This window comes from Helicobacter suis (genome assembly GCF_902196135.1).
GTDB lineage: Bacteria > Campylobacterota > Campylobacteria > Campylobacterales > Helicobacteraceae > Helicobacter > Helicobacter suis_A.
Genome location: NZ_CABIKE010000001.1, coordinates 1 through 115,343 on the forward strand (window position 1 = coordinate 1; position 115,343 = coordinate 115,343).

110 protein-coding genes and 1 pseudogene (1 of these 111 running past the window's edge) are annotated in these 115,343 nt (G+C 39.9%); 40 read left to right on the plus strand and 71 right to left on the minus strand.

Features of this window, described 5'->3' with window-relative positions:
* Positions 1-56: 56 nt before the first annotated feature.
* Both carA and G6Q06_RS00010 read right to left on the minus strand, forming a co-directional pair.
* Positions 57-1,172: a glutamine-hydrolyzing carbamoyl-phosphate synthase small subunit gene (gene carA, locus G6Q06_RS00005; protein WP_163565473.1), complete on the minus strand. Its 1,116-nt coding sequence runs from the start codon at positions 1,170-1,172 to the stop codon at positions 57-59.
* Positions 1,169-1,720, minus strand: a complete 552-nt coding sequence (locus G6Q06_RS00010; RefSeq protein ID WP_163533137.1) for a DUF507 family protein — start codon at positions 1,718-1,720, stop codon at positions 1,169-1,171. Before G6Q06_RS00010 ends, carA begins: the two co-directional genes overlap by 4 nt.
* Before the next feature lie 331 nt (positions 1,721-2,051).
* On the opposite strand from G6Q06_RS00010, the gene G6Q06_RS00015 reads away from it, so the two are divergent.
* Positions 2,052-3,761: a disulfide bond formation protein B gene (locus G6Q06_RS00015; RefSeq protein ID WP_163565332.1), complete on the plus strand. Its 1,710-nt coding sequence runs from the start codon at positions 2,052-2,054 to the stop codon at positions 3,759-3,761.
* On the opposite strand, the gene G6Q06_RS00020 is transcribed toward G6Q06_RS00015, so the two are convergent.
* Together G6Q06_RS00020 and G6Q06_RS00025 are read right to left on the minus strand one after the other, a co-directional pair.
* On the minus strand, positions 3,727-3,984 hold the full coding sequence (locus G6Q06_RS00020) for an HP0495 family protein (protein WP_034376752.1): 258 nt from the start codon (positions 3,982-3,984) through the stop codon (positions 3,727-3,729). The genes G6Q06_RS00015 and G6Q06_RS00020 overlap by 35 nt on opposite strands.
* A complete protein-coding gene (locus G6Q06_RS00025) occupies positions 3,968-4,357 on the minus strand; it encodes a YbgC/FadM family acyl-CoA thioesterase (RefSeq protein ID WP_205435680.1) in 390 nt (129 codons plus the stop codon). Before G6Q06_RS00025 ends, G6Q06_RS00020 begins: the two co-directional genes overlap by 17 nt.
* Positions 4,358-4,474: 117 nt before the next feature.
* Between G6Q06_RS00025 and G6Q06_RS00030 the strand changes: the two genes are divergently transcribed.
* The 3 genes from G6Q06_RS00030 to G6Q06_RS00040 are packed head-to-tail and all read left to right on the plus strand — an operon-like array spanning position 4,475 to position 8,193.
* Positions 4,475-5,809: a sodium-dependent transporter gene (locus G6Q06_RS00030; protein ID WP_163533134.1), complete on the plus strand. Its 1,335-nt coding sequence runs from the start codon at positions 4,475-4,477 to the stop codon at positions 5,807-5,809.
* A 10-nt stretch (positions 5,810-5,819) separates the two neighbouring features.
* Positions 5,820-7,154 (plus strand): sodium-dependent transporter, encoded by a 1,335-nt coding sequence (locus G6Q06_RS00035; protein WP_163565333.1) that lies wholly within the window; start codon positions 5,820-5,822, stop codon positions 7,152-7,154.
* Complete coding sequence (locus G6Q06_RS00040) at positions 7,147-8,193, plus strand: phospholipase A (protein WP_163533132.1); 1,047 nt, start codon at positions 7,147-7,149, stop codon at positions 8,191-8,193. Before G6Q06_RS00035 ends, G6Q06_RS00040 begins: the two co-directional genes overlap by 8 nt.
* Here G6Q06_RS00040 and G6Q06_RS00045 read toward each other — a convergent pair.
* The 7 genes from G6Q06_RS00045 to acnB form a co-directional block, all read right to left on the minus strand.
* Positions 8,183-9,127 (minus strand): D-2-hydroxyacid dehydrogenase, encoded by a 945-nt coding sequence (locus tag G6Q06_RS00045; protein ID WP_163565334.1) that lies wholly within the window; start codon positions 9,125-9,127, stop codon positions 8,183-8,185. The two genes, G6Q06_RS00040 and G6Q06_RS00045, sit on opposite strands and share 11 nt — an antisense overlap.
* Entirely contained in the window at positions 9,124-9,960 is an 837-nt protein-coding gene (locus G6Q06_RS00050) for a cysteine ABC transporter substrate-binding protein (RefSeq protein ID WP_163533130.1), read from the minus strand. Before G6Q06_RS00050 ends, G6Q06_RS00045 begins: the two co-directional genes overlap by 4 nt.
* Positions 9,961-10,001: 41 nt before the next feature.
* Positions 10,002-10,745, minus strand: a complete 744-nt coding sequence (locus tag G6Q06_RS00055) for an amino acid ABC transporter ATP-binding protein (RefSeq protein WP_163565335.1) — start codon at positions 10,743-10,745, stop codon at positions 10,002-10,004.
* A gap of 1 nt (position 10,746) precedes the next feature.
* A complete protein-coding gene (locus G6Q06_RS00060; RefSeq protein WP_163565336.1) occupies positions 10,747-11,421 on the minus strand; it encodes an amino acid ABC transporter permease in 675 nt (224 codons plus the stop codon).
* Positions 11,415-11,552 carry a hypothetical protein gene (locus G6Q06_RS00065; RefSeq protein ID WP_163565337.1) on the minus strand — a complete coding sequence of 46 codons (138 nt, stop codon included), beginning with the start codon at positions 11,550-11,552 and terminating at the stop codon, positions 11,415-11,417. The genes G6Q06_RS00060 and G6Q06_RS00065 overlap by 7 nt, the downstream gene beginning before the upstream one ends.
* 189 nt (positions 11,553-11,741) lie before the next feature.
* Entirely contained in the window at positions 11,742-12,401 is a 660-nt protein-coding gene (locus tag G6Q06_RS00070) for an amino acid ABC transporter permease (protein ID WP_163565338.1), read from the minus strand.
* Between the two features lie 59 nt (positions 12,402-12,460).
* Positions 12,461-15,019, minus strand: a complete 2,559-nt coding sequence (gene acnB, locus G6Q06_RS00075; RefSeq protein WP_163565339.1) for a bifunctional aconitate hydratase 2/2-methylisocitrate dehydratase — start codon at positions 15,017-15,019, stop codon at positions 12,461-12,463.
* 88 nt (positions 15,020-15,107) lie between these two features.
* Here acnB and G6Q06_RS00080 point away from each other — a divergent pair, with 88 nt between their 5' ends.
* The gene (locus G6Q06_RS00080; RefSeq protein ID WP_163533124.1) at positions 15,108-15,800 is read left to right on the plus strand and encodes an MqnA/MqnD/SBP family protein; all 693 of its coding nucleotides are present in this window, start codon (positions 15,108-15,110) and stop codon (positions 15,798-15,800) included.
* Here the strand turns inward: G6Q06_RS00080 and G6Q06_RS00085 are convergent.
* Genes G6Q06_RS00085 through G6Q06_RS00120 form a run of 8 tightly spaced genes read right to left on the minus strand, consistent with a single transcriptional unit; the run spans position 15,778 to position 24,553 of the window.
* A complete protein-coding gene (locus tag G6Q06_RS00085; RefSeq protein WP_163565340.1) occupies positions 15,778-16,530 on the minus strand; it encodes a hypothetical protein in 753 nt (250 codons plus the stop codon). The two genes, G6Q06_RS00080 and G6Q06_RS00085, sit on opposite strands and share 23 nt — an antisense overlap.
* A gap of 5 nt (positions 16,531-16,535) precedes the next feature.
* Positions 16,536-17,618: an N-acetylmuramoyl-L-alanine amidase family protein gene (locus G6Q06_RS00090; RefSeq protein ID WP_163565475.1), complete on the minus strand. Its 1,083-nt coding sequence runs from the start codon at positions 17,616-17,618 to the stop codon at positions 16,536-16,538.
* Positions 17,614-18,705 (minus strand): nitronate monooxygenase, encoded by a 1,092-nt coding sequence (locus tag G6Q06_RS00095; RefSeq protein ID WP_163533122.1) that lies wholly within the window; start codon positions 18,703-18,705, stop codon positions 17,614-17,616. Before G6Q06_RS00095 ends, G6Q06_RS00090 begins: the two co-directional genes overlap by 5 nt.
* Positions 18,706-18,714: 9 nt before the next feature.
* Positions 18,715-19,920 carry a tyrosine--tRNA ligase gene (tyrS, locus tag G6Q06_RS00100; protein ID WP_163565341.1) on the minus strand — a complete coding sequence of 402 codons (1,206 nt, stop codon included), beginning with the start codon at positions 19,918-19,920 and terminating at the stop codon, positions 18,715-18,717.
* A gap of 3 nt (positions 19,921-19,923) precedes the next feature.
* On the minus strand, positions 19,924-22,239 hold the full coding sequence (locus G6Q06_RS00105; RefSeq protein ID WP_205435682.1) for a RelA/SpoT family protein: 2,316 nt from the start codon (positions 22,237-22,239) through the stop codon (positions 19,924-19,926).
* The gene (locus tag G6Q06_RS00110; RefSeq protein ID WP_006564029.1) at positions 22,226-22,441 is read right to left on the minus strand and encodes a DNA-directed RNA polymerase subunit omega; all 216 of its coding nucleotides are present in this window, start codon (positions 22,439-22,441) and stop codon (positions 22,226-22,228) included. Before G6Q06_RS00110 ends, G6Q06_RS00105 begins: the two co-directional genes overlap by 14 nt.
* 24 nt (positions 22,442-22,465) lie before the next feature.
* A complete protein-coding gene (pyrH, locus tag G6Q06_RS00115) occupies positions 22,466-23,191 on the minus strand; it encodes a UMP kinase (RefSeq protein WP_006564028.1) in 726 nt (241 codons plus the stop codon).
* Between the two features lie 57 nt (positions 23,192-23,248).
* Positions 23,249-24,553, minus strand: coding sequence for an adenosylmethionine--8-amino-7-oxononanoate transaminase (locus tag G6Q06_RS00120; protein WP_163565342.1), 1,305 nt, complete (start codon positions 24,551-24,553; stop codon positions 23,249-23,251).
* A 118-nt stretch (positions 24,554-24,671) separates the two neighbouring features.
* Between G6Q06_RS00120 and G6Q06_RS00125 the strand changes: the two genes are divergently transcribed.
* The 3 genes from G6Q06_RS00125 to ftsZ are packed head-to-tail and all read left to right on the plus strand — an operon-like array spanning position 24,672 to position 28,650.
* The gene (locus tag G6Q06_RS00125; protein ID WP_163565343.1) at positions 24,672-26,117 is read left to right on the plus strand and encodes a peptidylprolyl isomerase; all 1,446 of its coding nucleotides are present in this window, start codon (positions 24,672-24,674) and stop codon (positions 26,115-26,117) included.
* Positions 26,118-26,126: 9 nt separating this feature from the next.
* Positions 26,127-27,512, plus strand: a complete 1,386-nt coding sequence (ftsA, locus tag G6Q06_RS00130; RefSeq protein ID WP_006564025.1) for a cell division protein FtsA — start codon at positions 26,127-26,129, stop codon at positions 27,510-27,512.
* A 4-nt stretch (positions 27,513-27,516) separates the two neighbouring features.
* Positions 27,517-28,650 carry a cell division protein FtsZ gene (ftsZ, locus tag G6Q06_RS00135; protein WP_163535089.1) on the plus strand — a complete coding sequence of 378 codons (1,134 nt, stop codon included), beginning with the start codon at positions 27,517-27,519 and terminating at the stop codon, positions 28,648-28,650.
* Here the strand turns inward: ftsZ and tgt are convergent.
* Positions 28,647-29,750: a tRNA guanosine(34) transglycosylase Tgt gene (gene tgt / locus G6Q06_RS00140; protein WP_163565344.1), complete on the minus strand. Its 1,104-nt coding sequence runs from the start codon at positions 29,748-29,750 to the stop codon at positions 28,647-28,649. The genes ftsZ and tgt overlap by 4 nt on opposite strands.
* A gap of 54 nt (positions 29,751-29,804) precedes the next feature.
* Between tgt and G6Q06_RS00145 the strand changes: the two genes are divergently transcribed.
* Genes G6Q06_RS00145 through G6Q06_RS00170 form a run of 6 tightly spaced genes read left to right on the plus strand, consistent with a single transcriptional unit; the run spans position 29,805 to position 37,107 of the window.
* Positions 29,805-31,214, plus strand: a complete 1,410-nt coding sequence (locus G6Q06_RS00145; RefSeq protein ID WP_205426645.1) for a COG3400 family protein — start codon at positions 29,805-29,807, stop codon at positions 31,212-31,214.
* Positions 31,214-32,224, plus strand: coding sequence for a 3-dehydroquinate synthase (gene aroB, locus G6Q06_RS00150; RefSeq protein WP_163565345.1), 1,011 nt, complete (start codon positions 31,214-31,216; stop codon positions 32,222-32,224). The genes G6Q06_RS00145 and aroB overlap by 1 nt, the downstream gene beginning before the upstream one ends.
* On the plus strand, positions 32,211-33,731 hold the full coding sequence (locus tag G6Q06_RS00155; protein WP_163565346.1) for a mechanosensitive ion channel family protein: 1,521 nt from the start codon (positions 32,211-32,213) through the stop codon (positions 33,729-33,731). Before aroB ends, G6Q06_RS00155 begins: the two co-directional genes overlap by 14 nt.
* Position 33,732: 1 nt before the next feature.
* Positions 33,733-34,668 carry an arginase gene (gene rocF / locus G6Q06_RS00160; RefSeq protein ID WP_163565347.1) on the plus strand — a complete coding sequence of 312 codons (936 nt, stop codon included), beginning with the start codon at positions 33,733-33,735 and terminating at the stop codon, positions 34,666-34,668.
* Positions 34,669-34,677: 9 nt separating this feature from the next.
* Positions 34,678-35,952: a hypothetical protein gene (locus G6Q06_RS00165; RefSeq protein WP_240329122.1), complete on the plus strand. Its 1,275-nt coding sequence runs from the start codon at positions 34,678-34,680 to the stop codon at positions 35,950-35,952.
* Positions 35,953-35,961: 9 nt separating this feature from the next.
* Complete coding sequence (locus G6Q06_RS00170) at positions 35,962-37,107, plus strand: alanine dehydrogenase (RefSeq protein WP_163565348.1); 1,146 nt, start codon at positions 35,962-35,964, stop codon at positions 37,105-37,107.
* 125 nt (positions 37,108-37,232) lie between these two features.
* Here the strand turns inward: G6Q06_RS00170 and G6Q06_RS00175 are convergent, their stop codons facing one another.
* On the minus strand, positions 37,233-37,568 hold the full coding sequence (locus G6Q06_RS00175) for a cupin domain-containing protein (protein ID WP_163563802.1): 336 nt from the start codon (positions 37,566-37,568) through the stop codon (positions 37,233-37,235).
* A 93-nt stretch (positions 37,569-37,661) separates the two neighbouring features.
* On the opposite strand from G6Q06_RS00175, the gene G6Q06_RS00180 reads away from it, so the two are divergent.
* A complete protein-coding gene (locus tag G6Q06_RS00180) occupies positions 37,662-38,846 on the plus strand; it encodes an epoxyqueuosine reductase QueH (RefSeq protein ID WP_163533112.1) in 1,185 nt (394 codons plus the stop codon).
* 42 nt (positions 38,847-38,888) lie between these two features.
* Here G6Q06_RS00180 and G6Q06_RS00185 read toward each other — a convergent pair whose 3' ends face one another.
* The gene (locus G6Q06_RS00185; protein ID WP_163565349.1) at positions 38,889-39,515 is read right to left on the minus strand and encodes an NAD(P)H-dependent oxidoreductase; all 627 of its coding nucleotides are present in this window, start codon (positions 39,513-39,515) and stop codon (positions 38,889-38,891) included.
* A 186-nt stretch (positions 39,516-39,701) separates the two neighbouring features.
* Here G6Q06_RS00185 and G6Q06_RS00190 point away from each other — a divergent pair, with 186 nt between their 5' ends.
* The 3 genes from G6Q06_RS00190 to G6Q06_RS00200 are packed head-to-tail and all read left to right on the plus strand — an operon-like array spanning position 39,702 to position 41,561.
* Entirely contained in the window at positions 39,702-40,232 is a 531-nt protein-coding gene (locus G6Q06_RS00190) for a glycosyltransferase (protein WP_240328909.1), read from the plus strand.
* 13 nt (positions 40,233-40,245) lie between these two features.
* Positions 40,246-40,809: a glycosyltransferase family 4 protein gene (locus G6Q06_RS00195; protein ID WP_240328910.1), complete on the plus strand. Its 564-nt coding sequence runs from the start codon at positions 40,246-40,248 to the stop codon at positions 40,807-40,809.
* A complete protein-coding gene (locus tag G6Q06_RS00200; protein ID WP_163565350.1) occupies positions 40,806-41,561 on the plus strand; it encodes a glycosyltransferase family 2 protein in 756 nt (251 codons plus the stop codon). The genes G6Q06_RS00195 and G6Q06_RS00200 overlap by 4 nt, the downstream gene beginning before the upstream one ends.
* 47 nt (positions 41,562-41,608) lie before the next feature.
* Here the strand turns inward: G6Q06_RS00200 and G6Q06_RS00205 are convergent, their stop codons facing one another.
* From G6Q06_RS00205 to G6Q06_RS00250, 10 genes are all read right to left on the minus strand, one after another.
* Positions 41,609-43,996 (minus strand): AAA family ATPase, encoded by a 2,388-nt coding sequence (locus G6Q06_RS00205; RefSeq protein ID WP_163565351.1) that lies wholly within the window; start codon positions 43,994-43,996, stop codon positions 41,609-41,611.
* A 107-nt stretch (positions 43,997-44,103) separates the two neighbouring features.
* Positions 44,104-45,012 (minus strand): PDC sensor domain-containing protein, encoded by a 909-nt coding sequence (locus G6Q06_RS00210; protein WP_163533107.1) that lies wholly within the window; start codon positions 45,010-45,012, stop codon positions 44,104-44,106.
* A gap of 12 nt (positions 45,013-45,024) precedes the next feature.
* Positions 45,025-45,678 carry a hypothetical protein gene (locus G6Q06_RS00215; RefSeq protein ID WP_163535096.1) on the minus strand — a complete coding sequence of 218 codons (654 nt, stop codon included), beginning with the start codon at positions 45,676-45,678 and terminating at the stop codon, positions 45,025-45,027.
* Positions 45,679-45,699: 21 nt separating this feature from the next.
* Positions 45,700-47,355 (minus strand): ABC transporter ATP-binding protein, encoded by a 1,656-nt coding sequence (locus G6Q06_RS00220; protein ID WP_163565352.1) that lies wholly within the window; start codon positions 47,353-47,355, stop codon positions 45,700-45,702.
* Positions 47,356-47,357: 2 nt separating this feature from the next.
* Complete coding sequence (gene copP / locus G6Q06_RS00225) at positions 47,358-47,561, minus strand: copper-binding metallochaperone CopP (protein ID WP_163565353.1); 204 nt, start codon at positions 47,559-47,561, stop codon at positions 47,358-47,360.
* Positions 47,548-49,758, minus strand: coding sequence for a heavy metal translocating P-type ATPase (locus G6Q06_RS00230; RefSeq protein WP_163565354.1), 2,211 nt, complete (start codon positions 49,756-49,758; stop codon positions 47,548-47,550). Before G6Q06_RS00230 ends, copP begins: the two co-directional genes overlap by 14 nt.
* Positions 49,755-50,465: a CDP-diacylglycerol--serine O-phosphatidyltransferase gene (gene pssA, locus G6Q06_RS00235; protein ID WP_006564091.1), complete on the minus strand. Its 711-nt coding sequence runs from the start codon at positions 50,463-50,465 to the stop codon at positions 49,755-49,757. The genes G6Q06_RS00230 and pssA overlap by 4 nt, the downstream gene beginning before the upstream one ends.
* A 4-nt stretch (positions 50,466-50,469) precedes the next feature.
* Complete coding sequence (gene ftsH, locus G6Q06_RS00240) at positions 50,470-52,380, minus strand: ATP-dependent zinc metalloprotease FtsH (protein WP_034375414.1); 1,911 nt, start codon at positions 52,378-52,380, stop codon at positions 50,470-50,472.
* A 20-nt stretch (positions 52,381-52,400) separates the two neighbouring features.
* On the minus strand, positions 52,401-53,294 hold the full coding sequence (gene prmA / locus G6Q06_RS00245) for a 50S ribosomal protein L11 methyltransferase (protein WP_163565355.1): 894 nt from the start codon (positions 53,292-53,294) through the stop codon (positions 52,401-52,403).
* Between the two features lie 20 nt (positions 53,295-53,314).
* On the minus strand, positions 53,315-53,689 hold the full coding sequence (locus G6Q06_RS00250; protein ID WP_034375411.1) for a chemotaxis response regulator CheY: 375 nt from the start codon (positions 53,687-53,689) through the stop codon (positions 53,315-53,317).
* A 134-nt stretch (positions 53,690-53,823) separates the two neighbouring features.
* Between G6Q06_RS00250 and G6Q06_RS00255 the strand changes: the two genes are divergently transcribed.
* Together G6Q06_RS00255 and G6Q06_RS00260 are read left to right on the plus strand one after the other, a co-directional pair.
* Positions 53,824-54,291: an acyltransferase gene (locus G6Q06_RS00255; protein WP_163565356.1), complete on the plus strand. Its 468-nt coding sequence runs from the start codon at positions 53,824-53,826 to the stop codon at positions 54,289-54,291.
* Positions 54,276-55,196, plus strand: coding sequence for a Gfo/Idh/MocA family protein (locus G6Q06_RS00260; protein WP_163565357.1), 921 nt, complete (start codon positions 54,276-54,278; stop codon positions 55,194-55,196). Before G6Q06_RS00255 ends, G6Q06_RS00260 begins: the two co-directional genes overlap by 16 nt.
* Before the next feature lie 98 nt (positions 55,197-55,294).
* Here the strand turns inward: G6Q06_RS00260 and G6Q06_RS00265 are convergent, their stop codons facing one another.
* The 4 genes from G6Q06_RS00265 to G6Q06_RS00280 are packed head-to-tail and all read right to left on the minus strand — an operon-like array spanning position 55,295 to position 58,155.
* Entirely contained in the window at positions 55,295-55,591 is a 297-nt protein-coding gene (locus G6Q06_RS00265; RefSeq protein ID WP_163533099.1) for a hypothetical protein, read from the minus strand.
* 14 nt (positions 55,592-55,605) lie between these two features.
* Positions 55,606-56,286: a hypothetical protein gene (locus G6Q06_RS00270; protein WP_163565358.1), complete on the minus strand. Its 681-nt coding sequence runs from the start codon at positions 56,284-56,286 to the stop codon at positions 55,606-55,608.
* On the minus strand, positions 56,270-56,965 hold the full coding sequence (locus G6Q06_RS00275; RefSeq protein WP_163565359.1) for an ATP-binding cassette domain-containing protein: 696 nt from the start codon (positions 56,963-56,965) through the stop codon (positions 56,270-56,272). Before G6Q06_RS00275 ends, G6Q06_RS00270 begins: the two co-directional genes overlap by 17 nt.
* The gene (locus tag G6Q06_RS00280; protein WP_240328938.1) at positions 56,965-58,155 is read right to left on the minus strand and encodes an outer membrane family protein; all 1,191 of its coding nucleotides are present in this window, start codon (positions 58,153-58,155) and stop codon (positions 56,965-56,967) included. Before G6Q06_RS00280 ends, G6Q06_RS00275 begins: the two co-directional genes overlap by 1 nt.
* 148 nt (positions 58,156-58,303) lie before the next feature.
* On the opposite strand from G6Q06_RS00280, the gene G6Q06_RS00285 reads away from it, so the two are divergent.
* Positions 58,304-59,386 carry a hypothetical protein gene (locus G6Q06_RS00285; protein WP_163565360.1) on the plus strand — a complete coding sequence of 361 codons (1,083 nt, stop codon included), beginning with the start codon at positions 58,304-58,306 and terminating at the stop codon, positions 59,384-59,386.
* Here the strand turns inward: G6Q06_RS00285 and cysS are convergent, their stop codons facing one another.
* Together cysS and murJ are read right to left on the minus strand one after the other, a co-directional pair.
* A complete protein-coding gene (gene cysS, locus G6Q06_RS00290) occupies positions 59,387-60,802 on the minus strand; it encodes a cysteine--tRNA ligase (RefSeq protein WP_205435738.1) in 1,416 nt (471 codons plus the stop codon).
* Positions 60,803-60,828: 26 nt separating this feature from the next.
* Entirely contained in the window at positions 60,829-62,283 is a 1,455-nt protein-coding gene (gene murJ, locus G6Q06_RS00295; RefSeq protein ID WP_205435685.1) for a murein biosynthesis integral membrane protein MurJ, read from the minus strand.
* 130 nt (positions 62,284-62,413) lie between these two features.
* Between murJ and G6Q06_RS00300 the strand changes: the two genes are divergently transcribed.
* On the plus strand, positions 62,414-63,808 hold the full coding sequence (locus tag G6Q06_RS00300; protein ID WP_163565363.1) for a mannose-1-phosphate guanylyltransferase/mannose-6-phosphate isomerase: 1,395 nt from the start codon (positions 62,414-62,416) through the stop codon (positions 63,806-63,808).
* A gap of 6 nt (positions 63,809-63,814) precedes the next feature.
* The gene (gmd, locus tag G6Q06_RS00305; RefSeq protein ID WP_205435740.1) at positions 63,815-64,921 is read left to right on the plus strand and encodes a GDP-mannose 4,6-dehydratase; all 1,107 of its coding nucleotides are present in this window, start codon (positions 63,815-63,817) and stop codon (positions 64,919-64,921) included.
* Here the strand turns inward: gmd and G6Q06_RS00310 are convergent.
* From G6Q06_RS00310 to speA, 5 genes are all read right to left on the minus strand, one after another.
* Positions 64,914-66,251, minus strand: a complete 1,338-nt coding sequence (locus tag G6Q06_RS00310) for an MATE family efflux transporter (RefSeq protein ID WP_163565478.1) — start codon at positions 66,249-66,251, stop codon at positions 64,914-64,916. The genes gmd and G6Q06_RS00310 overlap by 8 nt on opposite strands.
* Positions 66,245-67,537: a Na+/H+ antiporter family protein gene (locus G6Q06_RS00315; RefSeq protein WP_163533093.1), complete on the minus strand. Its 1,293-nt coding sequence runs from the start codon at positions 67,535-67,537 to the stop codon at positions 66,245-66,247. The genes G6Q06_RS00310 and G6Q06_RS00315 overlap by 7 nt, the downstream gene beginning before the upstream one ends.
* Positions 67,538-67,636: 99 nt before the next feature.
* On the minus strand, positions 67,637-68,536 hold the full coding sequence (locus G6Q06_RS00320; RefSeq protein WP_163533092.1) for a carbon-nitrogen hydrolase: 900 nt from the start codon (positions 68,534-68,536) through the stop codon (positions 67,637-67,639).
* 2 nt (positions 68,537-68,538) lie between these two features.
* Positions 68,539-68,673 carry a hypothetical protein gene (locus tag G6Q06_RS08675; RefSeq protein ID WP_275896935.1) on the minus strand — a complete coding sequence of 45 codons (135 nt, stop codon included), beginning with the start codon at positions 68,671-68,673 and terminating at the stop codon, positions 68,539-68,541.
* A 73-nt stretch (positions 68,674-68,746) separates the two neighbouring features.
* On the minus strand, positions 68,747-70,621 hold the full coding sequence (gene speA / locus G6Q06_RS00325; protein WP_163533091.1) for an arginine decarboxylase: 1,875 nt from the start codon (positions 70,619-70,621) through the stop codon (positions 68,747-68,749).
* Positions 70,622-70,691: 70 nt separating this feature from the next.
* Here speA and selA point away from each other — a divergent pair, with 70 nt between their 5' ends.
* Positions 70,692-72,002, plus strand: coding sequence for an L-seryl-tRNA(Sec) selenium transferase (gene selA / locus G6Q06_RS00330; protein ID WP_163565365.1), 1,311 nt, complete (start codon positions 70,692-70,694; stop codon positions 72,000-72,002).
* Between the two features lie 48 nt (positions 72,003-72,050).
* Here selA and G6Q06_RS00335 read toward each other — a convergent pair whose 3' ends face one another.
* Positions 72,051-73,730: a methyl-accepting chemotaxis protein gene (locus tag G6Q06_RS00335; RefSeq protein ID WP_163565366.1), complete on the minus strand. Its 1,680-nt coding sequence runs from the start codon at positions 73,728-73,730 to the stop codon at positions 72,051-72,053.
* 87 nt (positions 73,731-73,817) lie between these two features.
* Positions 73,818-74,372 carry a phosphatase PAP2 family protein gene (locus tag G6Q06_RS00340; protein WP_163535119.1) on the minus strand — a complete coding sequence of 185 codons (555 nt, stop codon included), beginning with the start codon at positions 74,370-74,372 and terminating at the stop codon, positions 73,818-73,820.
* A gap of 92 nt (positions 74,373-74,464) precedes the next feature.
* Between G6Q06_RS00340 and G6Q06_RS00345 the strand changes: the two genes are divergently transcribed.
* The 3 genes from G6Q06_RS00345 to pdxA are packed head-to-tail and all read left to right on the plus strand — an operon-like array spanning position 74,465 to position 77,116.
* On the plus strand, positions 74,465-75,430 hold the full coding sequence (locus G6Q06_RS00345; protein ID WP_205435743.1) for a glycosyltransferase family 4 protein: 966 nt from the start codon (positions 74,465-74,467) through the stop codon (positions 75,428-75,430).
* Positions 75,421-76,203 (plus strand): pyridoxine 5'-phosphate synthase, encoded by a 783-nt coding sequence (locus tag G6Q06_RS00350; RefSeq protein ID WP_163565367.1) that lies wholly within the window; start codon positions 75,421-75,423, stop codon positions 76,201-76,203. Before G6Q06_RS00345 ends, G6Q06_RS00350 begins: the two co-directional genes overlap by 10 nt.
* Positions 76,193-77,116, plus strand: coding sequence for a 4-hydroxythreonine-4-phosphate dehydrogenase (pdxA, locus tag G6Q06_RS00355; RefSeq protein ID WP_163565368.1), 924 nt, complete (start codon positions 76,193-76,195; stop codon positions 77,114-77,116). Before G6Q06_RS00350 ends, pdxA begins: the two co-directional genes overlap by 11 nt.
* Positions 77,117-77,163: 47 nt before the next feature.
* On the opposite strand, the gene G6Q06_RS00360 is transcribed toward pdxA, so the two are convergent.
* The 4 genes and pseudogenes from G6Q06_RS00360 to hypE form a co-directional block, all read right to left on the minus strand.
* Positions 77,164-78,141 (minus strand): zinc-dependent alcohol dehydrogenase family protein, encoded by a 978-nt coding sequence (locus tag G6Q06_RS00360; protein WP_163565369.1) that lies wholly within the window; start codon positions 78,139-78,141, stop codon positions 77,164-77,166.
* Between the two features lie 232 nt (positions 78,142-78,373).
* Positions 78,374-78,604, minus strand: a pseudogene (locus G6Q06_RS00365) (HP0729 family protein); the annotation flags it as partial.
* Positions 78,601-78,786, minus strand: coding sequence for a hypothetical protein (locus G6Q06_RS00370; RefSeq protein ID WP_163565371.1), 186 nt, complete (start codon positions 78,784-78,786; stop codon positions 78,601-78,603). The gene G6Q06_RS00370 and the pseudogene G6Q06_RS00365, both read right to left, overlap by 4 nt.
* Positions 78,787-78,883: 97 nt before the next feature.
* A complete protein-coding gene (gene hypE / locus G6Q06_RS00375) occupies positions 78,884-79,882 on the minus strand; it encodes a hydrogenase expression/formation protein HypE (RefSeq protein ID WP_163565372.1) in 999 nt (332 codons plus the stop codon).
* An 87-nt stretch (positions 79,883-79,969) separates the two neighbouring features.
* Here hypE and crdR point away from each other — a divergent pair, with 87 nt between their 5' ends.
* On the plus strand, positions 79,970-80,617 hold the full coding sequence (crdR, locus tag G6Q06_RS00380; protein WP_163535213.1) for a copper response regulator transcription factor CrdR: 648 nt from the start codon (positions 79,970-79,972) through the stop codon (positions 80,615-80,617).
* The gene (locus G6Q06_RS00385; protein ID WP_205435687.1) at positions 80,614-81,840 is read left to right on the plus strand and encodes a sensor histidine kinase; all 1,227 of its coding nucleotides are present in this window, start codon (positions 80,614-80,616) and stop codon (positions 81,838-81,840) included. The genes crdR and G6Q06_RS00385 overlap by 4 nt, the downstream gene beginning before the upstream one ends.
* Here G6Q06_RS00385 and G6Q06_RS00390 read toward each other — a convergent pair.
* The 4 genes from G6Q06_RS00390 to G6Q06_RS00405 are packed head-to-tail and all read right to left on the minus strand — an operon-like array spanning position 81,830 to position 85,176.
* Positions 81,830-82,432, minus strand: a complete 603-nt coding sequence (locus G6Q06_RS00390; protein WP_163565374.1) for a hypothetical protein — start codon at positions 82,430-82,432, stop codon at positions 81,830-81,832. The genes G6Q06_RS00385 and G6Q06_RS00390 overlap by 11 nt on opposite strands.
* Positions 82,429-83,304, minus strand: coding sequence for an MlaD family protein (locus tag G6Q06_RS00395; RefSeq protein ID WP_163565375.1), 876 nt, complete (start codon positions 83,302-83,304; stop codon positions 82,429-82,431). The genes G6Q06_RS00390 and G6Q06_RS00395 overlap by 4 nt, the downstream gene beginning before the upstream one ends.
* Positions 83,289-84,077 (minus strand): ABC transporter ATP-binding protein, encoded by a 789-nt coding sequence (locus tag G6Q06_RS00400; RefSeq protein ID WP_163533080.1) that lies wholly within the window; start codon positions 84,075-84,077, stop codon positions 83,289-83,291. The genes G6Q06_RS00395 and G6Q06_RS00400 overlap by 16 nt, the downstream gene beginning before the upstream one ends.
* Positions 84,070-85,176 carry an MlaE family lipid ABC transporter permease subunit gene (locus tag G6Q06_RS00405; RefSeq protein ID WP_163563831.1) on the minus strand — a complete coding sequence of 369 codons (1,107 nt, stop codon included), beginning with the start codon at positions 85,174-85,176 and terminating at the stop codon, positions 84,070-84,072. The genes G6Q06_RS00400 and G6Q06_RS00405 overlap by 8 nt, the downstream gene beginning before the upstream one ends.
* Positions 85,177-85,396: 220 nt before the next feature.
* Here G6Q06_RS00405 and G6Q06_RS00410 point away from each other — a divergent pair, with 220 nt between their 5' ends.
* Positions 85,397-85,960, plus strand: coding sequence for an outer membrane beta-barrel protein (locus G6Q06_RS00410; RefSeq protein ID WP_240329124.1), 564 nt, complete (start codon positions 85,397-85,399; stop codon positions 85,958-85,960).
* Here G6Q06_RS00410 and G6Q06_RS00415 read toward each other — a convergent pair.
* From G6Q06_RS00415 to G6Q06_RS00450, 8 genes are all read right to left on the minus strand, one after another.
* Positions 85,957-86,292, minus strand: coding sequence for a branched-chain amino acid transporter permease (locus G6Q06_RS00415; RefSeq protein WP_163535199.1), 336 nt, complete (start codon positions 86,290-86,292; stop codon positions 85,957-85,959). The two genes, G6Q06_RS00410 and G6Q06_RS00415, sit on opposite strands and share 4 nt — an antisense overlap.
* A 4-nt stretch (positions 86,293-86,296) precedes the next feature.
* A complete protein-coding gene (locus G6Q06_RS00420; protein WP_163565377.1) occupies positions 86,297-86,986 on the minus strand; it encodes an AzlC family ABC transporter permease in 690 nt (229 codons plus the stop codon).
* Positions 86,979-88,085, minus strand: coding sequence for an ABC transporter permease (locus G6Q06_RS00425; protein ID WP_163533075.1), 1,107 nt, complete (start codon positions 88,083-88,085; stop codon positions 86,979-86,981). The genes G6Q06_RS00420 and G6Q06_RS00425 overlap by 8 nt, the downstream gene beginning before the upstream one ends.
* A complete protein-coding gene (locus G6Q06_RS00430) occupies positions 88,082-89,134 on the minus strand; it encodes an ABC transporter permease (protein ID WP_240329125.1) in 1,053 nt (350 codons plus the stop codon). Before G6Q06_RS00430 ends, G6Q06_RS00425 begins: the two co-directional genes overlap by 4 nt.
* Position 89,135: 1 nt before the next feature.
* Entirely contained in the window at positions 89,136-90,125 is a 990-nt protein-coding gene (locus tag G6Q06_RS00435) for an HlyD family secretion protein (protein WP_240329126.1), read from the minus strand.
* A gap of 8 nt (positions 90,126-90,133) precedes the next feature.
* Complete coding sequence (locus tag G6Q06_RS00440; RefSeq protein WP_430734569.1) at positions 90,134-91,687, minus strand: TolC family protein; 1,554 nt, start codon at positions 91,685-91,687, stop codon at positions 90,134-90,136.
* A complete protein-coding gene (locus G6Q06_RS00445; protein WP_205435745.1) occupies positions 91,687-92,973 on the minus strand; it encodes a hemolysin family protein in 1,287 nt (428 codons plus the stop codon). The genes G6Q06_RS00440 and G6Q06_RS00445 overlap by 1 nt, the downstream gene beginning before the upstream one ends.
* 74 nt (positions 92,974-93,047) lie before the next feature.
* A complete protein-coding gene (locus G6Q06_RS00450) occupies positions 93,048-94,649 on the minus strand; it encodes an inorganic phosphate transporter (protein WP_205426639.1) in 1,602 nt (533 codons plus the stop codon).
* A 123-nt stretch (positions 94,650-94,772) separates the two neighbouring features.
* Between G6Q06_RS00450 and G6Q06_RS00455 the strand changes: the two genes are divergently transcribed.
* The 4 genes from G6Q06_RS00455 to tal are packed head-to-tail and all read left to right on the plus strand — an operon-like array spanning position 94,773 to position 97,931.
* Positions 94,773-95,042 carry a NifU family protein gene (locus G6Q06_RS00455; RefSeq protein ID WP_163533215.1) on the plus strand — a complete coding sequence of 90 codons (270 nt, stop codon included), beginning with the start codon at positions 94,773-94,775 and terminating at the stop codon, positions 95,040-95,042.
* A 14-nt stretch (positions 95,043-95,056) separates the two neighbouring features.
* Positions 95,057-95,677 carry a histidine kinase gene (locus G6Q06_RS00460; protein ID WP_205426638.1) on the plus strand — a complete coding sequence of 207 codons (621 nt, stop codon included), beginning with the start codon at positions 95,057-95,059 and terminating at the stop codon, positions 95,675-95,677.
* Positions 95,674-97,014 (plus strand): UDP-N-acetylmuramoyl-L-alanyl-D-glutamate--2,6-diaminopimelate ligase, encoded by a 1,341-nt coding sequence (locus G6Q06_RS00465; RefSeq protein ID WP_163565379.1) that lies wholly within the window; start codon positions 95,674-95,676, stop codon positions 97,012-97,014. Before G6Q06_RS00460 ends, G6Q06_RS00465 begins: the two co-directional genes overlap by 4 nt.
* Positions 97,011-97,931, plus strand: coding sequence for a transaldolase (gene tal / locus G6Q06_RS00470; protein ID WP_163565380.1), 921 nt, complete (start codon positions 97,011-97,013; stop codon positions 97,929-97,931). The genes G6Q06_RS00465 and tal overlap by 4 nt, the downstream gene beginning before the upstream one ends.
* On the opposite strand, the gene G6Q06_RS00475 is transcribed toward tal, so the two are convergent.
* Complete coding sequence (locus G6Q06_RS00475; protein WP_205426637.1) at positions 97,923-98,804, minus strand: aspartate carbamoyltransferase catalytic subunit; 882 nt, start codon at positions 98,802-98,804, stop codon at positions 97,923-97,925. The genes tal and G6Q06_RS00475 overlap by 9 nt on opposite strands.
* Before the next feature lie 36 nt (positions 98,805-98,840).
* Here G6Q06_RS00475 and G6Q06_RS00480 point away from each other — a divergent pair, with 36 nt between their 5' ends.
* Together G6Q06_RS00480 and nusA are read left to right on the plus strand one after the other, a co-directional pair.
* Positions 98,841-99,341 (plus strand): hypothetical protein, encoded by a 501-nt coding sequence (locus tag G6Q06_RS00480; protein ID WP_163563839.1) that lies wholly within the window; start codon positions 98,841-98,843, stop codon positions 99,339-99,341.
* A gap of 71 nt (positions 99,342-99,412) precedes the next feature.
* Positions 99,413-100,537 carry a transcription termination factor NusA gene (nusA, locus tag G6Q06_RS00485; RefSeq protein ID WP_205426636.1) on the plus strand — a complete coding sequence of 375 codons (1,125 nt, stop codon included), beginning with the start codon at positions 99,413-99,415 and terminating at the stop codon, positions 100,535-100,537.
* 6 nt (positions 100,538-100,543) lie between these two features.
* Here nusA and G6Q06_RS00490 read toward each other — a convergent pair whose 3' ends face one another.
* From G6Q06_RS00490 to G6Q06_RS00515, 7 genes are all read right to left on the minus strand, one after another.
* Complete coding sequence (locus G6Q06_RS00490) at positions 100,544-101,854, minus strand: anaerobic C4-dicarboxylate transporter (protein WP_163565381.1); 1,311 nt, start codon at positions 101,852-101,854, stop codon at positions 100,544-100,546.
* Positions 101,855-101,868: 14 nt separating this feature from the next.
* Positions 101,869-104,244, minus strand: a complete 2,376-nt coding sequence (locus G6Q06_RS00495) for an FtsK/SpoIIIE domain-containing protein (RefSeq protein WP_163565382.1) — start codon at positions 104,242-104,244, stop codon at positions 101,869-101,871.
* 91 nt (positions 104,245-104,335) lie between these two features.
* A complete protein-coding gene (locus G6Q06_RS00500) occupies positions 104,336-104,926 on the minus strand; it encodes an outer membrane protein (protein ID WP_163533067.1) in 591 nt (196 codons plus the stop codon).
* Between the two features lie 298 nt (positions 104,927-105,224).
* Positions 105,225-105,371 (minus strand): hypothetical protein, encoded by a 147-nt coding sequence (locus G6Q06_RS08380; RefSeq protein ID WP_205435689.1) that lies wholly within the window; start codon positions 105,369-105,371, stop codon positions 105,225-105,227.
* Between the two features lie 12 nt (positions 105,372-105,383).
* A complete protein-coding gene (locus G6Q06_RS00505) occupies positions 105,384-107,237 on the minus strand; it encodes an AIR synthase-related protein (protein WP_163565383.1) in 1,854 nt (617 codons plus the stop codon).
* Positions 107,215-107,592 (minus strand): hypothetical protein, encoded by a 378-nt coding sequence (locus G6Q06_RS00510; RefSeq protein ID WP_163534692.1) that lies wholly within the window; start codon positions 107,590-107,592, stop codon positions 107,215-107,217. Before G6Q06_RS00510 ends, G6Q06_RS00505 begins: the two co-directional genes overlap by 23 nt.
* On the minus strand, positions 107,585-108,400 hold the full coding sequence (locus G6Q06_RS00515; RefSeq protein WP_163565384.1) for a 3'-5' exonuclease: 816 nt from the start codon (positions 108,398-108,400) through the stop codon (positions 107,585-107,587). The genes G6Q06_RS00510 and G6Q06_RS00515 overlap by 8 nt, the downstream gene beginning before the upstream one ends.
* A gap of 66 nt (positions 108,401-108,466) precedes the next feature.
* Here G6Q06_RS00515 and gltX point away from each other — a divergent pair, with 66 nt between their 5' ends.
* A complete protein-coding gene (gltX, locus tag G6Q06_RS00520; RefSeq protein ID WP_163565385.1) occupies positions 108,467-109,852 on the plus strand; it encodes a glutamate--tRNA ligase in 1,386 nt (461 codons plus the stop codon).
* Here gltX and G6Q06_RS00525 read toward each other — a convergent pair.
* Positions 109,849-111,153 carry a hypothetical protein gene (locus G6Q06_RS00525; RefSeq protein WP_163534748.1) on the minus strand — a complete coding sequence of 435 codons (1,305 nt, stop codon included), beginning with the start codon at positions 111,151-111,153 and terminating at the stop codon, positions 109,849-109,851. The genes gltX and G6Q06_RS00525 overlap by 4 nt on opposite strands.
* Before the next feature lie 369 nt (positions 111,154-111,522).
* Here G6Q06_RS00525 and G6Q06_RS00530 point away from each other — a divergent pair, with 369 nt between their 5' ends.
* The 3 genes from G6Q06_RS00530 to G6Q06_RS00540 are packed head-to-tail and all read left to right on the plus strand — an operon-like array spanning position 111,523 to position 115,253.
* A complete protein-coding gene (locus G6Q06_RS00530) occupies positions 111,523-113,346 on the plus strand; it encodes a DUF342 domain-containing protein (RefSeq protein WP_240329127.1) in 1,824 nt (607 codons plus the stop codon).
* A gap of 3 nt (positions 113,347-113,349) precedes the next feature.
* Positions 113,350-113,901 (plus strand): Holliday junction branch migration protein RuvA, encoded by a 552-nt coding sequence (gene ruvA, locus G6Q06_RS00535; RefSeq protein ID WP_163565386.1) that lies wholly within the window; start codon positions 113,350-113,352, stop codon positions 113,899-113,901.
* Positions 113,898-115,253, plus strand: a complete 1,356-nt coding sequence (locus G6Q06_RS00540; protein WP_163565387.1) for a class II 3-deoxy-7-phosphoheptulonate synthase — start codon at positions 113,898-113,900, stop codon at positions 115,251-115,253. Before ruvA ends, G6Q06_RS00540 begins: the two co-directional genes overlap by 4 nt.
* Here the strand turns inward: G6Q06_RS00540 and G6Q06_RS00545 are convergent.
* On the minus strand, positions 115,250-115,343 hold the 3' portion of the coding sequence (locus tag G6Q06_RS00545; protein WP_163533059.1) for an acyl-CoA thioesterase. The gene runs 407 nt beyond the window's last position; 94 of the gene's 501 nt are visible here — the last part of the coding sequence; its start codon lies off the right edge, out of view; its stop codon occupies positions 115,250-115,252. The genes G6Q06_RS00540 and G6Q06_RS00545 overlap by 4 nt on opposite strands.

Here is a 115,343-nt window from a genome sequence, read left to right on the forward strand (position 1 = left end):
TTAAATCATCTTTGATCTCTTCAAATTCTTCAAAGAGTTCATCAATGTTTTGGGTGTTATTCTCTGCTTTCATGGAGCATCCTTGTGAAGTGGTGGAAAATATAAAGCCCATCATGAGGACCAGGGCTAGCCTCAGGGTGGTGCTGGATAGAAAGAATGGGGGCGTCATTGTAGCACACTCCCTCTATCGTGCCGTCAAATAAATTTTGGTGAGTGAGAGTGGCTATTTTTAAGAGCTGATCGGGTACGCAATAATTATGGTTTTGGGCGCTAATTTCAATGCGCTTTGTAGCTAGATTAAGCACGGGGTGATTGCTCCCATGGTGGCCAAATTTAAGTTTATAGGTATTATAGCCATGGGCGATGCTAAGTAGCTGGTGTCCTAGACAAATACCTAAAATAGGGATTTTAGCCTCAATTAGATCGCTAATCTCATAGATAGCATGCTTTAAAAAAAGCGGATCGCCCGGACCATTAGAAATTAAAATCCCGACAATTTCCCCTCTTTTATAAGCCTCTATTAGCGTACTTGCCTTGCTCTCTGGGGAAAAACATAAAGGTTTTAAACCCACCTGTACAAGGCAATTTAAAATATTGCGTTTTACTCCAAAATCTAGCACAGCCACACAGCGCGGGTTATCTTTCTCTTGATATTCTAGGTTTGTAAAGTCAAAATACCCTTGCGTGTGGGGTTTTGTAGGAAAAAAGGGGGGGATAAGATGTTGGGTAGGATTTGAAGCTTGTAAAAGTTTTTGTAACTCTGATTTATCTAGATTATCTGTAGAGATGATAGCTCGCATCGCCCCCTCATCTCTAAGCATTCCAACCAATGCGCGGGTATTAAGTCCACACAGCCCTAAAATCCCCTGTTTTTGTAAAAACGCTCCCAAACTTTGTCTAGCTCTAAAATTAGAATAACAACTAGGATAATTTCGTACCAGAATGCCCGCACAAAAACTATGAGAAGATTCCATGTCCATTTCATTAATCCCCACAACCCCCACCTCAGGGGCGCTAAACACCACAAACTGCCCACAATAACTTGGATCGCTAATGATTTCCTCATACCCGCTCATGGCTGTATTAAACACCACCTCACCCACTACAAGCCCACAAGCCCCAAAACTTTGTGCTTCTAAAAATAACCCGTTTTCAAATAGAATAGTGGCTATAGGAAACCCTTTTTGCGCAATTCTTCCTCATACATGCGATCAAAGACTAGTTCATATTCATCGCTACCCACAGGGAGTTTGCGTTTGTAATTTTTGATTTTCTCGCTCACTTCTAATTCTATGCTCTCATAGAGTTTAGCGTAAGTGTCTATGGATTTAAAAATCACATTGCGGATTAAGTTCTCTGAAACAGAAAACATGAGCAAATCTTCTTCTAAAATTTTTTCTAAAATCTTATGTGAAAGCAGATTGCAACGATCTTCCCAGCCCAATACAAAATCCTCTTTAAGCGCTAATTGTTTTTTAATCATCCAGAAAAGTTGCCGCTCATCCATGCGCATGAATTCTATTTCATCTAAATTTTCCTCTAATAAATCCCGCGCTCTATGATCAATGGCAACTTCTTGATCCACATTTTCTTGTACAACAGAAAGTGTAATTTGGGTGAGGGATTCTAAAGTGCCTTTGAGTTCTAAAAGGGTGGATTGGACTAGATCCTGGGCGATTTTATTGACGATGTAGCGGATGTGGTTTGGTTTTAATCTCATCTGTTGCTCCATCCATAATCTTTAAATTGGGCGTTATTTTAACATAATCTAACAGAAAAATTATTTCTAAAAAGTTGCAGAATTGGCGATTAACTTTGGCATGTTAAAATTTGCGGATTTTTTTACCCACTGCGTGCTAAAGCCCGCAAGTTTAGCTAAAGCGATTAAGGCGCATGTGCTGGCGCATGTGCTAAAGGTTTTGTGCTACAATCGCTAGAGTAAGGGCTCAACTCTAAGAGTAGAGGCCGCTAGATCGCTACTAGCTAGCTAGCCTATGATGATCCTCTCAATCCTCTAGCTTAACGCGCGGGGAGTATGTCAAAGGAGTTAAATGCAGGCGCGTACCTTTTATTTTCTCTTTTCTCTGGCCATTATCGCCATTGTGGCCTTTCCTGTGGGTATTGCAAATTTGATCTTGGGTTTTGTCTACCATGACTCTCCTTGTATTTTATGCTGGGCTGAGCGCCAAAGCATGGTTTATATTGCCCTCTCTGGCTTGTTTATCTTGCGCTATGGGCTTAAACCTAAATACATCGCTCTTATGCTACTTATCATTGTAGGGGGGCTATACCAAAGTTTTTATCATCTAGGCAACCACGCGCTTGAGGATGTAGGGCAAGGGTTTGCGCTCACTATTTTTAGACTACACACCCAATTTTGGGCTGAATTAGTGTTTTGGCTAGCTGCGCTTGTTTTGGGTTCTTTATTATTCTTTGCGCCTAATTTTAATACCCAAGATCACCCCCGCCAACTCACCCGCTCTAATCGTTGGGCTTTTGCTATTTTTAGTGCGCTGGCTGCCTCTAATATGCTCCAAGCTTTTATTTCTACCGGACCTTTTCCCTATTTAGGGCATGGCAATCCCATCCGCTTTTCTTGGAAATTTGCTGAAAATATTTGGAGTACGCAAAGTTGGAATTACATGGGTTTTCCTAGAATTTTTAGCAAACGCATAGTGGACAAACCCATTTTAGCTAACCAAGAATACCCCTTTGATCGCAACTACCACCATGCCCCTATTGTGATTACCAAAGAATTAAGCCTTTTAGAGCAAAGAATCAGCAAATTATCTTTAAATTCTCCGATTAGCGATCTTAACTTTCTAGCCACTTCTGAAAAAAAACAACAACCCAAACAACCCTCTAGTATAACAACGGATTTATTGGGCGGTTTTGGCATAGAAAAACCTATCTCAGAAGGGTGTGCTCCCGCGCTTAAACCCCCACCCTATCATTTTTCCCCAAATGTGTTTGCAGGCAATAATGCTTTGTTTAAAAATGCCTTTTTAATCACTACCCAAAATGAAGGGTTATACATCGTAGATACAACGCTACAAAAGGTCTTGGCACATTTAATCTTAGATAGGCATTATTCTGTAACGGTGGGAAGTCTTGTAGGGGCAAATATGGTAGGCAGCACGATTCGTCTCATGGGCGCTAATAAAAGTAGTGTAGATATACACTACAATCCCAAAGCCCATAATAACTTTCAAAATTTTCTAGTAGGGGCGCATCATTTTGATGAAATTGGCCGTAGCCGTTTGCGTACTAGCCGCGCCTCTACTCACTATATTTTAAGCGCTAGAAGTGATGGTATCCACACTTACATGCTCACAGTCCCTAACAAGTACTACAAAAAACTAATTTTAGTTAGCATGCTCGATCAAGATTTGGGTTTGAGTTCTGAAAGTGTTGTGCAAACTTCTAAACGCACACCTCTTAAAAATAAGCGCACTCTAGGGGAATTTTACATCACAGGGCTTTCTTTTTATCAAGGACGACTCTTTGCGCTCAGTAAGGCCTATAACGCTTTGTTGGTGATTAATCCTTATGATGCCACGATTATAGATGCCTACGGACTACCTAGTGTAATTCAAAACGCTAGCGCCCTAGCCTTCATGGATAACCAGCTCATCATCACCGGCTACTCCAAACACCACGATATTTTTTATACTTTAGATATTTCCAATCTCTCTTTAGATTTACCCCCCGCAGAAAAGCCCACCCTTAAAGCACCCATTTTACAAACGCATGGTTGCTAAGCTTTTCAAAAAGAGCGTAGCGCTCTGCATCGCTACTCACCACTAAGGAGAGTTTCATGCTGGTGTATTTGCCCTGAGCGCTAGTGTTTTTAGTATAAACTTGGTATTTAAGATTTTCTAAGAGGTGGGGTAATTCCTCTAAAAGAGCTTTTGGCTTGTCTGTAATAAGGCTATACTCCCACAAGCAAGGGTAGGTAATGGTTGCTTTATGCGTAGAATCCATGCAAAATCTCTAAAAAAGAATCAGGAATACTAGCCGGCCTTTTAGTGGATAAATCAATAAAGCCTAGTTTAATTTGCATGCTAAAAAGCAACATGGGTTTATTTTCTAGCCTTAAAATCTCTTGCTGTAAACTTAAGCTTACTTTTTTAAGTACAATGGGTTTTGTGATCACTTCTAAAAAATCCCCTAAAAGTGCTGGGGCTATAAAGTCTGCTTGCAAGCTTTTAATCACAAACCCATATCGTTCATTTTGTGGGGTGGTGTTAGCTTGAAAGAAAATTTCACTCCTAGCTCTCTCGCAGTACTTAAGATAGTTAGCATGGTAGACAAAACCCGTGCTATCTGTATCCTCGTAATAAACTCTTAATTGCATGCGCTCCCCTATTAAGGTTAGATCAGGCCATGTTTTTGTAAAGATATGGTAAACCTTAATGATTATCATGCTAGAATGCATACTTTTTTTATCATTCCACCAAGAAAGGAGATTTAGGTGCATAGCTTTTCGAGATTGGGTTTTGTGTTAGCCGCTTTAGGAAGCTCGATAGGCTTAGGGCATATTTGGCGCTTTCCTTACATGGCTGGAACTAGTGGAGGGGGCGGGTTTGTGATTTTATTTTTAGTTCTTGCGCTCACCGTCGGGCTTACCATGCTCATTGCTGAAATGGTGATTGGGCAAAGCACCCAAAAAGATGTCGCCTCCGCCTTTGATGCACTCGATCCACACCCTAATAAAAGGCGCTGGAAATATGCAGGTTTGATGCTCTTTACAGGGCCTATTATCTTAACTTTTTATTCTATTGTCTTAGGCTGGGTGTTTTATTATTTATTTGTCGTGAGTTTTAACTTGCCCACAGATGTTAAAACTTCAGAACAAATTCTTAATCATCTCCTAGAAGACTCTATTCTCAAACAACTAGCTGGTTTTAGCTTGACTTTATGGCTTACTGCTTGGATTGTTTCTAAGGGAATTAAGGACGGGATTGAAAAACTTAATTTTGTTTTAATGCCCTTGTTATTTATTATCTTTATTGGCTTATTAATCTATGCAAGTACGCAAAATTCCTTTGGTAAAGCTTTAGATTTCATGTTTGGTATCCGTTTAGCAGACATTAATCAAAAAGTCTTTGTAAACGCCTTAGGTCAAGTTTTCTTTGCGCTTAGTTTAGGCATTGGGATTAATATCGCTTATGCCTCCTCTACCCACCACAAGCAGGATTTACTCCAAAGCGCAATTTGGGTGGTTTTACCCGGTATTTGTATTTCTCTCATCGCTGGTTTAATGATTTTTACCTTTGTCTTTGAATACGGGGCTAACCCTTCACAAGGTGCAGGCCTTATTTTTGTCTCTTTACCGGTGGTCTTTTCTAAAATGGGAGTGATAGGAAGCGTGGTTTCTATTCTTTTCTTAGCTGCCCTAGCTTTTGCAGGCATCACCTCTACCATTGCTCTATTAGAACCTCCCGTGCGCTATTTAGTGGATAAAAACTATTCACGCACAAAAGCTACTTGGCTTGTTACGCTAGGGATTTTCCTTGTGGGTGTACTTTTAATTCTTTCTTTGAATAAAACTTACAAACCCCATTTGAGTTTTTTCAATAAAGATCTCTTTGATTTGACAGATTTTTTCTCTACCTCTATTTTAATGCCTTTATGGGGGCTAGTCTCGGTTATCTTTGTAGGCTGGGTTGTGAGTAAAACTAAACTCTATGCAGTGAGTTTGCACTTTCTGAGCAAACAGGTGTTTTTAATATGGGTGTTTCTTTTAAAATACATCGCTCCTTTGGTTATTCTCATTATTTGGGTGGTTAAACTCATCCAAGGTTAGGAGGTAAAATTTGGGTTTTTCAAGACTCGGATTTATTTTAGCCACTTTGGGTAGTTCAATTGGGTTAGGGCATATCTGGCGCTTTCCTTACATGGCAGGTAGCAATGGTGGGGGGGCTTTTGTTTTGCTGTACTTGGGTTTAGCTTTAAGTTTGGGCATTGCTATGTTGCTAGTAGATATGATCATTGGAAACTTGGGGCGTAAAGATGTTGTATCTTGTTATGAGCATCTCAACACCAAGCACAAAAAAGTTTGGCGTTTTAGCGCCATTTTTTTATGCACAGGCCCTATGATCCTATCCTTTTACACGGTTGTACTAGGCTGGGTATTTTATTATCTTGTTAAAGTTAGTTTTCATTTACCTAGCTCTTTAAAAGCTTCTAAAGCCTTATTTACACATCTTAGCACTGTAGATTTATTTTGGCCAATTTTAGGCTTTAGTTTATGGTTATGGCTCACTGTTTATATCGTCTCTAAGGGCATTAAAGAGGGGATTGAACGCCTAAGCTTATATCTCATGCCTCTTTTATTTTTGGTTTTTATCGGACTTTTAATTTATGCCATGTCCATGCCAAGTTTTCATGAAGCTTTGCATTACATGTTTGTCTTTGATAGTAGCAAGATCACCATGCAGGTTTTAATTAGCGCGCTAGGGCAAATGTTTTTTTCCTTGAGTTTAGGCGTGGGAACTATTGCCACCTATGCTGCTTTTACTAAGTCTGATGAGAATTTATTGGGGAGTTCTTTATGGGTGGTTTTGCCCGGCATTGCTATTTCTCTCATTGCTGGCTTAATGATCTTTACTTTCGTTTTTAATTTCCATGGCAAACCCTCACAAGGGGTGGGTTTAGTTTTTATTTCTCTACCACTTGTATTCCACCAAATGGGATTAGCAGGCTCTATTGTAGCCCTCTTATTCTTTTTGGCCTTGATTTTTGCAGGCATCACCTCTACCGTTTCTATCGTTGAGCCTACTGTTTTATATTTAATGCACCATTTTAAGTGGAATCGCACCCAAGCATGTTGGTTTGTTGGTTTATTAACCTATATTTTAGGTCTATTAGTTATTCTATCTGGTTGTAAAGATTATGCATCAATCCTTACTTTTGGAGGCAAGAATATTTTTGCTTGGATGGATTTTATCACCTCTAGCATACTCATGCCTTTGGGTGGGTTGTTTTCTGTGATCTTTTTAGGTTATTTCATGGATAAAAAACGCATTTACAAATCTAGTAAACGCTTTTTGAGTCGCTTGGGTTTTTTAGTGTGGTTTTTTGCGGTGCGCTTTGTTGCACCTGTGGTTGTCTTTTTAATTTTAGTTTTGCAATTTAGCAAAAATGCGTAGAATTGCACTAGCATTTGTTTTGCTAGCTACGCTCAAGGCAGACTTTCTTAACCCACAAATTAAAAAGGACGATGATCCTATTTCTACAAATTTTTACAAACCTTGGTACTACAATCTCAAAAACAGCTGGGAGGTCGCACCAAGAAGACCTAAAAAGCACAATATCCTTATAGAATTTGCCAAAAAATACCTAGACATCATGGAATATAGGGGAACTTATTTTCTACCCCTTTATTATAGCTTCACCCCTATTTATCAGTGGTATCACCCGGATATTAATCGCTACCAACCTGTAGATTTTAAATTCCAAATTAGTTTTAAAGTGCCTGTAATTCACCATTTCCTCTACACAAAAGGCACACTTTATTTAGCCTATACTGAAACTAACTGGTTTCAAATCTATAATAACCCCCAAAGCGCGCCCATGCGCATGGTTAACTATATGCCCGAGCTTATCTATATTTATCCGCTTAAAATCCCGCTTTTTAAAAAGAGTTGGGGGACTTTTAGCGAGTTTTGGATCGGTTGGCAACATATTTCTAATGGTATTGGGGGCAGACAATGTTATCAGCCCTATGCCAATGGCAACGCTTTAGGGGCTTTTCCGGGAAATCCGGTAACGGTTATTAAAGAAGATGGCCAAAGAGTGTATGAGGGGGGGTGTCGCTCTGTGAGCGCGGGTCAGCGCCCTGTGTTTCACTTGGTTTGGCAAAAGGGCGGGTTAAAAATCAATGTGGCTTACTGGCCTTATATCCCTTATAACCAATCTAACCCTGATTTGATTGCCTACATGGGTTATGGCAATGCCCTAGTGGATTATCGTAGAGGTAGACATCATTTTGAACTTAGACTCTATGATATTTTTACAGATTATTGGCGCTACAGGCGTTGGCATGGAGCGATTCGCATAGGCTATACCTTTAGGATTAGCCGCTTTGTAGGGCTTTATTTGCAGTATTTTAACGGCTATGGAGATGGGCTTTATGAGTATAATGTCTTTTCTAACCGCTTTGGGGTGGGCATCCGCCTTAACCCCTAGATTGTAAATACTCCTTTACATTTTCAATCGTGGCCACAATGAGTTTTTTGATTGAATCCCCATAACCCCATGCGATGTGGGGTGTGAGTAAAAGCTTAGATTGGATACTTTTATCTAAAAAAGGGTGATTAGCCACCATAGGCTCTTTTTCTAACACATCTGTGGCGTAGTAAAAGTTTTGTTCTTTAAGAGCCTTAGCCACCTCCTCCTCATTAACAATCCCACCCCGCCCCACATTAATCAAAATAGCTCTTTCTTTAAGAAGCTTAAGTTCTTTGGTGCGGATTAAATTATGGGTTTGATCGTTGAGGGGGGCGTGGATAGAGATCACATCGCTTTCTTGCAACAGAGTTTCTAGGGGCTTTTGCGGGTAAGTATTATCGCTATTGCGCCCACTAGTAGAGGTATAGCTCACATACGCGCCAAAACTCTTTGCAATACGCGCCACATTTTTACCAATCGCTCCAAGCCCAATAATCCCCCATTGCCTATTTTCTAAAGAGATTAAATCTTTATTAAAATGGGTAAAAATCTCACTTTTGCAATACTCCCCACTCTTGCAGTAGTGATCGTAATAGGCCATATTAGAAAGTAGGCTCAAAGCCAAAGCAAAAGTATGCATAGTAACGCTATGGGTAGAATAACCAGCGACATTTTTAATTTGTATGCCTAACTCTTTTGCTACAGCGTGATCGATCATATTTGTACCCGTCGCGGTGATACAGATACACTTGAGTTTGGGAAGAGATTTTAAGGTTTGCCCATCTAGCGGGACTTTATTTAAAATCACAATCTCAGCCTCTTTACAGCGCTCCAGCACCAAATCCTGAGAAGTTCCCGGATAAGAGATGAGCTCTACAAACTCAGCCAAAGCGTCTAACTTATTTTTACGCCCTAGAGAAAGCGCCTCTAGTACAACAGCTATAGGTTTCATTGTTCAAAAATAACCGTGCTAGGATTAATATCATTGCCATAAATAGGCTTAAGCGTGGTGTTATATGCCTCCTTCATAAAACCACTTTTAGTAAGCTTGTCTATTTCTTGATCGAGCCAATCTAATAAAGTCTTATCGCCCTTTTTCACCGCTGGAGCAATCACATCTTGCTCGCCTAAATTAGGAATGCCCACTTTAAATTCGGGGTTTTGCTTCACCCATGCAAATAAAAGCGTATTATCATGTGCTAAGGCTATCCCGCGGTTATTTTTAAGGGCTAAGAAGGTTTCGGTATTTTGATCGTATTTAAGCAGGTGGATAGAAGGATAATTTCTAGAGAAGTAAAAATCTGCTGTCGTGCCTTTATTGACAATCAAAGGTTGATTTTTGCTCTTCAGATCAGCAACGCTTTTAATAACCCCATCTTTAGACACCACGCCTAAAGCCACTTTCATATAAGGCTTAGCAAAATCCACTACCGCCTCTCTCTCTTTGGTTTTGGTAAAATTAGCCATGATCACATCTACCTTATTGGCCTTTAAAAACTCCACCCGCGCAGCCGCTTCAACGGGTATAAACTGGATTTTCTTTGCATCACCTAACAGGTCCTTAGCTATCTGTTTAGCAATGTAAACATCAAAACCTTGGTATTGCCCCTTGCTATCTACAAAGCCAAAGGGGGGCTTATCGCTAAAAACGCCTACTCTTAATATTCCTCTCTCTTTGATAGCAGAAAGCCCCTCTTGAGCTTTGGATTTGTGATCAGAACACCCAACTAAGAAGAGCGCTACCAAAGCGCTAAAAACTCCAAAGAACTTTAAGAATGCACGCATACAAAACTCCTTGCGAAATTGCCCAGTCTAACAGCAAAAAACTAACAAGCACCTAAAAAATTAAAAATTTCTAAAAATTTCTGTGCCCGTTCAGATTGAGGTGAAGTGAAAAATTCCTGTGGGGGGGCTTGCTCTACCACTTGTCCTTGATCAAAAAATACAATGCGCTCAGCTACTTTTCTAGCAAACTTCATTTCATGGGTTACAATGATCATACTCATTCCCTCACTGGCTAGCTCTAAGATCACATCTAACACTTCTTTAACCATTTCTGGATCGAGTGAGGCGGTTACTTCATCAAAAAGCATCACCTCCGGCTCCATGCACAGCGCCCGGACAATGGCCACTCTTTGTTTTTGCCCCCCGCTAAGCTCCCTTGGGTAGGCTTGTCTTTTGTGTTCTAATCCCACACGTTTTAAAAGAGTAATGGCCTTTTCTTCTACTTCCTCTTTAGCGCGCTTTTGAACTTTTAAAGGACCTAGCAAAATATTTTGTAAGACGCTTAAATGCGGGAAAAGCTCATAACTTTGGAAAACCATGCCGATGTGTTGGCGGATTTGATTCCAATTTGTCTTAGGCGCGCTAATTTCTAGCCCCTTAAAAAAGATCGAACCTCCCTGTATGGGTTCTAGCCCATTTAAACAGCGCAGAAAAGTACTTTTACCACAGCCACTAGGCCCTAAAATCACCACCGCCTCGCCTTTTTGCAATCTAAAATCAATGCCATTAAGCACGACATGTTCTGCATAGGTTTTTTTAAGTTGTTTGGTTTCCAAAATTGGCATATTAGCCCCTGTGGTATTTTTTCTCTAGCCACTTGCTCAAACAAGAGAGCGGATAGCAAAGCATGAAGTACACCACAAAAATCCAGCCATAGACATAAAAACTCGCATGGGGCATTTTAAAGAGATTGACTTCAATCATTTGTTGGCCTACTTTTAATAAATCTATCGCACCGATTAAAGATACAAGCGAGGTGGTTTTGATCATGCGGGTAAAAAGATTGACACTAGAGGGTAAAAGGGCAAGAAAAGCCTGAGGGAAGAGAATAAAAAAGGTAATTTGCAAAGGTTTTAAGCCTAGAGCCTTTGCGCTATAGGTTTGATGCGGGCTAATAGAGGTGAGCGCGCCTCTGGTTAAATCCATCATTTCAGCTACGCCCCACACACTAAAAACCGCCACGCTAGCAACCTCCGCGCTAATGTGTAAGTTAAACCATGCAGAAAGTCCAAAATACACCACAAAGAGCCAAACAAGCAAAGGGATAATGCGCACGCTCTCCAAATACAAATGGCATAAAAAGCGCACAGATTTAGTACAAAAAGCCATCACAACCCCCATTAAAAGCCCCCCGATAATAGAAATAACAATGGAAAACAGGGCGATAAATAGCGTGGTTTTTAAACCTTCAAAGAGACGGGCTAGATTATCAGGCTCTAATAAAAATAAACTTTCTAACATGCTCTATTTTTACAAAATGTGAAGTAGTTATTTTCTATGTGTTTGGAATAAATTACTTTATAGGGCGCGGTTTTCTCTTGCATGCCCATAGCATTAAAACCTCTTTTAAAAGACTTACCCGAGTAGATCACAAATTCCCTTTAAGCCAAGAGAAGTATAACTTTTCAGTAAAAGGATAAACGCGCTCTTATTATCTAGGATATTTAAAAGGGCTGCGATCACACTATAAACCTCTAAAAATCTCTTTACAAAAGAATTTTGTAACAAGAGAATAAATAACCAGCGCAGGATTTTTACATGTTTAAAAAGCAAGCAAACCCCTACCATGTTTTTTTCTTATAAAATTGCTCAAGGGTTCTAAAAAGTAGGCTCAAAGGCAATAAAACCACCAAGTAAGTTAAAACCAAGAGGATGAGCGCCTCTGTGGTTTTATAATAAATGCCTATGAGATCCTTAGCCACAAACATCACATCTGTTAAAGCAATGGCGCTTACAACGGAGGTTTCTTTTAATAGAAAAATCACATTTGCACCTAAAGAGGGTAAAGAGATGGCTAGACTTTGTGGGAGCAAGACATAATAAAGACTTTGTAAGCGATTCAATCCCAAACTTAAAGCCGCCTCTATTTGCACTTTAGGCAGGGCCTTTAAACCTAGTAAAAAACTCTCTGCCATATAAGCCCCACCTAGAAAAGAAAGCCCGATAATCGCACATTGCATGGCACTTAAAGAAAAACCAATTTCTTTTAAGCCGTAGTAAAGAAAGAAAAGCTGGATAAGCAGGGGGGTATTTCTAGCTATCTCTACATATACCCGCGCACAGAGCGCAAGAAAAGGTGTTTTAAAAAACAATAAAAGCGCTACTAAAAAACCTAGTAGAGTTGCGCCTAAAATCCCAAAAAAGGCAATTAAAAGGCTGATTTTTAAACCCTGCACAAAAACAGGGATTGCATGCAACATAAAAGACCAATCAAGCTCCAAGCTACACCCCTTAGCCCCTCAAAATTTCAGGAGCATATAGGGTTGTGCTTAAAATAAGCTTATAAACTAAAGGACTCCATGAGATGAAAATTCATATAGCGATAAATTTCGGCTTTACGCGCCTCTAGTTTGTCAGCCACAAGTTCTAAATATTCGCTAGAAGTGGGGATTTTACCCAGTAGCGCACACACCGCGCCTAATTCAGCACTGCCTAAATACACCTGCGCACCCTTGCCCATGCGGTTATCAAAGTTGCGGGTGGAGGTAGAAAACACCACCGCATTATCGCGCACCCGTGCTTGATTGCCCATGCACAAACTACAGCCCGGAACCTCAGTCCGTGCCCCAGCAGCCCCAAAGATAGCAAAATAACCCTCTTGTGTGAGCTGTTTTTCATCCATTTTAGTAGGAGGCACGATCCAAAGGCGGATAGGCGAAGCCCCCGCACCTTTTACAATCTCCCCAAAGGCTCTAAAATGCCCAATATTAGTCATGCAACTCCCGATAAAGACCTCATCAATTTTATGGGGTCGTTTGGGATTATTGAGCACTTCGCTAAGTGTAGCCACATCATCTGGATCATTAGGGCAGGCTAAAATAGGCTCTTTAATCTCATTTAAATCAATTTCAATCACCGCAGCGTACTCAGCATCTGCATCGGGTTCAAGTAAAACTGGGTTATTAATCCAGCTTTGCATTTTTTGTGCTCGCCTCCTTAGAGTTTCTTGGTGTTCATAGCCATTGACAATCATTTGCTCAATGAGTTTGATATTAGAGCTTAGATATTCAATAATAGGCTCTTTATTCAAGCGCACAGTACAAGCTGCCGCGCTTCTTTCTGCACTAGCATCGCTAAGCTCAAAAGCCTGCTCAATTTTAATATCACCCAGCCCCTCAATCTCTAAAATCTTACCATTGAAAATATTCTTCTTGCCCTTTTTTTCCACAGTGAGCAAACCTTGTTTGATCGCATAGTAGGGAATGGCATTTACAAGGTCTCTAAGCGTAATGCCCGGTTGCATCTCTCCTTTAAAGCGCACGAGTACAGATTCAGGCATGTTTAAGGGCATGGTCCCAGTTACGGCTGCAAAGGCTACAAGCCCGCTACCAGCTGGAAAACTAATCCCAAGAGGGAAACGGGTATGGCTATCCCCACCAGTGCCTAAGGTATCCGGTAAGCCCATGCGATTAAGCCAAGAGTGGATAATCCCATCTTTAGGGCGTAAAGCTACCCCGCCTCTACTCGTGAAAAACTGCGGCAAAGTGGATTGTAAGCGCACATCAGAGGGTTTTGGATAAGCTGCCGTGTGGCAAAAAGACTGTAATACAAAATCTGCCTCAAAATGCAGGCTAGCTAATTCCTTGACTTCATCGCGTGTCATCGCTCCTGTTGTATCCTGACTACCTACAGTGCTAGCAAGCGGTTCACAATACTCCCCCGGTCGCACGCCCTCTACTCCGCAGGCTTTCCCTACGATTTTTTGGGCTAGAGTGTAGCCTTTTGTGCTTTCTTTGGGTTGTTCTGGTTTAGCAAAGACATCAGAGGGGGGGAGGTTTAAGAATTTACGCGCCTTGTTCGTTAGAGAGCGCCCAATAATTAGAGGGATACGCCCCCCCGCGCGGTATTCATCAGCTAGAGTGGTGGGTTCTAATTTAAACGAGCTAACCACCTTGCCCTCTTTACAGATTTCACCCTTATAAGGATAGACCTCAATAATATCTCCCTCTTTTAAATCCTTCACATCTGCGACTATGGGCAAAGCCCCACTATCCTCACAAGTGGCAAAGAAAATAGGCGCAACCACTCCCCCAATGACCACACTCCCCGTTCTTTTATTGGGTACATAAGGAATATCTTTCCCAAAATGCCACATAATGGAATTAGTCGCGCTTTTGCGTGAACTACCTGTACCCACTACATCGCCCACATACACCACCGGCACGCCTTTAGATTTGATATTTATTAAGCGTTCTTGGTAATTTTCTATGCGATTTTTAAGCATGGCATTTGCATGCAAGGGAATATCGCTACGGGTAAAGGCATCGCTAGCTGGGCTTAAATCATCGGTATTAGTTTCCCCATCAATTTTAAGTACGCACAGCTCTAGTTTTTCGGGTAAAGCCGGTTTATTTAAAAACCATTCAGCCTCAGCCCAAGATTTTAAGACCTCTTGAGCAAGAGCGTTAGTTTGGCTTAGTTCAGCGATGATCTCAAAAGAGTTATAAACAAGCAAAGTTGCCTTAAGGGCATTACAAGCGGCCTTAGCAATTTCTGTATCGCTACTTTGCAAGGCTTCAATGAGAGGCGCAACATTATAGCCCCCAAGCATAGTTCCTAGATACTCTACCGCCTCTAAAGGGCTAAAATGTGCACATTCTACTTTTTTGCTCACAAGATTGCCTAAAAATTCTGCTTTAACCTTTGCTCCCTCATCTACACCCGGGCTCACACGATGGATTAATAAATCCTTAGCCTCGTTGCACTCTGCTTTATCATTAGAGTACAAAAGGATATTGACCACTCTTTCTACTTGTTCTGCGTTTAAGGGCAAGGGAGGGATATGCTCCCTAGCGCGCTCCCGCGTGATTTGTTGGTATTCTTGTAAAAAATTCAACATATCAACTCCTTCTAGGTTTATCTTAGTAGTATATAACAACTCGGTTATTTTTTTGCCATGTCTAAAAGATTATTAAGTAAGGTTGTGTATGCGCTTTGGAAAAATTGATTATTTAAACCTACTTCCCTTTGATGTTTTTATTAAGGCCTACCCCACACCCTCTCATTTCAAGCAGTTTTTAAACCACAAAAAAACCTATCCGGCTAAACTCAACCGCGATTTTCTTTTTAAACGCATTGATGCGGGTTTTATCTCCTCTATTGCTGGTTTTAATTCTTGGCGTAAAAGACAAGTTACCCCCTGTGGCATTATTGGAGAAAAACAAGTGTTAAGTGTTTTAGTGGTACAAACTGCGCCTAAAATGGATAGCCAATCAAATACCTCTAATGCTCTTTGCCAAATTCTTGGGCTTAAGGGGCAGGTTTTAATCGGGGATAAAGCCCTGCGTTTTTATTACAAAGAAGGGAATAAGCCAAATTTTATAGACATGGCCACCTGCTGGTATCAACAAAAAAAATTGCCCTTTGTATTTGGCCGTTTTTGTTTCCAATCTCATAACTCTTTTTACCAAACCCTAGCCCGCGCCTTTTATGCTAAAAAGATCAAGATTCCTTTTTATATTTTAGAGCAAAGGGCGCGTGTGAGCCAGCTAAAGCGCTTACAGATTTTAGAGTATCTTAAGCATATTAAATACCGCTTGCGCGCTAAAGAGGAGTTTTCTTTGCGTTGTTTTTATCGCGAGTTGCGCCTTAAAAGAATTAAGGGACCCCGTCGTTTTTAAAGCTAGTATACATCCACTCCCCATACCACCCCAAAAAGCCTAGCAAATAAAACGACCAACGGGCTTCATTATAGCGCTCTGTTTGAAATAAAATAGGCGCACTTAATAAAAACACTAAAATCCCGGCTACTAGTACCAATAAATTAGCGTATTCATAAAGCCCAAAATACTCTTTATGTCTAGCAAGTAAAACTAACAATAACACTAGTCCAAGACAAAAGAGAAACCAATCTAGCCATGCTTGCAGGCTATGGGTTAAAAAATAAGTCTGCAGAGCGCTAGCAAAAAGAGTAACCAAACAGGTATTAAGAGAGGGGGCAAAAAGAATCAGATATTTGTTTTTAAATTTCTTACTTCTGAAATGAAACCAGATCATTCCTAGTAAAAAAAATGCAAGATAGAAAAAGAATGCGAATAAAAAAGCAGGAGTAGGGATAGGAGGGATAAAGCATAGGTATATAAAGAGTACCCCCCCGATAAATGCCACGATTTGGGGAATGAGTGCGCGGTTTTTATGCCATGCACAAAGTACTAGATAGATCAAAGACATGAATACACCACAGATATAAAGAAAAGGAATTAGGGGGCGGTAAAAGTGTTTATTAAAGATATTAAAGAGTTGCGTAAAATCATGGGCAAAGGTAGAGAGCAGTAAAGAAAGGCTTGTGATGACAAAGAGGATAAAGAAAATTGAGGAAAACACCACTTTGTAAAGATTGATTTTTTGCATGAGAATCAATAATTTTTACTAATAAAACTTTGCACACCATCGGCAATCCCTCTTGCTAAAGCCTGTTGGTAGCGTTTATCCTGAATGCGTTTAGATTCTTTAGGATTGGAGTTATAGCCAATTTCAATGAGCACTGAGGGCATTAAAGCCCCAGCTAACACCCAAAAAGGCCCCTCTCTAACGCCCCCATCTACGACATCTTTATAGCGTTGGCGCAACCTGTTTAAAATCCCAAACTGAATATCAATGGCTAATTTATTAGAAATAATGAGGCGCTGGGAATTAAGCGAATTTAAAAAGGAGAGTTTAGAAAAATAATCCATGACTTTTACATCATCTTGGTTTTCTTGCTCCGCCACTTTACGCGCCCTTTCACTGCGGGCTGTGGAGAGAAAATAGGTTTCTACACCTTGTGGATTGGTGTTGCTGTGCTTGGGGATAGAATTAGCATGGATAGAGATGAAAAGATCGGCGTTTTTGTTATTGGCAAATTCAGTACGCGTCTTTAAATCCACATAGATATCTTGGTTACGAGTCATGTAAACTTGATAGGCGCGGTTTTGGAGTTCTTGTTGGAGATATTTAGCCACCGCCAGTACAATACGCTTTTCACACACACCATTAACGCCCATTGCCCCACAATCATGCCCGCCATGCCCGGGATCGATCACGACTTTAAAGCGCTTGGTTTTTTTTAAGGGAGGGTTTTTAAAAGGAGGTTTAGATTGAGCAATTAAAAATTCTTCTAGGAAAATATAAAGATGATTATGGGTTAGTTTAAGGCGATAGGCCATGTTTTTGTGGATATTAATCCACACTTTAACTAATTTTCCAGAGGTAATTTTAATAGAGGTTTGGTTGGCAAAATGGTAGTTTCTAGGAGCAGGCATGAGTTTAGCATGGATTTGTAAAAGAGCTTTAAAGCGATTAAGCGCTATTTCTTTAAAAACACTGCGCTTAATATCTTGGTTAAAGCTAATGCGCAGATTGCTAACACCAAAGGGGACAACCTCTGTAATTTTAAGAACATGGGCATAAAGCCCTACTTGTAATAATAAGCAGACTAAAAAATAGCGCACCCATTCAATCCAAAATCAGCTCTTGCACGAGTTCATGCACACTGATAATTTTTTCAATCCTATACCCATTAGCTCCCGTAAAATATAGGCCTTCTGTGCGATTACCTTGATGGGCACGGCCTAATCCATCGGCAATACAGTAGCCTACTTTTCTAGCCTCCTCACCGCGGTTACAAGGACTTACACAGTTACTCACACAAGCAATTCTAGGCGCATTACCCTCTTTAATGCGCTCAAGTACACCAGTGTTAATAGCACGGGCTGGATAGCCTACGGGGGATTTGATGAGTACAATATCCTCTTTCTTCAAAGAGGGTAGAATCTGCGCATAGACTTTAGCATCACATTCTTTGGTGCCCAAAAAGCGCGTGGCCATTTGTACCCCACTTGCACCCAAAGAGAGCATTTTATTAATGTCTTTACGATCCCAAATACCCCCGGCTGCGATAATAGGGATATTCCCCCATTCTTTGCTAGCCTCTACAATGCCGGGGACTAAATTTTCTAACTGGAATTCCTCTTTAAAACAATCCTCGTATTTAAACCCCTGATGTCCCCCACTTAAAGGGCCCTCTACAATCACCGCATCCGGGATTTTTTTATAACGCGCACTCCAGCGTTTACAAATAATGTGCAAAGCCTTAATAGAGGAGATGATAGGTACAAGGGCTACGCTGGGAAAATCTTTGGTAAATTCGGGCATGTTAGTGGGTAGCCCGGCTCCGGTAATAATTACATTAGCCCCCGCTTCGCAAGCATCGCGCACCACCCGCCCGTATTCATTAATCGCATGCAAGATATTAGCCCCTAGCGGATTAGACCCACAGATTTTACGGGCATTTTTAAAGATTTCTATCAAAGCCTGCTTGGAGTAAAAATTAAGAGCCTCAAAAGGCTTTTTGGCTACGATTTTTTCTACAAAGCGCATGTTTTTATAATAACCCGTGCCTACGGCTGAGATCACACCTAAAATCCCTTCTTTAGCGGCATTCCCGGCTAGTTCATCCCAGCTAATTCCAACCCCCATGCCCCCTTGAAAAATGGGGTATTTAAGAATGTGTTTACCGATTTTAAGCGGTTTGAGTGTGGAGATCATGTACGCTCTTTAGGCAATGATAGCCCGTATAAATTTTCTCTTGCCCACTTGCACAACATAGCTCCCTTTAGAAAATTGGTACTGTTCATCTAAGATCACAACTTGATTAATACGCACTCCACCAGCTTTAATATCCCGTCTAGCCTGTGAGGTTGAAGGGCTTAGCCCCGCATTTTTAAGCAGTGCCGCAATCCAAACCCCTTCGCTAAATTGCATCTGTATAAGCTCGCTAGGGATTTGTTTATGGCTGATGCGATCAAATTCTGCTTTGGCTTCTTGAGCCTGTTTTAAAGAGTGTAAACGGGTTGTGATTTCTAGGGCTAGTTCTTCTTTGATTGCTTTAGGGTGTAATTTTTCTTCTTGTACGCCTTGTTTTAAAAGGGCGATTTGTTGGCTTGTTTGTGCGCTTAAAAGCTCGTAATAACGCCACATCAAATCATCGCTAATGCTTAGCAGTTTGGCATACATCTCTTTTGGATTCTCATTTATACCAATATAATTACCCAAACTCTTGCTCATCTTATGCACCCCATCAAGTCCTTCAAGTAAGGGCATGGTCAACACGCTTTGTTCCTTAGAAAGCCCATAAGATCGCTGTAAAAACCGCCCCACCAATAAATTAAACTTTTGATCATTACCCCCTAATTCTATATCACATTCTAAAGCCACCGAGTCATAACCTTGTAAAAGCGGATACATGAACTCCACCACGCTAATGGGCTTATTCTCTTTATAGCGTTTCTCAAAATCATCGCGCTCAAGCATTCTAGCTACTGAGAATTTAGAAGTCAAGACAAGCAACCCTTCTGCCCCTAGTGGCTTTAACCATGCACTATTAAAACACACATCGGTTAAATCTGGATCTAGAATTTTAAACACTTGTTCTTTATAAGTCTTGGCATTTTCTAACACCTCCTCAAAGCTTAAAATCTTGCGCGTTTCGCTCTTGCCACTAGGATCGCCTATAGTAGCGGTAAAATCCCCGATTACAAACTGCACCCGTGCGCCGTGTTTTTGCAAAGTAGCTAGTTTATTAAGTAAAACCATATGCCCTAAATGCAAATCTGGAGCGGTGGGGTCAAATCCGGCCTTAGCGCTGAAACGATTACCTGTGTTATAAAATCTCTCTACAAGGCTTTGTAAATATTCTAAGCCAATGCATTCTCCCATGCCCCTTGTGATGTCTGCCATAGCGTGTTTGAGTTCCATTTGCATCCTTTAATCCTGATAAGCGTCTTTAAGACTGGAAAATTCCCCTAGTCTTTCTTGATACTTGCGCATGACAATATCCTTAAACGCCCTCACTTCTTTAGCATTGTATTCAAATAGAATTTCACAATGGGAGGAAAAATTATCCCGGTAACCGCGGTAGTGGACTCCCACAATATGGCAATCGTTTTTGATTAAAAAAGTTAGAAGATGCAACAATGCTTCTTTTGTGTTGCTAACATGGATAATAATTTTATAAATCTCTTTACTTCTCTTGCTCCACTCAATAAAAACCATAGGCAAACCAAGATCAATATCTAGCCCGCCTTGTTTGCATAGTTTATGGTGTACCACAACCTTATGATCTTTATAATTTGGCATGATAGCCATAATTTCATCTTGGTATTTAGGGTGGCAACAATCATTAAACACCACCTGTTTAACATGCACATGGGGATTTGTATAGATAATGAAATTTTCTAAATCACATCTTTTAAGCCCAACAGAGGGCAAAGGCCTATTTAAAATCCGTGTGAAGCGAAACTGCATTAAATTTTTCATCACAAAGCCAAAAAGGCGTTGTTCGCTCCGTGTGTGCTGTGCTATCTGCGGGACCTTTGCTTGGATTTCTTCAACTAATTTTCTCACCCCATCAATGCTTTTCATCGCCTCACTCAAACTACACTCCACCCCATGCTCGGCTAACTTTTTTTCAAAGAGCAAATACTGCTTAGCCCCCATATCAGCCTCAAAAATCGGGGATTCAAAAATGGAGTTGAGGATATTAATCATGCTTTTAGAGTCAATCTCTTTAATTTGGTTTTTGCGCTGGAGTTTAAGATGGCTTTTGGCCCTAGAAGTGCGTAGCTGGTTAATCCAAGTAAAGCGCGGGATACTCTTTTTACCCTTAATAATTTTAACCACATCGCCACTTCTGAGTTCTTGATTAAGCAAGGCTTTTTTATTATTCACAAAAGCCTCTTTAGCCTTATCGCCTAATTCGCTATGAATCATATAGGCAAAATCTAAAACAATAGCCCCAGCTGGTAAAGTGTAATTATCCCCACTGGGTGAAAAGACCGTGATGTCCTCGCGGTATAAATCATTTTGTACTAAATCATAAAATTCTCTAGGATTGTCTTTATTATCCTCGCTTTGGTATTTAAGGTTGTGTAGCCATTTAAGACTCTCTGGCTCTGCGCCTCCGGCTTTATACTTCCAATGCGCTGAATTGCCATACTCTGCGCCCATGTGCATATCAAAGGTGCGGATTTGTACCTCATAAATGGAGGATTCATCAAAAATAGTGGTGTGTATGGTTTGGTAGCCATTTTCCTTAGGCAAAGCAATGTGATCCTTAAAACGCGAAACAATGGGTTTAAAACGCAAATGTACAATGCCCAAGATTTTATAGCATTCTAAAGGTGTATGCACCAAAACACGGACTGCCATTAAATCTAAAATTTCATCTTTATTCACCGCTCCCTTGCGCTGCATTTTTAAAAAGATAGAATAAGGGCGTTTAATACGGGTGGTGATTTGAAAATCTGTTTCTAAAAACCCAGCTTCAAAAAACATTTTTTCAAGCTTGCTAGCAAATTGATTAAGCTTAAGGGAAAGGGCTTGTTTGCTTTTGTTTAAATAAGACTGGATACTTTGATATTCTTGAGGGTAAATATAATAAAAACTTTTATCTTCTAATTCGTTTTTAATAGAGGACATGCCCAAACGGCTAGCAATGGGGGCATAAACGGCCAAAGTTTCTTTAGAGATGCGGATTTGTTTATCCCGACTCAAAGCATCAAGAGTTAAAATATTGTGTAACCGGTCGCTAATTTTAACCACCAAAGCCCTAGGATCTTTAATAGCACTCACTAGAATTTTTCTAAAAGTAAGAGCAGAAGTTACAAGTCTAGGGTTTTGGGGATCAAAAGCTAGCTCTTCTTTGCGGATTTCTGTAATTTTAGTCAAGGCATCTACTAAATTGGCTACATCTTCTCCAAAGAGTTCTACAATTTGTCCAATTTCACATGGTGTATCCTCCACCACATCGTGCAATAAAGAAGCACAAATCATTGCCTCATCGCCCCCACAAAAGGCCACAATACAAGCCACACAAATAGGATGCGTGATATAAGGGCCTCCTCCCTTTCGCATTTGTCCTTGGTGGTAGTGCGTGGCTAGATCGAGTGCTTGGGCGATCTTGGGAGTGATAGAGGTGGTGTTTTTTAAAACATCAATAGCTTCACTGGGCCCAGAAACTTCCTTAAGCAGTTCTAGAATTTCAAGCAGACCACCATAAGGATGAGTCTTAGTATCTTTCATCAATGCGATCTAGACTAATTTTTCCCTCTGCAATTTCAAGAATAGCAATATCTGTTGGTTTATGGGTTTTAATATCCATCGCCACTAAAGGCCTTGTACCCGCTCCTAGTTGTCTAACCCGAGAAAAGATGAGGTTAGATAAAATATAGCGATCTCCATTAACTCTTTCTAGTGCCTTAGCTACAATTTCTTCTGTTCTCAAATGTGTCCTTTATGATTGGGTTATTTATTTGACCATAGAAAAAACGCCCTTTTGATCCTTGATCACATGCAAAAGATTACCTTGCTTAAACATGTTACACACGACAATGGGCAGTTGGTTATCTTTGGCTAGAGAAATGGCGGTATCATCCATCACCTCAATATTGCCAATTAATGCCTCGTTATAACCAATAACATCAATTTTTTTAGCGTCTTCAAATTTGTTAGGGTCTTTATCATAAATGCCATCTACTTTAGTGGCCTTGACAATTAAATCTGCTCCAATTTCAATGGCTCTAAGCGTAGCGGCGGTGTCTGTTGTAAAAAAAGGATTACCGGTTCCAGCAGCAAAGATAACAAGCCGCCCTTTTTCTAAATGCCTAATGGCTTTGCGGTAAATATAAGTTTCACACACTTCTTTAATTTCTACCGCACTTTGTACCCGTACATCTAAACCCATATGCTCAAGGGCTTCTTGCATGGCAACTGCATTAATCACTGTGGCTAACATGCCCATATAATCCCCGCTTGTGCGCCGAATAATGCCTCCCTTAGCCGCACTCACTCCCCTGATAATATTGCCTCCTCCAATCACAATCCCCACTTCAATACCGTGATCGGCTAGTGTTTTAATTTCTTTGGCAATATAACTTAGAATTTGAATATCAATCCCAAAATTGCTTTCTCCGGCCAAAGCTTCGCCTGAAAACTTAACCAATACGCGCTTTTTAGAATGTGTTTTATTCTGCATAAATCCCGCTTACCTTTGTGAATACTAGACAAGGGCGCTATTGTACAACAAGGATGCTTAAGTTTGAATCAACTCTAAAACAACCTCTCTTATGGTCTGCATAGCCTTTTGTACCTGCTCTTGTGTGATAGTGTAGGCGGGCATGAAATAAATAGTATTGTTAAGAGGCCGCAATAACAAGCCCTTTTGTAAAGCCCTTTGAAAGATCGCTAAACTTAAGCGTAAATCTTTAGTATAGCCCTCTAATTCAAAGGCAAAAACCATGCCACAAGCGCGCAAATTAACCACACCCTTAAGCCCTGCTAAATACTCTTGCATAATCGCTTGAATTGCTAAACTTAGTTCTTGGTTTTTTACAACCACGCCCTCTTGTTCAAAAAGATCAAGCGTAGCATTAGCACACGCACAGGCTAAAGCGTTGCCTGTGTAGCTATGGGAGTGGAGAAAGTTTTGATTATTAGCATAGGGGGCGTAAAACTGGTGATAAATGCTATCTGTGGTTAAAAGCACGGCCAAAGGCAAATACCCCCCAGAAATGCCTTTAGAGAGGCATAAAAAATCCGGTTTAACCCCGCATTGTTCAAAGGCAAACATGCTCCCTGTGCGCCCAAAGCCCACCGCGATTTCATCAAAGATCACATGAATACCCCTTTCTTGGCACATGCGCGTAGCTTTTTTAACATAGTCAGCGCTATAAAAATGCATGCAGCCGGCACACTGAATCAAAGGTTCTAAAATAAAGGCACTGATGCGGGTGTGGTGTTGATCTAAAATACGCTCTAAGGCTTGCAAGGCTTTAGGAATATCTTCTGTATTTTTAGGTACGGGGGTTTGTAAATGCGTGCAAAAAAGCGGGCTATAAGTATCCTTATAAAGCCCAACACCTCCCACACTTAAGGCCCCTAGAGTTTCGCCATGGTAGCCATTTTGCAAAGAGAGAAATATTTCTCTTATCTCTCCTTTTAAAAGGTGGCTATGATAACTCATTTTCAAGGCCACTTCCACACAAGAAGAGCCATTATCCGCATAAAAACACTTATCAAAGCCACTTAAAATACAAAGCCGTTTGGATAGTGTAATAATTTGGGGGTGGGTGAGGCCAGCAAGCAGTACATGGGCAAAACTCTCTATTTGCTCTTTGAGTTTGGCATTGATATAGGGGTGATTATGCCCAAAGAGATTAACCCACCAGCTACTAATCCCGTCTAAATAGCGCTTATTCTCAAAATCATAAAGATAAACCCCTTTTGCTCTTTGAATAGGCAAAAGAGGGAGGTCTTTATAATCATGCATTTGGCTACAAGGATGCCAAATATGAGCTACATCTAGAGTATTCCAATAAGCATTGTTATAAATATCCATAAAACTTCTTTAAACCATTTTATCTAAAAGATTAACAATACAAAGCAAGATTTTAGCTAGTTTAAAATATAATAAAAGCTTATAGACAAATCGCGTACGCTAGAGGATTTAAATCCCCATGATCTCATGGATGCAAAAGCATAAGAAATATTTAGTTGTTACGATTTGGGTCAGCACGATCGCTTTTGTGGCGGCTGGCATGATTGGCTGGGGGCAGTATAGTTTTTCTATGGCTAATGGGAATGTGGCTAAAGTGGGTCGCGTACTGATTAGTGAGGAGGAATTAGACAGGGAGCATAGACGGCTTTTAGATATTTATAGCCAGTCTATCCCTAATTTTAAAGATTTGAGTGAAAAAGAGGTGAAAGCATTAGGCCTTGAACACAACGCGCTTACTCTTTTAATTAACCAAGCTTTGCTCAAAAATCTAGCGCTAGATTTGGGTTTAGGGGTGAGTGGGTCTGAGGTGATAGCAGAAATTCAAAAGAGTACGGCGTTTCAAAATGAGGGGCATTTTGATGAGGCTTTGTATAAAAAAATACTCCAAGAAAACCACTACCGCCCTAGCGCCTTTGAGGAAGGGATTAAAAATGCCCTGCTTTTACAAAAAATTTCAGCTCTCTTCCCTCAGGCTATCACTCCTTTAGAAGAAGAATCTTTCTTATGGCCTTTAAAATTACAGGATCAAGTACGCATTGAGGTTTTAGAACCTAAAGAGGTGGTGGTTACGCAACAAGCCCTTAAGGATTATTATGACCAGCACAAAAACACCTATAAAAAACCCCCTAGCTACACTCTAGCTGCCTTGCACATCACAGATACAGATATAGAGCCTGCTAAACAAGAGCAGTTACGAGCTTACTATGAGAAAAACAAACAGGTTTACACTTTACAGGGTAAAGTACAAGATTTCATGCAAGTTAAAACAAAAGTTAACCATGATTATCTCCAAGAAAAGACAAGAGATTTAGCTTTGCAAAAATACCTAGCGCTTAAAAATAACACTTTTAAACCCGCTACTGAGGTGATAACCAAATTACCCTACCCAGCAGAAATTGCCACTAAAATAGAAACGATGCGCCCGGGGGAGGTACTCAAGCCACAAAAGTATAAAGACGGCTGGTTGGTTGTTAAACTTGTTAGCAAACAAGCTAATCAACTCCAAAGTTTTGAGGAGGCTAAAGAAGAGGTGCGCATAGCTGTGGTAGAACAAGAGCAAAGAAAATGGCTAAAGCAAGAGGCATCTAAACAACTTTCTTACTTTAAAGGAGATGATATTGGTTTCTTATCGCTTGATTTTAAAGGCAATATCCATGATTTAGGAGAACAATCCTCTAAGGAGTTGGTGGGTTATATCTTCAAACACCCCTACAAAGAAGGTTTTGTGATTTTAAAAGGACCTAAGGCTGTGCTTTATCGTGTTTACTCCCAAGATTTTAAACACCCTATCCCTAATTCTAAGGATTTTAAACAGGTTGTGAGTAATCTTAAAACCCAAGCCTTTGATGCGATGTTAGTGGCTATGCTCAAACAACGCTATCAAGTGCATGTTTATGCCAAGTAGGGGTGTGTTTTGAATCCGATTATTCTTGGTGTAGATATTGGTTCTAGTAAGATTTGTGCCATTATCGCTGAGATCAAAGAGGGGACACCCCAAGTAATTGGCGTGAGTGTGCATAAATCTGAGGGGGTTAAAAAGGGCAATATTAGCAATATCAGCCAAGCGGGCGAAATTGTAAAAAGAGCCATTGAAGATGCTAAACGCATGGCCGGGCTAAATTTTGTTGAAAAGGCTATCGTTTCTATCTCTGGGGCATGTACTCAAAGTGTGAATAGTTCCGGGCTTATCAATGTTCCTAATAATGAAATCACGCTTAAAGAGATCAACCGCGTTTTAGATACAGCTCTGCATAGTGCTCATATCCCTACTGGTTATGAAGTAATTCATATCTTGCCCTATCAGTTTAAACTAGATAACCAAGATAATATTGAAGATCCTATGGGCATGAGTGGATCGCGTTTGGAAGTTTCTACCCATATTGTAACCGTGCAACGCAGTAGTCTAGAAAATTTGAGGCGGACCATCCAAATTGCGGGGGTAAAAATTGAAAATGTGGTTTTAAGCGCTTATGCCGCCTCTATTGCCGTGCTTAATGAAGATGATAAAGCTTTAGGTGTGGCATGTATTGATCTAGGCGGAGGGACTTGTAACATGATGGTTTATGGAGGTAGTTCTATGTGTTTTAATAACTACCTTAATGTAGGATCAGAGCACATTAGAGACGATCTAGCCAGTATTTTAGAAGTGCCTTTAGGTGTTGCGGAGTATATCAAACGGCAGTATGGAAATCTCATTGCAGAGGAGAGCGATCAAGAAATTGAAGTGCCGGATATTTCCTCAGAAAATAAGAAAAACCGCCTTTCTTTAAAATTAGTACACGACATTATCCGCGCGCGGGTGGTAGAAACTTTTGATGTGCTTAATCGCCGTTTAAAACAAAGCAACTTGCAAGATAGTATCCGTAGGGGAGTGGTGCTAACTGGGGGCATGACTCATGTAGAGGGAATTAGAAATGTCGCCTCAGTGATTTTTGGAAATATCCCTGTGCGCATCGCTAAGCCTGTTGAACTAAATGGTCTGTTTGAAGAATTAAAAGATCCAACTAGTTCGGTTGCCATTGGTTTAATTTTATATGGGGCGGGCAAACACACTAATTATGAAAAAGATTCAGAAAAAGTGATTCGTTACAAAGAGAATAAACATACAGAATTGCCCTCTGCCTTTACCTATACCCAAGAGCGCAATTACATTGAAACCGATTTAACTAATCTAAAACACACCAACGAGGTAGAGAGTGTAAAGGAGAGAAAAAAAGATATAATGTATCCCCATAAAGAAGTACCTAAAAGAGGGGGATTTTTAGAGCGGATCAAGGAGTGGGGCTCTAAGTTATTTTAAAGGAATAGTTGTGGCGTTAGAGGAAGATATAGGTGTAGAGGAAATTTTTGAAACCAATGGGGCTAAGATTGTCGTAATTGGCGTAGGGGGTGGGGGGTCAAATATGATTGCCCACCTGATTGCTACGGGTACTTACAAAGATATTACCCTAGTAGCGGCTAATACAGACGGGCAGGCGCTTAAGGCCTCCTGTGCAAAAAATAAAATCCGCTTGGGTGAGAAGATCACAGGCGGAAGGGGGGCGGGCATGAAGCCTGAGATTGGCAAACAAGCAGCCCAAGAGTGCGTAGAAGCCATTAAAGAAATGGTTACAGGTGCGGATCTGGTTTTTATTTCAGCCGGTTTAGGCGGAGGGACTGGCACGGGGGCTGCTCCGGTGATTGCCCAGATTGCTAAAGATTCGGGGGCATTAACCGTTTCTGTAGTTACCAAACCCTTTAATTTTGAGGGTAAGAAGCGCGCTAAGATTGCTGAAGAAGGGCTAAAAGAACTTAAGGCCGTGAGTGATTCAATTGTTGTAATTCCTAATGAAAAATTAGTGGGTTATATTGATAAAAATGCAGGCATGCAAGATAGTTTTAAAGAGGTCAATAATGTCTTAGCTAAAGCGGTTAATGGCATCTCTAGCATGATCATTAACTACGGCGAAAACGACATTAATGTAGACTTTGCGGATTTAAAAACCGTGATGAATCACCGCGGGTTAGCTTTAATGGGCATAGGTGAGGCTACCGGAGTGAATGCGGCCACTGTGGCGGTAGAAAATGCCATTGCCTCCCCGCTTTTTGATAATGTATCCATTAATGGCGCGATGGGCGTACTCATTAACTTTGAATGCCACCCAGATTACCCGCTTTTAGAGATCACTAATTCGGTTTCTATTGTGGAGTCTATGGCAGATGATGATGCAGATATTATTTTTGGTAAATGCACCTCAGCTAACATGCCAACCGATCATGTAAAAGTTACCATTGTGGCTACTGGTTTTGAAAAGCCTACAGAAAATAAAGAGGAAAAAGTAGAATCTGCACCTAGTTTTTCTAAGGGTACTTTAGAGGGTCTGCGTTTGGCTAGTAATGGAGATTATGGGGATGTGGATTTAGATGTTCCTGCTTATTTGCGCCACCAAAAGGATTAAAGCCTCTCAGACCAAAAGGCCTTAAAGCGAGCATAACGCCCCTCTAAAATCGCCTCTCTAGCGCCGCGTACTAGTTGTAAATAAAAAAAGAGGTTGTGTAAACTAGCCAAACGAAAATAGGTTAATTCTTTAGCCCTAAAAAGGTGGCTTAAATACGCTTTAGAGTAGTGTTTACAGGTATAGCAAGCACAATTAAAATCAAGGGGGTCTTGGCTCTGCTTATATTGTGCAGATTTGATAGAAATTTTTCCCTCTGAACTAAAAAGCGTCCCATTTCTAGCATTGCGCGTAGGCATCACACAATCAAACATATCCACCCCCCGCTCTATGGCTTCTAATAAATCCTGTGGCGTACCCACTCCCATTAAATAGCGCGGTTTATGTGCAGGTAAAAAGGCTTCTGTGTATTCTATAGTCGCATACATCTCCTGTGCGCTTTCTCCTACGGCTAATCCGCCAATAGCAAAGCCATCAAAATCTAAACCACACAACTCTAAAGCGCTTTGTTTGCGTAGCTCTTGATCAATGCCTCCTTGTATAATGGCAAAGATATGGTGATTGGGTTTGGCATGTTCTTTGTGGTACTTCAGACTTTCTAGTGCCCAAGCGGTGGTTTTTTGCACGGAGAGTTTTAAGCGATCTATTGAGGCTGGCAAACCTACCAAATCATCTAAAACCATACAAATATCACTATTAAGGGCATATTGAATCTCTAAAACTTTAGAGGGCGTAAAAAGATGAGTGCTACCATCAATATGGGATTTAAATACAATTCCTTGATCATGGGATTTAGTGTTGCTTGAAAGAGAAAAGGCTTGAAACCCCCCGCTATCGGTTAAAAAATTACCCGGAAATTGGGTAAAACCATGCAACCCGCCTAATTGCTTGATACATGCTGCCCCCGGTCTTAAATAAAGGTGGTAGGTGTTGGCTAGAATAATAGGAGCATTAAGATGTTGGCTTAAATCTAAAGCGTCTAAACTTTTCACGCTAGCTTGCGTGCCTACGGGCATAAAAATAGGGGTTTGTACCATTCCATGGGATAAAAATAAAGTTGTCGCACGGGCTTTACCATCTACCCGGTCTAGCCTAAAATCCATTTTTAACCTTAGCTTTTTTACATTATAATAGCTAAAAACGCTGGGAAATTAGGGTTGAAAAAGGTTGCATTAATTGTTGAGGGCGTGGTGGCTAAAAAGTTTATGGAGTTAGTAGTCTCCAAATTTTTTAGCAATAATTTTTATCTAGTGATCACCAAAGACCCTAGCTGTTTACCTAGTACTCTACCTAGTACTTTTGAAGTACATGTATTTGATCCTACCTCTGCCTATCGTCTTTATCCTTTCATTGATGCTAATGTAAGCGATATATTTATTTTGCTAGAAAATACCCAAGAACAACAGGTTATCTATGAAATTATCCGTCAGAAAAATAAAGAAGCGCGCTTAATTGTTAATCAAGGTTTGGAGGGGGTTAAAGATGAGAGGCTTGTATTAATTGATCACACCCAAATTATTGCTAATAAATTCATCGCTAAAATCCCTAATGTCCCTAGTGTACCACAAGGTTTTGGGCTTGAGCAGGGGGAGGTGATGGAGATTGGCGTACCTTTTGGGAGTGTTTTTGCCTACCGCCACATTGGTTCGTTACACCAAAAAGACTACCGCATTGTGGGGGTATACCGGAAAAATGAATTTTATTTAAGCCACTCTGCTATGGTGATTCAACCAAGAGATCAACTACTAGCTGTGGGTAATCCAGAAACACTTAATAATGTCTATTTACAAGTAAGAAGCAATGTAGGGCAATTTCCTGCTCCCTTTGGGCGAGATATTTATCTTTACATTGACATGCATTTGCAATCTATGGAGGCCTTAGAAAGAGATATTGATCAAGCGCTAGTTTTACACGATCAACTCAAAAGCGCCATGCTTTATATCCAAGTTTTACGCCCCACCTACACAGCCTTTATTGAGAAAATCCGTGCCATTGAATCTAAAGATATCCGCATTGTTTTAGACTTTAAGGGCTCTTGTTTTGCAGAAAAACTCCAAGTAGATAGCCAAAAGAAAATTGGCCTAGTGGTGGTTGGCAAAGAAATTTTTAATAAACGGGATAACCGCAAGGTTTTATTTGAGATCCTCACACCGATTTTTAAGACGAGTGCTAGGGGTTTTGAGGGGATTAGCAAAAGCATGGTTGTGTTAAACAAGGACATGGAACAAAACGAGGATATCTCTTCTGTGATGTTTGATGTGTGTGCCCAAATGAATTTAGACATGTTATTATACGATTTTGATCCAGATAAGCGTTACAAAGTAGAGGTTATTGAAAATTACGAACATCTCTCCCACATTTATAACCGGAAAATCAAGGTGATTCGCACACATGTTAAAAACCCCGTGCTATTTCTAAGAAGTTTAGAAACCCCTGTGGTACAGTTTTTACCCTTTGAATCTTGTATTACAAAAAACCAGTTTTTTTGGATGTTTTCTACTAAAGTAGAACGAATCGTATTTTTAAGTGATATACACCCCCAAATGTTTATCCCGGTGGTGGAGTGATGCGCCTTGATCTGTTAAAATACCCTATTGAGATTGGCGCGCTACCCCAAATTACTTATACCGGTAAGGTTTTAGTGGTGAGTGATACGGTGGTTGCACCCCTATATTTAGAACAAGTTTTAAACCATATCCAAGCTTCTAAAGTTTTTAAGATCGTTATTCCTACCGGCGAAGTGTATAAAAAATGGGAAACTTTAGAAAAAATCTTAAATGCAGCCTTTGAGGTTAATTTAAGCCGTAAGGATTGTTTAGTGGCTTTGGGTGGGGGAGTGGTGAGTGATATGGTGGGTTTTGCAAGCGCAATTTATAAACGAGGCATTGCCTTTTATAATATCCCAACCACCCTTCTAGCCCAAGTAGATGCTAGCATTGGAGGTAAGACCGGTATTAATAATGCCTATGGTAAAAATTTAATCGGAGCGTTTCACTCACCCAAAGCCGTTTATATTGATCCGCAGTTTTTACACACCTTATCCAAGCGCGCTTTTTATGCCGGTGTAGCTGAGATGATTAAAAAGGCGGTGTGTTTTGATGCCTCTTATTTTGAATGGTTAGAAAATCACTCTATAGAACAACACCTAGAACAAGCCATTGCTAAAAGTATAACTATTAAAGCTAAAGTAGTGATACAAGATGAAAGAGAAGAGGCGCTACGCATGGGGCTTAATTATGGGCATACTTTTGGGCATGCCATTGAAAAAGCAGGGGCTTATGAGGCATTATTGCACGGGGAGGCGGTGGCTATTGGCATGCAAATGGCCAATGCCTTAGCGTGTCAATTAGGGCTTTTAGATCAAAAAGTACAGATACGGATTAAAAATTTGTTAGCGCGCTACCAATTAGATTTAACCTATAAAATTACAAATGTAGAACAATTCTATAAAGATTTACAGATGGATAAAAAAAATGTCAACGGGATTACATTTATTTTACCCACAGGTCTTGGAAACTTCAAAGCCAAACAAGTACCTAAAGATCGCGTTATAGAGGTTTTAAATGCGTGGTGCTAGGTATTTGATAATTTTGCTTTGTGCCGGGTTACTTGTTGCGTCTGAAAGCCAAGAGTTACAAATGAAACTTAATAAAATTGAGAAAAATTTAGAAAGCCAAGATAGCATTTGGTTACAAAAATTTAAAAATTTTGAAAATTATGGGAAAATCTCTTTAGAGATTCAGCGCATAAAAGAGCGTTTGAAAAATCTTAAAGCAGATACTCTAGAGGCTAGCGCGCTTAATCACAGCCTAAAAACTTTGCAACACCAAGAAAAATTGCTTGAATCGTATAAAACTAATCCTTTTAAAGAACTAGTTGAAAAGCCCGCCATCACCAATATTCCCAATATCACTAGTCCCTTAGCCATTGTAACCGGCCTCTCTTTTATTAAAACCATGCGCGCTAAGTTAATCACCATGCAGCAACACCAAAAGGTCCTCAAGCAAATCATTGTCGCGCTTAATCAAAAAATAGAAATTCTAACAAAATTACAAACCATGCAGCCCAAACAATGGGATGTGGCGATTTATCAAGAACGGGTTAAAAAAATTGAATTTGAAAGCGCACAAGATCTACTCAAGGCTAGTTTAGATGCTTATACTAAGGATATGGAGGAAAATACCCAAAACATTAAATCCCAAATTAGAGATCAAGTTTTTAAACTCCTTTATGTCTTGTTAATTGCTTGTTCTAGTATTGTGCTAGCTTGGATACTCAAACACCTTAGCCACAAATATTTATACAGCGATGAGCGGGCTTACACGATTAATAAGGCAATTAATTTTATTAATGCCAATGTGGTGGTGCTTATCTTTTTATTTGCCTATTTAGAAAATGTCTCTTATCTAGTTACGATGTTAGGCTTTGTAGGCGCTGGATTTGCCATTGCCATGCGTGATTTATTCATGAGCATGCTAGGGTGGTTTAGTATTGTTTTAAAGGGTAGTTTGCATGTAGGCGATCGCATCAAAGTTGCTAAAGATGGGATGGTGTATATAGGAGATGTACTAGATATTTCCATGCTTTATATTACTTTGTTTGAAGATGTTACTCTGACCACCTATCTTAAAAATAATGGCCGCGCGGGGCGTATTATTTTTATCCCTAATAACTATGTCTTTACCGGCTTAGTGTCTAATTACAGCCATTTAGGTTTAAAGACGGTGTGGGATAGTGTGGATTTTTTCCTAACCTTTGATTCTAACCACCAAAGGGCAATGGATATTGCCTTAAAAATTGCCACAACCCACTCACAACCCTATAGCGACATCGCCCAAACCCAGTTTAGCAAAATGCGCACTAAATACGCTTTACGCGCCATTGAAGTAACGCCAAAAGTGTATACGATGACAGAAAAAGATGGCATGCGTTTGTATGTTTCTTATCTAACCAATGCCTATGCGACTCTGAGTTTGCGCTCTAAAATTTCTACCGATGTGGTACAAGCCTTTTTAAAAACCCGCGATGTCTTTTTAAGCACCGCTCTTAAAGAAATCCAAGAAAAACAAGAAAGTAGCCTTTAACATGCAACATCATTTTATTTTAGTGGCTTTAAATGCCGAAATGGGAGGCGCCAAACAAGGCAGTAATACAGGTGTAGAGCGTTTAAAAAATGCGTTACTTCAAAAATACCCACAAATAGAAACAGTAACCATTGGGCAAGAGGAGTGCACTCTAAATACCTTTTTTAAATACGCTAAGCATTTTGAGGATTATTATTGCTTTTGTAAATTTTTATTAATCCCGGGTCTACAGGAGGTGTTTAAAAAGCAATGCTTCTCATTAATTTTAAGTTCAGAACATGCGAATGCCTTTGGTATTATCCAAGCTTTGCGTAGCACACATCCGCAGAAAAAACTAGGAATCTTATATTTAGACGCCCATGCAGACATCCATACCGCTTATGATAGCCATTCAAAACATATCCATGGCATGCCTTTGGGTATGGTGCTTAATCATGTCCATAGTGGCCCTAATCCTTTAAACCGACAAGAACAAGAATATTGGCAAAAACTCTGTGCTTTGGGCATGCAAGATGGCGTATTAGCTTTTGATCCTAAACATTTAGTCTATTTTGGTGTGCGCAGTACAGAGGCAAGCGAGAGAAATGTCATTAAAGAATGCGCGATTCCTCTTTTTAGTGTGGATGCGATCCGTGCGGATCTAAGAGGTGTACTAGAACAAAGCCAAGCTTTATTAAAAGAGGTAGATATTCTTTATTTAAGCCTAGATATTGACATCTTAGATGGGAAAATCTTTAGTTCTACAGGTGTACGCGAAAATAATGGATTGCAGCCCTCAGAATTGCATGCACTTTTAGAAGGGCTTTTACAGACCTTTAAAACGCGTTTAGCAGCTGTTGAGATTACAGAGTATAACCCTGAATTATACACAGGTGATGGAGAAGATGAAAAGGTGGTTTTACAATTAGCCCAAAGTGTTTTAAATCAATTTCAATAAGGAATTTACATGACTCGTAGAAAATTTATCCTCACTAGTTGTGGTGTGAGTTTATCTCTTTTAGCGCCATTAGAAGGGAGTATACAGCCTATTAAGGCAATGGGTATTGTAGAGGTTTTTGCAGACGGGGCGCATTTAAGCGCTGTAGTGGTGGCTTATGACAAGCCTCTTTCTAGTGTGATTGCTAGTGCTTTTAAAGTAGAAGGGCGTACGATTCAAAAAGTCTATCTGCGCCAAAGCCCAACCAAAGGAGAGGCAACTGTTAAAGGAAAATTTGTAATCTTAGAACTCTCTTTAGATGATGCACAGATTGATTTAAAAGAGGAGGTGGCACTCAAGCAGAAAAAAGGCGCGCCTAAGCAGGTGGATAAACCCCGCTTTAAGGCCGGTGAACCCTCAGGGCATAATCTCATGTTTAAAACCCCCAAAGCCCATGTTGAGATTCTCAATTCCCACCCTCTTGAAATTTCTTCTATTTACTACCCCATAGTAGAGGATTTTATCGCCCAAGATTTTTACGATGAAACCAACCACCAAAACCTCCACTACAATCTTTTTATCCCTAAAGATAGTAGCAAAAAACCCCTCCCCCTTGTACTTTTTATCCACGATGCTGGATCGATTAGTACTTTTGTCAAAGCCACGCTTTTACAAGGTCTAGGCGCTGTGATTTTTGCCCACCCTAAAGAACAAGCAAAACGGCCATGTTTTGTTTTAGCCCCCCAGTATGATACGGTGCTAGTAGATGATGATTCTAAGGCCTCGCCCCTCTTAGACACAACTATCCATCTAATCCAAAGTTTGAGCAAAAAATACCCCATCGATTCTAAACGGCTTTATACCACCGGCCAGTCTATGGGGTGCATGGCCTCTATTGCGATGTTAATTAAATACCCTAATTTCTTTGCAGGGGCTTTTTTGGTAGCAGGACAGTGGAAAGCCTCACTATGTACGCCTTTACTTAAAGATAAACTTTTTATTATGGTTTCAGCTGATGATCCGGGGGCTTATCCGGGGGAAAATGCCATTGTTGCGTTTTTAGAGCAAAAAGGGGCTAAAATTGCTAAAGGTGTGTGGAATGGGGCGTGGCAGGCTAAGCAGTTTAAAGAGGCTTATGAAAAACTAAGCGATCAAAAGGCTACTATCCGGTATGTTGTGTTTTCTAAGGGAAGTGTATTATCGCCCACAGACACTAATAAGGGCAGTGCACACCGCAATACTTGGAAGATTGCCTATAGCATTGAGCCTATCCGTGAGTGGCTATTTGAACAAGTTTTAGCATAGGGAGTTTTAATGCAAAGCATTGGTCTAGTCAAAGAGAGCATGGATTTAGAATCTAGGGTGGGTTTGATCCCCCAAGATGTGGCTTTCTTGACTCATTATGTCAGTGTGTTAGTTGAAGAAAATGCGGGGCTGATGAGCGGGTATAGCAATGAGGATTATGCTAGAGCAGGGGCTACTATCGTCTCTCATAAAAAGGCTTGGGAGCAAGGTATCGTAGTCAAATGCAAAGAACCCTTAGAACATGAATACTCTCTTTTACAAGAAGGGGCTACCCTCTTTAGTTTTTTAGATTTGGCTTACAATAAATCTTTAGCCTCCATGCTAGTAGAGAAAAAAATTCTCTCAATTTGTACAGAAACCATTGCCGGGCCTAAAAACAATTACCCGATGCTTTTGCCTATGAGTGTGGTAGCAGGCCAACTAGCCGCCCATTTGATCCAACATTATTTATTAGGGCTAGAACATTTACCCGGAGTGTTTGGGAAAGGGATTTTATTAGGGGGGTTTGTGGGGGAAATGCGGGCTAAAGTGGTGGTAGTAGGTGGTGGCGTGGTGGGTTTGGAGGCCGCTAGAGTGCTAAGTTTATTAGGGGCTAGGGTAGTGGTGCTTGAATTAGATTATGCTAAATTACAAAACCACCCCTACACTTTTGCTCACCATTTAGAAATTTTAGGAATCAATGAGGAGAATATTGAGCGCGCATTAGAGGGGGCTGTAGGGTTAGTTGGTGCGGTACTCATCACAAGCACTCGTACACCTAAAGTTATTTTAAAACGGCACTTACAGAAAATGCAAAAGGGCGGGGTGGTGGTAGATGTGGCTTGTGATTTAGGCGGGTGTGTGGAGAGTATCCATCAAACTAGCCACTCTAATCCTCTTTATCTAGCTGAAGGGTTATTACACTATGGCGTGCCTAATATGCCCGGGGTGGTGGCTAGAAGTAGTTCGGTTGCCTATAGCCATGCAAGTTTGCCCTATTTGGCTTACTTTTTAGAACATGGCCTAAAAGAATTTTTGAAGGCCAATACTAAAACTGTTGCCAACACCTCAGGGGGATTAAGCGCTTATGCAGGATATTTAACACAAGAAAATATCGCTAGAAGTTTTGATCTACCTTATAAAAGTGTGGTAGAAATTTTGGAGGCACTAACTTAAAAATATATGGGCGTACTAGACACAATTCTATTAGTGTTCTTGGTGTGTGTTTTAATAGGCGGAGTGGGTTATTATATTTATATGGTATTAAAAAAATAACCCTCTAAATCCAGAAACACTAGGCGTTATTTAGAAGCCACATCTAACACTCTTTGCACGCTATCTATTTTGCTTAAACTCAAGTTTAAAACACTATCCTCTAATCCCCCAAGACTATGGGCTACATTGGCATCTAGGCTAATACAATCCCCGGTCTCTAAAGTGTGTTTTTGCCCTTCTACTTCAAACCAAATCCGCCCTTGTAACACCCGTACTTTAATCGCTCCGGGCGCTTGGTGTTTGCGCATCTCCTCTGCTCTTGGCATACAGATGCGGATTTCTACACCGCTATCTGTTTCTAAAAGCTTTTCAATGTGCAAACTATCAAAACTAACGCCTTGTAAAAAATGTAAAACTTGCATAACTCCCCTTTAGCTTAAGATTATTTTGGCCAGATAAATCCATAGATTGTAAGAGTTCTAGTATAATGCTCTTTAAATAATAATGGATAAAAAATGAGTGATTTAAATACTGCAAAGGTTAACCCGGTCTCTATGCTTGTACACATTTGTTGTTCTGTAGATAGCCATTATTTTTTACAAGAATTAAGAAAGCTTTATCCAAATACCCCCTTAACAGGCTTTTTTTATAACCCTAATATCCACCCCATTACAGAATACCACCTACGACTCCAAGATGTGAAGCGTTCTTGTAAAATGTTAGATATTTCTCTAATAGAGGGCGATTACACTTTAGATACATGGTTAAAAGCAATCAAGGGGTTAGAACAAGAGAAAGAAAAAGGGGCTCGTTGTAGCGTTTGTTTTGATGTGCGTTTAGAAGCCAGCGCACAAATGGCACTCATGCTAGGTAACCAGCATTTTAGTACAACTCTTCTCTCCTCTCCTATGAAAGAACAAGAAGTTTTAAAAACACAAGGGGAGTTGATTGGGAGAAGATATGGTCTAGAGTTTGTTTATTTAAATGTCCGTGCTAAGGGAGGTGTTGCTAAGCAAAACGCACTAGCCAAACAAGATAAACTGTATCGCCAAAATTACTGCGGGTGTTACTTTGCCCTTAATGATCAAAGGGAGGCGCAAAACAAGCCATGTATAGAATTAATCAGTTTTTTAGATCGCCAAATCCACCCAGCCAGCATAACCCACCGCCTAGAACTTTTCAAACAACGCGCTATTTTAGAAGAAAAACAACAAAATTATGAACTTTTACAACAAAGTTTGCAAACCTATTTGCTTTGTAGAGGTTTAGTTAAGATCAATGATAAGACACTTCCTAGCCATATTTTAAAACACTCTATGGAAAAGAAAGTTACTATTAAAGATCTACAGATTCAAAAGATTTCTTTAAAACCAACCTTAAGTGAAAAAATATGTAGCCAGCGGTACCATTTTGATCTAAAATCTCAAGATATAGAGTTAGGTTTTAGTTTGAAAGATGAAACTTTATTTTTAGATACAAGGGGTGTTAGTACTCTACTAAGTACACCACACAAACCGCTAAAAGCCCTTAAACTAAGCTACGATCAAGAGCTTTACATCCGCGAAAAACTAGTTGGCATAGAAAGTATCCAGCCTATTATTATTGTAGAAGACTTACGCCTTCTGCAATCTCCAATCTCTGTAGAAATTGTAGCCCAATTTTTCACACATAAAAACTTTTATCTAGTACAAACCCCCTAAAACGCGCCCTAAAGCCTAAAAAAATAGCGCCCATTCTTAGTATTAAAGATACCTAATCGCGCTTCCTTTTTCTTTGCGTGCTTTAATTGTGGTGGGCATAGCAGCTTTACCCAGAGCTACTAAACAGGCAATATTAGGCGGATTGACATAGGCATTAAGGACTTCATAGATTTTTTCAGCCTCAAACCCTCCCATAATACAAGAATCCACACCCATTAAAGTTGCTGCTAAAGTCATCTGGCCTACAGCGATATAACATTGCTCTTTCATGTAAGCTTCAATTAAAACTTGTTCGTTGCGTAGGCGATCTTTTAATAAAGTCTGTACACCTTGAGCCACCCTTTGGCGGTATTCTTGGGTAAAAAATTGATTCAGATAATCAGCAGTGAGCGCGCCAGAATGCATATAACCCACCACCACTAAAGCCGCACAGGTTTGTACCACTTGCGTGTTAAAATAGACAAAGGGTAAAATTTGCTCTTTGCGCGCACCTTGAAGTATAATAAATTCCCAAGGCTGGGTATTATAAGAACTAGGCGCTAGCCTTGCGGCTTCTAAAATTTGCTCTAACACTTCTTGAGAAAGCGAATAATCTGGATCAAATTTTTTACAGACAAAACGGCGGTGTAAAACGGTGTTAAGTTCGTTAGGGCTAAGTTGAAACTGCATCTAACCATCCTTTGATTGTATTTTAATCCTCAGAGGCTTTAGCCTAAAACAGGGTGGCAGTATAGCACCAAAAGATTAATAAAGGGTGGGCATGTTAAAATGCGCCCCTTAGATCAGAATGAAGGGTCAGATCATTTTAATTAAACGGCTTGTTGATAACTCTTTAGAAGCTTTAAAACACGCTAAATGAAAGTCTTGCATCTAAACGCTACACAAATTGGTGGCGCAACACAGGCAACTTTGCGGTTACACTATGCGCTTTTAAAAGAGGGGGTGGATAGTTATGTGTGGTTACAAGACTCGCGAGGGGGTGTACTAAATGATCGCATCTTAGGCCCGCGTACGCATTTAGCTAAAGCTCTAGCTATGATGCGCCCCTATTTAGATAAAGCGCCTATTTTGCTCTACCCCAAACGCAAAAAAGGTACTTTTAACTTGGGCTGGTTGCCCTTTAGCTCTGTTTTATCTGCTATCAAAGAGATTGATCCGGATGTTGTGCACTTACATTGGATTGCAGGCGGGATGTTGCCCCTAAGAGATTTGCCCAAAATTAAAAAGCCTTTAGTGTGGACTTTACATGACATGTGGGCTTTTACGGGGGGAGATCACTACTATAACGATGAGAATGAACATGTGTATAAACATTCTTGTATCCTTAATAGCCCCTTTGGACTAGACTTAGCCACTTTAGGTTTTTTGCTCAAAATTACATGCTAATCTTTTAAAAGCCTTGCACTTTAAAGGAGAGATTAAAATCACACATGGGGTAGGAATAATCTATCCTGCAAAAAAGCGCCGAGAAAAACGCCCCTATGCCCAAAAATTTATCTGTATAGCGCGTTTGAGTGCTGTTAAGAATTTAGAGTTTCTTCTCTTAGTTTTTGCGCATTTGCCGGAGTTATCTTTAAGCGTGGTGGGAACAGGGGAGTTAGAGGAAAAACTTAAAAACATGGCAAGCCCTAATGTTGTATTTTTAGGAGCTATAGAGAATGCAAGTTTAAATTCACTTCTTTGTGCGCATGATATGTTAATTTTACCTAGTCTTAAAGAACCTTGGGGTTTGGTGGTGGAGGAGGCGCTCTCAGCAGGATTGCCTGTTTTGGTGAGTTTGGCCTGTGAGGCACAAGTTTTAGTGCAAGAGGGGGTCAATGGGTTTTTATTTTGTCTAAAAGATAGCGCGAGATTACAAGAGCTTTTAGAGAATTTGGGCATGTATTATTCTACTTTGTTGGAAGGGGCGCAGTTATGGAGTTTAGAGGATAAAAATAAAGCACAGATAGAGGCGTATTTATGAAAATTAGTTTGGTTACACCAGTTTTAAATAGGGTAAAAACTTTAGAGCACACGATTCAATCTGTTTTAGAGCAAAGCCAAGCACCCTATGAACATCTGATTATGGATGGGGGGAGTGTGGATGGGACACTAGAGCTTTTAAAGGCCTATCCACATCTTCTAGTACATAGTAAGCCCGATCTAGGGCTTTATGATGCGATGAATAAGGGCATTGCTTTAGCTAAAGGAGAAATCATTGGAATACTTAATAGCGATGATATATACGCCCACTCTCAAGTTTTAGAAAAAATAGCACAAGCATTTAAAGATAACCCACAAGCACAAATGGTTTATGGGGATTTGGTGTATGTAAAGGGTGCTAAGGTGGTGCGCTATTATCAAAGCGCAAGCTTTGATCCCAAACTCTTTTTTTATGGGCGCGTGCCCGCACACCCTACACTTTTTGTACGAAAGGAGGTGTATACGCGCTTTGGGGGATATAAGATAGATTATAAAATAGCCGCTGACTATGAGTTTTTAGTGCGTACCTTACTTAAGGGAGGGGTTGCTTGGGCTTATCTGCCTGAAGTGCTTATTAAAATGGGAGTAGGAGGAGTGAGTACGCAAGGGTTTAAAAGTTTGTGGCTAGCCAACAAGGAGAATTTGCGCGCCTGCAAAGAAAATGGGATTAAAGCTAACTTACTCACTATGCTTTTAAGATACCCCTATAAAATTAAGGGTTTATTTCAAGCAAAATTTAGCGTCTGGAATTAGAATCCTTGGCCGCGCCATAGGAAAATCTAACATAAATAGCTAGGCTATTATGAAGCCCCATTGTCTACCCCTTCCCTATCATCATTGTCTGTCTTCTTGTTAATCTTATCTTCTAAAAATTTGAAGACCTTTTCTAAATTTTCTTTGGTTTCATTGCTTAGTTTGTCTTTTAAATCGTGAGTGTTTTTAAAGGCACTAGAAACCATGCTTGCTTCTTGCCTATCTTTGCAATCTATTAGATCAAACTTCTCGCGATCCTCTTGGCTAAAGAGGGACTCTATAGTCTTAAACTCTTTAGACTCTTTAGACTCTTTAGAATCTTTAGAATCTTTGGAAATATTCTTGAGACTAAAAGCAGATATAGACATGGATTTCAATTTGGCCTCCCTAACAGCCTCGTCACCTGCCCGATCTCCATCAACTAATAGAATTGGGGTTTTTTTCAAATCCATTGTTTCAATGAATTTAAGAAGTTTAGGGATCTTTACCTCTATTTCTCCCTTTTCGGCGTCGCCAACCCCATCGATAGGTAAGAAAACAAAATCGGATTTCGTATCTCTAATTTCTTGGTAGGCGCTCAAGATATTATAGTCCATAATCCCCTCCACAAAAATCAATTGAACTTCTCTAAAATTAATCTCCAAAAACCCAAGTGCCTCAACAATCTCTTTTAAAACATCCACCTCTCCCAAATCTAGGCTAGAAAAATTATTTTGAATCCGTGCCCCCTTACCCTTATCATTTTTAACTACCAAGCGTATTGAATCTAAATGTTTGGTGTCTAGCATAAAAGGGGAATGGGTACTCACAATAAAAGTGATGCCATTTTTTTGTCCAAACTCTCTTAGAAAGCGCTGTAACTCCTTTTGGGCTGGAATAGACAAACTATTTTCTGGCTCATCTATAAGCACCAGATCACCTTTTCCAATTTTGCCCTTGCAGAGGAAACTAAAAAAAAGATTAAAGAATTTCTTAAACCCCGTACTTTGCCGGTCTAGAAAGATTGTCTCTCTACCCTCGTAAAGATGAAAAGATAGGTTATCCGTGCGTAATTTCACCTTGAAATTATAGAGACCTTTTTGTGCATACATTTTATTAAACTGCTGGACTACTTCTTGTAATCTTTCCTCGATATCGTTCTCTTGGTCGTCTAAATACGCTATTTTGTTCTCCTTCTTATATCTTTGATAAGCTTCAAGTAAAGACTTCTCATCTTTTTTTAAGATATCAAAGAGTACATTGAAAAAAGTGGATTCTTCAGTGGATTTTTCAGTGGATTTTTTTATTTGTTCATAAGAGACTGTGCAATCTTGATCACTAATAGGTTTGGTTTGTGCTAAAACAATGTTGGGGAACTTGAGTGGTGGGGGAGGGGAATCTTGTACCTCTACCCCTTGGAGGGTGGCTTGCTTGGTGTAAACCACTGAGGTATAAACCACTGATTCAGGATTTTTTAAGACTTCTATTAAATCCCTAACATCACCTTTATTTTCTGCTGTTTCATAGGCAATCTTAATATTTGGTAGGACATTGATTTTTTCTTTGATGTCATTTTCATCCCCTCGCACACGAACACATTTTAAGGTACTTGACTGATCCACTTCTGCTGCGCATGAAAACACTATCCCATCGATTGTCTTTAAAAAAATAGCCTCTTTCATGTTTCCTTTAACTTCATTTTTTCCATAGATCACCTCCACAGGCTTCCTAAACGCTTCTTGGATGTTTGCAAGATTTTTATTTTTTAGGATGCTTCCCAAAACTTCTAAGGCATTTTCAATGATGCTAGACAGTACAAATGATTCAGGATTTTTTAAGACTTCTATTAAATCCTTAGCATCACCTGTATTTTCTGCTGTTTCATAGGCAATCTTAATATTTGGTAGGACATTGATTTTTTCTTTGATGTCACTTTCATTATCTAATACACGAACACATTTTAAGGTACTTGACTGATCCACTTCTGCTGCGCATGAAAACACTATCCCATCGATTGTCTTTAAAAAAATAGCCTCTTTCATGTTTCCTTTAACTTCATTTTTTCCATAGATCACCTCCACAGGCTCCCTAAACGCTTCTTGGATGTCTGCAAGATTTTTCTTTTTTAGGATGTCCTTCAAAACCTTTAAGGTAGTCTCACTGATGGTAGATAGTACAAAGGTTTTCTCTATGGGTTCAGCCCTACAATGTAATTCTAGGCATACACAAGGTTCCACTTTTCCTATATTCATAAAGTCAGCACAATCAGTCTGCTCAAGCCCTTTATTTATTTTAGTAATCCCCTCTAATACATTGCTTTTGCCCGCATTATTAGCTCCAATAAGACAAATCAATCCCCCCTGCCTTAAACCGCCAACATCTAACCAAGCTCCATCACCTCCTATACCCACCCCTAAATTCCTAAAGTTTTTAAATCTAATACGACACATATCCATATCTTAAATTCCTTATTTTTTAGTTGCAATAAACTTTTATTGTAGTCTAAACTCTATTAAATATGGCCTAAACTCTATTAAAATTAAGGGTTTATTTCAAGCAAAACTTAGCGTCTGGAATTAGAATCTTTAGCCGCGCCATAGGAAAATCTAACATAAATAGCTAGGCTAATAAGTAAAGCCGCTACCCCTCCGGTAAGATACACAGCATAAACGATTTTATCCGGCGAGCTGATACTAAATTTAAAGACTAACATCAAAGCCTCAATGGCCAAAGCGATGATGATCGATCCAAGAAAGCGAATCATGGTACGGTGGATCGCATGGTGGTTATCCCCGCTGTTTTTGCCTAACACCTCCTCCTCAAAAATGGCCTTGACCAAGTCTACCGTGGCTAAGGCTAAAGTAAGAAGCACAATCGGGTGAAAAACCTCCTTGATGTCAAAATGATTAAAATGGATAAAGGCCATGTATAAACTAGAAATACTCTTGACAAAAAGAAGAAGTGCTACAATAGCTAGCGTGATAGAGATAGCAAAGTACATCACCACACTACCCTCAGCAAAAGCGCCATAGTGTCTAGAAGAAGAGCTTAGCGCGATGGCTGTTTTAATTGGAATGTGCATGCACACAACATAAAAGAGCTCTTCTTGATCGTTATAAATAGGATAGGCAGCTGTAACGACTAACCCGCGGTTATTGCGGGTGGGGTAGGGGTTTGTGATGATACAGCGGCGCTCGGTAACTGCTTCATAAAAATACCCCCTCTCTAAAGAATTGCGTGTAAAACTGCTTTTGACATTGCCCTCTCTATCAATTAAATTCCCATTTTTATCCAGAATAAAAATATCCTCTTTAATGCGCACCTCTTGCTTGATGCGCTCCATAGAAAGCTGGATATATGTTAAGGTAGGCTCTTTAAGATAGTTTTTAATATTCTGGGTGAATAGATAAGAAACATAGGCATATAACTCGCTTCTGACTTTTGCATACTCGGTAACATCTTTAGACAGCATGGTTTCCTCGTATCATTGAATCATAAAAGTCTTTGGGGTTTTAAAGGTACTTTCCATTGTCTGCATGGTTTTGGCATACAATTTATTAAGAGCCTGCGTTAGGGCATTGTTGTAATTTTGATTAGAATCGCCCCTCTCATTAGGATCGCTATCTATTGCATTAAATTGTAAAACGGGTTCTTGGATTTTAGTATAAACTTGGATCACACATGAAGGAGCTGTGCTATTACAAATTTGTAATTTTAGATCACTAGTGGCCATTAACATGTGTAAAACTTGTGTGGGGTCTAAATAATCATTATGCGTTTCTTTAAGTACGGCCTGAATTGCTTTAAGATTTCTGGGCACACTATTAAAGCCTAAGGATATAGTACCACTCAGTTTAGCACCTGTGGCTGTACTAGCTAGACTCACTTGATAACCCTTAGCCTCTAACAAAGCACCCACACCTTTTTGTAAGGCAAGGATATATTTCTTTTGATCGTATTTGGGTACAAAGTGATGTTTAAACACCACTGCTGGATAACCCAAGACAAGCGGGCCTAAGTTAGCTTTTGTAGGGATTTGTGAAACGGCGTAGTGGAGTTTTAAAGAGGGTAGGGTAAAAACAACATCTTTACAGCCCAGCAAAAAAAGCCCCACAATAATAACCCGCCACATCGCCATGCACTCTCCTAGAGGAGCGTATTATAACATGGTTTTAGTTTGGAGTTGTCCTTCCTCCAAAGTATAAATATGGGTAGCAATTTCTAAACTAGCAGGATTATGCGAAATGATGATGATTAAACGATCTTTTCTTAAGCTATAGATAGTTTCTTTAATCCCCTCTTGTGTGTGCACATCTAGCGCTGAGGTGGCCTCATCAAAAATAAGCACGCTAGCGTTGCGATACAGCGCACGGGCGATGGCAATTCTTTGGCGCTGTCCCCCGCTTAAATTTGCCCCAAATTCCTCTAAATTAGCCCCTATTCCGCCTAAACTTTGCAGAAAATCCAAAGCCTGCGCCTGCTTGAGACATTCTAGTACCCTTTCCTCATTAATGCTTAGCCCATAAGCCACATTTTCAGCCACACTACCACTAATGATAAATACCCTTTGGTTGACAATGCCAATCTGATCGCGCAAACTCTTTTGTTGCAAAGAACTAATGGACATGTCATTGATTGTAATTTCCCCTCTAGTGGGTTCATAGAGGCGTAAAATTAAATTAACTAGTGAGCTTTTTCCACTCCCGCTTTTACCAACAATAGCGATGATTTGATCTTGCTTAAAATCTAAATTAATATCTTGTAAAGCAAATTGATGGTTATTTTGATAGGCCAAATACACTTCTTTAAAGGCGATGTGCTTGATGGGTTCTTGTAAAATTAACGATCCATCTACAATCCCCGGCTCTCTTTCTAAAATTTCATAAATCCGTTCACCGGCAACTAAAGCTTCTTGAAAGTTAGAGGCAATTCTAACCAGCCGCTTTATAGGAGTGTAGAGCATAAAAAGAGCGGTGATAAAAGAAAAGAAAGCCCCCACGCTAATATGCCCTTTGATCACTTCTAGTCCGCCTAAATAAATCACTAAAGCAATGGCAATAGAACCTAAAAATTCCATTAGAGGGCTAGAAATTTCTGCGTATTTAATGCCCTTTAAACTCAGATCAAAAAAGGTTTGGTTTTCTTTTTGGAAAGCCTGCAATTCTAAGGCCTCTCCATTAGAAGTTTTCACCACTTCTACGCTATGAAAGATTTCTGATAACCTAGCCGTCATGCGCGCATTGGTCTCTTGATTGGCTTTACTAAGCTTTTTAACCTTTTTGATAATTTTACTAAGTGGGAAAGCCGCTAGGGGCATGATAATAAGACCAATGAGGGCAAGTTTAGGGCTTTGATAAATCACTACAGCTACCAAACCTACAACGGTGAGCATTTCGCGCATGCTTTCGGATAAATAATTAGAAAGACTGGCGCGTACTAAAGCGATGTCATTAGTGATGCGGGTAATTAGCTCGCCTTTTTTAGTGCGCTCAAAAAAACGGATTTCCATTCTTAAAAGGGTATAAAGCATGTGATCGCGCAATTTTTTTACGATGTCTAACCCGATGTAATTAGTGAAATAAGTTTGGACATAAATCCCCCCACTCTTGCCCAGATAAGCCAAAATCACCAAAAAGGGCAAGATAGAAAGCATGCGGGTGTCTTTTTCAATAAAAATCTCATCTAAAGTTGGCTTGACTAGATAGGTCCCCCAAGCTGTACTAAGAGCGACAACAATAGAGGCAATCACTACAAGTACAAAAGCCCGCATATGCCCCTTAAGATAGGGATAAAAACGCTTGAAAAAAACCTGCAAGTCTAGCCTAACTCATAACCCGCATCTAAAATAGCTTCTTTGATAGCCTCTAAATTTGCAGGATTCTCAAAAGCAACCACCACTTGTTGTTTTTCTAAACTCACATCAATTTTATTAACCCCCTCTAGTTCTCCTACAAATTTTTCTATTTTATCCACACAATGTTGGCATGTCATGCCTATAACTTTAAGTTTAATCTCTTGCATGTAATCCTCTAATTTTAAAATGAATACCCCTAAGCCTTTGGGCGTTAAGTACCACGCTGACACTGCTTAAACTCATGGCTAAACTTGCTAGCATGGGATTAAACATAATGCCTAGTTTATAACCCACCCCACAAGCTAAGGGAATAGCCACGCTATTATAGCAAAAGGCCCAAAAGAGATTTTGTTGGATATTAGTGATTGTGTGCATGCTCAGTTTGATCGCACCTACAATTGATTGGATATCGTTATTAAAACTCACAACATCGGCCACTTCTAGACTTGCATCGCTACCCTTAGCCATCACAACCCCCACATCGCTACGGGCTAAACTAGGCGCATCATTCATGCCATCGCCTACCATCATCACAATTTGACCCCGTGCTTTCAATTCATCTATAACTTTTAATTTATCCTCTGGCTTAGCCTGTGCTTTGTAGTTTTCTATGCCCAGTTCTGTAGCAAGGGCTTTGACATTTAACAAAGCATCCCCGCTTAAAAGCATGGGGGTGATGTTTAAAACTTTGAGTTGTAAAATGGCCTCTTTTACCTCCGGTTTTAGACGATCGGCTAGTACAAATACGCCTAGAATTTCTGAATCTGTACCAACAAAAACCGGTATCCCTGCTAAGTTTTCAAAAGGATTTTCTGCATTGAAATATTCTAAATTACCCGCTTTATAAACTTGCTCTTCTATTTTGCCACAAATCCCAAAACCCGGTTTAGCCTGCGCATCTTCTACCTCTTCTAAGATCACGCCTTGCTCTTTAGCATAACTTACAATCCCTCGAGCTAGCACATGTTCGCTATGCGACTCTAAACTCGCACATAAACTTAATACTTTTTGTAAATCTATGCCTTCTTTAACGCGTACCTCTTGTACTTCTGGTTTGCCTAAAGTAAGTGTACCTGTCTTATCAAAAACCACATAATTAACCAAACGCGCCTTTTCTAAAGCCTGTGCATTTTTAAAAAACAACCCTAGTAAGCTCGCTTCTTTTTGGGCGACTAAAATAGACATGGGCGTGGCTAAGCCTAAAGCACATGGACAAGAGATCACCAAAACGGCTACAAACACTTCCAAAGCCTGTTTAAAATCCCCTAAAATAAGCCACACTAAAAAAACTAAACTAGCAATAGCAATGACAACTGGTACAAACACCCCAGCTACTTTATCTGCTAGCCGTGCAATTTGGGCTTTAGAACCTTGAGCGTTATTAATGAGCTCTAAAATCTTATGTAGGGTGCTATTTTCTGGTGTGTGCGTAGCGCGCATGAAAAATGTCGTGGTGGTATTAAGCGTGCCTGCAAAAACCTCCATGCCCTCTGTTTTATACACAGGCATGCTCTCACCGCTTAACATAGACTCATCAATTTCAGCCTCGCCTTTAGAAAGCACCCCGTCCACTGGGATATAACTCCCGGGTAAAATCTGGAGTACATCTCCTTTTTGCAAACTTTCTATAGAAACTTCTACAATTTGATCCCCATCTAGTTTAAACGCGCTCTTGCTTTGGTGGCTAATTAAAGTTTGCATGGCTTTTAAAGCCTTATCTTTAGAACGCTCCTCTATCCGCTTGCCAAGCATGACAAAAAATAAAATCACACATACGCCTTCAAAATAAAAGCCCTCTATGGGGATGTGTAAATAGGCTTTAGAGAGTAAAAATAGGCTATAAAGCCACGCACTAGCAGTACCAAGAGCCACTAGGCTATCCATATTAGGTTGGCATGCAAAAAGGGCTTTAAAACCCTGTAGATAAAAATCCCGTCCCATGTGCATGGCAATTAAAGTAAAACATAACTGAATCAAGCCATTATTAAAAGGGTTTTGTAAAACTGGGGGCAAGTGGAGGAATTTAGCAAACATAGAAAGACTGAGCACCCCTAGACTGGCTAAAAAGGTTAAAATGAGTTTGTAATTGGGCGTAAGAAAAGCAGGATTAAAAAAGGAAGGTTTAGTGCTGTCTTTGGCTTTGTTAATGAAAGCCTCATTTTGTGGGTGATAACCTAGCTTTTCAATTTGTTTAAAAATATCCTCTAGGCTAGCTTGACTCTCATCATAGTTAACCACCGCCTTTTTGCTAATTAAATCCACTACAATACTTTGAATGTATTTTTTGCGCCCTAAAGAGCGTTCAATTCCACTTGAGCACGAGCTACAAGTCATGCCCTCAATATAAAAGTGTTTGGTAGTCATTTTTGTGTGTACCTGAATATGATTTTAGCCATTAAAAAAATCCAGCGCACAATGCCATAAAGCAAGTAACAAAGCATAGAAGCACTAAGCATTTCTAGGGGCCGTACAAAAAGAACCAATAAGAAAAACACTAGCAAAACAAAGAGTTTTAAATTCCACTTGACTTTTTTAAAGTTAGGGTAGCGGATATTACTCACCATCATTACGCCTAAAAACACGATATAAACAAGCATTAAATACCCATACTGGGTTTTAAACAGGTTATATTTAAAATCAAGCAAAATAGCCAATACCACTAATACCGCTGCTGAAGGAATAGGGATACCAATAAAAGAGTAGGGATCGGTGGTTTGGGTGGTTACATTAAAACGGGCTAGGCGAATAGCCCCAAAGATCACAAACAAAGCACAAGCAGCCATACCCATGCGCCCATAAGTATAGCCCGTATAAAAATAAGAGATAACACTAGGGGCTGCTCCAAAAGCCACCACATCTGCTAACGAATCAAATTCTAAGCCAAATTTACTAGTGGTGTTGGTTAATCTTGCTACGCGTCCATCTAGTCCGTCTAACACCAAACACACCACCACTAACCAGCATGCGGTTACAAAGCTTCCCTTAGAGGCATAAAACACCCCCATCATGCCTAAAAAAATACTGCCCGCTGTAAAAAGATTGGGGAAGAGATATAAAGGCTTGATGGGCATTTGCCTAACTTGCGTGCTCTTCTAAGGGCACTAGACGACTCTCAAGACTATTAGCCACCTCGTATTCGCTAATAATTTCGCGCACCCGCTCACCGGTAATAACTTCCTTTTCAAACAATTCACCCACCATCACCTCAATGGCATCTTTATAATCATTCAAGGTTTGTTTGACATGGGCATAGCGTTCTTCTAAGAGATTTTTAATGAAGTTATCCATCTCTTCGGCCATCTTTTCGCTAAACTCGCGCCCATTGCCAAAGCCCCCGCCTAAAAAAGAATTGCGCTGTTTTTCTAGCACCATCAACCCACTCACATCGCTCATGCCATAATAACTCACCATGCCCTTGATGATGTCTGTGGCGCGTTCTAGATCATTACTAGCCCCAGTAGAGATCTCTTGTAAAAAAACATCCTCAGCCGCCCGTCCGCCTAAGAGTACATCAATTTCAGCGATGAGCTCGTGTTTTTGCATCAAATACTTGTTTTCCTCAGGCGTGTTAAGCGTATAACCTAGAGCTGCCATGCCCCTTGGGATAATAGAGACTTTATTCACCCGCGCAGAGCCCTTAGTCATCTCTGAAATCACCGCATGCCCACTTTCATGGTAGGCCACAATTTTCTTTTCCTTAGGTGAGATGCGGCGGCTCTTTTTCTCTAACCCGGCAATGCCCCTTTCTACGGCCTCTTTTAAATGTTGCTGTTTGACCTCTTTTTGGTTATTGCGGCCAGCTAGCAAGGCAGCCTCATTAATAATATTAGCTAGATCCGCTCCGGCTAATCCGGCTGTGAGTTTGGCAATTTCTTGCAAATCCACATCATTGGCTAACTTAACTGGCTTAATGTGTACTTTCAAAATCTCCACCCGCCCGTTAAAATCTGGTTTATCTACCAAAACTTGGCGATCAAAGCGCCCGGGTCTTAAAAGAGCTGGATCTAAAATTTCGGGGCGATTAGTAGCGGCTAGTACAATCACGGGTGCATTTTCTGATCCAAAACCATCCATCTCGGCTAAAAGTTGGTTTAAGGTCTGTTCGCGCTCATCATTCCCGCTAATCACGCCTCCAGCCGCGCGGCTCTTGCCAATGGCATCAATCTCATCAATAAAAATGATGCTAGGTGCTTCCTTTTTGGCAATTTCAAAGAGATCGCGCACGCGACTTGCCCCAAGCCCTACAAACATCTCTATAAAACTGCTCCCCCCCATAGAAAAAAAGGGTACACTGGCCTCACCGGCCACTGCTTTAGCAAGTAGGGTTTTGCCCGTTCCTGGAGGGCCTACTAAAAGCACACCCTTAGGGATTTTAGCCCCCAAAGACGCGTAACGATCGGGATATTTTAAAAAGTCTACAATCTCCACCACTTCCTCTTTGGCTTCCTCATTACCGGCCATGTCATTAAAACGCACCTTAGGTTTTTCAGCATTAATGAGTTTTTTAGAACTACCCATGCCAAAAATACCCCCACCCATGTTCTTTTGCATGCGAGATGCCATAAACATCCACAAGCCTAAAATCACCAAAACTGGCAAGAGCCATCCTAAAATATCTGTAAAAAAATTAGATTCGCTAAAACCAGAGTAATTGATTTTTTGGCTATCTAGGAGTGGCACTAAAGAGAGATCAGGCACGCGCTTGGCAATGTAGATAATCTTATTATTACCCTCTTTGCTGGTGGCTTTAATGAGTGTTTGCCCAATACTCACGCTATCCACCTCTTTTTTTTCAATCAATTCCTTCATTTCGTGGTAGCTGATATTTTTGGTGCTGGTGGATAAAAAGCGATCACCAAAGCTCTCATCTGAATTCATCACGCGTACCGCCACAATAGCGATGACGATAAAAACCACAATCAAAACCAAAGGATTTTGTAAAAGTGGTCTTTTAGGATCGCCTGGCCCACGGCTATTATTTTCCATGTATTTCCTTAAATCAAGCGCTAAGATTTACATAAATGCAAACACACCCATTCATTTTCTTGGGTGCGCTCTAAAAGTCTAAAGGCAGAGGTGTAAACTCCAATTACACACTCCGCATATTCTTCTAAAATACCCGATAAAAAAAGTTCTGTTTTAGCATGGCTAGCTTTTAACACTTGGGTATAGAGTTCAATAATAACACTAGCCACGATATTAATAACGATATAGTCATAACATTCTGTACTCTCTTGCAAAGAACCTAACCACAGCCTTTCTAAATGAGCGCGATTCTTCTCAAAATTTTTCTTTGTTTCTTGCAGAGCAAATAAATCAGTATCACACGCATGTACCCTTGCACCTAATTTAGATAAAGCCAAAGCTAAAATCCCACTCCCACAACCCACATCTAGGGCTAATTTATCCGTTACATCAAGCCGACTCAAACTTTTTAAAAGCATGCGCGTACTTTCATGATGACCCGTACCAAAGGCTAAACTTGGATCAAGAATCAAAGTATATAAATCCGGTAAGTTTACTGGCGCGATCCAGCTAGGCGTGATGTAAAATTTGGCGCAAGTGGTGGGTTTAATGCTTTGTTGGTAATTTTTGATCCAATCTTGGTTTTTATGTATGCTGGTGTGGTGATAAACCCCCACACATGCACCTCGATCATTTAAAGAATGGCAAAACTCTTTGAGATTTTTAAGTAAGGCGCTGGGTTCTTGGCTAGAGTAAATAATGTAGGCCTGAGTGGGGAGAGAATGGGTTTTATCACCAAAATACTGGTAGGGTAAATCGGATAAATTAGTAGCAGAGCTTTCCTCAATGGCCTCTTGTGTGAAATCTAATAAAAAATCGGCGAATAACTCAGGGTAACCGGTAGGTAGGACAAGGGTTTTAAAGTATGAATCCATTCGCCTTACCTAATAGTGCTTTAATCATTGGTGCCTAAAACAACCTCTAGTTTCTCTTTGAGAACTTGAGGGGTAAAGGGTTTAACGATGTAATTATTCACCCCTGCTTTTAAGGCGGTAATAACCTCAGCCTTGCCCCCTTCTGTGGTGATCATAATGATAGGCAAGTCTTTAAAACGCCCATCAGAGCGCACCTTTTTAACTAGATCTAACCCATTCATCTCTGGCATGTTCCAATCGGTGATGAGTACCCCGGTTGTGTCATTGCTATCTAATTTCCCCCACGCCTCTACCCCATGCTCAGCCTCTAAAATATCCTCATAACCCAGCCGTTGGAGGGTGTTCCTGATGATTCTTCGCATTGTGGAACTATCATCTACAATTAATATTTTCAATATTTCTCCTTGATTGACCCTTATAGCCATCAGAAAATCACACGCCCATTTTAGCATATTTATCCAGCCTCTATCTTAAAAGATCACCAAAATTTGATGGGATAATGCTAGCATTAGCACAGCTAAGGAAAAGCATGCGTGTGATACAAAATTCAATTACTAATGTGTGTGCCCATGAAAGTGTGGTGGTTTATGCCCCTTGCAATTTATATGGCTGTACTTTAGAGGAGGGCGTGTTTGTGGGGCCTTTTTGTGAAATCCAAAGTGGCGTAGTGGTGGGTGCGCATACCCGTATCCAAAGCCATTCTTTTATTTGCTCGCTCGTGCATATTGGCGCATTTTGTTTTATCGGGCATGGCGTGGTGTTTATTAATGATCTCTTCTCTGATGGGTATCCTAGTGCTGATTCAAGTTTGTGGAAAGAAACTCACATTAGCGATCATGTTAGCATTGGCTCTAATGCCACGATCTTACCTGTACGCATTTGTGCGCATGTGGTGATTGGGGCGGGTAGTGTGGTGAGTAAAGATATTGATAAAAGCGGGATTTATGCGGGCAATCCAGCCCGTTTTTTACGGGATTTGCCATGCAAGTTGGGTTAGTTGGCTATGGTTATTGGGGGCAGAAAGTGGCGCATAACTTGGGGAGGTTTATGCTTAAAAGCGTGTGTGATTTAATACCCTCGCGCCTAGCACAGGCGCGACAAGACTGGGGTGATATCTTGGTGAGCACACAAATAGAGGATTTGTTAAACGATACAGATATTCAGGCTATCTTTATCATCACTCCCCTATCCACCCATTATTCCCTCACTAAACAAGCTCTCTTAGCCAATAAACATGTCTTTGTAGAAAAACCCATGAGTTCTACCCTGCAAGAGGCTAAAGAACTTTATATGCTAGCCAAAGAGCGCCATAAAATTCTACACTGCGATCTGACCTTTTTATACGCGCCAAGCATTCTTTGGATTAAGAATAACCTGCAACAATTAGGGCAGGTTTTAAGTATTGCCTCTAGGTGGCTTTTAGGGATTTGCCGTAAAGATACTTGTGCGCTTTATGATCTCGCTTGGCATGCTTTAAGTATTTTATCCTTTCTCTATCCTCATGCTTTAAGTACAAGTTCGCATCTCTCTTTACTCAAAGCCCCCCATCCAAACCACCCCACTTTAAGTACAGCCAATTTACATTTCAACATAGTAGAGATCATGGCATCTTTAAACATTTCTTGGCTCTCTCCTTTTAAAGTACGCGACATGCTCTTTATTGGCACGCAAAATACTCTGTACTACAATGATAATGCCCTCAAACCTCTGAGTATCACCCCCACAAGTTTAGAATCTAAACAAGTAAAAACCCACCACCCCACACTCCCAGCCTTTAGCGCGCTTTTTAAATGTATAGAAAGTTTTCACCAAAGTATTTTAAATACCACCCCCTGTTTTGATCAAAAACGCGTTGTTTTAGATGTCTTAGGGTTTTTAGAAAGATTAACATTAGCGCCTTAAAAACCACTAACACGATAAGTACCAGAGTGAGGGTTACACTCTGTAGTTTTAAGGGCAAAGAGAAAACTTTTTAGACTTTTAAAAACCCTAAAAACCCTCTACTGGGTTTCTGCAACCCTTTGTGCCTGCAGGGCATTTTCACAATTTTTATAAAAAGAGGAGGTGATTGTATTAACCCTAGCTCTTGATGTGAAGGCTTCATGGCAGTGCATGAGGGTGCGTAAACGCGCCTTAGGGTATTTAAGAAAGTGATCAACAGAGTGTACAAAATCAAAATGAAACTCCATAGGGGCTAGGCGTTCACCGGGTCTTCCCATACAATTAGAACTGCAATAACCACTTTGGGCATGCGCCATAGCAAAACACATAAGCAAACAAAGATAAATTTTTTTCATGTTTAACCTTTTTTTTATTCTAACTCCAGTTTATGTACCAATAACCAACGAATCAATCCATAAAGAAAAAGTATTTTAAGTCCCTCCCCTGTGAAAAACCATATTGTTTGGTGCGATTCAAAATAAGAGGAATAAGGAAAAGTCTCCCCCGTGGGTTGGAATTTTTCTAGCAAAATGGAGGGTAGTTGTAAAAACGATTCTACCGCTACAAATAAAACAAGCCCAGCAATTTTTTTAAAGCGTTTAAACTTGCCCATATGTAGGAGGGTGAGTACTAATAAGAGTTTAAGGTAGAGCAAAAGATAAAAAAGGCTAAATAGCCCTGCCTCTTTAAACATAAATGCCCAATTTTCAGGAGAATCTGTCCATGAAAACTGGCAAAATAGCAAAATGAAAACCCCTAAACTTAGAAGTATCCAGATTAAATTAATCGCAATCTTGGCACATAAAAGCGCGTCTATACCAATGGGCAAACTAAAAGTTAAATACCCTTCAGGACCAAAGAGTTTTTGCTGGGTGGAGCGCATGGTGGCTATAAACAAAAGAACGATAAGAATTAGCCCTCCCATAGGCAAGAAAAAAATCCCAATGGTCAGTCTTTGCTGTCCTAGTATCCAGCCTAAGATCAAAAAAAGCAAAGCCCCTATGATGGATAGATAATTTTCCAAAAAGTCGTGTTTAAAAACCTTGAGCATTGAGTAAATCCTGATAGGCTTGTTTTAAACTGCCATGTTTTTCTTGCAAAATTTCTACCTTTTCTAAAGCGATAATATGGCCGCTTTGAATGAACATGGCCATGTCTAAATGGCTTTGCACATCTAAGAGTAAATGGGTGGAGAGTAAAAGCGTAGCCTGTTTGTTGCACTGCTGTACAATGAGATTTAAAATTTCTAAACGCGCTAATAAATCCACTCCGCCTAAAGGTTCATCAAAAACAAACACTTGGGCATTACGAGATAGCGTTAGAATGAGTTGGAGTTTTTCTTGTGTGCCTTTTGATAGAGATTTGAGGGGGTGTTTTAAAGGGATTTTAAAAGCTTGCAACAACTCTAAAGCTTTATTTCTATCAAAGTCTTTAAAAAAATCCTGATAAAACCCTATGAGTTGCATGGCATGGGAGTTTTGCGGGTACATGCTATGATCGGGATTATAAGCGGTGATCTTTTTAGTTTCTATCCCCAATGCTTGCCCACAAACGCGCACATCTCCTATATAGTTTTTAACCAAACCTGTTAGAATTTTAAGCAAAGTGGTTTTACCCGCCCCATTTTGCCCTAATAAACCCACAACCTGACCGGGGCGCAGAGTAAAACTCAAATCGTCTAAAACCTTTTGCGCACCATAAAACTTACTTAAATGACTAACTTCTATCATTAATACGAAAACTTTGTAAAAAGCACTAAAGAGGAATTGCCAATATTGCTTTTGACTTTAGAGGAATAAGAATACACATACCCAATACCCGCATCTAAAGCCATTTGTTTAGATTGCCAAATTTTATAATTAGTCATGAGCGAATATTCTTGGTAGTCTCCAAAAGCCACCATTGCATCCATTCTTACGCGCTTGGTTTTTAACCCTCCAAATAAGTAACCTGTCATAGTGGCGTTAGCAAAATAAATAGCCGGTACGCCAATAGAGTTAATGCCCCGTCCATAGAATTTAGTCTTATCATTAAAAGACCAAAAAAAGCCCTTTTGATTAGGAGCTGGTACAGCATAAAAACCCAAGCCAAAATTTAAAATCTTGTATAAAAAAGTCTGATCAATCATAAAAAGCCCTGCTTGATCATCGCCTTTAATTGCATCGGTATTGCCATGCTGGTAAATGCCATGCACAATGGTGTAGGACTGAAAACCTTTGGGTAATTTGGTGTAGTACTGGAATTTAAACCCTACTTGGATGAGTGCGGTATTTGTCATGGGTAGTTTAGAATCGGCTAGGAAAAAAGGGGAGATTTTAAAACCCTTGTGTTCATAGCCCATTCCAAGAGCTACCACTTCTCCACCCACATACATTTTCTTAGACACCGGATCATAAGAGGCTAAGGCATTAATGCCAGTAGCAATACGAGGGCCTTGTAAATCATTGCCCTGATAGCCATTATAAAGCATTGAATCCATAAAAACACCCCAATAATTAAAATCATTGCGGTGAATGAATAAACTAGCCCCCTGTATATTGCCTTGAATCCAATCAAAATCTACAAAGTTGGTATTAAAACGCCCTAAGGCAAATTTAAGCCGCTTGGTGTCGTATCTAACATAGGCATCTGAAATATCTCCCATACTCAAATAGGGGCGGGTACTGCTCTGCATGTTTACGCTACCCAAAACATTTCCAATACTTAAAATAGGCTGGAATTTTTTATTCCGACTCCACACATTCCAAGCCCCAATAGCTCCAATTCCAAAAGACCATCCGTTATTAAAGGAGAAATCCGTTCCCACCCGTGCATCAAAACCCACATAACTATGCGGGGAGTGTTGCACACCTTGATTATAAATCAGACCTAAATACCCAAAGGGTTTAAGCGTGATTTCTGTGGCTAGCAAGGGGATCATCCAAAAAGAAACGCTCAAAATATAGCGGCGCAAACAAACCACCCCAGAATATATAAATATATCCCCCATTATATCTAAAAGAGTGGTGAGAGGAGTTGGTTTTTTGAGATCACATTGCTATAATTGTCTAAAAACAAGTGAGAAGATGATGCCTTGGTTATTTTTGTTTTTAGCCTTAGTAGCGTTGCAAGCAGAACCTATGGATACGCTCAAACAATGGGTACGCGCTCTTTTAGAAAAACCCAAAACAGCGGGCGCTACTTATACAATTTATCCCAAAAATAACCACGATAAAGCTTATAGACAGAGTATTTCTACAAACAACACAGCCTACACTTTTCTATACGCATATGGGGTACAAAAAATCAAGCAAAGAGAGAGAAAAGCCATGTGTTTGGGGGTGTTGCTAGGATCTACTTTATACAAGGGGTTTTGTTTAAAGGGGTTTGGACAGGCGCGTATGCAGGTTGCTCAAGGGGATTTACACCTTGATTTCTTAAAATCTAGCCCTGCTACCCCTACAGCTCCGGCTAAGGAAAGTGGTATATACCTTACCTTTACAAATATCAAGGGCACATTTTATCTAGCGCGCTATGCTAAAAAAGAGGTGGGATCAGAGCAAATTATTCCCTATTACAACCCACCAAAAAGCAGCACAGCCTACTCAATGGAGATGGTTAATAACACTCTCTTAGAACAATTTAGCAAAAAAGAAAATACACAACAACCCCTCTCTCCGCCCACAGCGCAAGTAACACAAAAAGCCCCAGTAACACCAAGAAAAACAGCACAAAAAGTCCAAGAAATGCGAGTAGATGGACAGACTTACCGCCTTGTTTATACAAGTGATGCCACCATGCAATGCTTAAAAATTTTGCAGTATCAAAGAATTCTGGGTAATTTTTGCATGCAAGGAGCGGGGAGTGCCCAATTTAACCCCCATGCCCCTTGGCTCACTTTAGAATTTGAAAAAGAGGGGAGTAATAGCCACAACACTAGCCTAACCTTTAAAATAGTGGATGGGACTTTTTATTTAGAAAACTATGCCAAAAAATTCTTTCAGTTAGACCCCACAACCCATACTAAAATTTTTCTACGCTTAGAGCCCATTTACCGACAAAAAAGAGACGATCCAAACTACACCCACCCCATTACCCTTCTCTCATTAAGCCCTCATTTCCAACAAGAACTACTCATTAGATGCCAAGAGAAAGGCTATTGCCAACAATAGCTACATTTTTTCCCAAATCGTACCATTTGGCGTATCCATTAAAGAAATGCCTTGCTTAGCTAAATCTTTACGGATTAAATCAGCAAGGGCAAAATCTTTAGCTTCTTTAGCCTTTTGCCGTCTTAAAATCTGGGTTGTGATTTTATCCTTTAGTGCTGTATCCACCCCTAGCTGGAAATAAAGAGTGGGATCTTTGCCCCCCAAGCCTAAGAGTTGATCTATAAAGGTGAGATTTTCTAAAATCTCTTGTGCGCACTTCTTTTTAATTGCTTTGTTAGAGGCATTATCTAGGCTTTGGTTACTCTCTTGTAAATACTCCTCTAAAATACTCAACGCCTTAGAAATATTTAAATCGTCTTGCATAGCCTGTAAAAGAGCGTGTTGGAAATTTTGGTTGGATTTACTTTTTTCAGAGCTGATCTCTAAAGCCCTTTTTTTGAGACGATAGAGTTTATCTAGGCGCTTTTTTTGGCTGTTTAGATCTTCCTCATTAAAGTGTAAAATAGCGCTGTAGTGCACGCCTAAAAGATAGTTACGCAACACCTCGCCATCATAAACTTTTAAAGCATCCTTGATATAAAAACTATTGCCTAAACTCTTGCTCATTTTCTGACCTGAAATATTAACAAAGCCATTATGAATCCAAAACTGCGCTAATTCTTGGTTAAAAGCACAGCGGGTTTGGCAGGCCTCGTTTTCATGATGGGGGAAGAAAAGATCAGAGCCTCCCCCGTGGATATCAATTTGGTAGGGCTCATCTAAATAGGCTAGGGTATTAGCAATCATTGCCGAACATTCAATATGCCAGCCGGGTCTACCTTTGCCAAAAGCGCTTAAATAGCCCAAATCCCCCTCTCCTTTATAAGTTTTCCAGAGAGCAAAATCTTGCGGGTGGTGTTTTTCTAAATTATCCTCTATACGGCTTACATTTTCTGCCTCTAAAGAATGCGCGCTTAACGATCCATAAGCGCTATCTAGTCTTGTGTCTAAATAGATGCTACCCTCCTTTGTTTGGTAGGCATATCCTTTTTCTAATAAGCGTTTGATCATGTCCTCTATAGCTTCTAAGTGCTCGCTGGCTTTGGGCTCACTGGTAGGTCTTAGTACGCCTAAAGCTTGCATCTCTTCTAAATAGCTAGCGATAAAACGGCGGCTTAAATCTGTGATGTTTATCCCCTCTTGCAGGGCTTTAGAAATGATTTTATCATCTATATCAGTGAAATTTTTGACTAATTCCACAGAATACCCGCTTAAGGTAAGCATGCGCGTTAGTAAATCAAAAACAATAGCACTTCTGGCATGCCCAAGATGAGAATAGTCATAGACAGTAGGGCCACAGATATAAATTTTAACCTTCGGGGCTTTTAAGGGGATAAAGGGGCGCTTTTGTTTATGGTGGCTATCAAATAAATAAATGGGTGGGTGCATTTAAACCTCTTATGCTAGATTAATAAATGCCAGATCTTAAAGCTCTTTAAAGCCCATAAAAATAAGGCTAACACTAAGGCTTCTAAAGCTAGCAGTAGAACTAAATATAAGACATCTTTAAAGATAATCATGCCTAAAAAACGCTTAAAACCAAAGGCTCTAATTTGGAGGCCACAGAGTAAAAATCCGGCTAAAGAGCTAGAGAGAGCTAGGGCACTGGCTTGTAAATAGGGCATTAAAAGTAAGGAGCAAGTTGTACCAAAAACAAGCGAATAGAGCGCAATTTTAGCCGCCTTGATTTGTTCTTTATGGCTATAAAGCCAGAGACTAAAAATTTTAGCTAACCCAAAGGGCAATAGCCCAATTAGATAAGCCCTAAAAACTGCAGCACTATGCACAACATCTATAGAGCTAAAATGCCCCCTTTGAAATAGCAAGGATAAAATGGGTTTAGCTAGCATAATCCCGCCTAAAGTACAGGCTAAAAGCATGTAAGTTAAAAAAGTAAAAGCCTGTTGCATGTGTTGCATGGCTAAATGAGTATTGCCCTCTTTAATGGCTTTGGCAATGGTGGGGAAAAGGGCGGTAGAAATGGCGATAGCAAAAAGTGCAAGGGGTAATTGAAAGATGCGGTTAGCATAATAAAGATAGGAAATACTGCCTGTGGCTAGAAAAGAAGCTAGAAATGTATCTATGAAAGCTGAAATTTGGCTAGCTGAATTGCCCAGTACACTAGGGATAAATTGTTTAAAAAAATGCACTCTTTCTTGTTTGATAATCTTTTGTCTGTGTATTTGTCTGAGATTATGTGGTCGTTTAAAAAGGGTATAAACCCCCACACAAAAGAGTTTGAAAAACCCTAAATGATAAAGCGGATAAAAGTGTAAGATAACTTGAGCGATCCCACCGCATAGCACCGCATAGCTTAAAGTACGCACAATTTCTAGCGCATGCTGATCTTTATGAAAATACAAAGCAATAATCATGGCTAGATTTAATAACACTGTGTGGTAGGCGCTCACCCAAAAATGGTTTTTATACTGCAAGAGAGTGCTTAAAAATGTCGCCCAAAACACCAAAAGAAGGTAGTAAAAATTAATGGCTACAATGTCTTTAGCGAGGTTTATCGTGTTAGGGGCAAAGCCATAGGCAAGTAATTTAGTGCAAAAAAAGCGGAGGTGATCTACTAATAAAACTAAAACTAGAAGCAAGAGACTAAAAAAACCTAAAATACCTACAGCAAAAGCGCCTTTATAACGGCTTGAAATAAAGGTGGGTAAAAAACTTTGGCTAAAAGCCCCTTCGGCAAAAATACGCCTAAAAAGATTGGGGAATTTAAAAGCCACAAAGAAAATATCGCTATAAAGCCCGCTACCTAGTACAGATGCGCTTAATAAATCGCGTATAAATCCGGCTAAACGAGAACATAAAATGCCTGAGCTGGTGGTCAAAAAAAACCTTTTGAGCAAAAAACCCCTTTTATACCGCAATGTTAGAACTAAAATTAAATTATACCTAAGAATACCTCTTAAGGTTGGGTTATTTTAAGGGGGTTTGTATTAGTATCCCTAGCTAAAATTGTTTTTCTAAGGGCGTTTTGTGGTGCATGTGATTTTAAGTGGGGGGAGTGGTAGGAGGCTATGGCCTTTAAGTCGGGAACATTTCCCCAAACAATTTTTAAAACTCTATGCGAATCAAAGTCTCTTTGCCTTAACCCTTGCGCGTTTAAGAGATCAAGAGGCGCGTTTTTTAGTGGTGTGCAATGAGGCGCATTATTTCCATAGTTTAGAGGAGATCACACAGGCTAATTTAGAAGATCGCACGCATTTTTTACTAGAGAGCGCTAGTAAAAACACCATGAATTCTTTGATATTAGCGGCTTTAGCTTGTGATTTAGATGAGGTCTTAGTAGTAAGTCCAACCGATCATCTCATGGATATAAAAGCCTTTAATCAGGCTTTAAATCTAGCCCTCAAACAGGCACAAGAAAATCAAATTATATTTTTTGGTGTAGCCAAAGAGCCTAGTAGCCAATATGGGTTTATAGAATGCTCAGAAGTTACAAATGGAGTAGCCAAAGTACTAGGATTTATTGAAAAACCTAGCCGTTTAGAGATCAATCAGTGCATGGCGCGTGCACATGGAGATTTTTATATCAATAGTGGGATATTTGTCTTTAAAGCATCTGTCTTTTTAGAAGAATGCGCTAAATATGTGCCTAGCATGTTAAAAGCATGTGAGCAAGTTTATAAGGAGGCTAAACGCTTACCCTTAATCATTAGATGTACTAACATGCAAGATTTACAAGAGGGTAGCGTAGATACGCTGTTATGGCAGAGATGTACCAACCTCTATTTAGTACCCTTGAGGGCTAATTGGCAAGATGTTGGGCATTTTACTAGTTTGCAAGCTAGCCTTCCACCTTCTGATATGCAGGGTAATACTTGCCACAATAGCACGCTTCTAGCTAAAAACTCTAGCTCTAATTACATTTATAGCACGCCAGATAAATTAGTCTGTTTATTAGGGCTTACAAATTGCGTGATAGCCGATACAAAAGATGCGTTATTAGTAGCCTCTAAAGATCATTTAGATTCCCTAAAAGAGTTAGTAGAGGAGGTGGGAAAGAAAAATGCGGATTTATTAAAAACCTATCCTTTAGAGTACCGCCCTTGGGGTAGCTTTGAAGTGCTTTTAGAGCGCTCTTTTTTTAAGGTTAAACTTTTAGAAATCACCCCCCATAAACGCCTCAGTTTACAACGACACAAACACCGTAGCGAACACTGGGTAGTGGTGGAGGGTGTGGCTAGCGTGATTATTGATAGCCGTGCTTTTAAGGTTTTGACTAATGAAAGCGTGTTTATTAAACAAGGACAAATTCATCGCTTAGGCAATGATACGGATAATCCTTTAAAAATCTTAGAAGTACAATGCGGTAGCTGTTTAGATGAATCAGACATTGAGCGGCTTGAAGATGATTATAAACGCATTTAAAGGGAGATCATGCAAAAAGTTGCTTTAATTACCGGGATTACCGGACAAGATGGGAGTTATCTAGCGCGTTATCTTTTAGATTTGGGTTATGAAGTACATGGAATCAAACGGCGTAGTTCTTCTTTTAATACGGCTAGAATTGATCCCATTTATGAAGATGTGCACAGCAACCATGCGTATTTTTTCTTACATTATGGGGATTTAACAGACTCTAGCAATATCACAAGTCTACTTGCTAAAATCAGGCCTACAGAAATTTATAATCTAGCCGCCCAAAGCCATGTACAAGTTTCCTTTGAAATGCCGGAATATACCGCTAATGTAGATGCTTTGGGTACATTGCGTATTTTAGAGGCCATGCGTTTTTTAGGGCTTAAAGATACCCGTTTTTATCAGGCTAGCACTTCTGAGCTTTATGGAGAGGTTTTAGAAACCCCGCAAAATGAAAACACGCCTTTTAATCCTAGAAGCCCTTATGCGGTGGCTAAACTCTATGCATATTACATCACCAAAAATTACCGCGAAGCTTACGGCTTTTTTGCGGTTAATGGGATTTTATTTAACCATGAAAGCCCTGTGCGCGGTGAAACATTTGTAACCCGTAAGATCACAATGGCTATTTCTCGCATGCTCTTTGGGTTGCAAGATTGTTTGTATCTGGGTAATTTAGATGCTAAGCGCGATTATGGGCATGCCCTAGATTATGTAAAAGCCATGCACTTGATTTTAGGGCATAAACAACCAGTAGATTTTGTAGTAGCTAGTGGGCAAACTTTGAGTATTAGAGATTTTACAAAGCGTTGTTTTGAAAAGGTGGGGGTGTTGTTAGAATTTAAAGGGCAAGGTTTAGAGGAAGAGGGGGTGGTGGTGGGTTTACAATCTAGTTGTTTAAATATCCCCTCTATATCATTTTTAAAAGATCAAGTTGTTGTTAGAGTGGATTCGCGTTATTTTCGCCCTACAGAAGTGGATTTACTCTTAGGAGACCCTAGCAAAATTGAAAAAGAGCTAGGCTGGAGGCGTACTTTTAGTGTAGATGATTTGATCACAGACATGCTTAAGGCCGATTTAGCCTTAGCTAAAAAAGAAGCGCTAGTTAAAAACACTAATTAACAAAGCGCCCGGGTTTTTTCCAAAATCCTTTGCTATAAGCCCAGTAAAATAAAAGCGCGCGGGCAAAGGTTTCTAAACAAATTACCACAAAGAAATAGCGCACAGAAAGCCCTAATTTCCAAAGCAAAAACATAGGCAAAATACGCAAAATCCACAAACTACAGGTATTGATATAAAGCGATACTTTAGCCATGCCAGCTCCTCTAAACACCCCGTCTAGTACAAATAAACAGATGAGAGGTACTTGTGAAATGCCTACAGTAACTAAATACCAAGAGGCTACCTGTACTACAGCTAAATTACTCGTAAAGATAAGCGCTAAAGATTTGGCAAAGACCATCATCACGATGCCTAAAATCCCTAATGAAAACCCCGCTACTTTTAAGGTCATGTAGACATATTCTTCGGCTCGTTTGATCTGATTAGCCCCTAAATGTTGCCCCACTAAAACCATGCAAGCAATGGTAAAACCAAGACCGGGCATGTAAGAAAAAGTTTCAATGCGCAAGCCCACCTGCATACCGGCTAAGACTTCATTACCATAACTTGCCACAAATTTAGACACCAAAGTCATAGAAAAGAGGGTTAAAAGTCTTTCAAAACCAGAGGGCCAACCCACCTGCCATGCCCGCTTAAAAAGCTCCCAATTAAAACTTAAGCGAAAACGTAGCGGACTCTTTTTTAAAGTGATAATTGCAAAAAGAAGCCCTAATTCTAAAAAGGCTGTAGTTACGCTAGCTAAAGCCGCTCCTCTAATATCTAAGCGCATAAAGCCATAATCTCCAAAGATCAACGCTTGGTTAAGAAAGAGACAAAAAATACTCATAAGGATTTTTAGAATGAAGGGCGTTAAAGTATCTGATAAACTAGCAAGCGCTGCAACCATAGCGTTTTTAATAAAAATAGCTGGCATGGCTAAGATAAGGATTTGTAGATAATGGGTGGCTAAAATATTAGCACTCCCCTTTAGCCCCATCCACTTTAAAAAGGGCGTGATGCCTAAAAAGCCTATCCAGCCTGCTAAAAAGCAAAGTAAACATGCCCCGATTAAAATACTAGAATAACCAATAGATACCATTTCCATCTCTTTTGCCCCCACTAGACGGCTTAGGGTGGCATTAGTACCGATATAAAAGATAGAATTAAGGGCGTAAAAAAGCATCATATATTGCAACCCCACACCCATAGCCACAATATGATTATCAGAAAGCTTACCCATGAAAACTACAGATACGGCTAAAACAAAGATCTCTAAAAAATTGTTGATCCCAGAAGGTAGGGCGAGTCTTAAAATGCGCCTAAATTTCCACCATCGTGCTGCTTTTATAATAACAACGCTCCTACAACCCCAAAAAGAATAAGAGGAATGTTATAGACTAAAAAGGTAGGGATACAGGTATCATAAATATGGTTATGTTGGCCATCTGCATTTAACCCTGTTGTGGGGCCTATGGTGCTATCAGAAGCAGGCGAGCCCGCATCGCCTAAAGCTGCAGCAATGCCGATTAATAAAATCGTTGCCTTCGTATCAAAACCAAGCGCTAAACATAAGGGACAATAAAAGGTGGCAATGATAGGCAGAGTACCAAAGGAAGTTCCAATTCCTAATGTAATAAATAAACCAATGGCTAGCATTACAATTGCTCCCTCTAGCTTGCTAGAAATAGCGCTATTTGCCATGTGCACTAAATCACTAATAGCATGGGTTTTTTGGAGCACCTCTCCAAAACCTGCTGCAATGAGCATGACAAAGGCCACAAAAGCCATCATTTTTACACCCGTATCAATCACTGCATCCATCTCTTTCCATTTAACCACCCCTCCAACTAACATCACCATAAGCCCGATAAAAGCCCCTAGTGGCAAGGACCCGGTAATAATCTGGACAACAAAGGCTAAGATAAGCCCTAAGAGAGCTAAGTAGTCTTTACTACTTAATTGTAAATCGCTTTCTGTTGGCAATTCTATACGCTCTTGATAAATGCGCGGCTTTTTATAGAGTATAACAATTGCTACTACCAAACCAACAACCATAGCCAAACCCGCAATAGACATCACAGCCACCACTTCATTTAAATGGGTGTGGATTTTATTTTTCTCTAGATTATCCACGATGAGTTGTTGGAAAATTAATCCAAACCCGGCTGGAATAGTCATATAAGGCGCTTCCAACCCAAAGGTAAGCGCACAAGCTAGCGCGCGCCTATCTATTTGTAAGCGATTCATTAAATGCAATAAGGGCGGGATTAAAATCGGGATAAAGGCGATATGAACGGGGATTAAATTTTGAGAAAAACAAGAAATAAAGGCAATTAAAAAGCAAAAGACAGAGGCCTTTAGATCCATAAAGCCTATGATCTTATGGAGTAAGATTTTAATAAGATTGCCACTTGAGACCATAACCGCTAAGGCCCCCAAGAGGACATAACTTAAAGCCGTTTCTAAATTGCCCTGCATGCCATCAATCATAATTTTAATGGTCTGCACCACCCCAAGCCCTCCCATTAGCCCGCCTACCAAACTAGCAGCGATGATAGCTAGCAAAATATTTAAACGCGCTAAACTTAGCCCCACCATCACCAACACAGACACCACAGCCGCATTTGTTAATAACATCAATATTCCTTGTTATTTTTGTGTATTTTTAAATGTGTTTTTAGTTAGTGTAGCGGTCTCTTTTAGAGACCATGGGTGTGGTGGAAACAAAAAAGTAGGTTAAACATCACCCACTCGCTTAAGAATATCTGCGTAGGCATCTATGCGTCGATCCCTAAAAAAAGGCCACATTTGGCGTATTTTAGCGCTCTCTTTTAAATCAATACAGGCATAGATAATTGCCTCCTCCTGCCCTGCACTTGCTAGTTCTTGCCCAAAAGCCCCATAAATAAAACTAGAACCAAAAAAATATAACCCTTCTGTGTAAAGGTCTTTTTCTAAGCCCACGCGATTAGAAGTGATCACAGGTATCACATTACTAATGCTATGCCCTTTTTGTACGCCTTGCCAAGCTTGTTTTTGGAGTTGCTTTTCCTCTATACTCTCGCTTGTATCGTTAAACCACCCAATAGCACTCGGATAAATTAAAACATCTGCCTTTTTTAAGGCCATGATTCGCGCCGCCTCCGGATACCATTGATCCCAGCAAATCAGTACCCCTAGATTGCCTACACTACTCATAATAGGCTCAAACCCTTTAGTAGCGTCTCCGGGCGTGAAATAAAATTTTTCATAAAAACGCGGATCGTCTGGAATATGCATTTTGCGCTGTTTGCCTAGAATTCTGCCATCTTTTTCAAATACAACGGCTGTATTGTGATAAACCCCCTCCATGCGCTTTTCAAATAAAGAACTCACTAACACCACCTCATAGCGCTTAGCCAGATTGGCAAAAAACGCCACATCCTCTGTAAAAAAATCCGCCCATGCAAAATATTGCGAGTCTTCATGTTGGCAAAAATAAGGATAGGGGTGTAATTCAGGTAACACCACTAAATTAAGTTTAGGGTATTGTGTTTTGGCTTGTTTAAGTAAGTAATCCGTGCGCTCCAAAGTAGCTGTACGCGTGCCTTGATAGCTGTGTTGCAAAATAGCTACATGGATTTTCTCTATTGCCATGCTCACTCTTCATATTCGCTATCCGCACTCACATAGTCATCATCATCATACCCCCCATTATATTGCCACTCCTCTAAAACATCTTCACCATCATCCCACTCTTCTTGATCAAAATCCTCTTGATCTAAATCTTCCATCCAGTACTCCTAAATTTTGGGCTAAAATTAAATTATAACAAAATCTTAAAGTTTTGATTATGCTAAATACACTTCACTTTTGCATGGCTAAGGTTTTTAAATAACCATTTTCACTCAGCATAACATACAAGCGCCCGAGTACTTCTTTTTTACTCTCAGAGTCTAATAGGGCGCTATCCTCAATCTTTTGTTTTAAAATGCGCTCCATTTCTTTGGTGTCATAGTCTAAATCCTCTAGGGCATCTAAAATTGTCTGGGCTTCTAAAATGTTGGTGATAGAAAAACTCTCTGGTGCATTTTGTGCGTGTATGTGCACACAACACTCTGTAGGGTGGGTAAAAAGATTATGATGCATGCCTAAGACCTCTTGATAAGCCCCTACTAAAAAGAAACCTAGAAAATAATCCTCTTGGCGAACATTGACATCGTGCAAAAATAAAGGTTTATCCTTATCAAAACTAATTTCTCCATCGCTATCGCATGTAATATCCCATAAACTCGCGCTTCTTGTAGGCTCTTCATCTAGTTTATGCAAAGGCATAACCGGAAAATTATGCCCTAACCCCCAATAATCAGGCAAACTTTGGAAAAAGGAGCAATTAAGTAAGTAGCGCTCTTGTACCTGTTCTTGGATACGGATAATATCGTTGTGATCTTTGTGGCGCAAAAACCCAATGGCTTTTTTAATGATTAAATGCCCTAAAACCTCAGCATTGCTTCGATCTTGTAAGTCAATATAGCCTAGATCAAAAAGAGTAAAAAGCGATTCCATGTGATCTAAACTATCATGCAAATATTCAATGGCGTTTTTGGTGTTGATATTATGGTAGAGATCTTCCATTTCAGCCACTAAAGGCGGGTTACTCTCTTTTAAGCGCAAAATACTTTCATCATAATCTTGAGAAAACAACTCTAAAACCGGAGCCACTAGTACGGCATGGCTTGCGCTAATGAAACGACCCGATTCAATAAAAATATTGGGTTCTAATTCCTTTTTATTTTTCACAATCTCTTTAAGCAAGAACACCACATCTCCGGCAAATTCCTCTAAAGTGTAATTGCGCCCACACCGGTGTTTGTGCTGGGAATATTCAATAGCTAGCCCCCCGCCAATATTAATGCTATTTAAATTAAACGCCCCCATCTTGCGTAATTCTGCATAGATATTACCCGCCTCTTTAAGCGCCTTTTTTAAAGGGGTAATATCGCTAATTTGGCTACCGATATGGAAATGAATCATGCTAAGTTGTTCTAAAAGGCCATGGGCTTCTAATAAATGCATGGCCTCTAAAAGTTCAGTGCTAGCTAGCCCAAATTTAGCATGGATACCCGTACTCTTAGCCCAAATCCCCACTCCAGAGCTATGTAAGCGTACTCGAATCCCAATTTTAGGGCAAAGTCTAGTGTTTTCACCGGTGGTATTATTTTCAAGCGCAACTTCTAAAATGCTTTTAAGCTCGCTAAGCCCTTCAATGGTGAGTGTAATATCAGCCCCCATGCTAGCAGCAATAAAGCCTAGTTCAATCATTTCCTTATCTTTAAACCCATTGACTGTAATAGGCGCGCCCTCGTGGATATAACTCATAGCTAAAATTAATTCTGCCTTGCTCCCTGCTTCTAATCCATAGTGCCCCTCAAAATGCTTAGAAATTTCTACTAAGGGGAGTACAAAATAAGGCATGTGATTAACCTTTAGAGGAAAAACCGCTCTAAATGCACCGCTATAATGATACTGTTCAATGGCACTAGAAAACATGTTAAAGAGCTTTTTAACCTGCTTTTCAATTAAATGGGGGAAGCGCAATAACAAAGGGCCTTTAAAGCCTTGTTCGCGCATGTCTAAAACCATTTCCATTAAACTAGGTTTACTCCCCGCATTGACCTTTACCATTCCATCCTCAATGATAAAATCCTCTTTACCCCAATAACTCAATCCATAAGTTTGCATGTGCGCGCCTTAAATCCAGATGAGGTTAAAGTATAACTAAAAATAACCTCTTTGTGTTAGAATGCCTCCCATGCAAAATAAACCTCCTGCGATGCATCGCCTTTTAAACGCCCCCTCTCTAGCCCCCTATCCTAGACATATTCTTAAATCCCTAGCGACAAATCTATTAGCCAAACACCACCAAGAACCCTTTGCTTTCACCCATTTTAACCAGTGGGTAGAGTTGTTATTAGATCGCTACAACGCCTTAATGTCCCCACCGCTTAAACCCATCTACAACGCTACAGGTGTTTTACTCTCCACTAATCTAGGGCGCGCGGTACTGGATTTAAAAGCCCTTAAAGAATTATCCCTTTTAAGTGGGTATGTTAATTTAGAAGTTAATTTACACACAGGTAAGCGGGCTAATCGTTGCACTCAAGTTCAAGAACTCCTTAAAGTGATTTTTCAAGCTCAAGATGCCTTAGTGCTTAATAATAATGCTAGCGCTTTGGTACTAATTGCTAGCGTTTTTGCCCCTAAAAGTACGGGTAATCAAACTTTGCTCTCCTTTGGAGAACTTGTAGAAATTGGGGGGGGATTTAGAGCGCATGAACTCTTAGAGAGTGTTACTAACCTTAAATTAGTGGGTAGTACTAATAAGACTTATTTAAGCGATTATAAACACGCGTTAAGTACTTCTAGTACGCTGATTACGCGTATCCACCGGAGTAATTTTTCTATGAATGGCTTTGTCGCCTCTGCATCTTCTAAGGATTTATTTAAATTGGCACAAGAAAAAGGTGTAACTTTTTATGAAGATTTAGGGAGCATGCAAAAGTTAGAGGGGGTGCAAAAAGCGCTTAAAAGTGCACATTTACTAAGTTTTAGTGCGGATAAACTACTAGGCAGTGTACAAGGTGGCATTGTGCTAGGCCATCAAAAACACATACAAGCCCTGCGTGCCCATCCGCTTTATCGCGCCTTTAGAGTGGATAAAATCCAGTTATTTTTACTAGTAAAAAGCCTACAAGGGCTTATCTGTGGCCAAAAAACCCCTACCCAAGAATTTTTAGATCAAGATAAAGATACTTTACTTAATAAAGCACTCAAGCTTTTCCATGCCCTAACCCCTCTTAAATCTCTTAAATGCGTGATCATGCCTACAAAAGCTTTAATAGGTGGAGGGGTGGAGCACCAAGAAATAGAGAGTTTTGGGGTACAATTAGCCTTAAAATCTTGTAGCGTAGAGAGTTTATACAAGGCGCTTTATTTGCAAGGGGTAGCGGGGATATTACACCACAACGGGGTGATCTTAGATGTTTATGCTCTCTTTGATAAAGACATTCCTTATTTGGCTAGAGTGATTGGTAAAACACTTGATAGGGTTATTTTAAACTAACAAAACACCTACACCAGCGCTAAAAGCTTGCAAGTTTAAGCCTAAACCCTAAGTCTTGAATTGGTTAATCTGTGCGTCTAATTCTGAAGCGGAGGCGTTTAAAGAATCAGCTAGAGTGCCAATTTCGGTTGTGTCTTCTAGGGTTTTATGGGTTACATTTTCTACCTGAGTGAGTGAAGAAGCCATAGAGTGAATCGTTTGGCCTGTTTTAGCATAATCAGCGATAAAGGTGTGGGTATTTTGCACCACAGTGCCCACATCAGCACTCATCGCTTTAAAACGCTCTTGTACTTCTAAACTACCCGTGCTTAACTCCTCAATCTTTTTAGAATTTAGATTCATTTGGTTACTCACATCATTAATTTCTTGTACAATTACCCCAATCGTTGAATTAATCTCAGCTAAACTTTTTTGGGTGCGTGCGGCTAGATTGCGCACTTCATCAGCCACCACCGCAAACCCTCTGCCATGTTCACCCGCCCGTGCGGCCTCAATAGCGGCATTAAGGGCTAATAAATTAGTTTGATCGGCAATATCATTAATGATATGCAAAATACTTTTTACACTATCTGCGTTTTTACTCAGTTGTTCTACTTTGCTAGCCAATTCTTCTTCGGTCTTAGCTGCCCCTAAGATTTGTTCTAACATGGCGCTTAAAGAGGCATTAGACTCCTCAATAGAAGTTTGGGTTTTTGCTAATTTATCGCCCACTTCTTCAGCTGCTTTTATAGAAGTTTGTACGGAGGAAACCAAATCGCTAGATTGTTGGTATAACGCATGGATTGTATCTGCATTGCTTTTAATACGGGTGCTACCACTTGAAATAAATTGCTGTAATTTGTCTGATAAAGACCGGTTACGCGTGCTATTATCCTTGATAGATAACATGATCTTTTGGATATGTTCTACAAAAGTGTTTAACCCGATACTCATCCTGCTTAGTTCGTCTTTCCCCTTGCCTACACGCAAGCGCTTTGTTAAATCTCTATCTCCCTGCCCAAAATTATAAATCTGATCCACTGCTTCTTTAATGCGAGAAATCACAGTCAAATTAATCGCAATGCCAGAAAATACAATCATAAACACCATTGTCCCACTAATCCAGAATACTAAAATCTTTGAACTTTCTAAAACATCTTTTTTAGCCTCTCTCTCCACGCTATCTAAATCTTTTAACATATCGCTGTAATAAGAGGTGGTAACTAATACCATATTACTCACCGGATCATACTCACTATAAGCCACTTTAGGCTCAGGAACTCCCCCCTCAAACTTAGGCATTTTATAACGGGTAAACCCGCCCCCTTTTTGAGCCGCCTCTAAATACCCGCGCACATAATAAACCCCATCTACACTTTGTAAATCTAGCCCGCTTTTGCCTACCGTGTTGGGGTTAACTGGATCAAAAAGTACCTTCCCTTCTTTATCTACAGCGACCATATAAATAACCGCGCGATCGTTATTGATAGCCTTAAGATAGTCTAAAGAGTAGGCGAGGGCTTGTTCTTTAGAGGGTTGGATGCGATAATAGCGGTGAATCCCATGTTCAATGAGTTTTAGCATATAACGCAAAGTTTCCTCTTTCTTTTTAGTCCCATTTTCCTCTGTAGTGTGGATTAAATCTTTAATTAATCCATGTTGTTTGAAATTGGTGAGTAAAACAACGACTACCCCTACCATGATTAAAGAGAGAAAAATATTGAGCAGAATTTTAATACCAACGCGCATAGAATGATCCTAAATCCTAAAAATCACAACTAAATTGAAAAAAACAAACGGCGTGTGGCATTTTTACAAACTAATATTAATATTTGGCTAAAAGCGGTAATGAAAATGCAGACCATAGCGTGTTTTGCCCCTTTCATTCACAGAAATTTCTGGGTAAAGTTCCCAGTTACGGCGATACCTAGAAGTGAATAGATAAGCAAAACCCCAACCAATCAAACTCCCCACCACCACTTGTAAAATGCTATGTTCATAAGAGACCACGCGGCTTGCATCGGTTAAAATAGCTAGAGCAATCACAGGTAAAGCAGGTTTCCACCCGTAGCGATAATAAACAAACCCAGCCGCACTCCAAGCCCCGCCTGCATGCCCGCTTGGCATCCCGCGCCAACTATCACAACATGGCCGTTTAGCAAAGGGTACATGTGCTCCTCTGTCATGGGCGCTTTGGAAGGCATTTTTAATCCCATAAATCACCCCCTGAGTAACTAAGCTCCCTACCGCTAGCTCTCCCATTCCGCGATAATCGCGCATGCCTAAACTCACCACCCCTACAAAAATAGGCATTAAACGCAGCACATCGCCAATATCCTCTAAAACCTTAGCCCCTTCTGAAATTTCAGCTTGTACTAGCCGCGTACACAACAAAAATACCAATCCAATACGGGATATTTTTTTCAGCATAGGTGGCATTATAGCATTTTGTTAAGGTATAATGCTTTTAAAAAGCGGGCTTGATTGTGTGGTATATGGTGCTGAGTTTTTTAAGTAGTTTAGTTATTGTGCTGATCTCACAATATAGCTCATTATTTGTAGATAATGCTAATAAACCCCAAGGGTTTCACACCAAGAAAACCCCACGCGCTGGAGGGCTTGGGATTTTTTTAGCCTTTCTAGGAGTGGGATTTAAACTCTCTTTATTAAAACTCTTAGGTCTCTCTTTTGTGTTTTTAAGTGGGTTTTTAGAGGATTTAGGCATGTCTTTAAGCCCTAAAAGGCGTTTGTTATTGCAATCTTTAGGGGTGATTTGTGTTGTTTATACAGATCACCTAGTAATCACCCACTTTACCCCCTTTTTTAATTTGCCCTTTGTGCTAGCTTTGCCCTTTAGTGTGTTTATGCTAGTGGGTATTTCTAATGCGATGAATATCATTGATGGTTTTAACGGGCTAGCTGGGGGTTTAAGCACTATGATCTTAGCCATTCTTTACATGATTGAGCCAAATGATGTCCTTTTAGCATTATTACTAGGCGTACTAGGCTTTTTAATGCTTAATTTTCCTAAAGGTTATATTTTCTTAGGCGATGGGGGGGCTTATTTTCTGGGCTTAATGTGTGGGGTGCATTTGATGGATTTAGCCTTAAGGGGAGTTGTTAGCGTGTGGTTTGGATTAGCCTTAATGATTTATCCGGTAACAGAGGTACTTTTTTCTATTGCTAGAAAAGGACGCAAAGCAACTTTACCCGATGAGTTTCATTTACACATGCTTGTTTTTAAACTCATCGCTAAGAAAACATCTTGTAATCCTAATGCCTTAACTGGATTTTCTTTAGTTGTTTTAAATGTACCCTTCATGCTCATTAGTTTTATCTATCGCCACCAACCCCTTTTACTCTTAAGCCTTATTGGGGTATTTGTATGCGCTTATTTACTCTTTTATCAATGGCTTTTAAATTATAATAAGGAAAACCCATGCGTTTAGGTTTAAATATTGATCACATCGCCACACTTAGAGAGGCGCGCAAAATCCATGAACCTGATGTACTAGAAGCTATCTTTATTGCTAAAAATGTGGGGGTGGATTTGATCACCTTGCATTTAAGAGAAGATCGACGCCATATCCATGAAGATGATCTGTTAAGTATTCTTAAACACGCGCCTATGCCGGTTAATGTAGAATGCGCCATTGATTTAAAAATCACTAAAATTCTTTGTAAATTGCGCCCCTTTAAAGTTACTTTAGTGCCTGAAAAGCGCGCTGAAATCACCACAGAAGGAGGGCTTAATTTAGATCACCCCAAATTAGCCCAAACCATTCAAGCCTATTTAGATCAAGAAATAGAAGTTGCGCTTTTTATTGATCCAGGTTTGACAAATTTAAAGCGCGCCTTAGATTTAGGCGTGCGGGTGGTGGAGTTACACACGGGTCAATTTAGTAATCTCTATAACACTTTATACTCCAATTTCAAACACCATAAAAACCGCCTTAAAAATTTACCCAGTAGCAATATAGCCTTAAAAAACATGTTAGATCAAAGTTTAGATACATTAGAACAAAGCGCGCTGCAAGGAGAAAAGATGGGCTTAGAAATGTGTGCTGGGCATGGCTTGAATTATTTTAACGCGGGTTTAGTGGCGCGTATTGCAAGTTTAAAAGAGCTTAATATTGGGCATGCGATCATGGCTAGGGCTATTATTGTAGGGTTAGAGCGCGCCATTAAAGACATGCAAGAGATTCTTAAACATGCGCGCTAAAATTGCTATTTCTATTGGTGATGTGCAAGGAATAGGCCCTGAGATCGCTCTTAAAGCCCACCACCAGATTAGCCAAATTTGTGATCCGCTTTATTGTGTGCATTTAAAAGTACTAGAAAAAGCCAATGAACTACTAAATCACCGCTACACAAACGCACTTAAAAACATGTCTTGTTTAGAAATTAATGCCCCTATCCCAGTACTTGAGCCCGGAACAATACAAGCAGAAAGCGGGTTTTATAGTTATGCCAGTTTTTTACATGCCCTTAATTTAGCCGATTCTAAAGAAGTTAAGGGGGTTTGCACCCTACCTATTCATAAAAAAGCATGGCAACTAGCCGGGATTAATGCCCCCGGGCACACCGCGTTTTTAAGAGAACGCTACAAACAGGAGGCGATTATGATGTTAGGTTGTCCTTCTTTATGGGTTGCTCTTTTTAGCGATCACATTCCTCTAGCCCAAGTGAGTACGCGTGTGCAAGTCAAGCCTTTAGTGCAATTTTTAACCACTTTAAGCCATGCCCTCCCACAAGCGCCTCAAATTGTAGTTTTAGGGCTTGATCCACATTGTGGCGATGGGGGCGCAATTGGAATACAAGATCAAGAGGTACAAGAGGCTATCAAACAGGCTAATTTATCCTTAGAAACACCCAAATTTTTAGGGCCTATTAGCGCAGATAGTGCCTTTGCTCCCCATTTTAGAAACAATCACCGCTATTTTGTTGCGCTTTATCATGATGTAGGGTTAGCCCCGCTTAAAGCCCTTTATTTTGAGGAGAGTATTAATGTTTCGCTTAATTTGCCTATCAAACGCGCTTCTGTAGATCATGGTTGTGCCTTTGATATTGCTTATCAAAATAAGGCAAGCATTAAAAGCTATCAAAACGCGCTTGAGTGGTTGATTGTTACTTAAAGCTACCTTACTTTTACTAAACAAAAAATACAAAACTAGCTTTTAGCCTAAAGTGTGATAACCACTCTGCCAATTTGTACGCTATTTTTTATTGTATAATCATAGGCCTGTCTAATCTCAGCAAAGGGAAAAACGCGATCAATTTCAGGGCGTAGTTTGCCACTGGCTAACCCCTCGCAAATATAGGCCTTAGCACGCTTAAGACTTCCTGCATCTGCGGTGATTCTAGACAATCCATAACCGCGTAGAGTAAGGTTTTTGCTAAGAATTTCAGATGTAGGAACGCTCATATCCTCATGGCTTAATGCCGCATAAATAAAGTAGCGTCCGTTTAAAGCCATAGCTCTAAAAATCGCGTACGCGTCTTCTCCACAAAAAGGATCAAACACCATATCTACGCCTTGCCCTTTTGTGATTTCAAGAAGGCGGACTGTAATGTCATCTTGGGTGGTCAATACAAAATCCGCCCCTTTTGTTAATAAAATATCCCCTTCAGCATGGGTACGGCTAAGCGCAATAACGGTAGCTCCCTGCATTTTAGCAATCTGTATAGTAGCCAAGCTCACGCTTCTACTTGCTATCCTCAACACAACATATTCGCCTGCTTGTAAGTTAGCCAGCTCAATTAACGTCTTATAAGCTTTAACAAATGCCATCCAGCTAGCTGCTGCTTGTTCAAAAGAAAGATTTTCAAAATATTTAATAACCGCATTGGCAGGTAAATTAGCCACTTCAATATAAGTGTTAGTTAGCAGAAAGTCTGAAATCACACTCACCTTATCGCCTACTTTAACATGGCTAACATGTTCACCCACAGCGCGCACCACACCCGCACCATCATAACCCAACCTAACAGGAATCGAATTTGTATATTGCTCACTGTAATACTTGATCTCTGCACAATTAAGCCCCCATGCATGGAAGGCAACTTGTACTTCATCTACCTGTGGCGCAGGTATATCAACTCCAACAATCTCTAATACATCAAAACCGCCTGTTTGGTTAAATTGGATTTGTTTGCCCATTTTAAAATCCTTTGCTTTCGTAAAATTTATTGAAAGCTAGCACCGGTAATTTTACCCTATTTTTGCGCGCTAAAAATATCTAGAAGTGTTAGATTCTAGAAAAGTAGCTTAATTTTCCTTAGGACGCACATAGCCCTTTATTTTTACGCATTTAGTGCCAAGAAACAAAGAAAGAACCCATGGCAAGTATGGCCAAGCCTCTTTGCTTATAGTCGTGTTGATAAGTTCCCACGGCCACAAAAAGATTAGCATAGTCGGTTAAAAAAAGTTGCAAAGGATTAGAGGGGCTTGTATTCTTGTATATTTCTTGGAGTCTTGCTTGATTGGGATGTTCCATGTCTTTATTTTTAGGATAGATTTTTCCAAAACCCACCACTTCTTTGTCTTTTAGAATAGCCAGATGTTGTTCAATAATGCCCTCCCCATAATAGGGGTTGTAGAGGATGAGTAAGTTATCTTTCATTTGCCAAATCCCTTAAAAAGATCGAAGAAACTCAGTGGCCTTTTTTCCATAGTTTTTTGGCATTGAGGGCATGTAGGGCTTATGCTAGCAATATCCATTGCGCTCAAACAATCGCTTTTAAAAGACACCACTTTAGAATACCCACAAGAACACACATATTTAAAAGACTGAGGCTTGATCATACTAACTCCTCTTAAAATGGATTAATTCTACCCTAACTTTTTTAAACCTCATCTATTGCTGTGCCCCTCATCGCTCCATTAACACAAAACCCCCCTTTTAACAAATTCTAGGCAATAACTCACCCTCTGGCATTTCTAAATAACGCCTAGACCCCCACGCATTTTTTAAAAACACCCTAGGGGTTTGGCTTTGTTTGCACACAGCCCCTATAATGGCCGGGTTTGCTCCACTCTTAGCTAAAATTTCACATACACTAGTTGCATGTACACTACCAACACTCAGTACGCATACCCCCTCATTAGCCAAGACATAGGGTTCTAACCCCAAGATTTCACACACCCCCCGCACCTCCTCTAATACTGGAATATCAGCCTCCTTAATTTCAATATCTACTAAAGAAGCGCGCGCCCATTCATTAAGTACAGCAGCTAATCCACCCCTTGTTGCATCGCGCAAGGCATAAATAGGGTATCCACTTGCAAAAAGTGGCTTTAAAATAGGAAAAAGTTGTTTACAATCGCTTTGTAAGGATACGCCTAGCTGGATTTCAGAGCGCAAAGCAAAGAGTAAAGCCCCATGGCTACCAATAAAATCGCTAATGATAATACTCTGCCCCTCTTTAAGATTTTTAGCACTCAAATTAGGATAGATAGTCGGGCCTAGTGCGGTGGTGTTAATAAAGATTTTATCCATGCTATTTTTGGGTAAAACCTTTGTATCTAAAGATAAAAGCTTGAGTCCGCCTAATGTTAATTCTGTGCGCATAGAGGCTAAAATTTGCTCTAATAGTGTGATTTCAAGCCCCTCCTCTAGCATAAAACCCACACTCAAATAAGTAGGCTTTGATCCTACCATGCACACATCATTCACACTCCCACACACACTAAGCTTGCCTATATCGCCCCCAGCAAAGATAAGCGGATCAACTACAAAGCTATCTGTACTCATTGCCCATGCACCCTCTGCTTTAAACACGCCCCCATCTTCTCCATCAGCGCATAAAAACTCCCCCAAATAAGGTTTAAAGATCTGTTCAATGAGTTCTAAACTCTGCTTACCCCCATTCCCACAACTTAAGGCAACGCGATCTAGCATGAATCTCCCTAGCGATGTTTTTTAAGTTTATTGTAGTGGTTTTTATTAAAAATTTTACAAGTGTATTTGTAGTCAAAATGCTACAATATAAAGATGAAAAAACTTTTTCTCTTAGAAGATGATGTTTTATTGCACCGCATGCTAGAGGAATTTTTAAAGCACGCGGGGTTTATCGTCGTGAGCGCTTATGATAAAACACCAGCAATGGATATTTTAAGCCAACAGCATTTTGATCTATTATTACTAGATGTGCAAGTACCTGAGGGCAATAGTTTTCAAATTTTACAGATTCTAAGAGATTTAAACATCACCACCCCGGCTATTTTTATTAGTGTCTGTAGCGATATGCAAACTTTGCGGCGGGCTTTCCATGCTGGAGCTAGCGACTATCTTAAAAAACCTTTTGACCTAGAGGAATTGTATTTGCGCATGGAGCGTTTATTAACACCCCCTAGAGTACAAATTAATTCAGATTGTTTTTATGAAAATGGAGTTTTACAAAGAGGCGATCAAGATTATTTTTTAACCCCCAAGGAGAAATGCTTGTTAGAATTTTTTCTCAAACATAAAAACCAAATCTTAGGGCATGAGCAGATCATGGCCAATGTGTGGCATTATGAAAACGAGGTAGATGATTCTACTTTGCGCAGCCACATTAAAAACTTGCGTAAACTCTTGGGTAAGGAACATATCCAAAATATCAAGGGTTTAGGCTATTGTTTGAGGATTCCATGAAACTTAACATGTATGAAAAACAATCTTTAAGGCGTTTTTTTGCGCTGTTGCTAGGTTTTTCCTTTGTACTCATCACCCTCATCGCGCTTTTATTTTTACACAATGCCAAAAGTCTTATCTTAGAAAATACCCAAGTGCGTTTGCAAGCCCAGAGTAATGAGATTACTCAAGACATCATAGAAGCCCACATGCACCATTGGGACGAACCCTTTAAGACTCTAGCCCGTAGGTATAGTTACCTGCATTTTGTACTGCTAGATGGAGAACGCCATGTGCTCTATAACCACAATTTTGGTAACGCTACAAGTCTAGCTTTTTTTGGGCATGCCACTTCCTTTCCTTTGTTTTTAGATCAAAAAGATGCTTTTTATTTGGTGGATAATAAAACTTTTGGGCATTTGGGAGTGGATTTAGTGCTAATAGAGGAAGTACACCCCCACCATTTATTTGCATCGTTATACCGGCGCGTGTTATTGATCTTTTCGGGTGTGTTTATTTGTATGGGAGCGATGTCTTTCTTTCTAGCACGGCTATTTTTAAAACCATTAGCCGATGAACGATCGCGCATTAGTGCTTTTAGCCAAGACCTCGCCCACGAGTTAAATACCCCTATTGCTGCTTTACTCATTGCTGCTAAAGCCTTATTTAAACAAGAGAATAACCCCAAACTTTTAGGCATTCTAGCCAGCGCCCAGCGCATTTCTCACCTCTACTACCGCCTTGCTTATATCTCAACACAGGATTTAAACCTAGATACCCAGCTTTTAGATTTAAAAACATTAGTCGCCCAGCAAATCGCCTCTTTAGATCAAATGGCTGCCTTTTATGAGTTAGAACTCAAAAGCCATTTAGAACCTAAAACCTTTGAAGCGTGCGAGGAGGATATGGTTACTCTAGTGAGTAATTTACTCATGAATGCAATTAAATACAACCACCCGCAAGGTTTTATTCAAGTGGTGTTAAATCAAGATTTGAGTGTGTGTAATAGTGGGCAGGCTATCCCCACAGCTAAAATAGAAGCCCTCACAAAACGCTATAGCCGCCTAGATGTCCATAAAAAAGGTTATGGGATTGGTTTGGATCTAGTGCATAAAATTTGTGAACGCTACGATCTTAGATTAGAAATTAGTAGCGATCCTATCCCCTCCTCGCGCTACTATCAAAACACTTTTAAGGTGTGCTTTCCTCCAAGCTTAGCCCAGACTAAATCACTTAATGCTTAGTTTCATCTGCATTCTTGATTTGTTCTAAAATCTCAGTAATGGCTTTAAGGCTGACATGCTGTAGCGCCTTGATTTCTAAAATCTCATCAGACTCTTTAGCAGCGATTGTTTGGCTTTGGGTGATGCGTCTATACTGGCTACCTAATGGTGTGTTTAAAGAATAATCTAGTACTAGCTGTGCTTGATACTGCCCATTTTGTTCTAAAATAGCAAGGGAGAGAATATCTAACTTGATAGTGGCATAGGGGGTTGTGATATGAGGAGGGCGCGAGATAAAAAGGCAGTGTTTGGCTGCTTGTAAAAGGAGCATGTTTTTAAGCATGTTTTTAGGCAGATCAATAAACTTTGTATGTTTGGCATAATAGACTTGCCCCTGAGCATTTTTAAAGACAATTTGTTTAGTATCGTATAAATCTGCGCTTTGAATCCCAACAAGGCCTATATCATGGATTTGTGAACAAGTGGGGGCTGTAAACCCTGTTGTATTGAGATCATAATCTTTCACATCTGGCAACATTTGCTTAAGATTAAGATTCAAACAACCTGAAAAAAGTACAGAAAAACAACACACCAACCCGATGTGTTTTTTCATTTTCTATCTCCAAAAATCGTTTTATAAGGGTTGGCATCAAATTTATCAATCAAGCTAGAACCTTTTTGTACAAAATTATCAATGTTTCGTAGACTCAATTCCATTTGCATGATCAAGGGGGTGAGCATGGTTTTAAAATCATATTGTTTATCCTGAACTTTCTTATTGATGTTAAGCGCAAGTTGATCGCCATGCTCGGCTAAAGTACGGCCACTTTCAAGAAAACCATTGCCTTTTTTTAGCGTCTTTGTGGCTTGTTCTGCTGTTTGGGTTGCTTTATCTAATAGGCGCTCTAAGGCTAAACGGGTATTATCTAATCCTCCTGTAACCTTTTGGATAGAGGCAATGGTTTTGCTGATATTATCAATATTTTGGGGGCTTAAAATTTGATCGATGCTTTTAATGATGTAGAGGACTTCATTAGAAATATGCCCCGCACTACTGGTGAGTTTTTCTAAAAAGCTCTGTTCGTAGCGTAAAACCCGCTCACTATCATTTTGGCTATAAAACTCTTTAGAGTCGCTTTGTATGAGACTTAAATATTTTAACCCCACCAAACCCTGAGATTCAACTTTTAATGAAGAGTCCTTATGAATGGGTACGCGGCTTTGGATACGCAAATCTAACTTCACCATTCCCAAATGCCCCTTATCAAAAGCCACATGCTTAACAGAACCAATTTGAATCCCTTTATAATTAATGGGTGTATTAGCCCCTATCCCATTTAAATCTTTATCGGTATACATCACATAACCCATGTAATCTTTATCTTCTAAATTAAAATGCCCAAGCCATAAAATAAAGACCACCATACACACCATACAAGCTAAGAAAATGCCGCCAATGAGAGTGTAGTTTACATGCCTTTCCAAAACTTCTCTCCTCGTGTGGAATTAAATAAATTGCCCTCTTCTAAGGGGTGGGTTTTAACATGCTCAATAAAATCCTTAAGTGTACCATCAAAATCAATCAACCCGTCTTTGAGCATGATAAAACGATCCACCGTGTTTTTAACCGAGTCTAGATCGTGGGTGATCATCACCACGGTTAAGTGTAACGCTTCTTTAAGCGATAAAAGCAATGCATCAAATGTATCGGCCGAATAAGGGTCTAAACCACTTGTAGGCTCGTCTAAAAATAAAATTTCAGGATTAGTCGCCATTGCACGGGCTAATCCCACACGCTTTTTCATGCCCCCGCTAAGTTCGTAAGGATATAGATAATACACACTTGGATCTAATCCTACTCGATCCAGCCACATTTTAGAAATTTCAAGAATATTTTGCTTGGGATAAAAACTATATTCCTCCAACATCACCCCTACATTTTCTAAAACCGTAAGCGAGCTATAAAGCGCTCCAAATTGGAATAACACCCCTATACGCTGTAAAATTTGATCTCTTTGGCGATCTTTGAGTTTCCAAATATCTGTCCCAAAAACATTAATCACGCCCTTAATGGGGCGGTTGAGTAAAATTAAACTGCGCAGTAAGGTACTCTTCCCGCTCCCACTTCCTCCCAAAATAGCTAATATCTCCCCTTTAAACACTTCAAAACTCACGCCCCGATGAATCAAGCGATCCCCATAGGCATTATAGACATTATCCACCACGATGAGTTTTTGAGAGTAAGTGATATTAGACATCAAGTCTACTAAAGATCACCGAAAAAAGGGCGTCTAAAAAGATGATCCAAAATAAGGAATTGACCACGCTAATAGTGGTGAGTTGCCCAATAGACTCTGTATTGCCCTTAACCTCAAACCCGCGCATGCAACCTACTAAAGCAATGGCAAATCCCCAAAAAGGGGCTTTAATGAGCCCGATAAAAAAATGCGATAAGCCGACATTTTCATGCAAGCGCGCAACATAGTGGGCAAAGCCTATCCCTAGTTGGTATTTAATAGCAATCATCGCTCCTAAGAGTGCAAAAGCATCGGCTAAAAACACCAACAAGGGCATGGCAATAACTAAGGCTATGACTCTAGGCAAAACTAAAAAAGCAAAAGGGTTAAGCCCCATTGTCTCCATAGCATCTAATTCCTCTGTAATCTTCATGGCCCCAATTTGGGCGGTAAAACTAGAAGCACTCCGCCCGGCCACTACAAGTGCTAAAATAAAGGGGCCCATCTCCCTTAGGGCAAGTTTAGCCGTCATCTCAATACTCATCATCGGAAAGCCCAATTCTTGTAACTGCACCGCTCCCTCTAAAGCAATAGCAAAGCCCACTACAAAGACGGTTAAAATACTCACGGGTAAAACCTTAAACCCGCTTTCATGGATATGGTGGATTAAAGGCGTCCAGCATACAGATTTAGGGCGTATAAAGGCCAAGCCTACATAGTAAATAATCATGCCACAGAAATTAAAAGTATTGAGCAAAGTGTTATAAAAGGAGGCAACTCCACGCCCTAATTTTTCTAAAGGGTTGATAAAAACACGAGAAACATGTTCTTGTTTTAAAATGCTAGGATTAGCCCTAACCCAAGTTTCTACTACCTCTAAGACTCTTGCATTATAAGCGCTAGGGTTGAGAAATTCAGGTTTACGGCGGCCTAATAAATCATAAAGCAACATTAAAAACACAAAATCTAAACTAGCTACACCTTTAAAATCAATGGCTTCTATGGGAGGGGCGTCTTTAAGAATAGTTTTTAAGTGGGTCAAAGCTTTAGCAGAAGTTTTAAAATCCCAACTTCCTTGTAAAACAAGGGTGCGCGACTGGATATAGGCAGAACTTACCAAAAAAAACCCCCCTTAGTAAGAGACACTGACATATCCACCGCCATTTATGTTATGGTAGAATTATACAACATCTATGATAAATAAAACATTGGGTATATACTTTGCTCTGCAGCTTAAGTTGCTAGTTATTGTTTTGTTTGCTCTAAGTTTTTTAGGAGCAAAGAGCCATTCTAACAAACTCCTAAAATCTTTGTCTAAAGAGAGAAACAGGTTTACTAGCTTGTATAACAAACAAAAGCAACTCAAGGCTAAAAATGGCGGATTTTTTGGCGGGGGGCTTGGCACTCTTAGTATTAAGGCAGGTACGAATAATAGTTCACCACAGAATTTTCCCATTGTGTTGAGTTTTAAGGGGGGTTTTCAAAGCTATTTTAATAACTCTGTAGGGCTTAAGGTTTTTGCTGATTTAGATTTAGCCACCTCTGAGGCTAATTGGCAGTTTAATAACCCTAGAACGAACTCTTTTTTTGGAATGGTCTCTGCCGGGCTATCTCTTCCTATTGAATTTAGTTTAAGTCGCTCTTACCAACATTTCCTAGGCTTTTATGGGGGGGTGGGTGCGGGGTTTATGCTTTATATGGATAATGAACAATTTCAAATACGCAATAAAGAAGAGGTGAAAGCCTTTGGGGTGGTTGCCCAAGCGGGTATCTCTCTTACTCTTTACTCCAAGCACCGCATTGAAGCGGGGTTTAAAATTCTCCCTACTGATAAAAGCCTTCCAGATTCTAAGTACTTTAAAACTTCTGAGATGTTTAATATCATGTATCTTTATAAATTTTAAAAGAGATTTTCTAACACCCTGCTTTGGACCAAGTACATATATACCCCCGTTCCTCCCACAATGCTTAAAACAAAAATCCGCAAGTATAAATGTAACCCCACCACACTTAATAGCGCCACTAGTTCATTAAGACCATAAGGCGCGCTATTTAAAGGGCTATCTTTTAATCCATAAATAATAAGCATGCTAACAACAGCGCTCCCCAAAACCCGCCCTAAATAGAGTAAAACAGGCGCGCTTTTTTTACCGCTAAAAAACACAAAAAGCCAAGCTTTCATAACATATGTTGTAAGACCGGTGATGGCTAATGCTAAATATAAATACAAATCCATGCGTTTACTCAAGTTGGCGTCTAAAGCAGAGAAAAATAAGCCCCATAAGAATCAAAGTAGGCAATAGAAAATGCGCCTTGCCAAAGAGTAAAAAACAAATAATTGCAGAACCCAGACCAATGAGAGCACTTGCATGGCGATTTGTACTCTTCCATTGTTCTATAAAAATCACCACAAAAATAGCCACCATAATAAAAGACATGCCCGCTACATTCAGATTAAAACTACCGCCTAGTAATCCTCCAGCAATACACCCAAAAACCCAGTATACATGGTTAAGTAGGGCAATGGCAAACATGAAATCTTGGCTACTAGATTTTTGGGGTTTAGTAAGATTTAAAAGCATAAAAGTTTCATCACTCAGGGTATGGGCCATGTAAAGAATGCGTTTTTTTTGCATGGAGGCAAAGGGCTCAAGCATGGAGATGGCATAGCACATTTGGCGGATATTAACCAGAAGTACGAGCAAAAAAATATTGAGTAAACTAGCCTTAATTTCTATAAGGGCTACTAGCATAAACTGCACAGCCCCTGCATAGATAAATAAACTAACCCCCAAGATAAATAAGAGGCCATGCCCATCTTGTTTGCACAAAACCCCCCAAGTAATTCCCATCAGTGTATAGCCAAGACAAATAGGTAAAGTGTGCGGGAAAGCTTCTTGAATGGCTAGTAAAAAAGCTTTTTTAGGCATGTTTGATCTCTTTTAAACGCCAAGCACTCCAGCTTAAAGCCACTAGAGAAATGGCCATTAAAGCGCCGATGTGTTTAATCACTACGCTTAAGCTAGCCCCCATTTGATTAAGCATGACCATGCCTGAGAGAGCGTGGGTGGCTGGGACTACTTGTAAAAGTATTTGTAAAAAAGAGGGCATGAGTTCAGCAGGCCAAATAAAGCCCATCATAAAAATTAAGGGCAAAGAAGAAAGAAGTACAATTTGAGTGGCTTGGACGGGTTTGGAAAGAAAAGTACCCAATAACACCCCACAGCTAGCTGTAGAGAAGATAAAGATCATAGCAAAGATAAGTAGCGCTAAAGGGTTAGCATGGGTGTGGATACCATAATAGTTAAAAAGAACCCCTAAATACAACAAGACTAAAAATAAATAGATAAAACTAAAACAAAAACAACGGATAAGAACAAAGCTTAAAGATTCTAATAAGTTTGGGAAACACTTAGGGGTGGTGGTGGTTAAAATCCCCGTGCCAATTAAAAGGGTTTGGTGCAAAATAAAGAGCAAAACATGAGATAGGGCATAGTTAAGATAGCCTAAGGAGTAGTTATATAAGGGAATTGTTTGTAAGGAAAAAAGTTCATGCTCTCTAGTCTGATCACTTAAAAAGCGTTCTCTATCTATTTTAATTTTATGGCTCAGGTCTTGGATTGTACCCAAAGTAGCTTGGGCGATCGCACCATAAATTAAAAAATAATTAGCATTGGCATAAAGCTCAACACTAGCGGGTACGCCGGTATAAACATGCTTTTCAAAAAACTCGGGGATAAACACAATACCATATACTTTTTCCTCTTCTAAAAGTTTTTTGGCCTCTTGTAAAGAGCTAGGGAAGTATGCAATGCTCATTTCTTGGGTGGCTTCTAGTAGTTGGGTGAGTTTGTAGGATAAAAAGCTTTGATCTTTATCTACTAAAGCGATTTTTTGGTGGGTTACAATGTCGTTTTTATAAGGGAGGGGATAGAGAAAGGCATAAAATAAAGGCCCGCCTATGATGATAAAAAGCACAGCAAAATTACTAAAAATGGCTTTAAATTCTTGAGCCAATGCCTTTATCATGCCACCCCCTTTTTTTGTAGAATTAACAAACTTAAGGGCAAAAAGAGTAGGAAAAAGAGCATTTGGCTTAAAGAGTTTAAAGCTAGGCGTAAACCTTCTTGATAATGCGCTAGGGCGATGTAGCATTTAACAAAATAACTAATGGGGAGTAAAGAACTCCAAAATTCTCCTAAAGTAGACATGTTAGTTATAGGATAAGTTACCCCTACAAAGGCTAAGGAGGGGGCAGTATAGGCTGCAACAAAAGAAGCCGTGCGTACTGGGTCTTTAATGAGAGCATGGAAAAACATGACCACACTAGAAACCCCTAAAACTAATAAAACCACCGCTAGAGCTAACACCCCCCAGTGCGCATTATAAGGTTTAAGATAAGCCACTAATAAAGTACCCCAAAGGCTAAAAATAAGGGTATTAAGCCCTAGAGCCGTTAAAACTTCTCGGATATGTACGCAGTGTTGTAAAAAATTAAGCATGCCAAGAGCGACTAAGATCTGCCACATACAAGGCAAAATAGCGGTGAGTAAGAATTGAGAATAGTTATTGTGCTCGTTGTAGAGGGGGTGTAAATTGACATGCAAAGGGAAAGCTAGAGCCTTAGCCATAGTAAGATCATGGTGGGTACTTAAATTGCGCGCCACATCTTGTTTTATATCTATCGTAACTAGGGTTTGTAAAAAAGCATTAGCAAGGGTTTTACCTACCAACACATATTCAGCATTGTAATAAAGAGCTAGTGGGGTTTTAATCCCTAGTTTAACATGGCGCTCTAAGTTATGGGGTAAAACCACTACGGCATAAATTTCCTTAGAGGCAATAGCTGGCTTAGCTTCTCTTAAACTACTGTAAAAATATTTGATATTCAAAGCGCTATTCGCATTTAGGCTACTAATGATCTCTTGGCTTAAATGGCTTTTATCTAAATCTACTAACCCCACATTAAGCCGCGTAGGGATCTGCTGGTAAAAAATCCATGCCATTAAAAGCCCTAGAAAGAGTGGCATGGTACAAATTGCCCAATTAAAGCGATCGTTTAAAAACTTAGCCCACATTTTATTCTTGCGGCATATCTACAAGTACACTCATGCCCACCCGTAAATGCTGCATATCTTTTAAGGGAGTGGCTTCAATATTAAAGCTTTTCATGTCATAGCTCTGGCTAGCATTTGTACTTTTCCAAGTTGCAAAATCCCCCATGACAGCAATATGGGTGATTTTAAACTCTATATTCTCTTTTAAAGCCGGCACATAACCCTTAAAAGTAGAACCTACAGCAAAACGACTCAGGTATTTTTCAGGTATGCTCAAGCTAAGCCAAGCATTAGCCGTATCCATCACTAAAACTACAGGAAAACCCTTTGGACTAAGTTCTCCACTATAAAGTAAAACATTACTCACCTCCCCATCAATGGGGCTATAGGCATTCTTATCTTGTAAAAAAGCCTGTACTTCATTAAGTTGGCCTAAAGCCGCCTGTTCTTTTTCTTGAGCGGCAATCTTAGTATCCGAAGATGCCCCCTCTAGGGCCAGTTTATAGTGTTGGTAAGCAGCACTTTTATTAAACGAAGCGCTTTGAAAAGCCGCATAAGCCTCATCGCGCTTTTGTAAGCTAGCCACGCCTTTATCATAAAGGCTTTGGATGCGTTTATAAGTTTCCTCAGCCAAATCGCTTTGGGCTTTAGCAGCTTGATAAACATCTTTAGCGCTTTGAATTGTTTGGCTACGCGTACCCCGCAACACTTCATTGCGCATGGCTTTAGCAGCCTTATGGCTAGAGCTAGCTTGTAAGAGTTTAGCCTCTGCTTCAGGGCTATTAATGGTAAAAACCAAAGAACCCTTTTTAATAAAATCTCCCTTTTTGACTAACACATTCTCTACGCGTCCGGCTAGTTTAGAACTTACGCTATATTCTCTTGCCTCAATAAAACCCTGTAAGCGCTGTTGCTTGTGGTTATAGGCTTGGTAGTAGAGTTTAAAAAGCCAAAATAAAATCCCTAGTGCGATAAAGCCGGCCAAAATAACAGGTGTTTTAGATGACTTCATGGCTATCCTTAATAAACAAAGTCATAAAATAAGTCGGTGTGATCACTGAGCACCATTAAATCCACAAGGGCGCTGATGTACTTAAAGGCACTAGTTTTTTGTTCTACTAAAATCCCAGCTAAAGAATTGCGCGCATCTACTACTGAGGCATTTGTGCCCATTCCTTGATTAAAAGCCTCCTCTTGGAGTTTTAAATTTTCCTTAGCTAGTTCAATACTGGAGTTTAAGCTTTTGTATTCTTTAAGCAGTGCTTGGCATTGTAAATAAGTCTTGTGTACCAAAAGCTCCATATCCTTTTTAGCTTGGCTTTGTAAAGCTGCGGTTTGTAATTCATCAATTTTAGCTGCTTGATAGTGCATGATACGGCCATTGGGGGTTAAAATAGGTAGTCTTGCCCCCACACCCACAAACCATTCAGGAATCATATTCATAAACATGGAATTATTTTCTTTCATCAAGTAAGCTCCAAAGAAATTAAAATGAGGTAGGAATTTAGAAACTTGTAAATTAGTCATTTGGTGTGCGCTTTGTTTTTTAATCGCTAGGCTTCTAAGAACGGGGTAGGAATTGAGGGTTTCTTGTACAAAAAAACTAAGATTAGGCAGGGCTTTTAAACGGATATTTAAATGGGCTGTGGGGGCAAAATGAGCTTGTGAGACTGGCATGCTTTGGCTAGATAAAATGGTATTAAAAGCTAAGGCTGCTACTTCTAGCGCGTCTCTGGCCTGCATCGTTTTAATCTTGCTTTTTTCATAAGCCACTGAAGCGCTCAACACCTCTACTTTAGCAATCTGACCAGCTCTTTGGCGTTTAAGGGCGTTTTGATAGTGTTTTAAATGCCCTTGTTCTACGCCTTTAAGCACATCTAAAACTTCCATATCTAGTACTAAACCATAGTAAATTTTAACCAATTCTTGGAAAGTAGAAAGCCTTTTAAGCCTTGAAACTTCCATAGATTCTTTATGCGCTAAAGAGGCGAGTTTACTCATGTAAAACCGCGCCCCGCCCATGTAAAGCGGATAAATAATACTCAAAGCCCCCATGACAATATTTTGTTTTGAAAATAAAAAAGGCTGGGTAAGAGTATTGACCATACCCCCCATACCCTGAGCTATAGAAGACAGACCGCTAAGATCCATACTACTTAGTGTGCTCGCTAAAGCTGGGTTACTTAAAAAACGCTCCGCCCCTCCGGCTAAATTTCTAATTTGCCCCTGAGTTTTGGCATTTAAAGGAGAAATTTCAATTTGTTTACCCAAATGCACATAAAAGGCGCTTAAATCAATTTCAGGTAGAAAAGAAAGTTTAGCCGCTGTACTTAGTTTTTTAGCCTTTTTCTCGGCATAATCTTGGGCTTTAATCCCCTCATAATTAGCTAACACAATCCCCCAAGCCTGTTTCAGAGAGATTAAAGAAGGGTGGTCTGAAAACACTTTTGGAGAGGATTTAATCGTTTCAAGCGTATTAAAATCTGTTGTACCTTTTCCTTCTGAAGGTATTGCTTGCATTGATCCAACTAATAACCCCATACACATAATCCATTTTATCCCTTTCAACCGCATCAAATATCCTTCTTCATAAGCTTAAGTTTTCTAATGCGTGCCTTGTCCATATCTAGTACTTCAAAAATGCATTTTGCATCGCCTACCACATCGCCTACTTCAGGCAAGCGCTCTAATAAACTAAAAACATATCCCCCCAAAGTTACTTGTTTATAATTCTGATCAAAGCGAAATCCTAAAAGCTCTTCAATATCCTCTAAGTCTACCATACCATCGCATTCAAAAGTGTGCTCGTCTAATCTTTTAATCCCTTCTTTACTCAGATCGTGTTCTTCATAAATATTACCCATAATTTCCTCAATAATATCATCCATCGTGAGTAATCCAGAAGTCCCCCCGTATTCATCTACAACAAGGGCCATATGCCGCTGTTGTTGATTCATTTTAATTAAAATTTGTGAAATAGAGGCACTTTCTGGCACAATTAGCATTTCTTTTAACATGCAACGCAAATCCAGCTCTTTTTGATCGGCTAGAGAGACAGATAAAATATCTCTGATGTGTACCACGCCTAAAATGTTGTCTTTATGTTCCTCACAGCAAGGATAACGGGTAAAGGGATGTTTTAGAATAGTACGCATGTTTTCCTCATAAGAGTGTTGTACATCCAAACACACCATATCATTACGCGGAGTCATGATCTCTTTAGCGCTAGTATCTGAAAAATCCACCGCGTTTTTAATGATCTCCTCCTCCACATAATCAATCACCCCTCCGCGTAAGCTCTCTCCTACAATGATTTTAATCTCTTCCTCAGAATGTGCGGTGGTTTGTTCTGGTTCAATGCTAAAAGGTTTTAAAACAAGCCTAGCTAAAAAATCAAAGAGATTAACAATGGGGTAGGAAACCAACCAAAACGCATGCAAAGGCCTAGCAATCCAAAGTACAACACTTTCTGAGCGTACAATGGCAATAGATTTAGGCACAATTTCGCCTAAAATCACATGTAAAAGTGTAATTAAACTAAAGGCGATCACAACGCTTATCCCATGAATGACTCCATGTAAACTTTCAAAGCGCACCCATTTTTGGATAAAGAGGGTGATAAAATGGGCAATGGCTGGTTCGCCTAGCCAACCTAAACCTAAAGAAGAGAGGGTTACACCTAACTGGGTAGCGCTTAAATAAGTGTTGATTGAAGCGTTGATTTTTAAAGCCAAAACAGCGTTTTTATTATTCTGTAAACTCAGTTCTTCTAATTTGGAGCGCCTAACCTTTACGATTGCAAATTCTGAAAGAACAAAAAACGCATTGAGCAAAATCAAAAGGAGCGCAAGGGTGAACATTAGAATCGGTTCGTAATCCAATCACTCTCCTTAAAATTTTAGGGTAGATTTAATATAGCAGCAGTTGCAAAAAACTAGAGCCTTTCTACAATTCTAAAAAAATCCACTAAATAATACCCTAAAGCGCCTAACAATGCCGAGATAGGCACGGTAACTAGCCATGCCGTGATGATTCTTTTAATCACTGAACGCTTCACTAGCTCGCTTTTATAAGCCTTTTTAAGCGATTTGCGCTCTTTTTTACTCAGACCCACCGTGTACTCTAGGGTGTTATTTTCTTTTTGCAAGGCCTTAAGGTAGGCTAACATCTCTTTTTTTTGTCTGGGATTGGCTTTTTCAAAACGATCTAAAAAATTTTTAACAACCGCCTCATCTTCCCCGTGGTGGGCGTCTAAAATCATCTGTTTCATCTCAAACAAACGCTTTTGTAAGAATTCGCGTAAAAAACCCACCCCAAAAACCGCCCCGATAGTGATATGGGTAGAGCTTACAGGAAGACCTAATTTAGAGGCTAATAAAACCGTGATCACCGTTGCCATAGCAATACAAAAGGCTTGCATTTTATCTAACTCCGTGATCTCACTGCCTACGGTTTTAATTAATCTTGGCCCATATAAACTCAAACCTGTAGCAATGCCAAGCCCACCAATGAGCATAATCCATGCAGGCGCGTAGGCTTTAGTAGGAATGGCATGGTTGCCCCACTCTTGCAGGCTTTGTACAATGGCAGCTAAAGGGCCTACAGCATTGGCTACATCATTGGCCCCATGGGCAAAACTTAAAAGGGCTGCGCTAAAAATTAAAGGCCAAGTAAAGAGGGTGTGTACACTCTCTCTTGTGTTTTCTAAACTAGGTAATTTTTTCTTAACATAACTTCTAAAGCCTACATAAGCTATCAAACCCACCACCACACTTAAGCCTAGTTCCTGCCACATTTTTAAAGTCAGGTGTAATATCTTAGCCAGCATAAACCAGCTAAAAGATAACCCCATTCCCCCAACAATTGCAGACATGGATTTTAAAGCGGCTGCTTTTTTATCCTCTCTATCGCTTAGAATGTATTTAAAAAGCACCAACAAGCCCATAGCAATTCCCCCGCCCATTAAAGGAGAAATGATCCAACTGCCTACAATCCCCCCCAAAAAAGACCAATTTACAGCCCCCAAACCTCCAGCCACTAAACCTGCCCCCAAAATCCCGCCTACAATGGAGTGTGTGGTGGATACGGGTGCGCCAATGGCTGTGGCTAGGTGTAACCAAATTGCTCCAGAAAGCAAAGCAGAAAACATCATGCCCACAAACACCGCTGTACTTTGAATGTGATCTGGATTGATGATTTTACCCTTAATGCTTTGTACCACCTCAGAACCAGCTAACACCGCCCCTAATACCTCACAAATGGCCGCAATTAAAATAGCCATGCTTAAAGTAATGGCTTGTGAGCCCACTAAGGGGCCTACATTATTAGCCACATCATTAGCCCCAATATTCATCGCCATATACCCGCCTACAACGGTGGCTAGAGCTAATAAGGGCATGTGCAAACGAGCATGCCCAAAGAAAAGCGCCATGCCGGCAATGATCACGACAAAGAGAATGGCTAAAGTGATCTTGACATTGTCGCGCTGGAGTTTTCTAAAGGCTTTTTGGAATGAAGGAGCGCTTTTGGATTTCATTGCGGGGCTCACTTTAATATAAAATTCTCTAAACAATGCTTAAATTAGCCCTAGTTGTAGTTACTATCCATTTGTATTTTTAGGGTTATAGGCTATAATAAATTTTGCTTTATGGAGGCTCAAATGGTGTTTAGTGATCAAGAATTACAAAAACCTGTACAAAAGGCTTTAGAAAAAATCCGCCCTATGCTTCTTAGAGACGGGGGCGATGTGGTGCTTTTAGGGATTAAAGAGGCTAAGGTTTATGTGAGTTTAGAGGGAGCATGTAAGGGTTGTTCTAGCAGTGCTAATACCCTTAAATTTGGCATTGAGCGTTGTTTGCAAGAGGAAATCCACCCAGATATGGAGGTTGTACATGTCTCTAAAGAACAATATGCGCGACTTTTTTCTTAAAGGTTACCGGATTTATGACCAATGACCCGAAAAAGCGAGCATTGAGTGCACGGGGTTATGAAGCTTTTTTACAAAAGCAGTACTTTAGAGCTATTTTTTTATTCGGGCAAGCGTTGTTTTTAGACTCCACAGATGGCCATGCTAGAATTGGGTTGCTTCTTAGCGATATTGCTTTGGATTTTCCTAAAGAAGCCCATAGCTTTTACGAGCTTTATAAAAATTTGCTAGATTCCCAGCCACGCCGTTATAAAATCAGTATCCAAAACCAAATCCTAGACCTTATTTCTTCTTTTGATGAGAGTTTAAGCAGAATGGCTCAGGCTTTTGGGGAGGAAAACCAACTCAAAACAGAAGGTTTAGACGGGATTTTATACGCAGATTTTAAAGCCATGTGTGTGGGGAAAAATTTTAAAGAAGTGTTTGAAAATCTCATGTTTAGTACAAAGGTGATCTTTGATAAAAGGGAGGATTTTTACGAGTTTTTAGATAACTTGGTTGAAAATGCCTTTTATGATATGTCTATTTCTTACATTGAAAACATGCGCGAACTTTTATGGTATGACTCAAGAATTTCTGCCATTTTGCAAAAAGCTCTCATGCTAGAAAAACAATCCCCAAAAGCACACAAGAAGTGAAAATTTCTAAGAAAATCCAGATTGGGCGGTGTTTTACACATCTTAGCGATGATACAAGAGAGTTAGATCAAGATACTTTATTAGTACAAACCCCCACTAATACGCGATTTGTACAGGAGTATTTAAAGGAGCACCGCGTGCCTTGTATCCATGCTAAAGAGCTTAAAAAATATTTTAATACAGATGTTAAGATCATTGGCATTACAGGTACTAATGGGAAAACCACGACGGCTAGTTTGATTTATTCCTTGCTTTTAGATTTGGGGTATTCATGTGCGCTTTTAGGTACACGGGGGTTTTTCTTCAATGATTCTTGCTTAAAACAAAAGGGTTTAACCACACCTAGCCTTTTAGAAGTCTATGCCAATATAGAGGAGGCTATAAAAAGAGGGGCGCATTATTTTGTGATGGAGGTGAGTTCTCATGCCATTAATCAGGAGCGCATTTTAGGGTTAGATTTTAGCGCTAAAGTAATTACCAATATCACTAGCGATCATTTAGATTATCATGGCAACTTAGAAGAGTATCGCCGCGTGAAAAATGCATTTTTAAGCGATGAGAGTTTAAAAATCATTAACCGCGATGATGCCTTTGTGCGCTTTAACCCTAAAAATGCCTATGGTTATGCCATTGAGCATAAAACCCATTTAAGCGTGAATGCCTATAGTTTACAGGGTCTGAGTGCGCATATTTGTTTTACTGAAAAACCCGGCCGTTATCAAAATTCTGAACTTGAAGAGGGCTTATTATACTCGCCTCTTGTAGGAAGGCATAATCTTTATAATCTCTTAGCTGGAATTTTATGTGTCAAGCTATTAACTAAAGAACCCTTAAAAACACTCTGTGATTTAATCCCGCATTTTCTAGGGGTAAAGGGGCGTATGGAGGTAGTGCATGAGCAACCTCTAGTGATCGTAGATTTTGCCCATACTGCCGATGGGTTTGAGCAAATTTTTAATAGTTTTAAAACAAAAAAGATCAAAGCGCTTTTTGGAGCGGGGGGTAATCGGGATAAAAGCAAACGCCCCTTAATGGGAGCCATTGCTTGCAAATACGCCTCTAAAGTTTATATCACTTCTGATAACCCGCGCTATGAAGAACCTATGGCTATTATGCAAGATATTTTAGTGGGCATTGCTGTAGAAAAACGCGACAAGGTGATTTTAGAGATTAATCGCTACAAGGCAATTTGTTTGGCTCTGCAAGAACTTAAAAGCGATGAGATTTTACTCATTTTGGGTAAGGGTGATGAGAGTGTACAAATCATTGGTGATCAAATCATTCCTTTTGATGATACAGAGGTTGTTAAAACTTATTATAAGGAACAAGGTCTATGAAAGATTGTTATTTGTGGTGTGATTTTATTGAACGCAGTTTTTTAGAGGATCAATTTTTAACCCTTGTAGAAAAACGGCATGTTTTTGGCGCGACTTCTAACCCGGTTTTATTTGCCAAAGCCCTTAGTAAGCCCGCCTATAGAGAAGACATTGCTAAGCTTAAGAGTACTAAAAGTACGGCTAAGGATATTTATGAAAACTTAGTGATTACAGATATTAAAAGATGTGCTCAAATTTTGCTTCCTTTATGGGAACAAAATAGAGCTACAGGGTATATTAGTTTAGAAATCGATCCTTTTTTAGCTAATCAAGTACAGGCAAGTATTAAAGAAGCCCTTTTTTTATTCCAACAAATCAATATGCCTAATGTGATGATTAAAGTACCAGCCACTCAATCTGGCTTAGAGATAATGGAGTATCTAGCAGGCCGCAATATCCCCTTAAATGCGACTTTAGTTTTTGATCCCAAACAGGCACAAGATTGTACCCTAGCACTTTTAAAAACAAAGATGGCAGTTGTGAGTATTTTTGTCTCTAGGATTGATACTCTAGCCAATCATAAACTTTCTGCTACGCAAGCGCATTTAAAAAACCAAGTAGGGATTGCTAATGCCTTAGCTTGCTATGATAAAGTGCGCGCTGTAAGTGATCAAATCTATCCGCTTTTTGCTAGCACAGGGGTTAAAGACTTGACCCTACCCAAAGACTATTACCTCCAAGCTCTTAAACTAGAGCATAGCATTAGCACCGCTCCACTAGATGTACTAGATGCCTATTATAACAGCCCTAGCTCCCCCTCTATAAAAAAAGAAGAAATCAACCTAGAAAATTTAAATTTGGCCTACGAACAACTTTTAGATGAGGGTTTGAGTGCCTTTAAAAGCGCCTTTGAAGCATTACTTAAAGCACTAGCCTAGCATAGATTCTATTAAAGCCATGCGCATGGCAACACCTAGTTTAACCTGTTCTAGGATTTTACAGCGCGAATCATTGAGTAATTTATCCTCAATATCAATATTGTGGTGTACGGGTCCGGGGTGTAGAATGATGATCTCTTTATCTTGTAACATAGAGGCCTTAAGGCAGTAGTGATACGCATAATCTTGTAAAGAACCATAGGTTTGTAAAGAATGCCGTTCAGTTTGGGTACGCAAACACATCACAATATCTACTTCTTTTAAAGCTTCGTTTAAATTATGGGTGTGTGCAAAAGAGGTTTGTGGGAGAAAATGAGGCGGAGAGACAAGGATAATTTCTAATCCAAAACGGGGTAATAATTCCATGTTGCTATTGGCTACCCGCGAATTTTTAACATCGCCTATAATGGCTATTTTTTTGCCCTTTAAATTCCCTTTAAAGTGGTTATAAAGGGTGAGTAAATCTAAAAGCGCTTGGGTGGGGTGGGCTAGAGAGCCACTACCGGCATTAATGAGTGCACATGTGAGGTGTTTAGCAAAAAAGAGGGCTGCACTGGAGTAATGGTGGCGGGTGATGATTAAATCTACTTGCATGGCTTGCAAATTTAAAAGCGTGTCTAATAAAGTCTCGCCCTTTTTAGTTGAACTACCCTCTACATTAAAAACATTAAAATGGGCATTTAAACGGCAACTTGCGGTTTGAAAACTAGCAATGGTACGGGTAGAGTGTTCAAAGAAAAGTGCCAAAATAACTTTATTCTTTAAAGAAGGCGCGCCTTGTAGGTTTTGATCTAGTAAAGTGTTGGCGCGTTTTAAAAGTGTTAGCACTTGTGCATTGTTTAGGTCTTTTGTGCTGATGAGGTGTTTTAGCATGGGTATCGCTTATAACAAAGATGTTAAAATTATAGCATGCGGGTTGTGCTTATTTTAGGTTTGCTAGTTTTTCTTGCGGGTTGTACTAACCGCATGGATACAGCTTATATGCCCGGCTTTTTAGCTGAAAAACGCACCCAAGCCACTAGAAAAGGTGAGATTATCAAAGATCTACGCCCTGTAGTGAGTGTGTTTGCAACCCATTTAAACGAAGTAGACCCCGCATCTTATCACCAACGCGAGTTTTTCTTTATTGAGATATTTGCCCAAGATTCTAGTGTTTTTGAAAATGATGTGATGACTTATAAACTCTATGCTCTGAAGAATAGCTACACACCCATGTGGGTACGGCCAATTAGTAAAGATGAATTTGACTCGATATTTTACACCACTAACAAATACGCCAAAGCTTACTTAGTTGCCTTCCCTAAATTAGATCGCCTCTCTCAAGAGGAAGCCAAATTAGAAATGGATTTAGAAGGTTTAGGGACGATTACTTTTAATTTTGCCTACAGCGTACCCGCACTCAAATTTTAACCTGTAAGAGTAACAAAGATTAATTTTGTTATAATGATTTCATTCCCCCGTGTAAATTCCAAAGGATCAAAGTGGAGAAAATACTAGATATTGTAGAATTGATTGCCTATGAAAAGGGTTTGAGTTTAGAGACAATTAAAGATGTTGTAAAAAATAGCATTTTAAAGGTTGCGCGGAGTTGTTTAGACACAGAGGCTAATTTTGTTATTGATGATTCAAATAAAGATCTAGCCCTTTTGCATGTCGTTGAAGTGTGTGCCGATGGCGATCCTAAATTAGAACAAGACCCTAAAAATACACTCTCTTTAAAAGAAGCCCATAAAAGCGATCCGTCTTTAAAACCTAATGATTTATTGCACTATGAAATCAGTTTAAAAGACATGAAACGCGGCGCGGTCAATACGCTTTTTAAAGACTTAGAATACAATATCCAAAGAAGTTTAGAAGATCAGTATTTTCAGAAATATAAAAGCATGCTTAATACCATTGTTACAGGGGTTGTTTTAGATGTTGATGCCAATCAAAATACTTATATTGAAATTGATGGATTACAAGCAATCTTAGCCCTGAAAAATCGCATTAAAGGGGAAAGCTTTAAAGTAGGCAATAGTGTACGGGCTATTTTAAAAAATGTGCGTTTTAGTAAACAAGGTTTAGTCTTAGAACTTTCAAGAACAACCCCTAAATTCTTAGAAGCCCTCTTGCGTTTAGAAGTGCCTGAAATTGCTGATGAGGAAATTGAAATTATGGGCATTGCTAGAATTCCGGGTGATAGGGCTAAATTAGCTTTGCGCTCGCATAATAGCCAAATTGATCCCATCGGGGCAACCGTGGGGGTTAAAGGTGTGCGTATCAATGCAATTAGTAAAGAATTGTGCAATGAAAGCATTGACTGTGTGCATTACAATGAAATTCCAGAGATTTACATCGCAAATACCCTCTCACCTGCCCAGACAATTCGCATTAAATTAAGTGAAGAACAAGGAGAAAAAAGAGCACTTGTTAGCCTTTATGGCGATCAAAAAAGCAAAGCCATTGGTAAAAATGGCGTAAATGTACGCCTAGCTTGCATGCTCACTGGTTATAATATTGACTTTGAAGTTCTTGAATCTAAAGAAAACATGCCCAAAGATCAGAAGGTAGGCTTGAGCATGCTTGAATCTCTTTTTGCTAAACCCCCCAAAGATACCCCCTAAGTGGGCTTAGAGTAACATAGGCGCTAATATAAAACTAGAACAAACAGAAAAAGTAATTACGAGTACACCGGGAAAAAGGAAGGGGTGGTTAAAGATATAAGCGCCAATTTTAGTACTTCCCGTATCATCCATTTGAACAGCCCCTAATAAAGTTGGATAAGTAGGCAAAACAAAAAGTGCTGATGTGGCTGCAAAAGAAGCCACCACCATATAAACGCCGTGGTGGTTTTCAGGTGTGAGGCCTAAGGCTAAGATCACGCTAGGGATTAAAGCTTTAGTCGTGGCTGCTTGGGAGTAAAGCAGCATGCTAGTGAAAAATAAGCCTACAGCTAATAAAAAGGGATAGTGGCCAAGCAAAGAGGAGGCTAAAACTTTAATCGGTGCAATATAGCCCTTAACAAAGGTATCTCCAAGCCATGCTACCCCTAGTACGCATACACACGCACTCAAGCCCGCTTTAAAAGTACTGGTTTGTACTAAGTCGTTGCATTTGAGTTTACAAAAAAGAACAATACAAGTAGCAATGGTGAGCATGAAACTTACAATAGCCGCATCGCGTGGTAATACAACCGGATGAATCCACCCGACATTTTTAGAAATAGCCGTTGCATATAACACGACGGCTAAAATCCCTATAAGAAAAATATAAACCGAAAGTTTGGCGCTTTTGGGCAATGTACTAGCTTGTTTGGTAGCGGTTTGTACCTGTGCTTGTGCATTAAGTGCATTGGGTAAAAAGGTGCTAACGATGAATGCGGTGAGCATGCAGGCTAAAAATGTGGTGGAAATACAAATGACTAAAAGAATGGGATAGGATACCCCAAGGGGTTCTAAAAACGCACTCATGGTAATTACAGCCGCAGAAACAGGGCTAGCTGTAATGGCAATTTGGCTAGCCACTACGGCTAAAGATAATGGGCGGCAGGGGCGGATATTTTGTCCCTTAGAAACCTCTACAATAACAGGTAGTACCGAAAAAGAGGTGTGTCCTGTGCCGGCTAAAATAGTGAGGGTATAGGTAACTAAAGGCGCTAAATAATTGATGTATTTAGGATTGGAGCGCAAAACTTTCTCTGCAATTTGAACTAAATAATCTAGCCCCCCGGCTAATTGCATGCATGAAATTGCCCCAATTACTGACATAATAATTAAAATCACATCCCAAGGAATAACCCCAGGGTGCATGCCAAGCCCTAGTGTGAGCAACACAACCCCAAAACCCCCTGCAAATCCAATCCCCATACCCCCCAAGCGCACACCTAAATAAATAGCCCCTAAAAGCGCGATTAATTGTAAAACTAGATGCCAACTATCCATGCAAAACTCCTGATTTAAATTGCAAACTCCCAATCTTGAGATTGCAAAAACACCTCCCGCCAAGTTTCAGGATAAGTTTGCATTAATCCTTGTAAGTGTTTAGCCAAACTTGCATTAGAATTAAAAATACACAGATACGGGCCTAAAGATTGTAAACTAACATTAATAATACTAGAACTGCCATCATTCATGTTTTTAACTAGAATCTGGTGGGCATGTGTGGGTGTGTTTTCTAAAAAGTGTTGTTCCATGTGGCTAAGTTTAATCCCAAAATCACGGCTAAGAGCTGTACTATCAATGTGCTTTTGTGGATAAAAGATTAAAGTCCCCATGTTTTTAATAAAACTAGCCGCATCTTGGATAGAGTTAAGTTGGTTTGTATCTTGTAAGGCTAAAACCACCACCCCATTAGCCTTTCTAGCTTGGGTGATTAAAGTGTTAATGTGTGTGTTTAGGATAGAATTTTGCGCATAACTTTTAAATTCATCTATAAAGAGTAAAAACCCCTGATTGTGTTCTAAGGCTTGGTGTAAAATCTTATAAAAAATATAGTAAGCCAAAAGCCCTAAATCTTTAGGATTAGTACTAATAGCGTCCATGTTAATAGTTGTAATGGGGGTTTTAAATTCTAAGCTATCTTCTAAGGCGTTAAAAAGTGGGTTATGTAAATAAGGTTCTAAATTTAAAGCTTGGGTGTGGATCAATGCGTCTTTAAAATCTTGCAAGGAAAAACTTTGAGGGGGCAGGGTTGCGTATAAAGTTTTAAGGGTGTTAAGAATAGCATTACTAGCTTGGATGTCTAGCTGGTTTTGTGGCTTTAGAGAGATATTTAGCATAGCCGCATAAAAAGAGTGTAAAAAATCTATATTTTCTTTGGAATTTTTAAGAGATAGAGGGTTGATTTTAAAATGCGTGCCTGAGTTGTAAGTGCCGCCAAAATAATGGGTGTATGAAAATAATCCATAGGCGCGATCTAGGGCTAGAATATTGAGGCGATCGTATTTCAGCGCACTCATCATTAAAAAACTCATTAAAGTCGTCTTACCCGTCCCTGTAGCGCCAATAATCATCGTATGCCCATTGGCTCTATGCAAACTATGTTGTGCTGTATTGTGCGGTACTTCTTGGTTATGGAAATTAAAAAGATAGGGGGAGTGATCGAGGTTTTTAAACACACTTAGGGGCATGTTTCCCCAAGAGTTTGATTTAAAACCGCGATCAGGTTTTTCAAAGACAAGTAAACAAGCTAGGGCTTGAGAACTTTGACAACGCAAACGAGGGTTTAAATGCAAACGCCCGGGAAAGAAGGAAAAATAGGCAGGTCTAAGCCCTAAAGTTTCTACAACGCCTACTAGATGTCCATTAGATAAAAGGCTTAAAACCTCTTGGGTTTCTTGGTTGAGTGTTTCTAAATGGGGATGTCTAAGAATAAGATTACAGGCAATTTTTTGCAAACAAAGCTGTTTAGCTTGGATGCGCTCATAATATTCTTGTAACTCTTGTTTGACTAGCGAGCTAATGGTTAAACGGATTTTTTCTTGGATAAAAGATAGGGCTTTTTGCGTCTCTAAAGGTTCTATAGAAAAAATAATGTCTAATTCTTTTTCTTGGTGTAATAGATTTGCAAAAACCAAAGAGCTTAGAGTTTTACTCGCATAGGCCTTAATCCCTAAAATGCGGTTATACATACGCGATTCATGATATTCTTGAATATAGTAGTCTTTTTTAAAATGTACATTAGTCGCGATGTAACTATCTTCTAAAAAACCTAAAGTAGGCTTAAGAGGCATAAAAAAGCCGTTGATAAATTCTGCATAGAAATTTAAAGCTTGCGTGGCGGTGAGGGGTTTTGGTTTAAAGGGCTGGAGTGCATGGGTTATTTTAGACATGCAATCAGAAAGTAGCTTAGCTTGGTGATCATATAGCTGTGTGGAGGTAGTTGTAGTGATCTCTAGCTTTTTTTGTTCTAAAAAATCTTTAATAGGGCTTTTAGTGGTTTCAAAAATAAGAGTGTAGGTGTTTTCATAAATAGTTTTGTTTTCAAATTGATTAAGGATAGCTTGGGCATAAGGGTTACTCAACTGGTGGTTATGTTTGAGTTGTAATTTACGGCGTTTAGTGTGTACACGCAAAACAACCCCTTGTAGTTGATCTAAGGCATTTTGTTTACTCTGAAAATACCCCTGTAATTCCTCTTTGGCCATCGCATTTGCACTCAAACCCTCAAGTTGTAACATCCCCACTAACTGTTCATTTTTAGTCAGTAAAAAGCGCGTATCATAGAGCCCCAGAATATTATTTTCCTCAGCCATGCAATGAACTTTTGGCAAAGCACCCACAAGCAAATCTAAAGCCTTGTTGTATAAAAAATCCCACAGCACATGGAGCATTGATTCCCTTCAAAATCCCTATTATAGTGGCGTGTGGTAAATAGAAATAAGAATTGCTCCCGAAAGGGAGCGTTTTAATTATAAATAGAAGTTAGAAAGTGAAGACATAATTCACATACCAAGCATAGCGCCTCATCATAGTAATACCATTACCGAATTTTTGAGGAACCATAGGGAATTTAATACCCGCTTGGATAGCAGAGCGATCGCCGATACGGATACGACCACCTACATTAAAGAGGAATTGAAAACCGGTGTGGGTATAGCCATTAAAATCCCAAGTATTACCCGCTAATTGGATACCGCCCACTAGACCCATAGAAAAAGGACTTGTCGCGATGAAGTTAACAATCATATCAGCCGCACCGCCATAAGTGTACATGTTCCATTTGTATTGAGAATTAGGGCCCATTTGTGGAGAATTTTGGTAATCAAAGAAGCCATAAATTTGGCCACCAAACCATTTATTGATAAACCCAACGCCACCAATTTGTGCGCCTAAACCATAAAGGTGCATCCCAGAAGTAAGAGGAGTTCTATACGCGTCCCCTCCTGCTCTACCTTGTTGGTAACCTAGACCTAAGAAAAACCCATTTTTTTCATCTGCTTGGGCTACAGACATGGCACTAACAGCTACCAGACTAGAAAGGGTTAAGCTCTTAAAAGTGCGCTTGAGACTCATAAAAAACTCCTTATTTTTAAAGATAGAAACACATAAGCTAATAGTGTTCCAGATTCTGCTTAAAAAAGCATGGATCAGATCGTCCATGCTGGGCGGACATGGCAAACACATAGTAAACAAAAAGGTTTTTGCTTTTTTGTGTACTCTAAAAATCCTTCTACTTTTAGACTTTCTTTTTAATTCTCTGTGGCTAAAATGCTTTTGGGGGTTGGTTGGTGCTTTTGTACCTTTCCCTCCTTGTTTGAGTGCTAATAAAAGTTATGTTTTTCTTTGATTTGTATCAAAAAGTTGTAGTACTCTAAAACCTTTCGTCATCTGGCATGTGTTCTAAGATTAACCCAACGGCTAAAGATTTACCCCCACCATAGCGCAAAGGACTTTTACTATAGCGTTTGTAATGTAATTTTTGTGGATAAAGACTTTTTAAAAATGTGGATTTTTGCATGGACTTTGGATTTTAACAGGGTTTAACACGCCCTAGTTTGGTGCAATTATCCCCCACTACCTCTAAAAAACTTGCCTCCTTATCTAAGGGCACTTCTACTAGTATAGCCTGTGTGCTAAAGTTTTGTATAGACTCTATTGGCGCGTCTAGTACAAAATCTTTTTGAGAAAGCCGTGCGGTTTGGCTTAGGGTGAGTAAAAGATCATTTTCTATAATTTCTTGCGTGCTTGCAATCAAAGAATGCTCTAAAAGTTGGTATAAAACACCCCATAGATGTTTTTCTTGGATTAAATCAAGGGGTTCTTGTTGTTCTAATAAACTCTCCTCTAAATATTGCCCCTGTGTCTTTAAAAGATAGAGCAAGCCATCTTGTTGCCATAATTTAGATACAGCTTTATATTGGCACAAACCCACAGCGACTAACACCAAAGTAGGCGGGATTTTAAAAACCTTGTTATCTCTGTGGGTTTCATTATTTAACGACACATTACCACTCACTACAGGCACTTTTAAAGCCTCTTGGCTTTCTATTAGCCCGCCTAGCATTTCCTCTAAAACCCATGCGTCCTCTTCTACACCGGCTAAATTAATCCCATCACTTACACCCAAAATTTTAGCTCCGCCTAACACCAAATCGCGGCAAGCACGCACAAAAACGCGTTTGCTATCCTCTCTAGGGTCTTGAATACTTAGGGGAGTGGAGCTTGCTAAAGCTATCATAAGGTGGTTGTTGATTTCAGGAATCCATATTCGTTTAGTCTCTAAGCTTTGTTTGGAATTTAAGAGATTTTGATGGGTAGTTTGTAAAAAAGAGGGGGCTTTAGCAAACAAAGGTTTTAAAGGGGGATTGAGCAATAAAGAGAGGGGCAAAGAGACACAGGGCTTATTTTGAAAAGTGGCTATAAAATCTTGTTGTGGGGTAATTTGCCCCACGATAGCGCCTTTAAGCCCATATTTAGCGCTAATTTCTAAGGCCTTGTGCGCTTGATCTGGCATGAGACATAAAAGCATGCGTTCTTGAGTCTCGTTTAATAAAAGCGCTAAAGGCTCTAAAGGTTCATAAAAGGGCACATTCTCCAGCTCTAAACTCACCCCACACCCCCCCTTAAAGGCCAACTCTGCACTAGCGGTAGCTAACCCTCCAGCCCCTAAATCCTGTGCCCCTATAATGGGTAAAGTGTGATAAATTTGCAAACACGCCTCGATCAGTTTAGCCTGCAATTTGCCATCACCTTTAGGTACATTTGAGTTTGTATTAGCCTCTAAGGCTTGGCTACTCATGCGCGCCCCATCTAGCCCCTCAGATCTACTAGGTTTGCCGATAAGCACTAATAAAGCCCCTTCTTTGGCTTTTGCATGTACTAAGCATCTTTTTTCAACCACCCCCAAAGCACAGGCATTCACTAACACATTGTGTTTGAAATCTTGAGAAAGACCGGTATCAGCGCCTAAATCTTGAACATGGGTATTTTTGGCATAATCTTGAATACCCCCTAAAGCTTCTTTCAAACTAGAGTGATTATTAAAACGCAAGAAAGATAAGCCCGCCACAGGCCTAGCCCCCATGCTTAAAACATCGCGCTCAATTCCGCCCAAACCTGTAGCCGCCCCCTCTTTAGGGTTTAAAAAACTAGGGTGGTTATGCGATTCAACTTTAAATACGGCTGCATACTCTGCGCTAATTTCTACCACCCCCGCATTTTCTGTAAAAGCCCCCAACTTTTTTAATAAAGCTTTACTGGAGCGATACGCGCAATGTTCGCTCCATAGCGTGGCAAAAAGGGCTTTTTCTAATTCACTAGGCGCGCGCTTTAAAGTCTGTGTGATAATGCTTAGATCAGATTCACTTAGTGAACTTGCGCTCATAATCGCCCTTATCTGTAACAATTTTAAGCTCGATAAGTTCTGTAGGCTCGCATTTGAGGCGGTAGACAATTTTTTGAGAATATTTAAGGCGGTGGTTAAAGAGGGGTTCTTTTTTGAATTTTTCTTTGAAATCATCGCCCACTTTGCGGACAATGTTACAAGAATTGCCTCTATTTGGAATTACCTTTTTAATCACCACATCCTCGCTATTGAGTGAAATAATGGTTAAAATCGTGCGATCTAGTACAGTGCCAATCACTTTTCCACCCCGGGGTTTATAAGTGATTTTAAACTGCAAATCAGCCGCTCCTAAACTTGCGCATAAAAGAACACTGCAAAAGAGAGTTTTAAACATGATCTTCCTTTTCTTGGATTTCTTTTTGTAATTCAGCCTCAAGTGCTGTTGTAAACACGGGAGTATAATCCTCTGCGGGTAAATTCTCTTTTAATTCAAGTAAGATATTTAAGTAGTTTTCTTTAGGCAAATCGCCCCGACTTAACATGTATTTTAAATAAAGCCAATAGGTGTTGAGTACATCGCTTTGGCAATAGCTATCAATGCGCTTTAAATCACAAGGTTCTTGGTAATAAAATTTATAAACCTGATCCCCGCTTAGATCATACTTACCCGGCAAGCCACACATCGCACAGATTCCATCAAGCTTTAGTTTAATACCGCTGAAGTGTCCTAAACTATCTAGTAAATCTACATGGAATGTTTCGCAGTAGCGGTAGCGGTAATTTTTCCATTTATCTTTATTTTCTTGTTCATAAAAAGAGGGCACGCTAAGATTAAAAGCTAAAGCCTTGAGTAATAAAAGAGGCATGTCAAATTGGCGACCATTGAAGGTTACTAGTTTAGGTTTGTCTTTGTTAAAAAAGCTAAAAAAATCGGCCACTAAAGTTTTTTCATCATCACATCCCTTACCAAAATTACCCACTTTTTTAAAATAACCCTGTTCATCAGCAATTACGCTAGCAATTGAAACAATCTTATGCAAATGCAGGGGTAAAAAGGTGCTTTTATAATGCTCTTCATGCCATGCAAAAACATTTTGACAGATTTCTATGGGGTTTTGTGTGTCTTCACACAGATTCGGATAATATTGTTTGATTAGCGCTAGATTAGGCACGGTTTCAATATCTAGTACACATAAACGCATCACCGCCCTTTTAAGTTAGCTTGTATTAGAATGGCTATTTTAAAATTTTTGAGCTTAAGGACTTGCATGGTTGTAACGCGCTTTGCCCCCTCCCCTACTGGGCATTTACACATCGGCGGATTAAGAACAGCCTTGTTTAATTATTTGTACGCAAAAAGTTGTGGCGGTAAATTTTATTTACGCATTGAGGATACGGATTTAGATCGCAATGTAAAAGAGGCTACAGAGGCGATTTTAAAAGCCTTTGAATGGGTGGGGCTTAAAGCCGACGGGGAAATTCTTTATCAATCTAAGCGCCTTACTATTTATCAGCGCTATATTAAGCAATTACTAGAAGAGGGCAAGGCTTATTATTGCTACATGCAAAAAGAAGAGTTAGAGGCTTTAAGAGAAGAGCAAAAAGCTAGAGGGGAGACTCCTAGATATGACCGGCGTTACCGCGATTTTAAGGGCACACCCCCTGCAAATAAAAAACCTGTTGTGCGTCTTAAAGCACCCCTAGAGGGGGAGATTGTTTTTTACGATGGGATTAAAGGGGAGGTGCGTATACAAGCAAAAGAATTAGATGATTTTGTGATCGCGCGATCTAATGGAGTACCGACTTATAATTTTGTGGTTACCATTGATGATGCGCTAATGGGAATAAGCGCTGTGATTCGTGGAGACGATCACTTAAGTAACACCCCTAAACAAATTTTGATCTATCAGGCTTTGGGTTTTACTATTCCAGATTTTTACCATGTTCCCATGATTTTTAACGAGCAAGGGCATAAGATGAGTAAGCGAGACGGGGCTATGGGGGTGATGGATTATAAAAATTTGGGCTATTTAAAAGAGGCGCTCTTAAATTTTTTGGTGCGGCTTGGCTGGAGTTATGCGGATCAAGAAATTTTTAGCATGCAAGAGATGTTAGCGTATTTTAAGCCGGAGGATTTAAATAGCGCGCCTAGTTGTTTTAGTTTGCATAAATTAGATTGGCTTAATGCCCACTATCTTAAAGAAACACCTAGCGCCAAACTCCAAACTTTGCTAGAGGATTTTAATTTACCCCCAAATTTTAAGGATTTAAATGCGCCTCAAAAAGACATTTTATTAAACGAATTAAAATTAAGATGCCACACCCTTAAAGAAATGGCAATTAAAATAGCTGAGGTGCTTACACCCCCTGCTAGCCATGCACTTAGTAAGCTAAAAAATTTAGATCAAGTCCGCACTATCCTCACAAAGTTTAACGCTACACTCACCCCCGCTATATTTGCTAGTTTAGAAACACTTGATGGTTTTTTACACCATTTCATGCAAGAAAATGATCTTAAACCCGGGGCTTTGATGTTACCTGTGCGGATTGCACTTCTAGGCCAGCCCGGAGGCATTGGGGTTAAAGAAACACTTTCTATATTAGGATTAGAGGAATGCCAAAGCCGCATAGCGGCTTTTTTAAACAACCTTTAGTGGTTGTGGCTTCTGACAAAATCTACGAGCTGGCGGGTATCAATACCAATTGTAACGAATTGTTGGAAGGTGGTATACCATGGACCGCCATGTCCATTCAAGCTATGGCCATTGCCCCCACCAAAGAAGTTAAAGAAGCAGTCAACCCGAGCGCTTAACCATTTGTTTTTATAAACATAAAAGAGCGCGATTCGCTCAAAGTTAGGCGCATGATACCATGGCAAGCCAGTATAGAGCGCACGGCCATAAGTACGATAAAACGCCATTTGAGGTTTATCAGAGAAGTAGTATTTGTTATAAATACCAAAGCCTTTATACTGCGCTACAAAGTCAAATTGTCCGCCAAAGCTGTTATACCACTGGCTAGGGCCACAATTTACACCCCGTCGTACGCAGTAGTGCTCTTGTTCACTCATCGTACCAAAGGCAAAGGAAATTTGATCCATATAAGGCATGAGCCGTTTGAGACTGGTTTTAATATAAGCATAATAGTAGATACGATCTAAGACAGTTGGGTTAGAGTACACACCGGGTACGCCCCCATCTGGTTTGCCTTGTAAATAAGGATAACCACCGGGCCAAAGAGGATTTGAAGTAATCCCCGGATCATCATTACCGCCCCAAGGATACACGCTTCCCATGCTATAGTGGCCGGTGTTATGGAAAGCCACAACGCGCCCACCAAATTTAAGGTAATCTTTTAAGAAAGACCACTCACTTGCTCCAAAATAAAGCATTTGATTTAGGTTATAGTGGTTAGCGGCGTATTCTTTGGTGCCGGGTTTGCCAACATTATTCCAGTTACGGCCTCCATACCAGTCAAGAATAAATTCTGCCCAACCATTCCACCAGCGGTTAGGATTATAAGCAGGTTTAAACTGAAACATCGCTCCGCGTGCGGTTGGATCTTTAAACCAGAAGAGCTTTTTAAAAGCCGCAAGAGGATAGGAAGCAATGGAGTAAGTTCTTGGGATGATCCCGATGTAGGTTCTAAAATTCTTGCCTACATAACTATAATACCCAACTAAACCCCAAGAGTAGGGGAAGTAACTATAGTGGGTGTGTAGGTTTTGGATAAACCATGCCCCAAACATGAAAGATTGGCGTTTGGTAAATTGCAAACCTATAGTGGGGATAATCCTATTTTTGAAGTTATCCAAGCTATTCCACATAGGGTTATTTTTGCCCGCGAGGTTATAAGTAAAGCTCATGTATTTGAGGTCCCAAGCAAAACTAACCGCGTCCAGCCCCGTGCCAAGACCGGCAGAGCAGAGCGCACCAAAAGCCCCGCATTTTAGCAACTTAAACACTTGCACAACAAGACTCCTTAATTTTGGTTCTGGACTTTGTTTTGATCAACCTAGCAACCTGATCAGCTTGTCCGAAGCAACAGAAGTATTCTAGGACTTTAAGATAAAAAAAAACTTAAAAAGTTCAATTTATAATGTTTTTTATCTATTTTATGTCTATTAAATCCCACTTTTGGTTAGTTTTAGAACAATGGAGGAATTATAAGGAATTATAAGGAATTATAAGGAATTATAAGGAATTATAAGGAATTATAAGGAATTATAAGGAATTATAAGGAATTATAAGGAATTATAAGGAATTAGCGCGCCCGCGCCGTTTTATGGTTTTGCAGAGTTTTTAATTTTTTAGGAGAGTGTATTTTGGGTGATTTTTATTCCAAAATTGTAGAAAACTGCGCAGATATAGGGCTTGAGTTAGAAAAGGTAGCGCAGTCTTATAATCTTGATGTGGGCGAGTTGTGGTTTGATTTACTCAAAGTACACACCCTGATACGCATAGACCCTAAGGGCGAATTTAAAATTTTAAGTCCTGAGAATGCAAAACGCATTGATGAGGATTCTTTTTATGAAAACAAAAATTTAGAGGTGATTCAACGCTATGACATCTGTGTTAAAAAAAGACTCTTTAAATATTTCTTAGACATAGAATTATCCGCCGATGAGGATAAGCTGTATGTGGTGCTTGAACATCCCTTTATGATCATTAATGATCAATGGCTGTTTAATGAGCTATGCGATCATGTAGAAGCTTGCATGGCCTTTAAAAGAATCATCTTGCGCCAAATGCCAGCCCAGCACGCATTATTTAAACAAGAACTTGCCCGCTGCGCTACACTAGACACCTATCCCGATCGCTTTTGTATCAAATACGCAAACTACAAGCCCAGTAGGCATGGGTTTTTTGAATTTTCTTTAAAAAAAGTTTGGGAACAGAAGAACAACGAAGATGCCCCGATTAACTCCATTTATGGAACGGGTAAAGGCAATGTAGTTTTAGAGTACATTAAACCCGTACAGGGGGTAACTGGGCGTAATTTAAAAGGGAAAATGTGTGTAGTTGAAACAATAGAAAATACGCCTGTTGTGTTAGAGTACAGCGCGGAGGCTTTTGAGGCTAGTGATTCGCCACAAAAAATTAGCTATATTTCTAAGGCGATTCAGTATGTGGCCTTCCTTAGCACCTCCTCAAATAATACCCTTAAAAGTTTTGTAAGATACGACTATATGGACATGAAGAGTACGAATATGCCCATGTTTTTAGGAGGGATTGAGGAGGGCCCGATACTTAAAATTGGCTCTAAAAGTGAAATTGATGATGCCATTGAAAATAATTTACGGGTAGAGGCTAAAGAAATTTATATTCAGGGCAATGTGGGTAAAAATGTTAAATTAGTGGCTAAGAAAATTTCTATTGAGGGGCAATTGCACGCTGAGAGTAGTGCCATAGCTGATGAGATTGCTATCACTAATAATAAAGGTCTGTGCAAGGGTAAGATTGTGCGCTGTAAATATGCTGATCGGGGGACTATCTTTGCTGAAACTTGCGAGGTTGAAGCCTGTGCGGGGACTTTAATCCATGCTAAAGAAATCACAATCAAACAGGTTAAGTCTAATAACACCTTTTATTTTTCCTCCAAGTGTGATATAGAAAGTGTAGATGGCAATGAAAATGCCTTTCGCTTTTCTGCCTTTAGCACACCTGAAAATAAGGAAGTTTTAGAGCACATTAGAGTAGCGATGGATACTTACAAAGACAAAGCACAAAGGGTTATGGTTGAGTATCAAAAGCTAAATGTTTATATGCAAAAAAACCAACCCGTTATTGATAAAATCCGCAACGCCGATGTTGCCACACGAAAAGCGCTCATTGAACAAGATTCTATCAAACGCATTTATTATGATTTTATGGATTGCTTAAAACGGGTTAAAATTTTACACATGTATCTTTCTAGAATCCAAGACCTCAACCGCTCCTTTGTAGAACGGTTAACCCAAATTGAATCAGAAATGAAACAGGCAAAAATCCATACAAATGGTCCTTGGACGGCGTTTAACACCATCACCTATGTAAAAATCTATACAAGAGGTTCTCAAAATGTCTTGACAGAAAAGGGAGAAACAGCAGATTATATTTTAGAAAATGGAGAGGTGAGTAAGGTTGCGCGCTACCAACACGCCACTTAATCCATGATTGTCGGGTTAAGGGGCACTATTTTACAGGTTTTGCCTACTTTTATTGAGTTAGAAATTGGTGGGGTTGTTTATGGGGTACATGTCAGAGCAGGGGAGAATTTTGAGCCAAAACAAGAAGTGTATTTACACACCGCCCAGATTATTAAAGAGGACGGGCATAGCCTTTATGGCTTTGTGCAGCGCACAGAAAAAGAACTTTTTGAACGGCTTTTAAAAGTTAATGGAGTGGGGCCTCGCGTGGCTTTGGCTATTTTATCTACCTATAGCTGTGCTGATTTTAGTACATGTATTCAAAGTAAAGACTTGAAGGCCTTACAAAGAGTACCGGGCGTGGGGGCTAAGTTAGCCGGAAAAATCATGCTAGATTTAGCCGGTTTAGTGCTACAAGAGGAAACAGAAATAAAAGATAGAGCCATAGAGCAAGCCGTGTTAGGTTTACAAAGTCTAGGGTTTAAAACAACAGAGGCATTTAAAATTTGTTCAAACTTACCCAAAGGGCTAGATACAGCAGATTTAATTAAACTAGCCCTCCAACAACTTAAATGAGAAGTAAAATGCAAAAAACATGGCAGGCTACTAGCTGGCGCACTTTTCCCATTCTCCAACAACCCCACTATAGCGATCCTTTAGCCTTAGAGAGAGCCGAAAAAACCCTTAAAACCTACCCACCCCTTGTTTTTGCCAAAGAAATTAATAGCCTTAAAACCGCTCTCAAAGAGGCCGCACACGGGCGGGCTTTTTTATTACAAGGGGGGGATTGTGCGGAGAGTTTTGCTAGTTTTAGTGCGGATAGTATCCGCGATCTCTTTAAAGTTATTTTACAAATGAGTGTGGTTTTAGCCTTTGGTGGGGGTTGCCCTGTGATTAAAGTAGGTCGCGTGGCCGGGCAATTTGCTAAACCAAGAAGTGCAAAGAGTGAGATCATTAATGGGGTTGAAGTGCCTATTTACCGGGGGGATATGATTAATGGATTAGAGATTACAGAGCGAAACCCCGATCCAGCTAGGCTATTACAAGCCTACCACCAAAGCGCGGCGACTTTAAATTTATTACGCGCCTTTGCTAAGGGAGGGTTAGCTGACTTAGCTGAAGTACAGCGCTGGAATTTAGATTTTGTGAAAAATAATAGCTTTGGGCAAAAATACGAGGCTTTGGCTTTACAGATTACAAAAGCCCTTGAATTTATGCAAGCTTGCGGGGTGGCTAACATGCCTGCTTTACAAGAAACAGATTTTTACACTAGCCATGAGGCGCTATTACTCAATTATGAAGAACCTTTAGTGCGCCAGGATAGTTTAAGCGGGCGCTATTTTGCTTGCTCAGCGCACATGCTTTGGATTGGAGAGCGCACAAGAGGGTTAGATCAAGCCCATGTTGAATTTTTAAGAGGGGTGGGTAATCCTATTGGGGTTAAGATAGGGGCTAAGACAAAATTAGAGGATTTATTAGGTTTATGTGAGGCGCTTAATCCTACTAATGAGCCGGGAAAATTAAGTTTTATTGTGCGCATGGGGGTTAAAGAGTTGCCCCGTGTTTTTCCTGAATTATTAAAAGGAGTTTTGGCGCACAAAAAAGAAGTGGTGTGGGTGTGTGATCCTATGCATGGCAACACCACTAAAACCCCTAGCGGGATTAAAACAAGGTCTTTTACACATATTTTAGAGGAAGTACAACATTTCTTTGAAATCCACCGCGCTTTAGATAGCTGTGTAGGGGGGATTCATTTAGAGATGACCGGGCAAAATGTAACCGAATGTGTGGGCGGATCGCAGGGCGTGAGCGAGGAAAGTTTAAAAGAGCACTACCACACACAATGCGACCCACGACTTAATGCTACCCAATCTTTAGAATTAGCCTTTTTATTAGCCGATAAACTCAAAGAGCGCGTGGTATATTAAAGCGCATTTTTTTGGGTGTGTTTGAGGGCTTCTTTGCGTCTGATCGCCCGTTCGTAGCGTTCTTTTTCTTTCTCTGTACGGGGAGTGAAA

Bases quoted from the DNA above. Each gene is read 5' to 3' on its own strand.
- G6Q06_RS00010 (WP_163533137.1), bottom strand. From the start codon at position 1,720: ATGAGATTAAAACCAAACCACATCCGCTACATCGTCAATAAAATCGCC.
- G6Q06_RS00015 (WP_163565332.1), top strand. From the start codon at position 2,052: ATGCAGGCGCGTACCTTTTATTTTCTCTTTTCTCTGGCCATTATCGCC.
- G6Q06_RS00020 (WP_034376752.1), bottom strand. From the start codon at position 3,984: ATGGATTCTACGCATAAAGCAACCATTACCTACCCTTGCTTGTGGGAG.
- G6Q06_RS00025 (WP_205435680.1), bottom strand. From the start codon at position 4,357: ATGCAATTAAGAGTTTATTACGAGGATACAGATAGCACGGGTTTTGTC.
- G6Q06_RS00040 (WP_163533132.1), top strand. From the start codon at position 7,147: ATGCGTAGAATTGCACTAGCATTTGTTTTGCTAGCTACGCTCAAGGCA.
- G6Q06_RS00045 (WP_163565334.1), bottom strand. From the start codon at position 9,127: ATGAAACCTATAGCTGTTGTACTAGAGGCGCTTTCTCTAGGGCGTAAA.
- G6Q06_RS00050 (WP_163533130.1), bottom strand. From the start codon at position 9,960: ATGCGTGCATTCTTAAAGTTCTTTGGAGTTTTTAGCGCTTTGGTAGCG.
- G6Q06_RS00055 (WP_163565335.1), bottom strand. From the start codon at position 10,745: ATGCCAATTTTGGAAACCAAACAACTTAAAAAAACCTATGCAGAACAT.
- G6Q06_RS00060 (WP_163565336.1), bottom strand. From the start codon at position 11,421: ATGTTAGAAAGTTTATTTTTATTAGAGCCTGATAATCTAGCCCGTCTC.
- acnB (WP_163565339.1), bottom strand. From the start codon at position 15,019: ATGTTGAATTTTTTACAAGAATACCAACAAATCACGCGGGAGCGCGCT.
- G6Q06_RS00080 (WP_163533124.1), top strand. From the start codon at position 15,108: ATGCGCTTTGGAAAAATTGATTATTTAAACCTACTTCCCTTTGATGTT.
- G6Q06_RS00085 (WP_163565340.1), bottom strand. From the start codon at position 16,530: ATGCAAAAAATCAATCTTTACAAAGTGGTGTTTTCCTCAATTTTCTTT.
- G6Q06_RS00095 (WP_163533122.1), bottom strand. From the start codon at position 18,705: ATGATCTCCACACTCAAACCGCTTAAAATCGGTAAACACATTCTTAAA.
- tyrS (WP_163565341.1), bottom strand. From the start codon at position 19,920: ATGCAAATGGAACTCAAACACGCTATGGCAGACATCACAAGGGGCATG.
- G6Q06_RS00105 (WP_205435682.1), bottom strand. From the start codon at position 22,239: ATGAAAGATACTAAGACTCATCCTTATGGTGGTCTGCTTGAAATTCTA.
- pyrH (WP_006564028.1), bottom strand. From the start codon at position 23,191: ATGCAGAATAAAACACATTCTAAAAAGCGCGTATTGGTTAAGTTTTCA.
- G6Q06_RS00120 (WP_163565342.1), bottom strand. From the start codon at position 24,553: ATGGATATTTATAACAATGCTTATTGGAATACTCTAGATGTAGCTCAT.
- G6Q06_RS00125 (WP_163565343.1), top strand. From the start codon at position 24,672: ATGATCTCATGGATGCAAAAGCATAAGAAATATTTAGTTGTTACGATT.
- tgt (WP_163565344.1), bottom strand. From the start codon at position 29,750: ATGGATTTTAGGCTAGACCGGGTAGATGGTAAAGCCCGTGCGACAACT.
- aroB (WP_163565345.1), top strand. From the start codon at position 31,214: ATGCGCCTTGATCTGTTAAAATACCCTATTGAGATTGGCGCGCTACCC.
- G6Q06_RS00155 (WP_163565346.1), top strand. From the start codon at position 32,211: ATGCGTGGTGCTAGGTATTTGATAATTTTGCTTTGTGCCGGGTTACTT.
- rocF (WP_163565347.1), top strand. From the start codon at position 33,733: ATGCAACATCATTTTATTTTAGTGGCTTTAAATGCCGAAATGGGAGGC.
- G6Q06_RS00165 (WP_240329122.1), top strand. From the start codon at position 34,678: ATGACTCGTAGAAAATTTATCCTCACTAGTTGTGGTGTGAGTTTATCT.
- G6Q06_RS00170 (WP_163565348.1), top strand. From the start codon at position 35,962: ATGCAAAGCATTGGTCTAGTCAAAGAGAGCATGGATTTAGAATCTAGG.
- G6Q06_RS00175 (WP_163563802.1), bottom strand. From the start codon at position 37,568: ATGCAAGTTTTACATTTTTTACAAGGCGTTAGTTTTGATAGTTTGCAC.
- G6Q06_RS00180 (WP_163533112.1), top strand. From the start codon at position 37,662: ATGAGTGATTTAAATACTGCAAAGGTTAACCCGGTCTCTATGCTTGTA.
- G6Q06_RS00185 (WP_163565349.1), bottom strand. From the start codon at position 39,515: ATGCAGTTTCAACTTAGCCCTAACGAACTTAACACCGTTTTACACCGC.
- G6Q06_RS00190 (WP_240328909.1), top strand. From the start codon at position 39,702: ATGAAAGTCTTGCATCTAAACGCTACACAAATTGGTGGCGCAACACAG.
- G6Q06_RS00200 (WP_163565350.1), top strand. From the start codon at position 40,806: ATGAAAATTAGTTTGGTTACACCAGTTTTAAATAGGGTAAAAACTTTA.
- G6Q06_RS00205 (WP_163565351.1), bottom strand. From the start codon at position 43,996: ATGGATATGTGTCGTATTAGATTTAAAAACTTTAGGAATTTAGGGGTG.
- G6Q06_RS00210 (WP_163533107.1), bottom strand. From the start codon at position 45,012: ATGCTGTCTAAAGATGTTACCGAGTATGCAAAAGTCAGAAGCGAGTTA.
- G6Q06_RS00215 (WP_163535096.1), bottom strand. From the start codon at position 45,678: ATGGCGATGTGGCGGGTTATTATTGTGGGGCTTTTTTTGCTGGGCTGT.
- copP (WP_163565353.1), bottom strand. From the start codon at position 47,561: ATGCAAGAGATTAAACTTAAAGTTATAGGCATGACATGCCAACATTGT.
- G6Q06_RS00230 (WP_163565354.1), bottom strand. From the start codon at position 49,758: ATGACTACCAAACACTTTTATATTGAGGGCATGACTTGTAGCTCGTGC.
- pssA (WP_006564091.1), bottom strand. From the start codon at position 50,465: ATGCCCATCAAGCCTTTATATCTCTTCCCCAATCTTTTTACAGCGGGC.
- ftsH (WP_034375414.1), bottom strand. From the start codon at position 52,380: ATGGAAAATAATAGCCGTGGGCCAGGCGATCCTAAAAGACCACTTTTA.
- prmA (WP_163565355.1), bottom strand. From the start codon at position 53,294: ATGGATTCATACTTTAAAACCCTTGTCCTACCTACCGGTTACCCTGAG.
- G6Q06_RS00255 (WP_163565356.1), top strand. From the start codon at position 53,824: ATGCGTGTGATACAAAATTCAATTACTAATGTGTGTGCCCATGAAAGT.
- G6Q06_RS00260 (WP_163565357.1), top strand. From the start codon at position 54,276: ATGCAAGTTGGGTTAGTTGGCTATGGTTATTGGGGGCAGAAAGTGGCG.
- G6Q06_RS00265 (WP_163533099.1), bottom strand. From the start codon at position 55,591: ATGAAAAAAATTTATCTTTGTTTGCTTATGTGTTTTGCTATGGCGCAT.
- G6Q06_RS00270 (WP_163565358.1), bottom strand. From the start codon at position 56,286: ATGCTCAAGGTTTTTAAACACGACTTTTTGGAAAATTATCTATCCATC.
- G6Q06_RS00275 (WP_163565359.1), bottom strand. From the start codon at position 56,965: ATGATAGAAGTTAGTCATTTAAGTAAGTTTTATGGTGCGCAAAAGGTT.
- G6Q06_RS00280 (WP_240328938.1), bottom strand. From the start codon at position 58,155: ATGATCCCCTTGCTAGCCACAGAAATCACGCTTAAACCCTTTGGGTAT.
- G6Q06_RS00285 (WP_163565360.1), top strand. From the start codon at position 58,304: ATGCCTTGGTTATTTTTGTTTTTAGCCTTAGTAGCGTTGCAAGCAGAA.
- G6Q06_RS00315 (WP_163533093.1), bottom strand. From the start codon at position 67,537: ATGTTATTAACAAATGCGGCTGTGGTGTCTGTGTTGGTGATGGTGGGG.
- G6Q06_RS00320 (WP_163533092.1), bottom strand. From the start codon at position 68,536: ATGGCAATAGAGAAAATCCATGTAGCTATTTTGCAACACAGCTATCAA.
- G6Q06_RS08675 (WP_275896935.1), bottom strand. From the start codon at position 68,673: ATGGAAGATTTAGATCAAGAGGATTTTGATCAAGAAGAGTGGGATGAT.
- speA (WP_163533091.1), bottom strand. From the start codon at position 70,621: ATGCAAACTTATGGATTGAGTTATTGGGGTAAAGAGGATTTTATCATT.
- selA (WP_163565365.1), top strand. From the start codon at position 70,692: ATGCAAAATAAACCTCCTGCGATGCATCGCCTTTTAAACGCCCCCTCT.
- G6Q06_RS00335 (WP_163565366.1), bottom strand. From the start codon at position 73,730: ATGCGCGTTGGTATTAAAATTCTGCTCAATATTTTTCTCTCTTTAATC.
- G6Q06_RS00350 (WP_163565367.1), top strand. From the start codon at position 75,421: ATGCGTTTAGGTTTAAATATTGATCACATCGCCACACTTAGAGAGGCG.
- pdxA (WP_163565368.1), top strand. From the start codon at position 76,193: ATGCGCGCTAAAATTGCTATTTCTATTGGTGATGTGCAAGGAATAGGC.
- G6Q06_RS00360 (WP_163565369.1), bottom strand. From the start codon at position 78,141: ATGGGCAAACAAATCCAATTTAACCAAACAGGCGGTTTTGATGTATTA.
- G6Q06_RS00370 (WP_163565371.1), bottom strand. From the start codon at position 78,786: ATGATCAAGCCTCAGTCTTTTAAATATGTGTGTTCTTGTGGGTATTCT.
- hypE (WP_163565372.1), bottom strand. From the start codon at position 79,882: ATGCTAGATCGCGTTGCCTTAAGTTGTGGGAATGGGGGTAAGCAGAGT.
- G6Q06_RS00385 (WP_205435687.1), top strand. From the start codon at position 80,614: ATGAAACTTAACATGTATGAAAAACAATCTTTAAGGCGTTTTTTTGCG.
- G6Q06_RS00390 (WP_163565374.1), bottom strand. From the start codon at position 82,432: ATGAAAAAACACATCGGGTTGGTGTGTTGTTTTTCTGTACTTTTTTCA.
- G6Q06_RS00400 (WP_163533080.1), bottom strand. From the start codon at position 84,077: ATGTCTAATATCACTTACTCTCAAAAACTCATCGTGGTGGATAATGTC.
- G6Q06_RS00415 (WP_163535199.1), bottom strand. From the start codon at position 86,292: ATGGATTTGTATTTATATTTAGCATTAGCCATCACCGGTCTTACAACA.
- G6Q06_RS00420 (WP_163565377.1), bottom strand. From the start codon at position 86,986: ATGCCTAAAAAAGCTTTTTTACTAGCCATTCAAGAAGCTTTCCCGCAC.
- G6Q06_RS00425 (WP_163533075.1), bottom strand. From the start codon at position 88,085: ATGATAAAGGCATTGGCTCAAGAATTTAAAGCCATTTTTAGTAATTTT.
- G6Q06_RS00430 (WP_240329125.1), bottom strand. From the start codon at position 89,134: ATGTGGGCTAAGTTTTTAAACGATCGCTTTAATTGGGCAATTTGTACC.
- G6Q06_RS00435 (WP_240329126.1), bottom strand. From the start codon at position 90,125: ATGAAGTCATCTAAAACACCTGTTATTTTGGCCGGCTTTATCGCACTA.
- G6Q06_RS00440 (WP_430734569.1), bottom strand. From the start codon at position 91,687: ATGCGGTTGAAAGGGATAAAATGGATTATGTGTATGGGGTTATTAGTT.
- G6Q06_RS00445 (WP_205435745.1), bottom strand. From the start codon at position 92,973: ATGTTCACCCTTGCGCTCCTTTTGATTTTGCTCAATGCGTTTTTTGTT.
- G6Q06_RS00450 (WP_205426639.1), bottom strand. From the start codon at position 94,649: ATGAAATCCAAAAGCGCTCCTTCATTCCAAAAAGCCTTTAGAAAACTC.
- G6Q06_RS00455 (WP_163533215.1), top strand. From the start codon at position 94,773: ATGGTGTTTAGTGATCAAGAATTACAAAAACCTGTACAAAAGGCTTTA.
- G6Q06_RS00460 (WP_205426638.1), top strand. From the start codon at position 95,057: ATGACCAATGACCCGAAAAAGCGAGCATTGAGTGCACGGGGTTATGAA.
- tal (WP_163565380.1), top strand. From the start codon at position 97,011: ATGAAAGATTGTTATTTGTGGTGTGATTTTATTGAACGCAGTTTTTTA.
- G6Q06_RS00475 (WP_205426637.1), bottom strand. From the start codon at position 98,804: ATGCTAAAACACCTCATCAGCACAAAAGACCTAAACAATGCACAAGTG.
- G6Q06_RS00480 (WP_163563839.1), top strand. From the start codon at position 98,841: ATGCGGGTTGTGCTTATTTTAGGTTTGCTAGTTTTTCTTGCGGGTTGT.
- G6Q06_RS00490 (WP_163565381.1), bottom strand. From the start codon at position 101,854: ATGGATAGTTGGCATCTAGTTTTACAATTAATCGCGCTTTTAGGGGCT.
- G6Q06_RS00495 (WP_163565382.1), bottom strand. From the start codon at position 104,244: ATGCTCCATGTGCTGTGGGATTTTTTATACAACAAGGCTTTAGATTTG.
- G6Q06_RS00500 (WP_163533067.1), bottom strand. From the start codon at position 104,926: ATGAGTCTCAAGCGCACTTTTAAGAGCTTAACCCTTTCTAGTCTGGTA.
- G6Q06_RS08380 (WP_205435689.1), bottom strand. From the start codon at position 105,371: ATGCAAAAATCCACATTTTTAAAAAGTCTTTATCCACAAAAATTACAT.
- G6Q06_RS00505 (WP_163565383.1), bottom strand. From the start codon at position 107,237: ATGAGCGCAAGTTCACTAAGTGAATCTGATCTAAGCATTATCACACAG.
- G6Q06_RS00510 (WP_163534692.1), bottom strand. From the start codon at position 107,592: ATGTTTAAAACTCTCTTTTGCAGTGTTCTTTTATGCGCAAGTTTAGGA.
- G6Q06_RS00515 (WP_163565384.1), bottom strand. From the start codon at position 108,400: ATGCGTTTATGTGTACTAGATATTGAAACCGTGCCTAATCTAGCGCTA.
- gltX (WP_163565385.1), top strand. From the start codon at position 108,467: ATGGTTGTAACGCGCTTTGCCCCCTCCCCTACTGGGCATTTACACATC.
- ruvA (WP_163565386.1), top strand. From the start codon at position 113,350: ATGATTGTCGGGTTAAGGGGCACTATTTTACAGGTTTTGCCTACTTTT.
- G6Q06_RS00540 (WP_163565387.1), top strand. From the start codon at position 113,898: ATGAGAAGTAAAATGCAAAAAACATGGCAGGCTACTAGCTGGCGCACT.